This window comes from Tissierella pigra, from assembly GCF_009695605.1.
GTDB classification, from domain to species: domain Bacteria; phylum Bacillota; class Clostridia; order Tissierellales; family Tissierellaceae; genus Tissierella; species Tissierella pigra.
Genome location: NZ_VUNQ01000001.1, coordinates 115,343 through 230,685 on the forward strand (window position 1 = coordinate 115,343; position 115,343 = coordinate 230,685).

General features: G+C 29.3%; 128 protein-coding genes and 1 riboswitch (2 of these 129 running past the window's edge). Of the genes, 4 read left to right on the forward strand and 124 right to left on the reverse strand.

Annotated features, from left to right (window positions below):
- From FYJ83_RS00635 to FYJ83_RS01070, 88 genes are all read right to left on the reverse strand, one after another.
- Positions 1-623, reverse strand: partial view of a DNA translocase FtsK gene (locus FYJ83_RS00635; RefSeq protein WP_154438071.1) — the start only. The gene continues 1,585 nt to the left of window position 1, outside the view; only the first 623 of its 2,208 coding nucleotides appear in the window; the start codon lies at positions 621-623; the stop codon falls past the left edge of the window.
- A 61-nt stretch (positions 624-684) separates the two neighbouring features.
- Positions 685-1,386: a ClpP family protease gene (locus FYJ83_RS00640; protein WP_154438072.1), complete on the reverse strand. Its 702-nt coding sequence runs from the start codon at positions 1,384-1,386 to the stop codon at positions 685-687.
- A gap of 123 nt (positions 1,387-1,509) precedes the next feature.
- The gene (locus tag FYJ83_RS00645) at positions 1,510-1,749 is read right to left on the reverse strand and encodes a YlmC/YmxH family sporulation protein (RefSeq protein WP_154438074.1); all 240 of its coding nucleotides are present in this window, start codon (positions 1,747-1,749) and stop codon (positions 1,510-1,512) included.
- Positions 1,750-1,902: 153 nt separating this feature from the next.
- On the reverse strand, positions 1,903-2,334 hold the full coding sequence (gene dut / locus FYJ83_RS00650; protein ID WP_154438076.1) for a dUTP diphosphatase: 432 nt from the start codon (positions 2,332-2,334) through the stop codon (positions 1,903-1,905).
- Positions 2,335-2,346: 12 nt separating this feature from the next.
- The gene (locus FYJ83_RS00655) at positions 2,347-3,618 is read right to left on the reverse strand and encodes a M16 family metallopeptidase (protein WP_154438078.1); all 1,272 of its coding nucleotides are present in this window, start codon (positions 3,616-3,618) and stop codon (positions 2,347-2,349) included.
- Positions 3,619-3,635: 17 nt separating this feature from the next.
- A complete protein-coding gene (locus FYJ83_RS00660) occupies positions 3,636-4,346 on the reverse strand; it encodes a polysaccharide deacetylase family protein (RefSeq protein ID WP_154438080.1) in 711 nt (236 codons plus the stop codon).
- Positions 4,347-4,449: 103 nt separating this feature from the next.
- A complete protein-coding gene (locus FYJ83_RS00665) occupies positions 4,450-6,546 on the reverse strand; it encodes a polyribonucleotide nucleotidyltransferase (RefSeq protein ID WP_154438082.1) in 2,097 nt (698 codons plus the stop codon).
- Between the two features lie 91 nt (positions 6,547-6,637).
- A complete protein-coding gene (gene rpsO, locus FYJ83_RS00670) occupies positions 6,638-6,904 on the reverse strand; it encodes a 30S ribosomal protein S15 (RefSeq protein ID WP_154438084.1) in 267 nt (88 codons plus the stop codon).
- Positions 6,905-7,028: 124 nt separating this feature from the next.
- Complete coding sequence (locus FYJ83_RS00675) at positions 7,029-7,943, reverse strand: bifunctional riboflavin kinase/FAD synthetase (RefSeq protein WP_154438086.1); 915 nt, start codon at positions 7,941-7,943, stop codon at positions 7,029-7,031.
- A gap of 10 nt (positions 7,944-7,953) precedes the next feature.
- A complete protein-coding gene (gene truB / locus FYJ83_RS00680) occupies positions 7,954-8,841 on the reverse strand; it encodes a tRNA pseudouridine(55) synthase TruB (RefSeq protein WP_154438088.1) in 888 nt (295 codons plus the stop codon).
- Between the two features lie 8 nt (positions 8,842-8,849).
- Positions 8,850-9,821, reverse strand: coding sequence for a DHH family phosphoesterase (locus FYJ83_RS00685; protein ID WP_154438090.1), 972 nt, complete (start codon positions 9,819-9,821; stop codon positions 8,850-8,852).
- Positions 9,811-10,191: a 30S ribosome-binding factor RbfA gene (gene rbfA, locus FYJ83_RS00690; protein ID WP_154438092.1), complete on the reverse strand. Its 381-nt coding sequence runs from the start codon at positions 10,189-10,191 to the stop codon at positions 9,811-9,813. Before rbfA ends, FYJ83_RS00685 begins: the two co-directional genes overlap by 11 nt.
- Positions 10,192-10,234: 43 nt before the next feature.
- Positions 10,235-12,331 carry a translation initiation factor IF-2 gene (gene infB, locus FYJ83_RS00695; RefSeq protein WP_154438094.1) on the reverse strand — a complete coding sequence of 699 codons (2,097 nt, stop codon included), beginning with the start codon at positions 12,329-12,331 and terminating at the stop codon, positions 10,235-10,237.
- 47 nt (positions 12,332-12,378) lie between these two features.
- Positions 12,379-12,642, reverse strand: a complete 264-nt coding sequence (gene rnpM, locus FYJ83_RS00700; protein WP_154438096.1) for an RNase P modulator RnpM — start codon at positions 12,640-12,642, stop codon at positions 12,379-12,381.
- Positions 12,643-12,653: 11 nt separating this feature from the next.
- Positions 12,654-13,700: a transcription termination factor NusA gene (gene nusA / locus FYJ83_RS00705; protein ID WP_154438098.1), complete on the reverse strand. Its 1,047-nt coding sequence runs from the start codon at positions 13,698-13,700 to the stop codon at positions 12,654-12,656.
- Between the two features lie 14 nt (positions 13,701-13,714).
- Complete coding sequence (rimP, locus tag FYJ83_RS00710; protein WP_154438100.1) at positions 13,715-14,179, reverse strand: ribosome maturation factor RimP; 465 nt, start codon at positions 14,177-14,179, stop codon at positions 13,715-13,717.
- 156 nt (positions 14,180-14,335) lie between these two features.
- Entirely contained in the window at positions 14,336-18,610 is a 4,275-nt protein-coding gene (locus FYJ83_RS00715) for a PolC-type DNA polymerase III (protein ID WP_154438102.1), read from the reverse strand.
- A gap of 42 nt (positions 18,611-18,652) precedes the next feature.
- Positions 18,653-19,702, reverse strand: coding sequence for a flavodoxin-dependent (E)-4-hydroxy-3-methylbut-2-enyl-diphosphate synthase (ispG, locus tag FYJ83_RS00720; protein WP_154438104.1), 1,050 nt, complete (start codon positions 19,700-19,702; stop codon positions 18,653-18,655).
- Positions 19,703-19,714: 12 nt separating this feature from the next.
- Positions 19,715-20,719 carry an RIP metalloprotease RseP gene (gene rseP, locus FYJ83_RS00725; protein ID WP_154438106.1) on the reverse strand — a complete coding sequence of 335 codons (1,005 nt, stop codon included), beginning with the start codon at positions 20,717-20,719 and terminating at the stop codon, positions 19,715-19,717.
- A gap of 16 nt (positions 20,720-20,735) precedes the next feature.
- Complete coding sequence (locus FYJ83_RS00730; RefSeq protein WP_216585153.1) at positions 20,736-21,512, reverse strand: phosphatidate cytidylyltransferase; 777 nt, start codon at positions 21,510-21,512, stop codon at positions 20,736-20,738.
- Positions 21,513-22,262 (reverse strand): isoprenyl transferase, encoded by a 750-nt coding sequence (locus FYJ83_RS00735; RefSeq protein ID WP_154438108.1) that lies wholly within the window; start codon positions 22,260-22,262, stop codon positions 21,513-21,515. It lies immediately after the preceding gene.
- A gap of 50 nt (positions 22,263-22,312) precedes the next feature.
- Positions 22,313-22,870: a ribosome recycling factor gene (gene frr, locus FYJ83_RS00740; protein ID WP_154438110.1), complete on the reverse strand. Its 558-nt coding sequence runs from the start codon at positions 22,868-22,870 to the stop codon at positions 22,313-22,315.
- Positions 22,871-22,872: 2 nt separating this feature from the next.
- Entirely contained in the window at positions 22,873-23,586 is a 714-nt protein-coding gene (gene pyrH, locus FYJ83_RS00745; RefSeq protein ID WP_154438112.1) for a UMP kinase, read from the reverse strand.
- Between the two features lie 67 nt (positions 23,587-23,653).
- The gene (gene tsf / locus FYJ83_RS00750; RefSeq protein WP_154438114.1) at positions 23,654-24,301 is read right to left on the reverse strand and encodes a translation elongation factor Ts; all 648 of its coding nucleotides are present in this window, start codon (positions 24,299-24,301) and stop codon (positions 23,654-23,656) included.
- Positions 24,302-24,373: 72 nt separating this feature from the next.
- Positions 24,374-25,081, reverse strand: coding sequence for a 30S ribosomal protein S2 (rpsB, locus tag FYJ83_RS00755; RefSeq protein WP_154438116.1), 708 nt, complete (start codon positions 25,079-25,081; stop codon positions 24,374-24,376).
- Positions 25,082-25,230: 149 nt separating this feature from the next.
- Positions 25,231-25,665 carry a hypothetical protein gene (locus FYJ83_RS00760; protein ID WP_154438118.1) on the reverse strand — a complete coding sequence of 145 codons (435 nt, stop codon included), beginning with the start codon at positions 25,663-25,665 and terminating at the stop codon, positions 25,231-25,233.
- Positions 25,666-25,677: 12 nt separating this feature from the next.
- Complete coding sequence (locus FYJ83_RS00765; RefSeq protein WP_154438120.1) at positions 25,678-26,004, reverse strand: hypothetical protein; 327 nt, start codon at positions 26,002-26,004, stop codon at positions 25,678-25,680.
- A gap of 11 nt (positions 26,005-26,015) precedes the next feature.
- The gene (locus tag FYJ83_RS00770; RefSeq protein ID WP_154438122.1) at positions 26,016-27,395 is read right to left on the reverse strand and encodes a DUF342 domain-containing protein; all 1,380 of its coding nucleotides are present in this window, start codon (positions 27,393-27,395) and stop codon (positions 26,016-26,018) included.
- Between the two features lie 10 nt (positions 27,396-27,405).
- The gene (locus tag FYJ83_RS00775) at positions 27,406-28,155 is read right to left on the reverse strand and encodes a sigma-70 family RNA polymerase sigma factor (RefSeq protein ID WP_154438124.1); all 750 of its coding nucleotides are present in this window, start codon (positions 28,153-28,155) and stop codon (positions 27,406-27,408) included.
- Between the two features lie 20 nt (positions 28,156-28,175).
- On the reverse strand, positions 28,176-28,664 hold the full coding sequence (locus FYJ83_RS00780) for a chemotaxis protein CheD (protein WP_154438126.1): 489 nt from the start codon (positions 28,662-28,664) through the stop codon (positions 28,176-28,178).
- Position 28,665: 1 nt separating this feature from the next.
- Complete coding sequence (locus FYJ83_RS00785) at positions 28,666-29,280, reverse strand: chemotaxis protein CheC (RefSeq protein WP_154438128.1); 615 nt, start codon at positions 29,278-29,280, stop codon at positions 28,666-28,668.
- Between the two features lie 11 nt (positions 29,281-29,291).
- On the reverse strand, positions 29,292-29,723 hold the full coding sequence (locus tag FYJ83_RS00790; protein ID WP_154438130.1) for a chemotaxis protein CheW: 432 nt from the start codon (positions 29,721-29,723) through the stop codon (positions 29,292-29,294).
- Positions 29,724-29,735: 12 nt separating this feature from the next.
- The gene (locus FYJ83_RS00795) at positions 29,736-31,721 is read right to left on the reverse strand and encodes a chemotaxis protein CheA (RefSeq protein ID WP_216585152.1); all 1,986 of its coding nucleotides are present in this window, start codon (positions 31,719-31,721) and stop codon (positions 29,736-29,738) included.
- A gap of 3 nt (positions 31,722-31,724) precedes the next feature.
- The gene (locus FYJ83_RS00800; protein ID WP_154438132.1) at positions 31,725-32,771 is read right to left on the reverse strand and encodes a protein-glutamate methylesterase/protein-glutamine glutaminase; all 1,047 of its coding nucleotides are present in this window, start codon (positions 32,769-32,771) and stop codon (positions 31,725-31,727) included.
- A complete protein-coding gene (locus tag FYJ83_RS20405) occupies positions 32,772-33,434 on the reverse strand; it encodes a flagellar brake protein (protein WP_154438134.1) in 663 nt (220 codons plus the stop codon). It abuts the gene before it with no gap.
- On the reverse strand, positions 33,435-34,328 hold the full coding sequence (locus tag FYJ83_RS00810; protein ID WP_195837876.1) for a MinD/ParA family protein: 894 nt from the start codon (positions 34,326-34,328) through the stop codon (positions 33,435-33,437).
- On the reverse strand, positions 34,321-35,415 hold the full coding sequence (flhF, locus tag FYJ83_RS00815; protein ID WP_154438138.1) for a flagellar biosynthesis protein FlhF: 1,095 nt from the start codon (positions 35,413-35,415) through the stop codon (positions 34,321-34,323). Before flhF ends, FYJ83_RS00810 begins: the two co-directional genes overlap by 8 nt.
- Entirely contained in the window at positions 35,415-37,442 is a 2,028-nt protein-coding gene (gene flhA / locus FYJ83_RS00820; protein WP_154438140.1) for a flagellar biosynthesis protein FlhA, read from the reverse strand. Before flhA ends, flhF begins: the two co-directional genes overlap by 1 nt.
- Positions 37,443-37,453: 11 nt before the next feature.
- Positions 37,454-38,536: a flagellar biosynthesis protein FlhB gene (gene flhB, locus FYJ83_RS00825; protein WP_154438142.1), complete on the reverse strand. Its 1,083-nt coding sequence runs from the start codon at positions 38,534-38,536 to the stop codon at positions 37,454-37,456.
- 14 nt (positions 38,537-38,550) lie between these two features.
- Positions 38,551-39,318 (reverse strand): flagellar biosynthetic protein FliR, encoded by a 768-nt coding sequence (gene fliR / locus FYJ83_RS00830; RefSeq protein ID WP_154438144.1) that lies wholly within the window; start codon positions 39,316-39,318, stop codon positions 38,551-38,553.
- 11 nt (positions 39,319-39,329) lie between these two features.
- Positions 39,330-39,599 carry a flagellar biosynthesis protein FliQ gene (gene fliQ, locus FYJ83_RS00835; RefSeq protein WP_154438145.1) on the reverse strand — a complete coding sequence of 90 codons (270 nt, stop codon included), beginning with the start codon at positions 39,597-39,599 and terminating at the stop codon, positions 39,330-39,332.
- Between the two features lie 10 nt (positions 39,600-39,609).
- Entirely contained in the window at positions 39,610-40,368 is a 759-nt protein-coding gene (gene fliP / locus FYJ83_RS00840) for a flagellar type III secretion system pore protein FliP (protein WP_154438147.1), read from the reverse strand.
- On the reverse strand, positions 40,352-40,783 hold the full coding sequence (locus FYJ83_RS00845; RefSeq protein WP_154438149.1) for a hypothetical protein: 432 nt from the start codon (positions 40,781-40,783) through the stop codon (positions 40,352-40,354). Before FYJ83_RS00845 ends, fliP begins: the two co-directional genes overlap by 17 nt.
- Before the next feature lie 3 nt (positions 40,784-40,786).
- The gene (locus FYJ83_RS00850; protein ID WP_154438151.1) at positions 40,787-41,149 is read right to left on the reverse strand and encodes a response regulator; all 363 of its coding nucleotides are present in this window, start codon (positions 41,147-41,149) and stop codon (positions 40,787-40,789) included.
- Between the two features lie 23 nt (positions 41,150-41,172).
- Positions 41,173-42,363, reverse strand: a complete 1,191-nt coding sequence (gene fliY / locus FYJ83_RS00855; protein WP_154438153.1) for a flagellar motor switch phosphatase FliY — start codon at positions 42,361-42,363, stop codon at positions 41,173-41,175.
- Positions 42,353-43,351, reverse strand: coding sequence for a flagellar motor switch protein FliM (gene fliM / locus FYJ83_RS00860; RefSeq protein ID WP_154438155.1), 999 nt, complete (start codon positions 43,349-43,351; stop codon positions 42,353-42,355). Before fliM ends, fliY begins: the two co-directional genes overlap by 11 nt.
- Positions 43,352-43,364: 13 nt before the next feature.
- Positions 43,365-43,781, reverse strand: coding sequence for a flagellar basal body-associated FliL family protein (locus tag FYJ83_RS00865; protein ID WP_154438157.1), 417 nt, complete (start codon positions 43,779-43,781; stop codon positions 43,365-43,367).
- Between the two features lie 19 nt (positions 43,782-43,800).
- The gene (locus FYJ83_RS20410) at positions 43,801-44,520 is read right to left on the reverse strand and encodes an OmpA family protein (protein ID WP_216585151.1); all 720 of its coding nucleotides are present in this window, start codon (positions 44,518-44,520) and stop codon (positions 43,801-43,803) included.
- Complete coding sequence (locus tag FYJ83_RS00875) at positions 44,520-45,305, reverse strand: motility protein A (protein ID WP_154438159.1); 786 nt, start codon at positions 45,303-45,305, stop codon at positions 44,520-44,522. The genes FYJ83_RS20410 and FYJ83_RS00875 overlap by 1 nt, the downstream gene beginning before the upstream one ends.
- A gap of 20 nt (positions 45,306-45,325) precedes the next feature.
- Positions 45,326-45,520 (reverse strand): flagellar FlbD family protein, encoded by a 195-nt coding sequence (locus FYJ83_RS00880; protein ID WP_154438161.1) that lies wholly within the window; start codon positions 45,518-45,520, stop codon positions 45,326-45,328.
- Positions 45,521-45,579: 59 nt separating this feature from the next.
- Entirely contained in the window at positions 45,580-46,944 is a 1,365-nt protein-coding gene (locus tag FYJ83_RS00885; RefSeq protein WP_154438163.1) for a flagellar hook protein FlgE, read from the reverse strand.
- Positions 46,945-47,019: 75 nt separating this feature from the next.
- The gene (locus FYJ83_RS00890; RefSeq protein WP_154438165.1) at positions 47,020-47,400 is read right to left on the reverse strand and encodes a TIGR02530 family flagellar biosynthesis protein; all 381 of its coding nucleotides are present in this window, start codon (positions 47,398-47,400) and stop codon (positions 47,020-47,022) included.
- A 15-nt stretch (positions 47,401-47,415) separates the two neighbouring features.
- A complete protein-coding gene (locus tag FYJ83_RS19845) occupies positions 47,416-47,880 on the reverse strand; it encodes a flagellar hook assembly protein FlgD (RefSeq protein WP_216585149.1) in 465 nt (154 codons plus the stop codon).
- A 14-nt stretch (positions 47,881-47,894) separates the two neighbouring features.
- Complete coding sequence (locus FYJ83_RS20415; RefSeq protein ID WP_154438167.1) at positions 47,895-49,193, reverse strand: flagellar hook-length control protein FliK; 1,299 nt, start codon at positions 49,191-49,193, stop codon at positions 47,895-47,897.
- 40 nt (positions 49,194-49,233) lie between these two features.
- Complete coding sequence (locus tag FYJ83_RS00905; protein WP_154438169.1) at positions 49,234-50,487, reverse strand: MotE family protein; 1,254 nt, start codon at positions 50,485-50,487, stop codon at positions 49,234-49,236.
- Between the two features lie 11 nt (positions 50,488-50,498).
- Complete coding sequence (fliJ, locus tag FYJ83_RS00910) at positions 50,499-50,933, reverse strand: flagellar export protein FliJ (RefSeq protein ID WP_154438170.1); 435 nt, start codon at positions 50,931-50,933, stop codon at positions 50,499-50,501.
- A 19-nt stretch (positions 50,934-50,952) separates the two neighbouring features.
- Positions 50,953-52,290: a flagellar protein export ATPase FliI gene (gene fliI / locus FYJ83_RS00915; protein WP_216585148.1), complete on the reverse strand. Its 1,338-nt coding sequence runs from the start codon at positions 52,288-52,290 to the stop codon at positions 50,953-50,955.
- On the reverse strand, positions 52,283-53,056 hold the full coding sequence (locus FYJ83_RS00920) for a FliH/SctL family protein (protein ID WP_154438174.1): 774 nt from the start codon (positions 53,054-53,056) through the stop codon (positions 52,283-52,285). Before FYJ83_RS00920 ends, fliI begins: the two co-directional genes overlap by 8 nt.
- The gene (gene fliG, locus FYJ83_RS00925; RefSeq protein ID WP_154438176.1) at positions 53,049-54,053 is read right to left on the reverse strand and encodes a flagellar motor switch protein FliG; all 1,005 of its coding nucleotides are present in this window, start codon (positions 54,051-54,053) and stop codon (positions 53,049-53,051) included. Before fliG ends, FYJ83_RS00920 begins: the two co-directional genes overlap by 8 nt.
- Before the next feature lie 11 nt (positions 54,054-54,064).
- Complete coding sequence (fliF, locus tag FYJ83_RS00930) at positions 54,065-55,585, reverse strand: flagellar basal-body MS-ring/collar protein FliF (protein WP_195837877.1); 1,521 nt, start codon at positions 55,583-55,585, stop codon at positions 54,065-54,067.
- Between the two features lie 23 nt (positions 55,586-55,608).
- Positions 55,609-55,905 carry a flagellar hook-basal body complex protein FliE gene (fliE, locus tag FYJ83_RS00935; RefSeq protein ID WP_154438180.1) on the reverse strand — a complete coding sequence of 99 codons (297 nt, stop codon included), beginning with the start codon at positions 55,903-55,905 and terminating at the stop codon, positions 55,609-55,611.
- Between the two features lie 5 nt (positions 55,906-55,910).
- The gene (flgC, locus tag FYJ83_RS00940) at positions 55,911-56,351 is read right to left on the reverse strand and encodes a flagellar basal body rod protein FlgC (protein ID WP_154438182.1); all 441 of its coding nucleotides are present in this window, start codon (positions 56,349-56,351) and stop codon (positions 55,911-55,913) included.
- Positions 56,352-56,353: 2 nt separating this feature from the next.
- Positions 56,354-56,755 (reverse strand): flagellar basal body rod protein FlgB, encoded by a 402-nt coding sequence (gene flgB, locus FYJ83_RS00945; protein ID WP_154438184.1) that lies wholly within the window; start codon positions 56,753-56,755, stop codon positions 56,354-56,356.
- A gap of 216 nt (positions 56,756-56,971) precedes the next feature.
- Positions 56,972-57,751 (reverse strand): GTP-sensing pleiotropic transcriptional regulator CodY, encoded by a 780-nt coding sequence (gene codY, locus FYJ83_RS00950; RefSeq protein ID WP_216585147.1) that lies wholly within the window; start codon positions 57,749-57,751, stop codon positions 56,972-56,974.
- A 125-nt stretch (positions 57,752-57,876) separates the two neighbouring features.
- Positions 57,877-59,961, reverse strand: a complete 2,085-nt coding sequence (gene topA, locus FYJ83_RS00955; RefSeq protein ID WP_154438186.1) for a type I DNA topoisomerase — start codon at positions 59,959-59,961, stop codon at positions 57,877-57,879.
- A 24-nt stretch (positions 59,962-59,985) separates the two neighbouring features.
- Positions 59,986-61,089 carry a DNA-processing protein DprA gene (gene dprA / locus FYJ83_RS00960; protein WP_154438188.1) on the reverse strand — a complete coding sequence of 368 codons (1,104 nt, stop codon included), beginning with the start codon at positions 61,087-61,089 and terminating at the stop codon, positions 59,986-59,988.
- A 6-nt stretch (positions 61,090-61,095) separates the two neighbouring features.
- Positions 61,096-62,625, reverse strand: a complete 1,530-nt coding sequence (locus tag FYJ83_RS00965) for a YifB family Mg chelatase-like AAA ATPase (protein ID WP_154438190.1) — start codon at positions 62,623-62,625, stop codon at positions 61,096-61,098.
- 77 nt (positions 62,626-62,702) lie between these two features.
- Positions 62,703-63,056, reverse strand: a complete 354-nt coding sequence (locus FYJ83_RS00970) for a YraN family protein (RefSeq protein WP_154438192.1) — start codon at positions 63,054-63,056, stop codon at positions 62,703-62,705.
- Positions 63,037-63,333 carry an EscU/YscU/HrcU family type III secretion system export apparatus switch protein gene (locus FYJ83_RS00975; protein WP_154438194.1) on the reverse strand — a complete coding sequence of 99 codons (297 nt, stop codon included), beginning with the start codon at positions 63,331-63,333 and terminating at the stop codon, positions 63,037-63,039. Before FYJ83_RS00975 ends, FYJ83_RS00970 begins: the two co-directional genes overlap by 20 nt.
- Before the next feature lie 5 nt (positions 63,334-63,338).
- Positions 63,339-64,832: a hypothetical protein gene (locus FYJ83_RS00980; protein ID WP_154438196.1), complete on the reverse strand. Its 1,494-nt coding sequence runs from the start codon at positions 64,830-64,832 to the stop codon at positions 63,339-63,341.
- Between the two features lie 20 nt (positions 64,833-64,852).
- Positions 64,853-65,461 carry a ribonuclease HII gene (locus tag FYJ83_RS00985; protein ID WP_216585146.1) on the reverse strand — a complete coding sequence of 203 codons (609 nt, stop codon included), beginning with the start codon at positions 65,459-65,461 and terminating at the stop codon, positions 64,853-64,855.
- 11 nt (positions 65,462-65,472) lie between these two features.
- Positions 65,473-66,321, reverse strand: coding sequence for a ribosome biogenesis GTPase YlqF (gene ylqF, locus FYJ83_RS00990; RefSeq protein WP_154438198.1), 849 nt, complete (start codon positions 66,319-66,321; stop codon positions 65,473-65,475).
- A 45-nt stretch (positions 66,322-66,366) separates the two neighbouring features.
- A complete protein-coding gene (rplS, locus tag FYJ83_RS00995; protein ID WP_154438199.1) occupies positions 66,367-66,714 on the reverse strand; it encodes a 50S ribosomal protein L19 in 348 nt (115 codons plus the stop codon).
- A gap of 120 nt (positions 66,715-66,834) precedes the next feature.
- Positions 66,835-67,560 (reverse strand): tRNA (guanosine(37)-N1)-methyltransferase TrmD, encoded by a 726-nt coding sequence (gene trmD, locus FYJ83_RS01000; protein ID WP_154438201.1) that lies wholly within the window; start codon positions 67,558-67,560, stop codon positions 66,835-66,837.
- Positions 67,557-68,060: a ribosome maturation factor RimM gene (gene rimM, locus FYJ83_RS01005; RefSeq protein ID WP_154438203.1), complete on the reverse strand. Its 504-nt coding sequence runs from the start codon at positions 68,058-68,060 to the stop codon at positions 67,557-67,559. Before rimM ends, trmD begins: the two co-directional genes overlap by 4 nt.
- 46 nt (positions 68,061-68,106) lie before the next feature.
- Positions 68,107-68,337 (reverse strand): KH domain-containing protein, encoded by a 231-nt coding sequence (locus FYJ83_RS01010; protein WP_154438205.1) that lies wholly within the window; start codon positions 68,335-68,337, stop codon positions 68,107-68,109.
- A gap of 33 nt (positions 68,338-68,370) precedes the next feature.
- A complete protein-coding gene (rpsP, locus tag FYJ83_RS01015; protein ID WP_154438207.1) occupies positions 68,371-68,628 on the reverse strand; it encodes a 30S ribosomal protein S16 in 258 nt (85 codons plus the stop codon).
- A gap of 33 nt (positions 68,629-68,661) precedes the next feature.
- Positions 68,662-70,002, reverse strand: a complete 1,341-nt coding sequence (gene ffh, locus FYJ83_RS01020) for a signal recognition particle protein (RefSeq protein ID WP_154438209.1) — start codon at positions 70,000-70,002, stop codon at positions 68,662-68,664.
- The gene (ylxM, locus tag FYJ83_RS01025; protein ID WP_154438211.1) at positions 70,002-70,385 is read right to left on the reverse strand and encodes a YlxM family DNA-binding protein; all 384 of its coding nucleotides are present in this window, start codon (positions 70,383-70,385) and stop codon (positions 70,002-70,004) included. Before ylxM ends, ffh begins: the two co-directional genes overlap by 1 nt.
- A gap of 83 nt (positions 70,386-70,468) precedes the next feature.
- On the reverse strand, positions 70,469-71,764 hold the full coding sequence (gene ftsY / locus FYJ83_RS01030) for a signal recognition particle-docking protein FtsY (protein ID WP_154438213.1): 1,296 nt from the start codon (positions 71,762-71,764) through the stop codon (positions 70,469-70,471).
- 10 nt (positions 71,765-71,774) lie between these two features.
- Positions 71,775-75,353: a chromosome segregation protein SMC gene (gene smc / locus FYJ83_RS01035; protein ID WP_154438215.1), complete on the reverse strand. Its 3,579-nt coding sequence runs from the start codon at positions 75,351-75,353 to the stop codon at positions 71,775-71,777.
- Between the two features lie 60 nt (positions 75,354-75,413).
- Positions 75,414-76,499, reverse strand: a complete 1,086-nt coding sequence (locus FYJ83_RS01040) for an elongator complex protein 3 (protein ID WP_154438217.1) — start codon at positions 76,497-76,499, stop codon at positions 75,414-75,416.
- Positions 76,492-77,214, reverse strand: a complete 723-nt coding sequence (gene rnc, locus FYJ83_RS01045; RefSeq protein ID WP_326828274.1) for a ribonuclease III — start codon at positions 77,212-77,214, stop codon at positions 76,492-76,494. Before rnc ends, FYJ83_RS01040 begins: the two co-directional genes overlap by 8 nt.
- 48 nt (positions 77,215-77,262) lie before the next feature.
- Entirely contained in the window at positions 77,263-77,496 is a 234-nt protein-coding gene (gene acpP, locus FYJ83_RS01050; RefSeq protein WP_154438219.1) for an acyl carrier protein, read from the reverse strand.
- Positions 77,486-78,508 (reverse strand): phosphate acyltransferase PlsX, encoded by a 1,023-nt coding sequence (gene plsX, locus FYJ83_RS01055; RefSeq protein WP_154438221.1) that lies wholly within the window; start codon positions 78,506-78,508, stop codon positions 77,486-77,488. The genes acpP and plsX overlap by 11 nt, the downstream gene beginning before the upstream one ends.
- Before the next feature lie 116 nt (positions 78,509-78,624).
- Complete coding sequence (gene rpmF / locus FYJ83_RS01060) at positions 78,625-78,804, reverse strand: 50S ribosomal protein L32 (protein ID WP_072972552.1); 180 nt, start codon at positions 78,802-78,804, stop codon at positions 78,625-78,627.
- 13 nt (positions 78,805-78,817) lie between these two features.
- A complete protein-coding gene (locus tag FYJ83_RS01065) occupies positions 78,818-79,336 on the reverse strand; it encodes a YceD family protein (protein ID WP_154438223.1) in 519 nt (172 codons plus the stop codon).
- Between the two features lie 66 nt (positions 79,337-79,402).
- The gene (locus FYJ83_RS01070; RefSeq protein ID WP_154438224.1) at positions 79,403-80,599 is read right to left on the reverse strand and encodes an acetate/propionate family kinase; all 1,197 of its coding nucleotides are present in this window, start codon (positions 80,597-80,599) and stop codon (positions 79,403-79,405) included.
- Between the two features lie 113 nt (positions 80,600-80,712).
- Here FYJ83_RS01070 and FYJ83_RS01075 point away from each other — a divergent pair, with 113 nt between their 5' ends.
- Entirely contained in the window at positions 80,713-81,957 is a 1,245-nt protein-coding gene (locus FYJ83_RS01075; protein WP_154438226.1) for a nucleotidyltransferase, read from the forward strand.
- Positions 81,958-82,010: 53 nt separating this feature from the next.
- Entirely contained in the window at positions 82,011-83,225 is a 1,215-nt protein-coding gene (gene ylbJ / locus FYJ83_RS01080) for a sporulation integral membrane protein YlbJ (protein WP_154438228.1), read from the forward strand.
- On the opposite strand, the gene FYJ83_RS01085 is transcribed toward ylbJ, so the two are convergent.
- From FYJ83_RS01085 to FYJ83_RS01110, 6 genes are all read right to left on the reverse strand, one after another.
- Complete coding sequence (locus FYJ83_RS01085; protein ID WP_154438230.1) at positions 83,218-83,664, reverse strand: ATPase; 447 nt, start codon at positions 83,662-83,664, stop codon at positions 83,218-83,220. The two genes, ylbJ and FYJ83_RS01085, sit on opposite strands and share 8 nt — an antisense overlap.
- A gap of 5 nt (positions 83,665-83,669) precedes the next feature.
- Positions 83,670-84,152: a pantetheine-phosphate adenylyltransferase gene (gene coaD, locus FYJ83_RS01090; RefSeq protein WP_154438232.1), complete on the reverse strand. Its 483-nt coding sequence runs from the start codon at positions 84,150-84,152 to the stop codon at positions 83,670-83,672.
- 11 nt (positions 84,153-84,163) lie between these two features.
- Positions 84,164-84,721 (reverse strand): 16S rRNA (guanine(966)-N(2))-methyltransferase RsmD, encoded by a 558-nt coding sequence (rsmD, locus tag FYJ83_RS01095; RefSeq protein WP_154438234.1) that lies wholly within the window; start codon positions 84,719-84,721, stop codon positions 84,164-84,166.
- Between the two features lie 66 nt (positions 84,722-84,787).
- Positions 84,788-86,848, reverse strand: coding sequence for an ATP-dependent DNA helicase RecG (recG, locus tag FYJ83_RS01100; protein WP_229768445.1), 2,061 nt, complete (start codon positions 86,846-86,848; stop codon positions 84,788-84,790).
- A 50-nt stretch (positions 86,849-86,898) separates the two neighbouring features.
- Positions 86,899-88,518, reverse strand: coding sequence for a DAK2 domain-containing protein (locus FYJ83_RS01105; protein WP_154438236.1), 1,620 nt, complete (start codon positions 88,516-88,518; stop codon positions 86,899-86,901).
- Positions 88,519-88,536: 18 nt separating this feature from the next.
- On the reverse strand, positions 88,537-88,893 hold the full coding sequence (locus FYJ83_RS01110) for an Asp23/Gls24 family envelope stress response protein (RefSeq protein WP_154438238.1): 357 nt from the start codon (positions 88,891-88,893) through the stop codon (positions 88,537-88,539).
- 206 nt (positions 88,894-89,099) lie between these two features.
- Here FYJ83_RS01110 and rpmB point away from each other — a divergent pair, with 206 nt between their 5' ends.
- A complete protein-coding gene (gene rpmB / locus FYJ83_RS01115) occupies positions 89,100-89,291 on the forward strand; it encodes a 50S ribosomal protein L28 (protein ID WP_094900042.1) in 192 nt (63 codons plus the stop codon).
- A 46-nt stretch (positions 89,292-89,337) separates the two neighbouring features.
- Here the strand turns inward: rpmB and FYJ83_RS01120 are convergent, their stop codons facing one another.
- From FYJ83_RS01120 to FYJ83_RS01205, 18 genes are all read right to left on the reverse strand, one after another.
- Complete coding sequence (locus tag FYJ83_RS01120) at positions 89,338-89,508, reverse strand: hypothetical protein (protein ID WP_154438240.1); 171 nt, start codon at positions 89,506-89,508, stop codon at positions 89,338-89,340.
- Between the two features lie 82 nt (positions 89,509-89,590).
- Positions 89,591-90,226, reverse strand: a complete 636-nt coding sequence (locus FYJ83_RS01125) for a thiamine diphosphokinase (protein WP_154438242.1) — start codon at positions 90,224-90,226, stop codon at positions 89,591-89,593.
- Positions 90,227-90,242: 16 nt separating this feature from the next.
- Positions 90,243-90,791, reverse strand: coding sequence for an energy-coupled thiamine transporter ThiT (thiT, locus tag FYJ83_RS01130; protein WP_154438244.1), 549 nt, complete (start codon positions 90,789-90,791; stop codon positions 90,243-90,245).
- Between the two features lie 56 nt (positions 90,792-90,847).
- Positions 90,848-90,947, reverse strand: a riboswitch (TPP riboswitch).
- A gap of 43 nt (positions 90,948-90,990) precedes the next feature.
- A complete protein-coding gene (gene rpe, locus FYJ83_RS01135; RefSeq protein WP_154438245.1) occupies positions 90,991-91,638 on the reverse strand; it encodes a ribulose-phosphate 3-epimerase in 648 nt (215 codons plus the stop codon).
- A 1-nt stretch (position 91,639) separates the two neighbouring features.
- Entirely contained in the window at positions 91,640-92,515 is an 876-nt protein-coding gene (gene rsgA, locus FYJ83_RS01140) for a ribosome small subunit-dependent GTPase A (RefSeq protein WP_154438247.1), read from the reverse strand.
- A gap of 9 nt (positions 92,516-92,524) precedes the next feature.
- Positions 92,525-94,486, reverse strand: coding sequence for a Stk1 family PASTA domain-containing Ser/Thr kinase (pknB, locus tag FYJ83_RS01145; protein WP_154438249.1), 1,962 nt, complete (start codon positions 94,484-94,486; stop codon positions 92,525-92,527).
- Positions 94,487-94,499: 13 nt separating this feature from the next.
- Complete coding sequence (locus FYJ83_RS01150; protein ID WP_154438250.1) at positions 94,500-95,231, reverse strand: Stp1/IreP family PP2C-type Ser/Thr phosphatase; 732 nt, start codon at positions 95,229-95,231, stop codon at positions 94,500-94,502.
- A gap of 12 nt (positions 95,232-95,243) precedes the next feature.
- Positions 95,244-96,296, reverse strand: coding sequence for a dual-specificity RNA methyltransferase RlmN (rlmN, locus tag FYJ83_RS01155; protein WP_154438252.1), 1,053 nt, complete (start codon positions 96,294-96,296; stop codon positions 95,244-95,246).
- A gap of 56 nt (positions 96,297-96,352) precedes the next feature.
- The gene (gene rsmB / locus FYJ83_RS01160) at positions 96,353-97,699 is read right to left on the reverse strand and encodes a 16S rRNA (cytosine(967)-C(5))-methyltransferase RsmB (protein WP_154438254.1); all 1,347 of its coding nucleotides are present in this window, start codon (positions 97,697-97,699) and stop codon (positions 96,353-96,355) included.
- 58 nt (positions 97,700-97,757) lie between these two features.
- Positions 97,758-98,456 carry a zinc metallopeptidase gene (locus tag FYJ83_RS01165; RefSeq protein ID WP_154438256.1) on the reverse strand — a complete coding sequence of 233 codons (699 nt, stop codon included), beginning with the start codon at positions 98,454-98,456 and terminating at the stop codon, positions 97,758-97,760.
- 19 nt (positions 98,457-98,475) lie between these two features.
- Entirely contained in the window at positions 98,476-99,405 is a 930-nt protein-coding gene (gene fmt / locus FYJ83_RS01170; RefSeq protein WP_154438258.1) for a methionyl-tRNA formyltransferase, read from the reverse strand.
- A 2-nt stretch (positions 99,406-99,407) separates the two neighbouring features.
- Positions 99,408-99,890: a peptide deformylase gene (gene def, locus FYJ83_RS01175; protein WP_154438260.1), complete on the reverse strand. Its 483-nt coding sequence runs from the start codon at positions 99,888-99,890 to the stop codon at positions 99,408-99,410.
- A gap of 11 nt (positions 99,891-99,901) precedes the next feature.
- Complete coding sequence (gene priA / locus FYJ83_RS01180) at positions 99,902-102,373, reverse strand: primosomal protein N' (RefSeq protein ID WP_154438262.1); 2,472 nt, start codon at positions 102,371-102,373, stop codon at positions 99,902-99,904.
- A 48-nt stretch (positions 102,374-102,421) separates the two neighbouring features.
- Positions 102,422-103,627 (reverse strand): bifunctional phosphopantothenoylcysteine decarboxylase/phosphopantothenate--cysteine ligase CoaBC, encoded by a 1,206-nt coding sequence (gene coaBC, locus FYJ83_RS01185; RefSeq protein ID WP_154438264.1) that lies wholly within the window; start codon positions 103,625-103,627, stop codon positions 102,422-102,424.
- 10 nt (positions 103,628-103,637) lie between these two features.
- Positions 103,638-103,847: a DNA-directed RNA polymerase subunit omega gene (gene rpoZ, locus FYJ83_RS01190; protein ID WP_154438266.1), complete on the reverse strand. Its 210-nt coding sequence runs from the start codon at positions 103,845-103,847 to the stop codon at positions 103,638-103,640.
- A gap of 1 nt (position 103,848) precedes the next feature.
- Entirely contained in the window at positions 103,849-104,463 is a 615-nt protein-coding gene (gmk, locus tag FYJ83_RS01195; protein WP_154438268.1) for a guanylate kinase, read from the reverse strand.
- A 20-nt stretch (positions 104,464-104,483) separates the two neighbouring features.
- Positions 104,484-104,741 carry an extracellular matrix/biofilm regulator RemA gene (remA, locus tag FYJ83_RS01200; protein WP_154438270.1) on the reverse strand — a complete coding sequence of 86 codons (258 nt, stop codon included), beginning with the start codon at positions 104,739-104,741 and terminating at the stop codon, positions 104,484-104,486.
- 15 nt (positions 104,742-104,756) lie between these two features.
- A complete protein-coding gene (locus FYJ83_RS01205) occupies positions 104,757-105,638 on the reverse strand; it encodes a YicC/YloC family endoribonuclease (RefSeq protein ID WP_154438272.1) in 882 nt (293 codons plus the stop codon).
- A 178-nt stretch (positions 105,639-105,816) separates the two neighbouring features.
- Here FYJ83_RS01205 and FYJ83_RS01210 point away from each other — a divergent pair, with 178 nt between their 5' ends.
- A complete protein-coding gene (locus FYJ83_RS01210) occupies positions 105,817-107,592 on the forward strand; it encodes an Rqc2 family fibronectin-binding protein (RefSeq protein ID WP_154438274.1) in 1,776 nt (591 codons plus the stop codon).
- A 12-nt stretch (positions 107,593-107,604) separates the two neighbouring features.
- Here FYJ83_RS01210 and pyrR read toward each other — a convergent pair whose 3' ends face one another.
- The 12 genes from pyrR to FYJ83_RS01270 all read right to left on the reverse strand — a co-directional run.
- Positions 107,605-108,138, reverse strand: a complete 534-nt coding sequence (pyrR, locus tag FYJ83_RS01215) for a bifunctional pyr operon transcriptional regulator/uracil phosphoribosyltransferase PyrR (protein ID WP_154438276.1) — start codon at positions 108,136-108,138, stop codon at positions 107,605-107,607.
- Positions 108,139-108,145: 7 nt separating this feature from the next.
- Complete coding sequence (locus FYJ83_RS01220; protein WP_154438278.1) at positions 108,146-109,063, reverse strand: RluA family pseudouridine synthase; 918 nt, start codon at positions 109,061-109,063, stop codon at positions 108,146-108,148.
- Between the two features lie 9 nt (positions 109,064-109,072).
- Positions 109,073-109,528 carry a signal peptidase II gene (gene lspA / locus FYJ83_RS01225; protein WP_154438280.1) on the reverse strand — a complete coding sequence of 152 codons (456 nt, stop codon included), beginning with the start codon at positions 109,526-109,528 and terminating at the stop codon, positions 109,073-109,075.
- 113 nt (positions 109,529-109,641) lie between these two features.
- The gene (locus FYJ83_RS01230) at positions 109,642-110,277 is read right to left on the reverse strand and encodes a TraR/DksA C4-type zinc finger protein (RefSeq protein ID WP_195837878.1); all 636 of its coding nucleotides are present in this window, start codon (positions 110,275-110,277) and stop codon (positions 109,642-109,644) included.
- Positions 110,278-110,397: 120 nt separating this feature from the next.
- Positions 110,398-111,150, reverse strand: coding sequence for a bifunctional 3-deoxy-7-phosphoheptulonate synthase/chorismate mutase (locus FYJ83_RS01235; protein WP_154438284.1), 753 nt, complete (start codon positions 111,148-111,150; stop codon positions 110,398-110,400).
- Positions 111,151-111,201: 51 nt separating this feature from the next.
- Complete coding sequence (locus tag FYJ83_RS01240; protein WP_154438286.1) at positions 111,202-111,735, reverse strand: DivIVA domain-containing protein; 534 nt, start codon at positions 111,733-111,735, stop codon at positions 111,202-111,204.
- Positions 111,736-111,749: 14 nt separating this feature from the next.
- The gene (locus FYJ83_RS01245; RefSeq protein ID WP_154438288.1) at positions 111,750-112,535 is read right to left on the reverse strand and encodes a YlmH family RNA-binding protein; all 786 of its coding nucleotides are present in this window, start codon (positions 112,533-112,535) and stop codon (positions 111,750-111,752) included.
- Between the two features lie 10 nt (positions 112,536-112,545).
- The gene (locus FYJ83_RS01250; protein WP_154438290.1) at positions 112,546-112,812 is read right to left on the reverse strand and encodes a YggT family protein; all 267 of its coding nucleotides are present in this window, start codon (positions 112,810-112,812) and stop codon (positions 112,546-112,548) included.
- Positions 112,813-112,831: 19 nt separating this feature from the next.
- Positions 112,832-113,272 carry a cell division protein SepF gene (locus FYJ83_RS01255; RefSeq protein ID WP_154438292.1) on the reverse strand — a complete coding sequence of 147 codons (441 nt, stop codon included), beginning with the start codon at positions 113,270-113,272 and terminating at the stop codon, positions 112,832-112,834.
- 10 nt (positions 113,273-113,282) lie between these two features.
- Positions 113,283-113,987 (reverse strand): YggS family pyridoxal phosphate-dependent enzyme, encoded by a 705-nt coding sequence (locus FYJ83_RS01260; protein ID WP_154438294.1) that lies wholly within the window; start codon positions 113,985-113,987, stop codon positions 113,283-113,285.
- Position 113,988: 1 nt separating this feature from the next.
- Positions 113,989-115,272: an HlyD family efflux transporter periplasmic adaptor subunit gene (locus FYJ83_RS01265; protein WP_154438296.1), complete on the reverse strand. Its 1,284-nt coding sequence runs from the start codon at positions 115,270-115,272 to the stop codon at positions 113,989-113,991.
- 23 nt (positions 115,273-115,295) lie between these two features.
- Positions 115,296-115,343 carry the 3' portion of a hypothetical protein gene (locus FYJ83_RS01270; RefSeq protein WP_154438298.1) on the reverse strand. It continues 327 nt past the right edge of the window, so 48 of the gene's 375 nt are visible here — the last part of the coding sequence; its start codon lies off the right edge, out of view; its stop codon occupies positions 115,296-115,298.

Genomic DNA, 115,343 nt, shown 5'->3' on the forward strand with positions numbered 1-115,343 from the left:
TTTTTGATTTGTTTTAGCTCTATATCGTTAATTATCTTAGGTTTGCGTTTTTTATTCCTGTGATTTTTAGATTCCTTATCAATTAAGGTTATTATATCTTTAACTTTAATGTTTGTAATTATCAATAAGTTTATTATTACTACAATCATTAAAACTAAATAAGAACCAATAGCTCCAAAAAGTCTATAAAAGAAAAAACCAAAGAAACTTCCGAATAATCCACCACCTTTTCCAACTTTACTTAATTCTATTGCATTATTCATTCTATCAAGGAAAGAGTAATCAAAGGGATTTATTCCATCAAGTAATATTAACATACTTAGAAAAATAAATCCCATAGATAAAATAATTTTGTTCTCTTTAAAATTCAAATTGTCCAAAATAAAGATTATACCTGCCATTATTATAACTAGAGGAAAAAAGTAGCTACCAAATCCCATAAGTGAAAATGTAGTACTTTGAATTATGGATCCTATAATTCCCATTTTCGAACTAAACAAACTTACTATAGCAACTATTCCAAATCCAATAATAATTATACCTATAATGTCTCTGTTAAATTCCTTTTTTTCTTGTATTTTTTTTGTAGTTTTATTATTCTTTTTTTTCTTATTTCTTTCCAAATAAAATTCCCCCTTTTAAACTACATACTGTAGCTATTATAGCATAATTTGGAATTCTATTCTATTTATTTTTCCCTTCTATTAACTCCTCTAGCTTTTTTAAAGCTTGTGAAAATCCTCCTACTTCATCTATTAAATTATATTTAACAGCTTCTTCTCCAACTAATATAGTGCCAACATCATTTGCTATTTCATCTGTAGAATACATTAGTTCATTTAAAATTTCATCAGTTATATTAGAAGTTCTTAGAACAAAATTTATTATTCTTTGCTGCATCTTTTGAAAGTATCTGAATGTTTGTGGAACACCTATGACTAAACCTGTAGTTCTAATGGGATGTATAGTCATTGTCGCCGTAGGAACAATAAAAGAATAATCAGTCGATGTAGCTAAAGGAACCCCTATACTATGACCACCACCTAGTACTAAGGATACTTTTGGCTTATCTACTGAATTGATTAATTCTGATAAAGCTAATCCAGCTTCTACATCTCCGCCTACAGTATTTAAAATAATGAAAATGCCTTCAATTTTAGGATCCTGTTGTGCTGCTATTAATAATGGAATAATATGTTCATATTTTGTTGCCTTCTTATCATTAGGAGCAATAGAGTGGCCTTCTATTTCTCCTATTATAGATATGAATTGAATATTATTTTTTGCTTCTGGAACGTTTGATACTCCAATTTCCTTAATATTATCTATATTGTCCTTTTGCTCTTGTGTATTGTTTTCTTTATTTTCCTTATTTTTATTTATCATTTTTTTCCTCCTATTAAATAATATATATCTATAGGATTTACTTTAAAATCAATAATATTCAAAAGCAAAAAAATACATATATCTTGATAGATATATGTATTTAAATATATAAGTATTTTAGCTTTAATCTAATTCTATAATAATCATATCATAGCCTATTTTTCTAATGGTATCCCAAGGTATTTCAAATCCATTTGTATCAAGACCAAATAATCTAAAACCTAATCTTTTTTCGGGAACTAATAAAGATATGATCTTGCCTGTATCTTCATCAATTAAAAAATCACTATCTAATATTAAACCTAGCCTACCGCCATTATTTAGGTTAACTATTTCTTTTTCACCCAGTTCTGATAATCTCATATAATCTCCTCCTAGTTATTTATAGAACTTTTTATTTATGATTTTAAAAAAAATTTTATTGTTTGTATTTTAGTAGAAGTTTTCCTTATATTAAATAATATTCATAAGAAAAAAAAATATGAGTTATCAATTATGATAACATCTTATTAGACACTAGTATCCTGAATGACCAAATCCGCCATCATCTCTATATGTTTCATCTAGTTCAGAAACTATTTTAAGTTCAACTTTCTCATATTTAAGAAATACAATTTGTGCAATTCTATCTCCTGGGTTAATAGTATAAGTTTCTTTTCCAAGATTAATTAAGATTATTTTTATTTCACCTCTATAGTCACTATCAATAGTTCCTATGCCATTGGCCAATGTTATCCCATGCTTTAATGCTAATCCAGATCTACCTCTGATTTGTCCTTCATATCCCAGAGGTATAGATATAAATAAGCCTGTGGGAATCAAGGCTCTATCTAATGGTTCTAATACTATAGGTTCTATAATGTTAGCTTGTAAATCTAGACCTGCTGCACCTTCCGTTTCATATTTAGGTAATTTAAAATTACTTTTGTTTATTATATTGATATTCATAGTTCATCTCCTCTAAAATAGTATATTTTTAATTTCGTCTTCAGTTTTATCTTTATTTTTCATATTTCCAACATAGGCTATATTGACTTTTTTATTGTTAAATATTATATTAGCAACATTTTCTATACTATCCATATTCACATTATCAATTTTATTTAATATTTCATCTTGTGATTGAATTCTATTAAAAATAGATACGGATTTACCAATTTCATACATTCTGCTAAAAGTTCCTTCCATTCCAAGGACATAGCTTCCTTTAAGCTGCTCTTTAGATTTATTTAATTCATCTTTTGATATTAAATTCTTCTTAATATCTTCTATTTCTTTATCAATACAATTAATTGCTTTTAATAGCTGAGATGGATGTAATCCTGCATAAATATTAAATATTCCTGTGTCTTTATATGATGAAGGAAATGATTCAATAGCATAGGCTAACCCTAAATCTTCGCGTATTTTTTGAAATAGTCTTGAACTCATGCTTCCACCAAATACATTATTTAATACTAATAATGATTCTATTTCACTATGTGTTACAGGCAGTCCTTCCATTCCAATTGAAAGATGTAATTGCTCTGTATCTTTATCAATTCCTTGTAAATCATTTGTAAAGTTATATATAGTTCCATCATTTTTATCTCTTTGTCCAAATTTATTATAATATCCAAAATGATGGTTCAACATTTTTAAGACTTCTTTAGCATCTATATTCCCTGCCAGTGATATAACTATATCCTCAGGCCTATAGTTATTCTCAAAATAATATATAATCTTTTCTCTATTGAAACATTTAATGTTTCTTTCTGTACCAAGTATTGGATAAGCATAAGATGTATTCTTAAATATTATTTCATTAAGAAGTTCACTAACCATATCCTCTGGCGAATCTAAATACATATTTATTTCTTCTACTACTACTGTTTTTTCCTTTTCAATATCTGATTCTAGAAACTGAGAATTAAATAACATATCTCCAAGTACATCAATAGCAATATCTATATGATTATATAATACCTTTGCATAATAACAGGTGCTATCCTTACCAGTAAAGGCATTTAGATGTCCTCCTATATTATCTATTGATTCTGCTATATCTTTCGCTGTTCTCTTCTGAGTTCCCTTAAATAGCATATGCTCTATAAAATGAGATACACCATTATTTTCTTTATTCTCTTTTACTGAACCATTATTAATAATAATTCCAATAGAAACAGAGTTGACATGAGGTATATTCTCCATAACAACTCTTATACCATTATCTAATTTATCTATTAAGTACATACTTTCCTCCAATATTACTAGTTTTTTATTACATCACTTATTGTACCAATATTATAGCCATTTTCATATAGGTAATTTATTATATCTGGTAATGCTTTAACGGTTTCTGAAGTAGGGTGCATTAAAACTATGGCAGAATTATGAATTTTTTGAGTTACTCTTTTAAAAATTATATCTTTAGTACTATCTTCTCTCCAGTCTATTGTATCTACACTCCACATTATAAGTTCATAACCTAAATCTTTTACTGCCTTTACTGTATTATCATTATATGCTCCTGATGGTGGTCCAAAATACTTTGAATCAATTCCTAGTATATCTTTTATTATATCATGAGCCTTTTGAATTTCTTCTCTATTTCTATCATAATTTAATTTATCATAATCTATATGACTATATCCATGATTTCCGATTTCATGTTTAGCATTATAAATATCTTTTAGTATCTCTTTGTTTTTTTCTGCCCATTTACCTGTTACAAAATATGTAATTTTAATATTATTTTCCTCAAAGATTTTTAACATTTCAGGAATATATTCATTTCCCCAATCTACATTACAAGCAAATGCTACTACTTTATCATCTACATTTCCCTGATAATACACATCACTATTAAACGTTTCCTCTGATTTGTTATAAACTTTGAATATAATTAAACTTATAATTACTACTAATAATAGGATTGAAATAGTTAATAAACTTTTTTTACTTATAATAAATAATCTCATCTACATCCCTCCAATATACTTTATAATATATATATTCAAAGGATAATTTAATATACTAAAAAATAAAAACATGAACCTTAATATGGTTCATGCAATTAATATATTATTCTTCAGTTTTTGGTTCTTCAGGTAATAAAACTTTTCTAGAAAGATTTATTCTTCCTTGATTATCTATTTCCATTACCTTAACTAATACTTCATCTCCAACTGCTAATACATCTTCTACCTTATTGACTCTTTCTCTAGCTATATTGGATATATGAAGTAAACCTTCTTTACCATTTAGAACATCTATAAAAGCTCCAAAGTTAGTAATTCTAGTAACTTTTCCTAAATAGATTTCTCCTGGCTCTACTTCTTTAACGATTTTATTAATCATATCTATGGCTGTTTCGCCACCTTCTTGTGTTACTGAAGCAATGAAAATCTTACCAGTGTCATCAATATCTATTTTTACACCTGTTTCATCTATTATTTTATTAATTACTTTTCCGCCAGGTCCAATTATATCTCTTATTTTATCTGGATTTATTTGCATAGTATATATTTTAGGAGCATACTTAGATAAGTTTTCTCTAGGAGTAGAAATAGTTTCCATCATCTTACCTAATATATATAACCTACCTAGTCTTGCTTTTTCTAACGCTTCTTCTAATATTGGTTTATCTATACCTGCTATTTTTATATCCATTTGTATAGCAGTAATTCCATCCTTAGTTCCTGCTACCTTAAAATCCATATCTCCTAGATGATCTTCCATACCTTGAATATCAGATAAAATGGCTACATTGCCTTTTTCTTTTATAAGTCCCATGGCAATACCTGCAACTGGCGATTTTATAGGAACACCTGCATCTAATAATGCTAAAGTACTTCCACATACACTTCCCTGAGATGAAGAACCATTAGAACTAAGAACTTCTGATACTAATCTTATTGTATATGGGAATTTGTCTTCAGATGGTATAACAGGTTCAAGAGCCCTTTCAGCCAATGCTCCATGACCTATTTCTCTTCTTCCTGGTCCTCTTAGTGGTCTAGCATCTCCTACAGAATATGGTGGAAAATTATAATGATGCATATATCTTTTAGATTCTTCTTCTCCTAATCCATCAATAACTTGTGCATCACTAATTGCACCTAATGTAGCTATTGTAAGAACTTGAGTCTGACCTCTCTTAAATAATCCTGAACCATGAGTTCTAGGCAACAAACCTACATCTGTAGTAATAGGACGAATTTCATCTACTTTCCTATTATCTGGTCTTATCCCTTCTTCTACAATCAATCTTCTAACTTCTTCTTTTAGCATATCTTCAATTACTACATTTATATCTTGCTCTGATTCTGGATATTCTTCAATAAAAGTATCTTTTATTTCTTTGTTTACTTTATCTATATTATCTAATCTTTCTTGTTTCTCAAAAGTATTTATAGCTTCTATTAGTTTTTGTCTACCAAAAGCAACTATCTTTTCTTTTATTTCTTCATTAGGTTTAAATAGATTATATTCCTTTTTTTCTTTGCCCATTTCATTTTTGATTTCTTCAATAAAGCCACATAGATTTTTAATTTCATCATGAGCTTTTAGAATTCCATCTAACATAACTTTTTCTGTTACTTCATTTGCTCCTGCTTCAACCATCATTACAGCACTTTTAGTTCCAGCTACCACTAAGTGAATTTCTGATTTTTCTCTTTCTTCACTATTTGGGTTTACGATAAATTTACCATCTATTAATCCAATAATAACTGACCCTGTAGGTCCATCAAATGGAATATCTGATATAGATAGTGCAATAGATGATCCAATCATTGCTACAATCTCTGGAGAATTATCTTGATCTGCTGATAAAACAGTGGCTATAACTTGTACATCATTTCTGTATCCTTCCGGGAATAATGGTCTAAGTGGTCTATCTATAAGTCTTGATGTTAAAATAGCCTTTTCACTTGGTCTACCTTCTCTTTTAATAAATCCACCTGGTATCTTCCCTACTGAATATAATTTTTCCTCATAATCTACACTAAGAGGGAAAAAATCTATTCCTTCTCTTGGCTCTTTAGATGCTGTGGCAGTTGCTAAGATTACTGTATCTCCATATTGAACCATACAAGCACCATTAGCCTGTTCTGCTACTTTGCCAATAGTTACAATTAGGTCTCTGCCAGCCAAATTATACTGGAATTTCCTTTCCATGCAATACCTCCTTAATTTTATTATATTTATTATATCCATATTCATAAAAAATATCTAATATAAATCAATAGAGCGGGAAATCCCGCTCTTATTAACCTCTGATTCCTAGTTTTTCAATTAAAGAACGATATCTTTCAATATCATTGTTTTGCAGATATTTTAAAAGACCTCTTCTTTGACCTACCATTTTAAGTAATCCTCTTCTTGAATGGTGATCTTTCTTGTGAGCTTTTAAATGCTCGTTTACAGAATTTATCCTATGAGTCAAAATCGCAATTTGTACCTCTGGTGAACCTGTATCACCTTCGTGTAATTTGTACTCATTAATAATCTGTTCTTTAATTTCTTTTGTTAACATAATTAATACACCTCCAAAATTTTTAAATACTCCAGAAGCTGCGTAAAACGCTGAGGATACGCTAAACGAAGCTTTTGGTAACCTTGCAATATAATATTATCATAATAAATAGCAAATGTAAATATTAATGTTTCAATTTAACCATTTCTATATCTAAATTCATTTGATTTATTAGCTCTTCTTTACTCTGGAATTTAATATCTTCTCTTAAAAAATCTATAAATTCTACTTCTATTATTTGACCATATATATCTTCACTGAAATCTAATATATAAGTTTCAATCTTTAATATATTTTCATCAAAAGTAGGATTAAATCCTATATTTGTAGCAGATAAATATCGTTTATTATTTATTATAGTATTTGTAATATATACTCCATTTTTAGGGATTACATAGTTATCTATAGGTTCAGTATTAGCAGTAGGAAAACCTAATTTATTACCTCTGTTTTTTCCTGTAACTACCTTGCCTAAAATAGAATATGGATGTCCTAACATTTTAGTAACTTCATTTATATGTCCAAATACTATTAATTTTCTTATGGCAGAACTGCTTATAATTTCATTATTTTTATAAACTGGATCTAATACTATTACATCTATATTATACTTTTCTCCAAGTTCTAATAAATAACTTGAGTCACCTGAAGCTTTATATCCAAATTTATAGTCAAATCCAACTACTAATAGTTTACCATTCATCTTATTCATAATGATATTTTTAATAAAATCTTCTCCTGACAATTTCATTAAGCTATCATCAAAGTCTAAAAGATAAATAATATCAATTCCTAATTCTTCACATATTTTAAACTTTTGTTCGTTACTTGTTATTATATTGGGTTTATTATTGTCTATAATAGTCTTTGTATGATTTTTAAATAATAAAAGAGAAGACTTAATGCCCAATTCCTTAGCCTTAGAAATCATAGCATTAATTAACTGTTGATGTCCAATATGAATACCATCAAAGTTTCCTAAGGCAATGGCAGTATCAAATCTTGTCTCTTTATAATTGGATAAATCAATTATTTCCATATATATCACCTTATATCATTAAAACTTTCTCCATTTTCAAATAGAATTTGGAATCACTAAGCATTATTTTTCCTATTCCTATAAATGTTTCTTTACAGTAGACTCGATATAACTTATTGACCATATTCTCATCAACATCAACATGTAAAACAACGCCATTAATTAATTTAAAATATAAATCGTCTGATATAACAAATCTATCTATATGTTCCAATGCTTTATCCATAGGGGTAATTATTTGTAGAATTTCATCATAATTTAACTTTTGAATATATTCAATACTATAGGAATTTTCAATCTTAAAATTTCCTGCAGCTACTCTTAGTAGATATGACATATATCCATAAGTTCCTAAATCCATTCCTATATCATCACATAAAGTTCTAATATAAGTTCCTCTAGAACAACTAGTATGAAATATAATCTTAGTACAATCTTCTATATTCAATATATTTTGACTATATATTTTTATATTTCTAGGAGTACGTTCTACAGTTTTTCCTTCTCTGGCTAACTCATAAAGTTTCTTTCCCTTATGCTTTAAGGCAGAATACATAGGTGGCAATTGAGATATATCACCTATATATTTTGACATAGCAGATATTATCTCGTTTTCTGTTACTAACTTGTTAGAGGAAGATATTACTTTTCCATCTCCATCTTGAGTATCAGTTCTATAACCTAAAGTTAGCTCACCTATATATTCTTTATTACTATCTAAAAGATATTCTGCAATTCTAGTACCTTTACCTATACATAATGGTAATACTCCAGATGCATTAGGATCTAATGTTCCAGTATGTCCTATTTTTTTTGTTTTAAGTGTTCTCCTCAATAAATTTACTGCATCGTGGGAAGTCATTCCCCTTGGTTTAAAAAAATTAATTACACCATTCATAGTACCACCTAAAATACCTTTTTCATTTGTTCTAATACTAAATGTTCAGCTGTGGCTATTGGCTCATTAATAGTACAGCCTGCTGCTCTAATATGTCCTCCGCCATTGAAATTAGCACAAATTTCAGCAACATCTGCATATCTTTTGCTTCTCATACTGACTTTTATTTCTTCTTCTTCAATTTCCTTTAGTAAAATTGCTACTTCTATTGAGGATATTTCTCTTATAAAGGAAATTATTCCTTCCGTATCCTCCATTTTAGCATTTGAATTATTTAGCATTTCTTGAGTTACTTTTATTATTCCTACTTGATTATCATAGTGAAATTTCAAAGTCTCTAATATTTTTATAAATAGTTTTGTTTTCTCAATACTTCTACTTTGATATAGATTGATATTAATATTACTTTTATCAATACCTGTTTTTATTAACTCAGCTGCTATTTCATGAGTTTCAGATGTGGTATTATCATACATAAAACTTCCAGTATCTGAACTTATTGAAGTATATATACAAGAAGCAATATCCTTATCAATAATAATTCCTATCTTCTTTATTAATTCATATACTAATTCTCCAGTAGCGGCTGCATTACTATTTACTATATTGATATCTCCAAAGTTAGTATTGCTAATATGATGGTCTATATTAACAACATTTTCTATTTTATCTAAAAGTATTCTATTTTTCCCAAGTCTATCTTCATCACTTGTGTCTAAAGTTATAAATAAATCTATTTCCATATTATCTTCATAGTCTATTATTTTGCTTATACCTGGAAGAAATAAAAAATCTTTAGGTATATCATCAGTTTTAAGTATAAAAACTTTCTTATTGATTTTTTCAAGTGCATTCCCCAAGGCAAGAATAGATCCTATATTATCTCCATCAGGACTAACATGAGAAGCAATTCCAATATTTTTGCTATTTTTAATTAAATCAATTGCTAAATCAAATTGACTTTCAATACTATTTTTCATCACTATTATCTCCAGAATTTTTTGAGTCTTTATTAACATCATCAATTAATTTAGACATATAAATACCATGTTCTATAGACTCATCTAAAACAAATATTGGTTCAGGAGTATATCTTAAATCTATTTTACCGCTGATTTCTTTTCTTATGAATCCCTTAGCACTTTCTAAGCCTTTAATTGTATTTTCTTTTTCTTCTTTATTTCCAAATACAGATATATATATTTTCGCATAACGCAAATCTCTAGTTACTTCTACTTTTGTTACAGTAGTAAGGGAATTAACCCTTGGATCTTTAAGACCATTATATATCAATTCAGAAACAACCTTTTTTACTTCTTCTGAAATTCTACTAACTCTTTTCTCGTTCATTTAGTCACCTCTATTTCTCAATTTCCTTAACCTTTCAAAATGTTTATTTATCTTGAACCTCTTTAAGAATATATGATTCTAATAAATCTCCATCTTTAATATTATTATAGTTTTCTAATCCTAGTCCACCTTCATATCCAGATAATACTTCTCTAACATCATCTTTAAATCTTTTTAATGATGAAACATTACCTTCAAATATAACAATATCATCTCTTAGAAGTCTTATTTTTGAATTTCTAGTTATTTTTCCATCTAATATATATATACCAGCTATAGTATTTCCATTTGGTAATCTAAAGGTAGCTCTTACTTCAGCTCTTCCTATTACTTCCTCAACTATTTTAGGTGCATGCATACCTTTAATTGCTGCCTGAATATCTTCTATAGCCTCATATATTACTCTATAAGTTCTTATGTCAACTTTCTCTCTTTTAGCTACTTCAATAGCATTTAGATTTGGTCTAACATTAAATCCTACAACTATAGCATTAGATGCTGAAGCTAATATTACATCTGATTCAGTAATTCCACCTACACCACCGTGTATAATATTGGTTTTAACTTCATCTGTATCAAGCTTTTCCAGCGATTGTTTTAAAGCCTCAATAGAACCTCTTACATCACCTTTTATAATAATATTTAAATCTTTAATTTCACCAAGCTTTATTCTTTCAAACAAATCATCTAATGATATTTTTTGATCTGATCTCATTTGTTCAGCTCTAATAATTTCCTTATTTTTTTCACCTATGATTCTAGCAGTTTTTTCATCATCCACTGCATACAATAATTCTCCTGCATTTGGTACTTCAGATAATCCTAGAATAACTACTGGAGTAGATGGGCCTGCCTTTTTAACTCTTTTACCTTTGTCATCAAGCATGGCTCTAACTCTACCAAAAGAAGACCCTGAAACAACCATATCTCCTACTTGTAGTGTTCCTTTTTGAACCAATACAGTAGCCAATGGGCCTTTACCTTTATCAAGCTGAGCTTCTATTATTGTTCCTACAGCATTTCTATTTGGATTTGCTTTTAATTCCTGTATTTCTGCAACAAGTAAAATCATTTCTAGTATATCTTCTATTCCTTCACGATTTTTAGCTGACACAGGTACTGTTATGGTTTCTCCACCCCAGTCCTCAGGTACTAAGCCATTTTCTACTAATTCCTGTTTAATTCTATCTACATTGGCTGTAGGTTTATCCATTTTATTTATAGCTACGATTATTGGAACATTGGCAGCTTTTGCGTGATTTATAGCTTCAATGGTTTGTGGCATAACTCCATCGTCAGCTGCAACTACTAATATTGCAATATCTGTTATCTGTGCTCCTCTAGCACGCATCGATGTGAAAGCCTCATGGCCTGGAGTATCTAAAAAGCATATCTTTTTATTATTGATATTAACAGCATAAGCTCCTATGTGTTGAGTGATTCCTCCTGCTTCTGATTTAGTTACGCTAGTTTCTTTAATTGCATCTAATAGAGATGTTTTACCATGGTCAACGTGGCCCATTACAGTTACTATAGGTGCTCTTGCTTTTAAATCTTTAGGATCATCTTCATAATCCAAACTAAATTTTTCTTCTATTGATTCAACACTTTCTTCTACAGTTTCTTGTATTGTAAGTTCTACACCAAATTCTTCTGCAACTATTACTGCCATGTCTGAATCTATAGATTGATTTTGATTAACCATTACTCCTAAACCTATTAATTTAGAAATGATTTGTGAAGGGCTTACTCCTATTTTATCTGCTAAGTCTTTTACGATTATATTATTTCCTATTTCTATAACAACCTCATTCCTTTCTGTGCTAATTATAGTATTTTCTTTATCTATACTATTATTCTTTTCTTTATGTTTGTTATTTTTCTGTTTTTTGTTATTTTTATTACTTTTAATGTGTTCACTGTTTTTATCATCTTCAAATTCTTCTCGTTCCTCTTCCATATGAGGATTTTCTCTTTCATCTTCCTCAGTTAATAATGATCTTATTATATTCGCTTCTTCATCTTCTAAAGTACTCATATGATTACCTACTGTTATCTGTAGATCTACAATTTTTTCAATTAAGTCTTTACTGCTAATTCCTAATTCCCTAGCTAATTCATATACTCTAATTTTTTTCATATTATATACCCCCTATTATCTTTGAAGGTGATATTTCCTACTTCTTCTTAAGATTTAACCATGTTTTTTAAATCTTCATATATATCATTTGATACTTCTACCTCTAAAGCTCTAGATAATTTCTTGCTTTTTTGTGCAATTTCAATACACTCAATATTTGAACAAATATATGCTCCACGGCCATTTGCCTTTCCTGTTAAGTCAATAACTGCCTCTTGTTCACCATTTCTTACTACTCTTATTAATTCTTTTTTAGGTTTACCTTCAGCACAAGCAATACATTTTCTTAGAGGAATCTTTTTCTTTTTCAAATAATCACCTCTTATTCACATTCTTCTTTATATTGAGATTCTGATTTAATGTCTATTTTCCAATTTGTTAATTTAGCTGCTAATCGAGCATTTTGCCCTTCTTTTCCTATAGCTAATGAAAGCTGATAATCTGGTACGACTACAACGGCAGACTTTTCTTTTTCATTAGCCATTACTTTTAGTACCTTAGATGGACTCAAACTATTTGCTATAAATTCTTCTATATCTTTACTCCATATTACAATATCTATTTTTTCGCCTTTTAATTCATCTACTATTACTTTTACCCTACTACCTTTAAATCCTACACATGATCCAAGAGGATCTACATTAGGATCTTTAGAAAAAACTGCAATTTTTGTTCTAGAACCAGCTTCTCTCGATATTGAAAATATTTCTACTATACCATCGTTTATTTCTGGAACTTCTAGTTCAAATAATCTTTTAACTAGATTGGGATGAGATCTTGATAGTATTATTTGGGGACCCTTTGTAGTTTTCTTAACTTCCAAGATAAGTAATTTAAATCTATCACCTTGATTATATTCTTCTCCATCTATTTGTTCCACAGGTGGTAATATAGCCTCTGTTTTACCTAAATCTATATATACATTGCTTTTACTAATTCTTTGAACTTGACCAGTTATTATTTCATTTTCTCTGTTTATAAATTCATCGAAAATAACATCTCTTTCTGCATCTCTTATTCTTTGTATAACTACTTGCTTAGCAGTTTGAGCAGCTATTCTGCCAAAATCCTTCGGTGTAATTTCTATTTTGATGAAATCTCCAATTTGGAATTTATCATCTATTTGTTTTGCTTCATCTAAACTTATTTCTAAATATTCGTTATCTATTTCTTCTACCACTTCTTTCAAAGCTATTACTTTAACTTTTCCAGTAGTTCTATCCATTTCTACTTCGACATTCTGTGATGCACCAAAATTTTTTTTATAACTAGAGATTAGTGCAGACTCAAGGGCATCAAATATTACTTCTTCTGAAATACCCTTTTCTTTTTGAATTTCACGAAGAGCATTGATAAAATCTCCATTCATTCATTAAACCTCCCTTAAAATTTAACAGATAATTTAATTACAGCGACTAATTCTCTAGGTATCTCTATAATAGTATTAGTTTCTGTTTTTAGTATAATTGAACTTTCATTATAATTATCCAAAGTTCCCTCTATTAGTTTTTTACCATCTAATGCTTCATAAAGCTTTACTTCAATATCTTTTCCTATATTTCTTTTTAAGTCTTTATCAGTTTTTAAAGGTCTGTCTAATCCTGGAGATGAAACCTCTAAATAATATGCTACTTTAATTGGATCTTTTTCATCTAATATATCACTTAATAACTGACTCATTTTTTGACAATCGTCTAAATTTATTCCACCTGGTTTATCTAAATATACTCTAAGAAAATAGCTCGGACCTTCTTTTACAAACTCTATATCCACTAATTCATACTTTAATTCTTCTACTAATGGTTCGCATATTTCCTTAATAATTCCTAAAACACCTTTTTTATTCAATTAATTCACCTCCATAGATATTTAGAGTAATCTAAAACAATTTTAAAAGTAGAACTTTCTTATTCTTTATAAAAAATCAAGAGTGGGCTACCCCACTCTTTTTCAGAAAAAAAATTTACTTTTGCCAAATTAATTATATCATAGTTTAAGGAAAAATCAAATATTAAAAAGACTTATTTGATTACTTAGTGGCAAATCTCCTAGACAACCATGGTTATTTAAGACTTCTAAAACAGGTTTACTTACTTTACCACGGTTAATCAAATCTTCTCTAGAGATAAATCTAGATATATTTCTTTCTTCTACAATTTTTCTGGCAACATTTTCTCCTAACCCTTCTAAACTTTTAAGTGGTGGTAAAATTCCATTTTCATCAATAGTGAATTTATCACTATCAGATTTATAAAGATCTACATTTTGAATCTTATAACCTCTAGCATACATTTCCAGTACTACTTCCAAGACAGTCAAAAGATTCTTCTCCTTTGCTGTCATATCATTACCTAGTTTTTCTAGTTCCTCAATCTTAGTCTTAACCGTTTCCTTACCTTTTATAACTAAATCTGCATCAAAATCACTTGCTTTAATTGTAAAATAAGTTGCATAGAATGCTTCTGGATAATAGACTTTAAAATATGCTATTCTAAAGGACATCATTACATATGCTGCAGCGTGAGCTTTAGGAAACATATATTTTATTTTTTTACAAGAGTCTATATACCATTCTGGAACTTTTAACTCTCTCATTTGGTCTTCTTCTTCCTGAGTTAAACCTTTTCCTTTTCTTACATTCTCCATAATTTTAAATGATTTCTTGTTATCCATTCCCCAATTAATTAAATTTAACATGATATCTTCTCTTGTAGAGATTACTTTACTAAGAGGAGCAATATTATTTTTAACAAGGTCTTGAGCATTATTAATCCATACATCTGTTCCATGAGACAGACCACTAATTCTTACTAGTTCTGAAAATGTTTTTGGCTGAGTTTCAATGAGCATTTGTCTTACAAATTTAGTACCAAACTCTGGAATACCTAATGTACCTACTTCACAATTTATATCTTCCTTAGTTATTCCTAAAGATTCAGTACTAGTAAACAACTTCATGGTATTAGGTTCATCCAATGGGATATTTGTAGGATCTACTCCAGTAATATCTTCAAGCATACGTATAATAGTAGGAACATCGTGTCCTAGAATATCTAGTTTTAGTATTCGACCACTAATTGCATTATAGTCAAAATGAGTAGTTATTACTCCTGACTTTTTATCGTCAGCTGGATATTGTATTGGTGTAAAGTCTAAAATATCTTTATATTTTGGAACAATCATTACTCCACCAGGATGTTGTCCTGAAGTTCTCTTTATTCCAGTACAGCCTTGAACTAACCTATTAATTTCAATTGGATTAACATTTATATCTCTTTCCTCAAAATACTTTTTGACAAATCCATAGGCTGTTTTATCCGCTATAGTTCCAATAGTTCCTGCCCTAAAAACATAGCCTTCCCCAAATAACTCCTCTGTGTATTTATGGGCTACAGCTTGATATTCTCCAGCAAAGTTTAAGTCAATATCTGGCTCTTTATCTCCTTCAAATCCTAAAAAAACCTCAAATGGAATATATTGTCCATCTTTATTTAACTCATTATCACATTGTGGACATATTTTATCTGGAAGATCAGCCCCTGAAGCTATAGACCCATCATCAAAGAACTCGTTATATTTACATTTTGGACACACATAATGAGGTGCCAATGGATTTACTTCTGTAATTCCACTCATAGTAGCTACAAAAGACGAACCTACAGACCCTCTAGAACCAACTAAATATCCATCCTCTAATGACTTCCAAACAAGTTTTTGAGCAATTATATACATAACTGCATATCCATTCTTAATTATAGAGCCTAATTCTCTTTCCAGTCTTTTCTCTACAATATCTGGTAAAGGTTCTCCATATACTTCTATTGCTTTTTCATATGTGATTTTTCTTAATTCTTCTTCTGCACCATCTATAATAGGTGGAAAAGTACCTTCTGGTATAGGAATTATTTCTTCTACCATATCATTTATTAAATTTGTATTATCTATAACAACTTCTTTTGCAATATCTGATCCCAAATATGAAAATTCTTCTAACATTTCATCTGTTGATTTAAAATATAAAGGGGGTTGAATGTCAGCATCTTGAAATTTTTGTCCTGACATTATTATCCTTCTATATATTTCATCTTCTGGATCTAAAAAGTGAACATCTCCTGTAGCAACTACAGGCTTATTATTTTCTTTACCTAGTTTATATATCCTTTTATTTATATCTCTTAATTGTTCTTTATCTTTTAAAATTCCTTCTCTGACTAGGTACATATTATTTTCTATAGGTTGAATTTCCAAATAGTCATAAAACTTTACAATATCTATTATCTCATTGTTACTTCTATTTTTTATTATTGCCTTATATAATTCTCCTGCTTCACAAGCACTTCCTATTATTAGTCCATCTCTATTGGCTTCTATAAGAGATTTTGGAATTCTAGGTCTCCTATGAAAATAATTTATATGTGATTCGGAAACTAATTTATATAAATTTTTAAGTCCAATTAAATTTTTAGCAATTATTATTATATGAAATGTCTCTTCTTTAGATATATCCTTATTGGAACCTAAGCTATTAATTTGATTAAAATTTATTATATTTTTTTCTTCCAACATATTTAAAATTTTAAGAAATATTTCTGCAGTAGCAGTAGCATCATCTACAGCTCTATGGTGATTTAACAAACTTACATCTAGATGTTTAGCTATGATATTTAGCTTGTGACTTCTTAAAGAAGGAAAAACAGCCCTAGATAATTCCAGTGTATCTAGTACTGGATTATCTAAATCAATATTATATTTCTTCATTTTTTCTCTAATAAATCCAATATCAAAAGACGCATTATGAGCAACTAAAACATCTTCTCCTATAAAGTTTTTAAAATCTTTAATTACTTCACCTATAGTTGGTTTATCTCTTACCATATCATCTGTAATTCCAGTAAGATTTGTAATAAACTCTGGTATAGGTCTTTCAGGATTTATTAACTGACTATAAGTATCTATAATTTCTCCATTTATAATTTTAACAGCACCAATTTCAGTTATCATATCATTTATAGGAGACAAACCTGTGGTCTCTATATCAAATACTATATATGTGGAATATTCCTTACTTTCATCATAGTTAGTCACTATTCCTTTTTTATCATTTATTAAATAACCTTCCATACCATAAATCATCTTTATTCCTAAAGACTTACTTAAACTCATGGCCTCTGGAAATCCTTGGACTACTCCATGGTCAGTTATGGCCAATGCTTTGTGACCCCACTCCTTAGCACGAGTAGCAAGTTTCTTTAAAGAGGAAATTCCATCCATTGAACTCATTTGAGTGTGAAGATGTAGTTCTACTCTTTTTTCATCAGAAATATCTTTTCTTTCTTCCTTGTCAACTTTATTAAGTGATTTTAACATTATAACTATACTTTTAGAGTAATTATCAAATATCACATCTCCTGATAGTCTTACATAGGAGTTACTATTTACGTTGCCAAGAAAATCTCCAGCCTGATCTTCTGATAAAAATACTTTGGCAGTAATGGAATCTGTTGAATCAGATATATGAAATGTGACTAATGTTTTATTACCTTTTATATCTCTACTTTCTATATGAAAAATTTGACCTTCTATAGTACATGAACCTGTCTGCATATTTATAGATTTTATTTTCATAGGTAAATCTTTTATTTGTTTACCGTATATATAATACTTATTGGAAACAACTGCTGCTTTATTTGGGGAACTATTTTTGGGAGATTCAATAGTATTACTAATTATACTAATAGCCATTTCTTTTTCTTCAGCAATTATCGTATCCATAAAATCCTCTTCTTCTATAAAACTATTATCTAAAATTCTTATAGATATATCTAGATTTAATTCTTCTTTAAGTTTAGTCTTTATATTTTCAACTAAACCATTTTTCTCCATAGAATAACCTGCCATTTTATTTGGTGGACAAATTGTAAGGGAGTCATTACTGATCTCCCATTTTAAATCATCAATCCAAGAACTACTGGATTGAATTTCTTTTTTTATAATTTCTAAAAGATTTTCTTCATAAAATTTTATTTTATCTGTAATGCTACCTGTAATATTATAATTGAATTTTAATGTAGTATTAAAATCAACAAATTTTTTACTAATTATACTTTGAAGTTTATGAAATAAATTATCATTAACTAAACTAGAAGATTCCATAGAAATAATTAAATCCATGGTGGATTTAATTATTTCTACTTTATTAATAGTTATACCTATAGAATCTATTTCATTTACTTCCTCTTTTTTTATTAATTGAGAAATATATATTTTATTTTTTTCCATTTGTAATTTATACCCCCTTATCCTTATTGGGATATTTGAATATTATAGCTTTTCTATTTCTTTCAATAATTCATTTAACAATTCTTCTTCCTTAACTTTTTTTATTATCTCACCTTTTCTAAATATCAATCCTTCACCTTTTCCACCAGCTATACCTATATCCGCTTCTCTAGCTTCACCAGGACCATTTACAGCACAGCCCATTATAGCAACTTTTATATGTTTATTGATTCCTTCAAGTCTCTTTTCTGCTTCTTCAACTATATTTATTAAGTCTATATTTGTTCTACCACAAGTTGGACAAGAAATTATCTCCAAACCTTCATTTAGCAAATTAAGTGATTTAAGAATTTCTCTCCCTACTTTCACCTCTTCTACAGGATCTCCAGTTAGAGAGATTCTTATGGTATCACCTATACCCATAGACAGTAATGTGCCTATTCCAACAGATGATTTAATAGTTCCTCTCCACAACGGACCTGCCTCAGTAATTCCTAAATGAAGTGGATAATCGACTATATTAGACATCTTTTCATAGGCCCTAACAGTTAACGGCACGTTACTTGCTTTTAATGAAATTTTTATATCATAAAAGTCCATTTCTTCTAATAATCTAATTTGTTCCAATGCACTATAGACCATAGAGTTTTCATTTACTCCCTGGTATTTGTCTAAGAACTCTTGTTTAAGTGAACCTGCATTTACTCCTACTCTTATGGATATATCTTTTTCTTTACAAGCTTTCACTACTTCTCTAACTCTATCTAATGAACCTATATTACCTGGATTCAATCTAAGACCATCAATTCCATATTTTATGGATTCTAAAGCTAGTCTATAATCATATTGAATATCTGCAATCATAGGGATATTAATCTGTTTTTTTATTTCTGCTATTGCCTTAGCATCTTCTAAGTCTGTAATGGCAGATCTGATAATATCGCAACCTGCATTTTCTAGTCTCTTTATTTGTGCCACAGTTGAAGTTATATCTTTTGTTAAAGTATTTGTCATTGATTGAATGGAAATAGGATTATCTCCACCAATCAATATATCTCCAACTTTTATTACTTTAGTCTTTTTTCTATTCATTTTTATCACCTATTAAAAAATATTGAATTTAATTATATCTTTGTAAGTTACTAATATCATTAAGGAAATCAATAAAACAAAGCCAATAAAATGGATAAAGCCTTCTTTCTGTGGATCTATAGGTTTACCTCTAACTAGTTCTATTAATAAAAATACTACTCTGCTACCATCTAAAGCTGGTATTGGTAATAGGTTAAAGAACCCTAAGTTTATACTAATAAATCCCAGAAAATATAATAAATTGTAAATTCCTTGTTTCGCAACAACTCCCACCTCGTGTATTACACCTACAGGGCCGGATAAATGCTTCAGCCCTACTTCTCCTTTAAAAATCATAGAAACAGTAGTAAACATTAGTTTTAAAAACATACCTGTTTTTTCAAATCCACCTTTTATTGCAGATCCTATGGATTTTTCTGACCTTGGAACTATACCTATTATAGTTCTATCATCTTCTACAGTAGGCTTGACTTCGATTATTTTAGTTTCATTGTCTCTTTGTACTTCTATTTCCATTTCCTCATTGGAGTCAGCAGAATTTATGGAGTTAACAACGCTATCCCAATTCGGGGTAGATTTATTATTTATCCTAATAATAGTATCTCCTGATAATAAACCACTTTTTTCTGCTGGTGAGTTTGCTATTGTATCTTCTATTGTAGTCGTAGGAGTACCTTGACCATACGATACAATGGCTAATATTACAATGGAAAGAACAAAGTTCATAATGGCTCCAGCTACTACAACAGCTATCCTTGATAGTGCTGGTACTTTATTGAATCCTCTAGGATCGTTAGACTCTTCATCTTCACCTTCCATTTTTACATATCCACCAATTGGTAAAGCCCTTAGTGTATATTCTGTTTCTCCTTTTTTCTTTTGAATCAGCTTTGGTCCCATACCTATGGAAAATTCATTTACTTTGATTCCTACCATTTTAGCCACAGCAAAATGACCAAATTCATGTACTAATATTACTACTAAAAAGACGAATATGGCTGATACTGCCGTTAACATTTGACCACCACCTATATTAAATTAAAAAAATACTAATATAATAGTATATTACAGGAGCTGTTAATATTATACTATCAAATCTATCTAATACACCACCATGACCTGGCATAATAAATCCATAATCTTTGATTCCGCATAATCTTTTTATCCTTGAAGCAACTAAATCACCTATTTGTGCTATTATAGAACCAAGTACTGCAAGTAATATTAATTTCCACATAGGAGCTAATCTAAAGGATATAGAATATATTATTGTTAAAATAATACTTCCAATGATTCCACCTATAGATCCTTCTACAGTTTTATTTGGACTAATTTTAGGACATAATTTCATTTTTCCAAATAGATTTCCTGCAATATATGCGAATGTATCTGTTCCAAAAGCTATAATAAAAATCAACCAAATATACTTTGTTTTATCTAAATATGCAATATGAAACATTAGAAAAGGAATATATAATATCCCTAAAAAAGTTACAGATATGTCTTTTATTGATATATTCTTATTCATCATAATCAAAATAAGTAAGATAATAATAATAAAAGTAAATACAAGACCCAAATATTTGTTCAATAAAATCGCATTTATAAATAATCCTGTTGCTCCTAAATAACCTACAATATAGACAGGCATAATATCAATCTTTTCTAAGGCTTTATATAATTCCCTTAAACCAACGATTGAAACTATGTAAATAGCAAAAGATAATAAATTTTCACCTTTTGAGACAATAAAGATCAATAGGATTAAACCAATTAAACCACTAACAAACCTCTTACTTAAATCTTTCACTTATATTCCTCCAAATCGTCTATTTCTCTTTTGATAATCAATAATTGATAACAGTAAATGTTTTTCTGTAAAATCGGGCCATAGTACATCAGATAACCAAAATTCTGTATAAGCTATTTGATATAGCATAAAATTACTAATTCTTAGTTCTCCACTTGGTCGAATAAGCAAATCAGGATCTGGTTGCCCTTTAGTATAAAGATAATCGGAAAATTTATCTGCATTTAAATCATTTATATCTATTTTACCCATTTCTACATCATTTAAAAGATTTTTAATTCCAAATATAATTTCATCTCTGCCACCATAATTTAAAGCAATATTTAAAATCATTCCAGTATTTAGGGAGGTTTTTTCTATGGTTTTTATTACTTCTTTTCTTGCAAATTCAGGCAATTTATTAATGTCACCCATTATTTGTACCTTAACATTATTTTTATGCAGTTTATCTAATTCTTTTGCTATGTATTGAACTAAAATTTTCATCAATCCTTGAACTTCTTCCATTGGTCTTTTCCAATTTTCAGTAGAAAAGGCATAAAGAGATAAATACTTTATCCCTAAATTAGAAGCTGCACTAACAATCTCAATTACTCTTTCCATTCCTTCCTGATGTCCAAAATTTCTCGGTAAAAATCTTTTTTTTGCCCATCTACCATTTCCATCCATTATTATCGCAATATGTTTAGGAAGTTTTTCTATATTAATTTGGCTTTTTAATTCCTCTATAGTTTGATTTATAACATTCATAATATCACCTCATTACCAAAAACCCCTTCCTATTGAGAAGGGGTTTTTTACTATATTTCCATTAATTCATCTTCTTTTTTCTTTGTAATAAGATCAAGTTCTTCAATGAATTTATCTGTTATCTTTTGAATTTCATCTTCAGCTAATTTCTTATCATCTTCACTGATTTCCTTGTTTTTTTCCATTTTCTTTAGCTGTTCGTTTAAATCTCTTCTTATGTTTCTAATTGCAATTTTAGCATTTTCACCATTTTTCTTAACAACCTTAGTTAAGTCTTTTCTTCTTTCTTCAGTTAAAGTAGGAATAACTAATCTTATTAATTTTCCATCATTTGTAGGAGTTATTCCTAAATCAGATTTTTGTATCTCCTTTTCAATTACAGGAATTAATTTTACATCCCAAGGTTGAATAACCAACAATCTTGGTTCTGGAGCAGAAACGCTTCCTACTTGTTTTAGTGGTGTAATTTGTCCATAGTAATCCACCGTAATCTTGTCAAGTAATGCAGGATTTGCTCTTCCAGCTCTAATGCTTTGTAATTCTTCTTTGTAAACTGAAATAGTTTTGTTCATTCTTTCTTCAGCTTCTGTGTAAAGTTTAGTATACATAATTAATCCTCCTTTACATGTGTTCCAATTTTTTTTCCTAAAACAACATTAATAATATTATTTGGTTCATCAATGCCAAATACAATTAAGGGAATCTTATTATCCATACATAGAGAAGTTGCAGTAGAATCCATTATACCAAGACCTAAGTTTAATATATCTATATACTTTAAAGTATCAAACTTTTTCGCATTATTATTTATTTTAGGGTCTGAATCATACACACCATCTACACCTTTTTTTGCCAATAATATTACTTCTGCCTCTATTTCAGCAGCCCTTAAAGCTGCAGTGGTATCTGTTGAAAAGTAAGGATTACCAGTTCCTGCAGCAAAAATAACAACCCTACCCTTTTCTAAATGTCTAACAGCTTTTCTTCTTATGTAAGGTTCGGAAATTTGTCTCATTTCTATAGCAGATTGAACTCTAGTATCAACTCCTATATTTTCAAGAGAGTCTTGCAGAGCAAGAGAATTCATTACTGTCCCCAACATGCCTATATAATCAGAGGTGGTTCTGTCCATATCATTAGTTGACCTACCTCGCCAAAAATTTCCGCCACCTACTACTATAGATACTTGTACACCTAGGTTGTGTAATTCTTTAACCTCTTTAGAAATTTGATTAATAGTATCTACGTCAATTCCAGCTCCCTTATGACCCGCTAAGGCCTCGCCACTTATTTTTAAGACTACCCTTTTAAATATCGGGTCCATTGCACTCACTCCTAATGTTAAGTATATTGTTATTTAAATGGAGAACAATTATCTGTTCTCCATTTAATTACATATTCATTTGTTTTGCAACTTCATCAGCAAAGTTTTCTTCTTTTTTCTCGATTCCTTCTCCAACTTCAAATCTAACAAATCTTCTTATTTTTATATTTTCACCTATTTTAGCAATTTTCTCATTTAATAAATCTTTAATCTTAACATCTGAATCTTTAATAAAGTTTTGATCTAATAAGCATATTTGCTCAAAGAATTTTTCTAATCTACCTTCAACCATTTTAGCTGCAACATGTTCTGGTTTACCTTCATTCATAGCTTGCTGAGTAAGTACTTCTCTTTCTCTTTCAATCTCTTCTTCACTAACTTCTTCCCTTGATACATATTTTGGATTTGAAGCTGCAATTTGCATAGCTATATCTTTAACAAATTGTTGGAATTCCTCAGTTTTAGAAACGAAATCTGTTTCAGAGTTTATCTCAACTAAAACACCTATTCTTCCACCATGGATATATGATTCTACTAATCCTTCTGCTGCTATTCTACCTGATTTTTTCGCAGCTTTAGATAGTCCTTTTTCTCTTAGTAAATCTATAGCTTTCTCTATATCGCCGTTGGTTTCTACCAAAGCCTTTTTACAATCCATCATTCCAGCGCCTGTTCTTTCTCTTAACTCTTTTACTGTTGAAGCACTAATATTCATTTTATCCCTCCTATATTGTTAAAAATGGTAAGAGCATAAGAGGATTTACCCCTTTTAACTCTTACCCCACTTTTACTCTTCTACTATTTCTATTTGTTCTCCTTGTTTAGCCTCTAAAACTGCATTTGCTATGGTTTCAGTTAATAATTTAACTGCTCTTATAGCATCATCATTACCAGGAATAACATAATCCACTTCATCTGGATCACAGTTAGTATCTACTATAGCAACAACAGGTATTCCAAGAATATGAGCTTCTTTTACTGCTATTCTTTCTTTTCTTGGATCAACAACAAATAGAACATCTGGTATTCTATTCATATTTTTAATTCCACCAAGGAACTTTTCTAATCTTTCTTCTTCATGTTTTAATTTGATAACTTCTTTTTTAGGTAATAAGTCAAATATTCCTTCTTCTTCCATCTTACCTAGTTCATGAAGTCTATCCACTCTATTTCTAATAGTTTTATAGTTTGTTAGCATACCACCAAGCCATCTTTGATTAACAAAGTGCATATTACATCTTTGTGCTTCACTTTCAATTGCTTCTTGGGCTTGTTTCTTAGTACCTACAAATAATACTTCCCCACCATTAGCCACGATTTCTTTAACGAAATCATAAGATTCTTCTACCTTCTTAACTGTTTTTTGTAAGTCAATAATGTAGATTCCATTTCTTTCAGTAAAAATATACTGCGCCATTTTAGGATTCCATCTTCTAGTTTGATGTCCAAAATGAACTCCTGCTTCTAGTAAACCTTTCATTGTAATTACTGACATACTATTCACCTCCAAGTTTTTTTCCTCCATTCCTTTCATATAATAAAGGAACCCTTAGGCACTACCTTTATTATCATGGAATGTGTGTAATCACTATAGTAGTATAACATATGGTAAATTGTAAAGCAATGTTTTTTGTATAAATATGTCTATTTTTTTATTTCGTAAATTTTTAGTATAATCTCAATTTCTCTAATTCCCTTATTTAGCTTTTTTGCTATTTCTTCTTTTGTTAATCCAATTTCCTTCAATTCAATTACTTTTTTATGAATAGGTATTATATTTGAAATTTCATTTGATTCATTATCTTCAACTTTTATATTTTTATCTTCTATATCTTTATTCTTTATATCTTTTAAAATTTTATTGTTTATTTTATTATCTATTGCGTCCAGTTTATATTCAATTATATCATCAAAGTTTCCAGCAATTTCTTCTGTAAGTTTATAATATTCTTTTAGCTTATTTTCTATTGAGTCTAAATTATTTACTAATTTATTTTGTTTTCTAATATCCTTGAATATAAGGTAAATTGAAAAAATAACTAAAATTAACCCAATTATATTTAAAATAATGTTTAACATCTGGCACCCCTATTATATACGTATATCAATATTACTTCCTATATTTTTATATTTAATTTGTTCTTTTTCTTCTTCTGTAGATTCAGACATGGATTGTGATCTGTTTTTTTTATTATGTGGAGTTTCTTGATTTTTGTCTCGTTTCTCATCTGTAATTCTCGTATTACTGCTTTTATTTGTATCTATAATCTTCTTTTGATTTTTTTTTATATTCTTTTCTTGTTGTATGAATCCACTTTCTACAATGTTTCGATTTTTCATATTTTCTATATGCTTATTACTTGATAACTCTTGAGTTCTTGGAAGCATTACATTATGATCAATAGGTTTAATAGACATACTATCACTCCTTAATATGTTCCTACTCTTATATCACCATTCTCTCTATAAAATCTACACCTTTTCATTTCATCCCTTATGTACATATAACTGTTTCCTATTATAATTTTAACTCCAGGATAAACAGTGTCTGCAACCATAATTTGTCCTCTAGATAAGTCATTTACTTGGTCCTTAAGCTGATTTAATTCCCTTTCTATCTTACTAGTTTCCATACTTAAAGTAAGCTGTCCTTTTATAAGGTTATTATATAATTGAGCTTTACTATCATCTAGTTTATTGGAACGCTTTAAGGTTTCTAAGACTTTTAAAGATTGATTTATTTTTTCCAAATTTTCCTTAGATACTTTTAGTTTGCTGCTTAACTCTTCATACCTATATTTAATATCAGGATCAACACCTACTTCTAACACAGTAGTAGTAGCCATAGATGATCCTATAATTCTAGCTCTGATTTCATTTTTCGCTTTACAGGTTCCACCTACAATTAAACCTTTTTTCCCTAAAACAAGGATATTAGATTTTGATGTAACAGTACTATGCATAATAGCTTCAGCTGTTATATTTTTTCCACAACTAATTACAGCATTTTCAATAAATTTAGTAGAGATATTTCCCTTGGTATTTATAGTTAATCTACTATAACCTTGGATTCCTTGACGTATTAGAATATCACCTTCTGATTCAATATAACCACCCTCTAATGCTCCTTTTACTTCAACAGAACCAGTAGATTTTAAAATAAATCCATTTAGTATATCCTTGTTTACAATTACATTACCATTAAAGTTTATATTACCTGTGCTACTGTCTATATTATCTATACTTAATACAGAAGACACCATAACTCTACCATCATTTAATTCTACTAATCCATCTGATTCCGATTTTAAAAAGAGACCATCAAAAGAAACACCTACATTTTTACCATATTTAAATTTAGGTACCTTTCCCTTAACATGTGGGATTGAATCACCATCTACCCTTATTCCATCTACTCCCTCTACTGGTGATATAATTTCAGCTAAAATATCATCCTTAGATACAGTATTTACAGAATCTAATTCTTTGTAATTTACAGTGCCATCCGGATTTAGTTTAGGTAATAAGGGTTTTTCTAAGTCAAAATAATATTTTATACTACCATCTTGACCACTAATAGGTGGTGTACCCTCAGCAATACAAACTTTCTCATTAACTATATTGCTTTTTAATGCTCTTTTTAAGTCTTCTTCATTTAAACCATGTTTAATATATTGTTTTATATTATTTAATATTTCAATATAATTTAATTTTATATCTTCCTGATCATTTTCTTCTTTTAAAGTAATATAACCAAGTAATCCGTCCCTGCTAATCTCTAGAATTATGTTGTTATATATATTATACATACTCCACCTCCTATAGACCTCTAACTATACCTCTTTTTTCCAATGAACTCTTAATTTTCAAAATAGCTTTACTGTGTATTTGGGAAATTCTAGATTCTGAAAGCTCCATAATATGTCCTATTTCTTTATAAGTTAATTCCTCATAGTAATATAAAGAAATTACCGTTTTTTCACTCTCATTTAAGGAATCTATGGAGTTTGCCAATATTTCCTTTAACTCTTTTGTTTCATAGACTAATTCTGGCGTTACCGTATCATGTTCAATTTCTAAAGGATAACCTTCTTTTGTTAATAATATTTCTTCTAAGGAAGAAATATTAAATGTAGCTATGTCAGATAATAACAATTCTAATTCATTTAAGGAAATTTGTAAATGTTGGGCAATTTCATCATTAGTCGGACTTCTTCCTAGTTCATTTTCAAGATATGAAATTGAGTTTTGAACATCCTTTGACTTTTTTCTCAAGGACCTCGGTATCCAGTCTAATTTTCTAATATTATCAATAATAGATCCTTTTATTCTAATTTGTGCATAGGTTTCAAACTTAATGTTTTTAGTTATATCAAATTTATCAATACTATCTATTAATCCTAATATACCATATCCTAATAAGTCATCATACTCTATCTTACTGCCATAAAAATTATACATTCTTCCTGCAACAATTTTCACTAAAGATACATAATTTTCTATTAGGATTTTTTTTACTTCTTTATCTTTGGTATCATTGTATTTTATCCATAAATTGTTTATATCCATCTTATTTCCCCCCATGGAAATTATATTGTTTTTTCTCCATGGCCAATAGTCTTAACTTGTAATGAACCATCTGTGGAATTTAATATTATAGTTCTACCAAAATTTCCTCCTGTATCCTCTGAAACTATTTTAATATTCAATTCTTTTAGCTTTGTCTTAGTAGCAAGTACATTTCTTTCGCCAATTTTTAAGATATCATTATTAGAATTAAAATTAAACATCTGAGACCCACCAGCTATTTTAGCTATTAAATTGTTTTTATTGGCACCTATTCTAATCATTGAGTCTAATAATTCTTCAATACCTGTGTCTGCAAACTTAGCTTTATTTTCATTATTTTTTATGTCCCTACTGGAAGGTAGCATAATATGAGCTAGTCCAGCAATCTTATTTGTTTTGTCATATAATACAATTCCTACACAAGAGCCCAAGCCTAGTGTAGTCAAATTATTAGGGCATTTAGTCACATTCAAATCAGCCATTCCAACTTTTATAGTTTTTATATCCATTCTATTTTACTCCCAGTGCAACTAATATTTTATCAAAAGATTCTAAGTCTGGAAGGAAGAATAGATTTCCAGACACTAGGTTTCTTTCTTCTTCAAAAACAGTCTCTACCATCAAGGCATGATCTGATACATGTCCGTATTGAATAGCTGGCACACTAAGAATAGCGCCTGCCATATCTATAGAAATTGATGGAACAGATATAAAGACCTTTAGCCCCGTAAGAGAAGATAAGGAGTTAGCATAAGATGATGCTATAATATTTCCTACTTCTGATAAAGCTGATATATCCATATCATCAAGCTCCTGACCTTCTTTTTCTCTATTATAAAGTAAATTTGTTAAGTTGATGGCAGAATTTAAATCTAATGCAAACATCATATTGCCTACTACATCTTCTTGAAGTTCAAAATAAATTCCAATTACTAGATTCTCTTCTCCTCCTAATATTTCCGCAACCTCTTTAAACTCCATAATACGTACATTAGGAACTCTCATATCTATTTTTTTAGCTATCATACTTGCCAAAGCAGTAGCAGCATTTCCTGCACCTATATTTCCTAACTCTTTAAGCACATCTATCATAAAATTATTCAAATTTTCTACATTAATAGTCATATTAGACACCCCTAATACTCTAGTATTTTTGATAACTCTAATAATATTATTAATCTATCAGTTAATTTACCAATTCCATATACATAAGATAAATATTCATTATCAGAAGAAACAGGGGTATTGTCGATGACTTCCTTGTCTATCTCTATAACTTCAGAAGATGAATCAACTATTAGTCCTGCTAATACTTCATCATCTGAAACTATAATTATACGAGTATTATTGTTTATCTCCTTTGGCTTAAGATTAAGTTTTAATCTTAAATCTATTAACGAAATAACTTCTCCTCTTAGATTAATAACTCCCTTAACATGACTTGGAGCATTGGGAATTCTAGTGGATTCTTCCATTTTTTCTATAGAAATAACTTTACTAATAGGGATTCCATAATATTCCTTTTCTAATTTAAATACTACATATTTATTATCTATTGTATCAGTCATATTGTCTCCCTCCTATATTAGTGAATTAACATCTAATATTAATGAAATTTTTCCATTACCCAAGATTGTAGCACCAGATAAGTATTTTACACCACTTAAATATTTACCTAAGCTTTTAATAACAATTTCTTGTTGTCCGATTAAATTATCTACTATTAACCCAGCTTGTTTTTCACCTTTTTTAACTACTACAACTATTAAATCTTCTTTTTCATCATTATCTGAAATATCAAGTACATCTTTTAATCTTATGATTGGTAAAGTCATACCTCTATAAAGTACGATTTCTTGACCTTGTACATCTCTAATTTGGCTCTTTGATATATTTACTATTTCAGTAATAGAACTTAATGGAATAGCATATATCTCATGACTTAATTTTATAAGCAACGCTTGAATTATCGCTAATGTTAAAGGAATTCGAATTATAAACTTTGTACCTTTACCTTGAACACTGACAACTTCTATATTACCATTTATTGCTTCAATTTTACTTCTAACAACATCAAGCCCTACTCCTCTTCCTGAAACATCTGATATAACTTCTGATGTACTGAAACCTGCTTCAAATAATAGATTAATACTATCCTCCACTGATAAATTTTCAGCTTCTTTTTCATCTAAAATTCCTTTTTCAATAGCTTTTTTTCTAATAGCATTATGATCTAGACCTTTACCATCATCTTCAACCTCAATCACGACATTATTTCCATCAGGATAAGATTTAAGAACAACAATACCTTTTTCTTCTTTTCCGTTTTTTAGTCTATCAGCAGGTAATTCAATTCCATGGTCAATAGAATTCCTAATTAAGTGAATCAATGGATCTCCTATTTCATCTATTACAGTTCTATCAACTTCAGTCTCTTCTCCACTCATCTCCAATGATATTTCTTTGCCAAGCTCTTTAGACAAATCTCTTACTAACCTTGGAAATCTATTAAATACTCTTTCTATAGGAACCATTCTAACTTTCATTACAGCATCATGTAAACTAGTGGTTATTCTTTCTAAATATTCTATGGTCTCTGATATACCTTCACCAGTAGTTTTTTCACTTAAATCATCCATTCGAGTTTTAATTATTATTAACTCGCTGACTAAATTCATCAAATTATCTAATCTTTCAATATCTACCCTAACAGTTTTTCCAACTTTTCCTTGATTACCTTGGGAAGCCTTTTCACTTTTATCATTTTTGGGTAATTTCGTATCAATGGTTTTTGTTTCATTTACAATGATTTCTTCTCTATAATCTTCAATTTCAAAGTCTGATAAATCAATTTTTTCCACCTCTGAAATTTGATTTAGCTCCTTTAATATATCAGATTTTTTATTAGCACTTACTATAATAACAGAAAATCTAAAGTCAAATTTCTCGTCTTCAATATCTTCTACAGAAGGATTAGAATAGATAATTTCTCCAAAAGTTTCTAAAGTACTGAATACAATAAAAGCTCGTGCTGACTTTAACATACAAGACTCACTTAAAGTAAAATCTATTTTATATATAAACAGACCTTCATTTTTAGCTTTATTTACAGCCTCCATAATAAATCCATCAATTTTATCTTTTGTTTCTACTTCAGTATTTCTTTCAATTTCATTTTCATCATTTAAAATATTTCTTAATTTACTTATTAGGGGTTCATTTGTATCACTACTTTCTACTCCAGTATTGATAATTGTACCTACTGAGGAATCTAAAGCATCAAAACATTCAAATAAAATATCAATTATATTCTCTGAAATTTTTACTTCATTACTCCTTACTGCTTGTAAAACATTTTCCATTTCATGAGTTAAATTAGCCATATTATGAAATCCCATTGTACCTGACATTCCTTTTAGAGTATGAGCTACTCTAAAAATTTCATTTATACTTTCTATATGAGAAAAATCCTTTTCTAACTCCAGTAAAACATCATTCATATTTTGTAAATGCTCTTTTGCTTCTTCAACGAATATATTTATATATTGACCAATATCCAAATCCATCTTTTACACCTCCAATTTATTGATTATTTCTCTTCCTATGTCTTCCAAAGGCAAAACCTTATCTATAGATTTTGTAGCAATGGCAGATTTAGGCATACCAAAGACAACTGATGTAGATTCATCTTGAGCTATGGTATAGCTGTTGTTTTTTTTCATTTCTATTATACCTTTTGTTCCATCAGAACCCATTCCTGTTAAAATAACTCCTATTTTAGAATAACCTTTTATTCTAGATACTGATTCCATCATTCTATCAACTGTAGGTCTTAGTCCCATTACCTTAGGCTCTTGATTTAATTTTATTACAAGACTATCACCCACCTTTACTACTTCCATATGATAATCTCCTGGTGCAATATATCCATGTCCTCTTAAAAGTATATCACCATCTTCCGCTTCCTTTATCTTAATATTTGAAATAGAATTTAATCTTTCTGCTAAAGATTTAGTAAATTTAGGCGGCATATGCTGCACTATGACAATACTAGCATTAATATCTTTAGGAATTTCTGGAAGTAATGACTGTAATGCTCTAGGTCCTCCCGTTGATGTCCCAATAGCTATTATATTACTAAATTTTTTACTTTCTAGAATTGAATTCTCAAAAGATGGCTTTGGAATACTCTTAATTTTAACTGATTGCTCAATGTGAACCTTCGATTTTGCACCTGCTTTAATTTTTTCAATAATTTCATTTTTGATTTCATTTTGACTTAAACTAAATATATTAGTAGGTTTAGATAAAAAGTCAATTGCTCCTTCATCTAATGCTTTCAGTGTTAATTCTGCACCTTCTATTGTTAAAGAACTAATCATAATAACAGGCAAATCATACTTAGATATAATATGCTTCAATGTTGTCAATCCATCCATTAAAGGCATTTCAATGTCTAAGGTTATTATATCCGGCTTTAATATCTCTATTTTTTCCAAAGCTTCTTTTCCATTTTTTGCAGTACCTACTACAGATATTTCACTATCTAATTTCAAAATATCTGTTAATATTTTTCTAATTAAAGCAGAATCATCCACTATTAAAACTTTAATCATCTATATCAGCCCTTTTAACCTTAAAATTCTCTGTTGCTCAAAAATATACCTAATAATTTCATCTCTCATCTCATTTTCAATTTCTAAGAATTTGACACCTATACTATACTTATAGTTAAGACTATTTGACTCCTCTATACGCACAACTTTACATTTGACATTTATATGCCTTATATTTAATTTAAAGAAGCATGTTATTTCATCCCCTTCTTTATGCTTATAATTGCAGTTAAGTTTCATTCCACCGCCTGAGATGTCCTTAGTTTCACAGGGCTCAGAATACTTCTCTACATCATCACCTTGAACTATTAAATGTTCTTTTGAAACTTCAAGAGTTGCTAGAAGCCTATAGTAATTTCTAAGTTGAATTTTTCCTACTTTAGATGCCCTTGTTATTGTCAAAGTATACATAGGAGAAATAGCCCTATCTAGTATTTGAGCTGTAAAAAAGTATTTTCCTTTATTCTCAACATTATAAGAAACATATATTTTATCATTTTTATGTAACAAAATTAAATTATTTTGTTTAATTGGTCCACTAATTATTATTTCACTTGATTCCAGTATATCTAAAACTTGTGATGGATATATTAAACTTTCATCATAGGGTTTAATAATATCTACCTTTGTACCTATGGTTAAATAATCAGCTCCAGAACTCACTTATTCACCCCTTCCTAAAAAAATATCTAATATCCTTTTACTAAAGCTTTTCTTCGTATTTTCATCCTTTACAGATTTAGTACCCAGAAAGTTCATTGCCATTACATTTATTTTTCTAGAAATAGAATTATTTGGATTAGATATTGTAAATGGTATTTGATTTCTTACAGCATTATTCACTAAATCACTTTTTTCTATATACCCTAAATAATTAATATCTCTCTGCAAAAATTTATTTGTAGTATTATACAGTTTATTAAATATTTCAGTCCCTTCACTCTTACTATTTACCAAATTACAAACTATGTTTATAGGTCCTGGGAATCCCGTATAAAATATAGATTTTATTAATGTATAAGAATCCATAAGAGATGTTGGATCTGGAGTACAAATTATAATAGTTTCATCGGAGGTCATTATAAAATCTGTTACAGCTTTTGAAATTCCAGCCCCTGTATCTATTATAATATAATCTGTGGAAGACTGTAACTTTTCAATTTCCTTTAATAGTTTTGGAAAATTATCGTCTTTCAATAGACTTAACTCTTTTAAACCAGAACCACCAGAAATAATCTTTATACCTTCAGGACCAATAGACATTATTTCAAATATATCTTTATTGGAAAATATTATATCAGATATGGTAAAATTCATATTAACTCCAGCTAATATTTCGATATTACTTAGTCCTATATCTGCATCAATTATAGCAACTTCATATCCTAACCTTTTTAAAGTTATAGCAAAGTTTATAGCAAAATTAGTCTTACCTACTCCACCTTTACCACTTGATATGGAAATAACCTTAGCCTTATTATTTACTACTGTTATTTCCTCTTGATTCACAGACTTAAATTCCATGATTTTCCTTAAGTTTTTTGCTTGATCATTCATTGTCTTTCTCCTCAATAAGCTTATCAGCAATATGATCAACATCTATTATTTGGATGTCATCTGGTACATTTTGTCCTGTTGTTAAATATGAAAGTTCTTTATTGGTAATATACCTTATATTAAATATATTACCATAATTTTCTGCCTCATCAATTTTAGTAATTATTAATCTATAATTATCTAAAAAGTTATACTTTGATATTAAGGTATTTAATACATTCCAATCTATATTTGCATTAATCAATAAAAATATATCCTTAACTTTAGTTGTATCTATAGTATGTTTTAACTCTTGTATTTGTTCTATATCGTTATGATTTCTTCCAGCAGTATCTATAAAAATAATATCTTTATCCTTAAAATTATAAATCGCTTTTTCCATGTCAGTTTTATCATATGCAATCTCCAAGGGTAACTGTAAAATGTCACTATAGGTTTTTAATTGTTCTACAGCAGCAATTCTATAAGTATCAGATGTTATCAATCCAATTTTATACTCATCTTTAAGTACAAAACTTGCTGCTACTTTAGCCAAGGTAGTTGTCTTACCAACACCTGTAGGTCCAACGAAAAAAACAATCTTTTGCGATTCATCCACTTCAATTGGTTGGGGTTTTCCTAGAACTTCAACTAAACTAAATTTCAATATTTTTTTAATTGTATTTCTATCTTTTCCACTTAGATTGACTTCTTCCTCCATCTTTTTTAATAGATTTATTGCTATTTCAGAGTTCACTCCATTTTCAACCATGATTTTGTAAAACTCCTCTAAAATTGGTGGAATTTCTTCTTTTCTATCTTCCATTTTGCTTAAAGAACTATTCATTATCATATTTTTCAATTGAGCTAATTCTTTATTGATATTATTTAACTCTTTTGCATATGGATGAACAGCACTTTTGCTTCTTAGTAAATCTTTTTCTTCAAAGGCAGCTGTAATTTCTACTAAAGGTTTTTTAAAATAACTGAATATACCTTTAGCCCTGATAGTTTTAGTACTCAGTACTACTGCATCAGGGCCTAATTCCATCTTTAACTTTAACATCGCTTCATGGGTTGTTTTACCTATATATTTTTTAATCTTCATTATATAACTACCACCCCGACTGATTGAACCTCAACAGAGGATTCAAGTTCATTATAAGATATGACAATTATATCACGAGTCATCTGTTCTGTTAATTTTTTAAAATATATTCTAACGATAGGTGCTGTAAGTATTATGGGTTGTTCGCCTATTGATGTAAGCTTCTGAATAATTTTCAATGTATTATTAAGTATTAGTTGTACCTTACTAGGATCTATAGATAAATATGAGCCTGTCTCAGTTTTATTAATGGAATTCATGATTAATTCTTCTATTCCATTATCTAAAGTTACAACATTTAAACTATTGTTCTCCACATATTTATTTGTAATATATCCTGACATTCTTTGTCTAACATATTCTGTAAGTAAATCAGTATCACTTGTAATGCTTCCATAATCTGCCAAGGTCTCCAAAATGCTGACCATATCTCTTATACTAATCTGCTCTCTAAGTAAATTAGATAAAACCTTTTGAACTTCTCCAAGAGATAATACTTTTGGAACTACTTCTTCAACGACTGCTGGATATTCTTCTCTAACATTTTCAATCAATGTCTTTACATCTTGTCTGCCAATAAGTTCATAGGCTTTTTCTTTAATTACCTCAGTTAAATGAGTGGCTATTACAGAAGGTGGGTCTACTACAGTATATCCGAAAATTTCAGCTTTTTCTCTTTCCTTTTCCGTAATCCATTTTGCTGGTAGACCAAAAGCTGGTTCTATGGTCTCTATACCTTCAATACTCCCTTCACCTACTCCTGAATCCATAGCTAAATAATGATCAAAATATACTTCTCCTTTTGAAACCTTGACACCTTTAACTTTTATTATGTATTCATTAGGGTTTAATTGAATATTATCTCTAAGTCTTACTATGGGCACTACTAAACCCAGTTCCATAGCAATTTGACGTCTAATCATTACTATTCTATCTAGTAAATCTCCACCTTGATCTATATCCGCTAAAGGTAGCAAACCATATCCAAATTCCAATTCAATATCATCTACTTTTAATAATCCTAGTACATTTTCTGGTCTTCTTAATTCTTCTGCTTCTGATGTTGATGCAATTTCTGGTTCTGCCATTTCCAGCTTATCTGAAACTTTAGCTCTTAACCCCAGGAATATAAATATAGCACCTAAAAGAATGTTTGCAAATTTTGGTAGTGGTGTTAGTATACCTAATGCGATCATTACTCCACCTATAATAAGTAATATCATTCTGTTGGAGAATAACTGCTTAATCAAATCTTGTCCTAAATTTGCTTCAGATGCCGCTCTGGTAACTACTAGACCTGTTGCCGTGGAAATAAGTAAAGCTGGAATTTGTCCCACTAGTCCATCCCCTACCGTTAATACAGTATATCTCTGTAGAGCTTGTTGAAATGGCATACCTTTACCTATAATTCCAATAAGAAATCCAGCCCCAATGTTAATTATAGTAATGATTATACCTGCAATAGCATCACCTTTTACGAATTTACTGGCCCCATCCATTGCACCATAAAAATCTGCATACTTCTGTACATCTTTTCTTCTTTGCCTTGCTTCATCTTCTGTAATTAATCCAGCATTTAAATCAGCATCTATAGCCATTTGCTTACCTGGCATTGCATCTAATGTAAATCTAGCTGCAACTTCAGATACTCTTTCAGCACCTTTTGTAATTACTAGAAAGTTTATAAGCACGATTATAAGGAATATTATAAAACCAACAACTGCATCATTTCCAATTACAAAGTTTCCAAAGGCTTCTACTACTCCTCCTGCATCTGCATCTTTAAGAATACCTCTTGTGGTTGAGACATTTAATGTTAGTCTAAATAAAGTAGTTAAAAGTAGTAGTGATGGAAATATGGTTATCTGTAATGCGTCCTCTGCATACATGGATAATAACAAAATCAATAAGGATAGTGAAATATTTAGACTTAATAAAAAGTCCAGTATCCCCTTCGGTACTGGGATTATGATCATAAGAATTATTCCAATTATTGCTAAAGCTACAAATGTATCTCCTCTCTTCATTTACTATCCTCCTAATTTTCATCTTTTAAACTATAAACATATGCCAATACTTCAGCAACTGCTTCGTATAGGTCTTCAGTAATTATATCACCAATATCTATTGAATCATAAATAGCTCTTGCCAAAGGCTTATTTTCCACTATGGGTATCATATTTTCTTTAGCTATTTTCTTTATATTTTCAGCTATTAAATCAACACCCTTTCCCAATATGTAAGGAGCAAGAAATTTATCCTTATCATATTTTATTGCAATTGCATAGTGTGTAGGGTTTGTGATTATTACATCTGCTTTAGGTATATCTTGCATCATTCGACTCATAGCCATTCTTCTTTGTCTCTCTTTGATTTTTCCCTTAATAAATGGATCCCCTTCAGTCTGTTTGTACTCTTCCTTTATTTCTTGTTTACTCATCATAAGATTCTTTTCATGTTGACGCCATTGAAAAATATAATCCATAATTGCTAAAACAAAAAGAACACTTAAAATCCTGATAATAAAACCATAGAGTAGATTAGAGAAGTTTATAAAGGACTCAATAGGTTCCATACTTGATAACTCTACTATTCTCGCTATTTGATCTTTTCCATAATTTATAGTAACGTATCCTACTAACCATAGCTTTAAAACAGATTTAACTAGTTCCATTAAAGCACGTTTAGAAAATATCTTTTTGAAGCCTTCTATGGGGTTTAATCTGTTTAATTTTATTTTTAATGTTTTATTAGTAAATAAAAACCCCACTTGAAAATAATTAATAATCAAAGAAGATAAAAAAGCAACCGCTAAAATAGGAGCCGATACTATTATAAAAACAGTTAATATTTTTAAAAAGTTAATCATTAAATTATTATAATTTAGGAATACATCTGTATTATTTATTTCACTAAAAATATCAATCATAAACTTTTTTAACTGTTCACTCATAAAACCGCCAAATACCTTCAGCCCTATAAAACAACTAAAAAGAATTACAACAGTATTTATTTCTTTACTTTGAAGAATTTGTCCCTCTTCCCTGGCATCTCTTCTCTTTTTCGGTGTAGGCTTTTCAGTCTTTTCAGAAAATAATTGTAAATCTAATTTTAATATCATAATATCAACCTTAATCACATTTTTATAAACTTATAAATATCATTGACAATTAAATCTAAAATACTATCTATTGTAGTAAAAAAAATGGGCATACTAATTATAATAATTAATAGTCCTATTATTACTTTTAGAGGCATACCTACAACAAATACATTCATCTGGGGAATAGTCTTGGATATAATTCCTAAAACTATATCCGTAATAAATATTATAGCTACCACTGGTGCACTTAATTTAAATCCTATTTCAAAGGATTTAGCCAGAGAATTTATAAGTATATTTACTATATCTCCCGTATACTTAAAACTTCCTATTGGTAAAAAATCATAACTATTAACTAAGGCTGATATGATCAAATGATGTCCATTTATTCTCATTAGTAATAGAAATGAAAGTATGTAATAAAAGTTTCCCATTAGAGGAACTTGAGTTCTGTTTAGGGGATCTATTACATTTGCCATACCGAATCCAATTTTCATATCCATAATTTGACCCATTATATAGAAAATCGAAAAAAAGCTATAGGAGATGAATCCAATTATTATCCCTATCATCAACTCCTTTAATATAACAAATAAAATTATTTCATTATTAAAATCAGGAGTTATTGGTAAATAGGACGTTATCAATAAAGATATAAAAAAAGTTAATCCCACTTTCATTGTATTTGGTATATTTTGAGCACTAAAAAAAGGTGAAAAAATGAAAATTCCTGATGTTCTAACCATAACAAGTAAAAATAGTTGATACTTACTAAGAAGTAAATCTAAAATCATATCCATATTAATCACCTTTAATATATGTATAAATTAATATTAGTAAGTAATTCAGATGCAAGCTGAGTCATTAGTTTTATTATCCAAGGTCCAAATAAAAGTAAAGATAAAAATACAGCAACAATTTTAGGTACAAAAGCAAGAGTAGCTTCTTGTATCTGGGTAACAGCTTGAATAATACTAACTATTAGACCTACAACCAAACTAATTATTAACATAGGGGCTGAGGCAAAAAGTACTGTTCGTACTGCATCTTGAGCTAATTTTAACATATCTACATTATTCATTCTATCACCCCTATTTAAATCCTAATACTAAAGATTTAACAATTAAGTTCCATCCATCAACTAATACAAATAATAATATTTTAAAGGGTAAAGATATTATTACTGGTGGTAACATCATCATTCCCATAGCCATTAATGTACTGGCAACTACCATATCAATAACTAAAAAAGGAATATATATTATAAATCCTATTTGAAACGCCGTTTTTAATTCTGAAATTATAAAAGCAGGAATTAATACATGAGTTGGTATTTCATCTAAAGAATTTACTTTACTAATATTTTTCATATTTAGAAATAATCCTAAATCCTTATCTCTAGTTTCCTTAAACATAAAACTTCTAATGGGCTCCATACCTCTTTCAATGGCAACATCCTGAGTAATTTCCTCTCTAATATAAGGTTGAATAGCCTCACTATTAACTTCAGTAGCTATAGGCGCCATTATAAAAAAAGTCAAAAACATAGCTAGTCCAATAATTACTTGATTGGGAGGAGTTTGTTGAAGCCCCAGTGCATTTCTAATAAAAGACAATACAATGAGAATTCTAGTAAATCCAGTCATCATTATTAATAACGATGGTGCTAAAGTAAGAATCGTTAAAATAAAAAGTAATTGAAGGGAAAATACATAATTCTGTGGGTTATTATTATCTTGTAAAGTAACATCTTTCCCAAATAAGGATATAGTAGGCTCAGCCCAACTAAAGTTTGAAAATATAACCACTAAAATAAGTGATATTATGATTATTTTAATACCTTTTTTCATTATCCTTGCCTTCCTTATCCTTATTAATATTAAATTTCCTAAATAAAGTTGTTATATTTGTACTTAGTTTTGATTCAGTATTACTTTGTTTTAAATATTTATCTAAATAATTATTAAACTCTTCTTCTAACACAGGAAATTCATCTTCCTCTATTATGTCTATAACAGTTGTGGCATTATTAGTTATAGACATAATATATACTTTGTTATTTATTTTAGTTATGATAATTTTAGAACCACCAGGAATATTCATTACATCTATTAAAGATATATATCTACTTTTAGCAAATCCTTTAAGATTTTTTGCAACAAGTTTAGTTCCATATAGGCTAAAAAATATAACTAAAACAAAAATTATAATATAAAAAACTAACTGTAGAATTGTTTTCGTTAAACTAATATCTTCATATCCCATTGCTTAACTTAAAACTTTTTTTACGGCTTCAACAACTCTATCAGGCTGAAATGGTTTTACAATAAAATCCTTTGCTCCAGCTTGTATTGCTTCTATTACCATAGCTTGTTGACCCATAGCAGAACACATAATTATTCTTGCATTGCTATTTATCTTTTTAATTTCTTTTACTGCGTTGATTCCATCCATTTCAGGCATAGTAATATCCATAATAACTAAATCTGGATCTAATTCCTTATACTTTTCTACTGCTTTTAATCCATTATCTGCTTCTCCTAATATATTAAAACCATTCTTAGTAAGAATATCTTTTATCATCATTCTCATAAAAGATGCATCATCTACAATTAATATACCATTTGACATTTCAAAGACCTCCTATTTCACCATTAAAATATTCTTTTATTCGAGCTTTCAATTTCTGTTACTCTTATACCAAAGTTATCATCAATAACCACAACTTCTCCCTTTGCAATATACTTTCCATTTGCGTATATATTCAAAGCTTCACCAACTAATTTGTCTAACTCTATAACAGTTCCTTGACCAAATTCCAGTATTTCACTAATTCTTTTATTTGCTCTACCTAATTCTACAGTTATTTCTATTGGAATATCTCCTACTAAATCGATGGAGCTGTTATGAGTTGCACTTGAAGAAATATCAAAGCTTTGAAATTCTGGTTTTTTTACTACAACTCTCTCTTCATTTACCTTACTTACATTATTATAATTCATATTATCAGTTCTATCAATATTATTTTGCTGGTTTTGTTGATTATTAAGTATATTATGACTATTTTGTTCTATAACTTCTTTTGAAGCTTCCACTATTTTCTCTATGGACTCCTTTTGTTCTATAGGATAGATTTCTTCAATTTTGGTTTCTTGTTCAATACTAGAAGAACCTAATAAATTATTAACCATATCTTTTCCAAATTCTAATGGAACCAATTGCATAATATTGCTATCTATTAAATCTCCTATAACAATTTTAAAAGATATTTTAATTATTGGATTAGACGTATTCAGTAATTCAAGTTTATTTTTTCCTTCACTAAAAGTAATTTCTATAGATTTTGGAGGTTCTATATCTATTTTTTTCATAAACATTTCAGATAATGAAGTTGAAGCGGAACCCATCATTTGATTCATAGCTTCACTAACAGCGCTTAGATCCAAGTCTGTTAATTCTCTTTCTTTATCAAACTCTTCTTTCCCCATCATAAGATCGGTAATAATCTTAGCATCATCTGTATTTAAAATTAAAATATTGGAACCTTCTAAGCCTGCCTTATAGCTGACATCTATGGCCACGAAAGGTAATTTGTAGTCATCTGCTAATTCATCTGCGGTTGTTATAGTTACTCTAGGGGTGGTAATATTCACCTTTTTATTTAACAATGTAGATAAAGTTGTAGCTGCAGTGCCCATACTTATATTGCCTATTTCTCCTAAGGCATCCATTTCCATTTCTGATAAAAATTCTTCATGATCTTCAAATTCAACTGTAGATTCGCCACTTGAATCACCCTTTAAAAGAGCATCTATTTCTTCTTGAGATAACATATCACTGGTCATTTACCATTTCACCATCCTTTACAACTTCAGTTATTTTCACAGCCATTTTTTTATTTATTACACCTATTTCGCCTTTAAACTTTATATTACTTCCTATCCTTATGGATGCTACATTGTTTTCAGTATCTGGTAATTTAATAACATCTCCTTGAGATAAATTTAATATATCCTTTACTGATATAGTTGTATTTCCCAATTCTGCTACCACCGGAATAACAGTATGGAGTATTCTTGTTTTTATAACGTCTACTTCTTCAGTTGAATGTTGTTTAGTAGAGGTTGTAAACCAGAATCTAGTATTTAGTTTATCTAATATTGGTTCTAATAATATATAAGGAATACATATATTCATCATTCCTTCTATGGAACCAATCTCTATACTCATAGTTATTAAGGCAATTGTTTCATTATGCGGAACAATTTGTGCAAATTGCGGATTTGTTTCAATTTTTTCCAGTATTGGATTTAGCTCTATTACATTACTCCATGCTTCCTTAATATCATTCACTATTTTTTGCATCATTTTTTTTAAAAGAGATAATTCAATCTCAGTAAAGGATCTAACCTCTTGATTTTCAGATCCATCTCCACCTAATAGTCTATCAATTATTGTATAGATTATATTAGGTGAAATATCTATAAGTATTTGTCCTTTTAAAGGTTGAAAGTCTATTATATTTAAAAATGCTGGATTGGATAATGAATTACTATACTCACTATAAGCAAACTGATCTACAGTTAAAATATCTGTTTTTGTGGAAGCTCTCAAATATCCTGTTAAAAAAGTTTGTAGATATCTTCCGAAATTTTCGTGGATAACCTCTAAAGTTCTTAATTGTTCTTTAGATATTTTTTGGGGATTTTTAAAATCATATTTTTTTAGTTTTTTAGTATTATCAACTTCTTGAATTTCTTTAACGTCAACTTCCCCAGTACTAAGAGCATTAAGTAGGGCATCAATTTCAGATTGTGACAGTATTTCAGACAATTGAATTCCCCCTTTATTGCATTATAAAATCATCAAAATATATGTTAGTTATACTTTCATCATTAAACAATTCTATAATGCTTTCCTTTAATTGATTTTGCAAACTAGTTTGCCCTTCTTTTCCTTTTAAATCTTCTTCTGTTAAATTCCTTATGATTTTATTAGCTTCATCTCTAATAAGAAATTGTTTCGCTGTTAAAGTCTCAAGGGTTTTTTCATTAGTGATTTCTATTGTGAACTTTATTTTTAATATTTTCTTGCTTTCTTTAATATTACAATACATATCCTCTAAAGTTAGAGAATAAGTTTTCATATCCTTTGGAGACTTCTCAATAGTCTTATTTGAAAAGAAAAATATACCTACGCCAATACCAGCAATTAATGATAAAAGTAAAATAATAATAATCATTAAAGTATTGTTTTTCGACATAATATCACCTCATTCTATTTTACTGCGGTTCTTGTTCTGTAGAAATATCATTTAGTATAACAATATCTACTCTTCTATTTCTAGCCTTATTCTCTGGAGTATCATTGGGAGCAACTCCTCTATAAAAACTATATCCAGAAGAAGATATTCTATTTCCCTCTATGTTTTCAACCTCCACTAAATATCTTAGGACATTAGTTGCTCTAGCAGAGGATAGTTCCCAGTTAGTAGGGTATTTTGATACTTTTACAATTTGGTCAGAGTCTGTATGACCTTCCACTTTAATTTGCCTGTTTGAAAATTCTTCTTGTTTTAAAAGTTCTGCTACTGTTTTTAAAATTTCCATAGATTCACCTTTGATTTCTGCACTTCCTGAATCAAATAATACATTATCCATAAATCTAATAACAATCCCTCTTTCTTCAGGTTTAATAGTAATCGCTTCTCCCAGATTTAAGGTATCAGCATATTCTTCTAAGTTTTTTAGAAGTTTGACAAGTTCCTCATCAAGACCATCTTCAAGCGAATCTATTGGAAAATCCAAAGTGGTTCCACCACTTAATACTCCAGCTCCCCCTTGAAAACCAGCCATTAGGCTTCGAAACTTTTCAGCGTCCACATTTGAAAAGGAAAATAGAAGAACAAAGAAACACAATAACAATGTAACTAAATCACTATAAGTAGTCAGCCATTCAGGTGCCCCCCCTTTTGCCTCTTCTTGTTTTCTCTCTCTAGCCACTATGCTACCTCCTTCTCTCCTTGATTTTTAACTTTAGTTCTCATTTCAGGTGGAATAAAGGTTTTTAGTTTTTCTTCAATTATTCTAGGGTTTTCACCTGCTTGAATTGAAAGCAGACCTTCTATCATCAATTCTTTAATTAGAACTTCTGATTTACTTTTTAATTTTAATTTTAGTGCTAATGGTATAAATATAACGTTGGCTAAAAATGAACCGTAAAACGTAGTTATTAAAGCTACAGACATATTTGGACCTATAGCCTTAGGGTCATCCATTTTTTGAAGCATATTTACTAGTCCTATTAAAGTACCAAGCATACCAAAGGCCGGTGCCGCCGATCCCATGGATTCTAATATTCCTTGACCTTGCGAGTGTCTCTCTTCTAAGAATACAAGCTCTGTTTCAAGAATATTTCTTACAAGCTCTGGATCAGTTCCATCTACTATTAACATAATTCCCTTTTTTAAAAATTCATCATCTAACTTCGAAGCATATTCTTCCAATGATAGTAATCCTTCTTTTCTTGCAACATTAGCTAAATTTATAATATCTGCAATTATTTCATTAGCTGAATCTATTTTATATAAGACAGTCTTTTGAAATACCTTTCCCATTTTAGCTATGTCTGATAATGAATAACTTATAAATACAGAAGCCACAGTACCTCCTAATGTAATTACAATAGAAGGGAAATCATAGTAGTCAATTAAACTTCCTGATGACATAATTCCCCATATTGTAAAACCAATTCCCAGAACCAACCCTATTATTGTTGCTATATCCAATCTTTACACCTCGTTTCAATTTATCTTCTTTCAAAATTATGTATCTCTGCTTTGTATCTAATTACCTTTTTTATTATTTCATCTACAGAATCTACTACTACAATTTTCTGTCCATTAGTAAGAGTAATAACAGTATCAGGTGTCTCTTCAACAAATAATATAAGTTCACTATTTACTACAAACTCCTTATCATTTAATCTCTTTACTTTTATCATATTTATCCCACCTTTTAAAGGATTAGGGTAGATAATAAAATCTACCCTATAGTATTATATTATCTCTTCATATTAACAAGCTCTTGTAACATTTCATCTGAAGTTGTAATAATTCTTGAATTCGCTTGAAATCCTCTTTGAGTAGTTATCATTTCAGTAAACTCAAGAGAAATATCTACATTAGACATTTCAAGATTGCCTGGACTTATGGCTCCAAGTCCAATTGTACTAGCTTTACCTAATTGTGGCTCACCTGAGTTTCTAGTATCTATAAAGTTGTTGCCACCTAGTTTTTGTAATCCCATAGGGTTATCAAACTTAGCCAACATCAATTGTCCCAAAGCTTTCCTCTCACCATTAGTAAAGACTCCTACAACTGTACCTGTAGCATCTATAGTAAATCCTTCTATTGTACCTGAAGTATTTCCAATTTTCCCCTCTGGTTTAAAGCCCATATCATTTGCATATTGATGTATATCTTTAAAAGTTAAATCATCCTCTTTATCCAAGATACTAATACTGTCCGAAAATTCACCAGAAGACTTTGGTATGGGAGTAGTAAAAGCTGTTCCATCTTTACTGTGTGTAAACTTAATACCGTTATTAATTTTAAGATTTATTCCAGCATCTGGAATAGAATCATCTACTTTTAATTTACCTTTACCATCAAAAATTAAATTTCCAGATCCAGGAGCACTAGTATCTGTTATATCGGTCTCTGTATAGTTACCTGTAGCTAAATCGGTTATTCTCTTAACACTGTATTTCCATGCACTGTCAGGGGCAGTAGTTGTTTCCTTTTCAAGTTCAAATGTTATCTTATATGAATTTCCAAGGCTATCATAAATCACTGTATCTACAGATTCTTTATGGCCAACATCTTCTCTACTGTCTAAATTTCCCTTAAACATTATCTTTTGAGTAGCCGTAGGCGCTTTAGTTTCAGACATATTTATTCTAATATTAGTTACATCTGAAGTTATATTCCCTTCACCATCTACTCCATATCCTAACACCTTATCTCCTTCTGCTGTAACTAAATTTCCATCTCTATCTAAAGTAAAGTTTCCAGCTCTAGTATAATATCTATTGTTAAAATTAGGGTCTGAAGATATTACAAAAAAACCATCACCATCTATCATAAGGTCTGTTGGGTTGTCTGTTCTTTGTCCAGGTCCTTTAGTGTGTATGGTGTTGATTGAACCTGTAGCTACACCCATACCTATTTGCTGAGGGTTTGTACCTCCTTTTCCCCCTTGTGGTGCAGAAGCCCCTCTTACGACTTGGCTAAATACCTCTTGGAAAGTAACTTGTCCTCTTTTAAATCCAACAGTATTTACGTTGGCTATATTATTACCTATGGTATCCATTTTACTTTGGTGTACCCTCAAGCCTGATACAGCTGAGTACATTGATCTCATCATATTTTCATTCCTCCATTTTTTGAGCAGCCATAGACCCTCTATCAATCAGGCCTATATAACTTCCGACTGGTCCAGTTATATTATTACTGCCCCATCAATATTAGTGAATATATTATCTTTTAATTGTTCTTTATTTACAGTTGTAATGATTACTTTATTATTAATATTAGCTATAAAAGCCTTATCATCTATTAATATTAAAGCATCTTTTACTCCCTTTTTTTCAGCTTTGGAGAAAGCTGATTTTAACCTTGCCATTTCATCTGAAGTTAAACCCATATCTCTACTGCTAAGTCTTTCTGCAGCATGTTTTGAAAACTTAATTTCCGTTTCTTTATTTTGAATTTTCTCCAATATTTGATCAAAATTTTTATTAGAATCGATTTGTTTTCTTTCAATAGGTTTTGATGAAGTAATCAATCGGTTTTCAAGTTGTCTAATATCTATTTTACTCATAAGAACAGCTCCATATTAATCATCTATTGTGTTATCGTCTGCTGGTTTGTCGCCTTCTTCTCCCTCTGGTCCATCAACTGGTGGCTCTTCTACCTCAGGTGGTTCACCTAGATATGCTTCCATTCCTTTTCTAATGTTAGTAATTTCTTTTAATATTTCAACATTAGCTTTGATTTGATTTAGATTTGTTATCTCCAATAAATCCAACATTTCCTCTGATGCACTAACCATATTTTTATTTAGGTCTGTCATCTGATTGTTCAAGTTTTGCATTTGCTCTAATGAACTAAATTGTGCCAATTGAGCAATGAATTCTCTATCTTCCATAGGATTAAGAGGGTCTTGGTGAGATAACTGTGTAGTCAGTAGTCTTAAAAAGGCATCTTTATCTAAATCATTGCCTTTTTTCTTTTCAGCCGAATTATTATTTTTTTCTCCAAACTTATAAATATATTCTTCGTATTTATTATTTACTTCCATATTAAACCTCCTATTTAAGCAAGTAAATTGAGAGTACTTTCTGAGTATATGTCATTTGCTTTATTTTGTACACCTAATGTTTCCTCATAATTTGATGCTACCTGTTTATTTTCTGCCTTGATTTTTAGCCTTTTATTGTTTTTATTGAAGTTGAATTGATTAGGATTATGTTTATTAAAATCACTACTATTTCCTACAAATACTTCAAAAGTCTTAATTTCTAATCCACTATCCTTTAGCTCTTCTCTTAACTGGATTAAATTATTCTCTATAATCTCTTTAGTTCTTTGATTATCTACCATTACCTTTGCTACTACTGTGTTTTTTGTAACTTCAATATTCATCAACATTTCACCTAAAATCTCTGGTTTTAGCCTAATCCTAATTTCATTCTTTTCATTAGTTAAATCAACCCTTACCTTTTCCACTATTTGATCTATAACTTCTTTAGGATTTATTGGTTCTGTTTTTTCTGCTTCTGTTGAAATATTTCTAGTATATTCTATATCTTGTTTCTGTATTGAAAAAGCAGATTCACTGTTGATTTTATCTTCTTCACTACTTAATTTTACTGAGTTAGACTCTACATCTTCTTTAGATAATTCTTTAGAATTGTTTTCCTCTAAACCATTTGTTGGTTCTTCTTTTACTGGTGGAGCAATTGGTTTTAGATTCAATTCATTATCTGAAGTATCTTCATTCATATTTTCAATATTTTCCTTCATCTCAACTTTTGGCTTTATTTCCTCAGAATTAAAATTTAAATTTTCTTCTGGAATTTCATTATTTTCCAAGCTTAATTTAGGTTTTTCCTGATTTTCTTTATTGACAGTAATATTATTTAAGTTTTCCAAATCAATCTTACTATCAACTATATCTTTAATATCTTGATTTGTTCCTAAGCTTTCAACATAAATTTCCTCAGTTTTTAAAGCCAATTCTTTTGGTTCAATTGCAATGGAAACATCTTGTTCCTTAGGTAATTCTGTCACATTCGCTTCCTCTAAAGTTGTTATGTTATTAGATAAAAACAATAGATTTTCATATACTATTTTTTTCTTATTTTCTTCTTTTTCTACTTTATCTGAATCCTCTACCATATCTGTTTCTTCTATGTCTTCTACTTTGTTTTTTGTATTAGATTTTTTAGGCTTAGTTGAATCTATATTATTCTTAGTGTCTTCTTTATGATTTTTATTATTTACTGATTCTAAGGTAGAAAAAAAGTCTTTACTTTTTTCAATACTATTTTCTTTACTTACTTCAACATTAGTATTTATAGATTGTTTTAAATCAAAAAATATAGCTTTCACTTATTTCACCTCCTTTTAATTAATAATGATTACTTTTTTCTTAGTTTTTAGGTTGTGCTAAGAGTCTAGTAACCTGTGAAGCCTTATCAGACTCCATATAATCTAAAACCTTAGATAAGGTTTGATTTTTCATTTTTGATAATACATCTACAATAATAGTCCTATCTGAAAGTTCATAAACTTTTTCTGAACTTATTTCCAAAGAGGTTATTGTATTTGTATTTTGCATCATTTTTTCAACAATTTTAGCTACTTTATCAGGAGCCATTTTTTCATATATTACAACAAGGTCATTTACTTTACTAGAATATTCATTTAAAAATTCCATAGTCTTACTTACGTTACTGGTTATATTAGTTTCTGATTTTGTTAATTGTTCTTCACGGATTATTGCAGAAAACAAATCCTCTATAAAATTTTCATCTTTTATCCCTGCTAATAATTCAGCTGATTTTAATGCAGATAAATGGCTATATATAACTGCTAGTTTATTTAGAGAATAACTGTTTGTATTGCCAATGGTTTCTATCGTTACATCTAAAGGTTTAGTTTCATATACCTTTGCTAAATCAATCAAGGTATTTACTTCATTTGTCTTTTCGTTGATTATTACTTCAATTGACGTTTTTTTGCTTTCTTCAAAAGTATTTAAAATATAATTTCTTACATCAGAGTCTATATAATATAAAACTTCTCCTAATTTATCTGTCTTTACTTCGCTTAAAACCTTTAAAAAATCTCTATCTGCAAACTTCTTTTCTATTTCCAACAAAGAAGCCAATGTATCTTGTTTTTCAATTCTACTTACTTCTAATCGAAACTGTTCCATTTCTTCCTCTTGAGCCTCTTCATATATTGAAAATAATAAATCCTTCCTTAGTTCCATATTTCTAACTTTTAATACTATTTCCTCAGTTTTAGAGTTAGAAATATTATTCATTTCCTTTAGCACATCTATATAGAGCTTTTCGTCATCCTTTTTTATTATATACATTTTATCTGCTGCTACATTTGGATCTAAATCTATATAGTGTTTGGAAAGATAAATTATTTTTTCGTCTTTTTCTAATTCTGTAGGATAATTTCTAAAATGTTCTCCCACTACCCCTGGCATTTTTCTTAATATTTTATTTGCATTGTTCTTAAATTTTTTATTTGTACTATACATAAGGCTCATTATTCCTAAGGGTACAAGAACTATACTAATGATTATAATAGTTATAATTTTAGATATTTTATATTTTTTCTTTGATTTTTCATTCTCATTTCTATTTTCAACATTTATTGTTTCCATCTTCTTGCCCCCTATTGTTGGCTAGTGTTAAATGTAACTATACCATCAACTAACTTTTCCTCTTGTCTTTTAGATTCTATGATAAATTCTTTATAATCATTTTCTTTTAACTTTTCAAAAGCTTTTTTTTCTTGCATTGCAACTAAAAGTTCTTCTTTCGCTTCTTCTAACTCAACTTTCATTTCTTCTATTTTTATTTCTTGCTTTTGAATGGTTACAGATATATCCTGTAAATAACTATTATATAGTTTCAAATTGCCAATATTGGTTCTTTTAGCTGAGTTGTTTTTTTCTACAACTAAATTCGCTTTATGCTGGTTAAAACTTACTAATATTTCTTCCTCATTATTTAACCTTGAATTTATATCTCCATATTTAGCTTTTTTTAAATCTTCAATATTTTCTTTATAGTTTAGTACCTTTTCTAACCTAAAGCTATAGTTCATCAATGTACCTCCATAAGTTTTAGTTTAATTTTTCAGAAATCTCGTTCATTAACTTTATTGTTTCTTCAAAGGTTGATGTTTTTTGAGTTTCTTGCTTTAAAAAGCTTTCTATATCATCGATTAACTCAATAGCTGTGTCAATTTTTTTATTTGAACCTCGTTTATATGCTCCAATGTTTATTAAGTCCTCAGCTTCTTGGTAAACAGCCATAATATCTTTTATAGAGCCTGCAGTTTGTATATGTTCTCTACTTGCTATGTTGGGCATTACCCTACTTATACTAGCAAGAACATCTATTGCTGGATAATGATTTGCATTTGCAAGTTTTCTAGATAAGACAATATGTCCATCTAATATTCCTCTTGCAGTGTCTGTTATAGGTTCAGTTAAATCGTCTCCATCTACTAATACTGTATAAAGACCTGTAATGGTGCCTTTATCAGATGCTCCTGTTCTTTCAAGTAATCTTGGCATAGTAGCAAAAACAGAAGGAGTATAGCCTCTAGTTACAGGTGGCTCTCCTATAGCTAGTCCTATTTCTCGTTGTGCCATGGAAAATCTAGTTAGAGAATCCATAAGCAACATTACATTTAAACCTTGATCTCTAAAATATTCTGCTATTGCAGTAGTTACCATTGCACCTTTAACTCTTATTAGGGCGGGCTGGTCTGACGTTACAACCACTACCACAGATTTTTTTAGACCATCTTCCCTTAAATCATTTTGAATAAACTCATTAACTTCTCTTCCACGTTCTCCTATTAAACCTATAACATTTACATCAGCAGTACTATTCCTAGAAATCATACCCATTAATGTACTTTTACCTACTCCAGATCCTGCAAAAATCCCTACTCTTTGACCCTTTCCACAGGTTAGTAAACCATCTATTGCTCGGACACCTACTGATAAAGGCTCTTTTATAACCATTCTATCTAAAGGACTTGGAGGTGAACTGGAAACTGGATAATATTTATTAGACTTAATAGGTCCTAAATTATCCATGGGATTTCCTAATCCATCAAGTACCCTTCCTATTAGTTCATCTCCTACATTGACCCTAAGCGTCTTTCCACTGCCTACCACTATACTTCCACTGGCTATACCTTCCATTTCTCCTAATGGCATTAGAAGAATCTTATCCTCTTTAAATCCAACTACTTCGGAAAGAATAGGTATATTACTTTTATATGGATAGATATAACAAAGTTCACCAATAGTTGCCATTGGACCATTTGACTCAATAGTCAGTCCAGTTACTTTTGTTATCTTTCCAGTATATTTCATGAACCTTTTTTCTTTTACTGCTGCTGTATATTTTTTAATATTAATTGTATCTTCCATATCATCACTCATTATTTAGTATTGTTGTTAAAAGTTCTTTTACTTCTTCTAGTTGATTTTTAAGACTTGCGTCTATATTTCCCTTAGAAGTCTCTAAAATACAATCACCTTTTTTTAGGGAAATATCATATTTAATATCTAGTTCTGTTATCATACTAGCTTTGGCTAGTATTTCTTCTTTAGCTATCTCTAATATATTATAATCCTCCTTAGACACTACTATGGTTAGCTTATCTGTTAAATCTAAATTGCTAATTCCATTTAACACTAAAGAGACTATAAGTTCGTCGTCTTCTTCTGTTTTTTTATTTATAACCTTTTCATAAATACTTATTACTAACTCCACTATATCTTCTTCTAATTCTTTAAGAAGATTGTTTCTAGTGCTTATATATGACTCTTTTATATTTAGTGCTTCTTTTATTAGTTCATCAGACTTAACTTTTCCTTCTTCATAACCTTTTTCATGACCTTTTTTATATCCTAGTTCATGTCCCTCTTTATATCCTATTTCTTTATGTTCATCTAAAATCTCTTTAGCTTTTATATATGCTTCTTCTATTATAGATTCTTTCTGTTCTTCAGCATCTTCTACTATTTTAGCTGCTTTTTCTTTTGCTTTATCTACAATTATTTTATATTCTTTTTCTGCTTTTTCTTTTTCTTCTTCAAAAATCTGTTCTATTGCTTTTCTACTTTCATCTTCAGCCTTAGTATCGTCTATTATTCTTTTTGACTCTGTCTGTATTACTCTAAAGGATTTAATAATATTAGACAATTATCTCATCTCCCCCTCTAGGAGTAATTATCTCTCCATCATCTTCTAATTTTCTAATGATGTTTACTATATTTTGTTGTGCATCTTCCATATCTCTAATACGTACAGGTCCCATAAATTCTATGTCCTCTTTAATCATTTCAACTAAACGTTTTGACATATTATTAAATATAAGATTTTTAACTTCCTCACTAGCTCCTTTAAGTGCAATAGCCCATTGAGCATTATCAATTTCTCTTATAACTCTTTGGATGCTTCTGTTATCAAGGGTAATAATATCTTCAAATACAAACATTCTTCTTCTGATTTCTTCACTTAATTCCGCATCTCTGACATCCAATTCTTCCATAATATTCTTTTCTGTACTTCTGTCTACAGAGTTAAGTATATCTACAACTGCACCTATTCCGCCAGTAGTTGTATAATCTTGAGCCAGTATATTTGAGAATTTATTCTCTAAAATTGATTCAATTTCTTTTACTACTTCTGGTGAAGTCCTATCCATTATTGCTATTCTCCTTGTAACATCTGATTGCTTTTCAGGAGGCAAACTTGAAAGAAGTTGTGCTGCCTGCGCTGACCCTAAGTAAGACAATATCAAAGCAATTGTTTGAGGATGTTCATTCTGTATATAGTTTAAAAGTTGGTTAGGGTCAGCCTTTCTTATGAATTCAAAAGGTCTTACATGTAATGAAGATGTAAGCTTACTAATTATATCAATAGCTTTATCAGACCCTAAAGCTCTTTCCAGTACATCTTTAGCATAATTTATTCCACCTTCAGAAATATACTCCTGTGCAAGACATATTTGATAAAACTCTTCAATAACAACTTGTTTTTCTTCTGGAGAAACCATCCTCATATTTGCAATTTGCAAAGTAAGTTCTTCCATTTCTTCCTCATTTAAATGTTTAAATATCTCAGCAGATTTCTGAGGTCCTAGAGCAATAAGTAGTATTGCCACCTTTTCTTTCCCGTTAAATTGTCTCTTAGACATATTAAATTCTCCTATTCATTTAACCAATTTCTAAGCAACTGAGCAACTGCATCAGGTTTTTTCTCAATAAACTTATCAATTTGAGCCTTCATTTTTGATTCCTCTGCTTCAAAATCCAAATCTGCAACTTCTAGTTCTATTGTAGATTTTTCCCCAAGAATTCTTTCTAATTCTTTTTCAGCAAGTTCCTTAGATTTCTTTCTTCTATATAAAACTATACCTATTATTAATATAATTAGTGCCAATAAAATTCCAATATATAACCATCTATTAGTTCCTTCTTGAATAACATTACTGTCTGCTACCTGCTTAGTATTGAAGCTTGCTGCTTTTACTTGAACTTGCTTAGTATCTAAGCCTGTTGCCGCATATATTAGATCAGTGAATTCTTTTTCCATTTCAGGAGTCATCTCTCCATCTATTAGAGCATCTTTATTTATTAATACTGCCACAGTAACACTCTCAACTTGTCCTGGAGCTTTGTTGATTTCTTTATTTATTTCATTTAATTCATTGTTTATTATTCTACTTACTTTATCGTATCTACTTGAACCATCATCTAATGTATTATAGTCTTCTACATTGGTTTCTGTTCCTGGTGCTCCTCCTATTGCTCCTCCTACCATATGTTCCTCTACCTCTTCTAAAGAACGAATTAGTCCTTCTTCACTTCCTTCTAAAGGAGTAGCAAACTCAGTTATGGTGGTTTTCTCCATATCCATATTTATTTTTACACTTGACATTACATCTACATTGTTAAATCCAACAACGTTTCCTAAGAATTTTTTTATACTTTCATTTATTTTAGCTTCTATTCCGTTTTTTACCTCAAACTGATCCACTGAAAAAATGTTTTCTTCATCTTCTTCACCCAGTAATCTTCCCTCATTATCTACTACTTTAACATCTTCTGGAATCATATTTATAGAACTTGCTACTAAATGCTTTATTGCTTTTACTTTTTCTGGTGATATTGGCCTATTATCCGATTTTACAATAAAAACGGATGCTGTAGTTTTATTATCATCATTGTCTAACACAAAGTTAGTAGCTTCTTTTTGCTCTATAAATACTTCAGCACTATGTATTCCATCTATCTCTGATATTGTAGATGCTAATTCACTTTCATCAGCCTTTTTCATTCTCTGTTTTTTATCATAATCAGTCATAGTCCAGCTACTATCGTTAAAAGCATCCATATATGTATAGCCTTCTTTGGGTAATCCGTATGTAGCCAATTCTATTTTTATACGATTTTTGTTTTCCGCTGGTACTAAAATACTTTTTTGATCTTCCCCTGTTTTCCAGGCGACGCCCATTTCATCTAGCTTAGTAGTAATTTGTCCCATATCTTTTAAACTTAAGTCTCCATATAGAACTTCATAGGGCTTACGTGTTAACATAAGAATAAGTGCAGTTACAGCAAAAATAACAAATAAGCTAATAAATGCCAATTTAATTTTCTTTTTCTTATCCATTTCCTTCCAATGTTCTATTACCTGTGTTTTTAACTTATGTATCGATTCTTGCACTGTTGCACCTCTCTCTATCATTGTTAAATTTGAATTCTCATAATTTCTTTATATGCTTCTACAACTTTACCTCTTATGGCCATAACAACTTGTAGAGCAGTATCTGCCTTATCAGCAGCTATTGTAACATCATGAAGGTTGTCCACTTCTCCTATGGCTAACATTTTTTTATACTCTTGACTTTCTAATTGCATTTCATTGACTTTATCCAAGGCATTATTTAATAAGCTACCAAAGCTGTCTGCTGTTTTAGTGTTTGTTATTTTGTCATTTTTTGTAGATAGTAAACTATTATAATTATTAATTTTATTTATATACAATATTCTTACCTCCTACCAATATCTAAAGCTTTCATTAACATAGACTTAGATGCGTTCATAGCTGTTATGTTAGCGTCATATGAACGCTGAGCACTGATTAAATCCACCATTTCTTTTACAGTGTCTACATTTGGTTTCTGAACATATCCATTTTCATCAGCATCTGGATGTCCTGGTTCATATATAAGTTTAAAAGGAGATTCATCTTCAACTATTTTACTAATCTTAACGCCCTTACCACTTATTTTATTGCTATATTTACTTAGCTGTTCTTCAAATGATGTGGATTTATTTTCTTCAAATATAGCTATTTGTCTTCTATAAGGCATTCCTCCTGTTGCCCTTGTAGTATTTACATTGGCCATATTCTTTGTAATTATATCTATTCTAGTTTTTTCAGCTGTTAAAGCACTGGCTGATATATTAATTGGATTAAAAAGACTCATAATTATTTACTCCCTTCAGTAATAACATTTTTAATTTTATCGAATTCACCAGTTATTTGTCGTACCAAAGCATCGTACATAATAGTATTTTTAGCTAAATCCCCAGACTCTATATCTATATTTACATTGTTTCCATCTATTCTATAAGATGTAGATTTATCTTCTACAACCATAGGAGAAAATGAACTTCTACCTACATCAATGTGATTTTTATGAGTCTTTGTTAGATCTATTTTTCTACTATTTATACTTTGCTTTAATTGATCTTCAAAAGTTACTATTTTTCTTTTATAATTCGGAGTATTTTCATTAGCCATATTATGAGATATCGCTTTATGTCTTTCCCAAGTTCCATCTAAAGCTTTTTGATAAAAGTTGACATTATTATACATACCCTTAAACATTAAATCACCCCACAATTTTATAATATAATCATATCTTAATTGAAATAATATATCAAATTATAGTTATATGACATATTACATCCTTTTTCTGCCTATTATTCCCTTTTTCGCCTTTGATACTAATATTTTACAATTTTCACATGGTTAATTCAAGCTTTAAATGAATTAAATATTTAAATCATTACTAAAGTCCTAAAAAAAAGAATAGTAAATTTACTATTCTTTTGACTTTAAAAGTTCGTCTATTAACTTATCATTTAATATTTTAATATGAGTTCCCTTCATACCTAAGGATCTTGATTCTATAACTCCTGCACTTTCAAACTTTCTTAGTGCATTTACTATAACAGATCTGGTTATTCCTACTCTATCAGCTATTTTACTTGCAACCAGTAGTCCTTCATTACCTTCTAGTTCTCTAAATATATGTTCCATAGCTTCTAGTTCTGAATAAGAAAGAGTTCCTATTGCCATCTGAACAATAGATTTTTTTCTTGCATCTTCTTCTATTTCTTCAGATTTTGCTCTTAATATTTCCATTCCTACAATAGTGGCACTATATTCTGCTAAAATAAGATCCTCTTCAGTAAATTCTACTCCAAATCTAGCTAGAACTAATGTACCCAATCTTTTTCCACTACTATTTATCGGGATTACAGTTGCTATTTTATCTGGATAAGGGCATTCTGATATTTGGTCAAAGACACAATCAGTAACTTCTCTCATATTCTCGTTTGTTTCATTGTATCTTAATAGTTCCTCATTGTATTTTTTAGGGAATCTTTTTTCCTTAACTATTTCTGCTTGAACTATATCACAATCAAAGCCTGATGCCAACTCATATCCTAATACCTTACCACTAGTACTGGCTATATAGACATTGGCTTTAAGTATATCACTAAGTATCTCGCTTAATTCTGAAAAGGAAACTGGTTTTGTACCATACCCTTGTAATGTCTTATTTAATCTTCTAGTCTTCTGTAATAAACTTTCCACTAATTAATCCTCCTTTTAAAAATATAATTTATTGTCTATAATTTCTATCACTTATTGTAATATTTAAATTATCATACTATGATTTTACTACAAAAATATAATATTGTACAGAAAATTTTAATTATTTATACTTTTTTGATTTCACTATAACCACAATCTTTATCCATACAATTAAGTTTGTTTTCTTTCTTAGTTCTTTTTATAACCATAATCCCTTTACACTGTGGACATCTTTCTTTAACTGGTTCATCCCATGAGACAAAGTCACACTCTGGATAATTACTGCATCCATAGAAGATTCTACCTTTTTTTGATCTTCTTTTTACAAGATTTCCATTACATTTAGGACACTTTATGTCTAACTCATCTACTATAGCTTTAGTATTTTTACATTCTGGATATCCAGGACATGCTAAAAATTTACCAAATCTACCATGTTTTACTACCATGTTTTTACCACATTTTTCACATATTACATCAGATACTTCATCTTTAATTTCAATTTCCTCAATTTCTTCTTCAGCCTTTTTTAATACTATTGCAAAATCTTTATAAAAATCTTCAACAACTTTAACCCATGGCAAATTTCCTTCTGCAATTTCATCAAGTTTTTCTTCTAATTCTGCTGTAAATTCTTCATTTACAATATCCTTGAAGTACTCTATTAATAACTCATTTACTAAAAATCCTAACTCTGTAGGCACAAAAGATTTTTTATCTAAGTTAACATAGTCCCTAGATAAAATAGTGGCAATTGTAGGTGCAAAGGTACTTGGTCTACCAATTCCCAGTTCCTCTAATATTTTAATCAGAGAAGCTTCTGTATATCTGCCAGGTGGCTGAGTAAAATGTTGATTTGGTATGATTTTATTTACTAATAGTCTATCTCCTATATCCAATAAAGGTATTTTCATATCCTTTTCTTCTTCATCACTGGTAACATAAATTCTTAAGAATCCATCAAACGTAAGTTTTGAACCATTAGATTTAAATAAAACATCATTACTATTTATAGTAACAGAAATAGTATTATAAACTGCCGGAGTCATCTGTGACCCTAAGAATCTTTCCCAAATCATTTTATAAAGTTTAAATTGATCTTGAGTTAAAGAATCCCTAATTAAAGTGGGAGTTTTAAGTATATCAGTAGGTCTTATACCTTCATGGGCATCTTGAGAATCCTTCTTAGATTTATTTGTATAATCATTACCATTGTTTGTATACTTATCTCCATAATTTTCTTTAATAAATGAAATTGCTGATTGTATTGCTTCTTTTGACACTCTTGTGGAGTCAGTTCTCATATAAGTAATTAATCCTACAGATCCTTCTCCTTTTATATCAATTCCCTCATATAATTGTTGAGCAACAATCATAGTCTTTTTTGTGGTAAATCCTAGTTTTTTTGAGGCATCTTGCTGTAAAGTACTTGTAGTATATGGGGGATATGGATTTCTTCTTTTATTTCCTTTTTTTACATTAGTTACAACGAAGTTGTCTAAATCTATTTTGTCTAAAATTCTATCTACTTCTGACTTATTCTTTAAATCAATTTTCTTTTCTTTATTTTCTATATTTTCACCATAGAAAGTAGCATCAAATTTTTCTTTATCTTTTTCTAAATTTGCTTTTATGCTCCAATATTCTTCAGGTATAAAGTTTTGAATTTCATTTTCTCTATCACAAATTAACTTAACTGCTACAGATTGTACTCTACCTGCACTTAATCCTTTCCTTATTTTTCTCCATAATAAAGGACTTATTTTATATCCTACAAGTCTATCCAGTACCCTTCTAGCTTGTTGAGCATCAACTAAAGATAAATCTAGTTCTCTTGGTTTCTTAATGGCATTTTTTATAGCATCTTTAGTTATTTCATTGAACTCTACTCTAACTTTATCCTTTTCATCTATACCTAAAATATAAGCTAAATGCCATGATATTGCTTCACCTTCTCTATCAGGGTCTGTTGCAAGAAATATTTTTTTTGATTTTTTAGCTTCATTTTTTAATTCTTTTATGACAGGTCCTTTACCCCTTATGGTTATATATTTAGGTTCAAACTGTTTATCGATGTCAATTCCCAATGTACTCTTTGGTAGATCTCGTATATGCCCTACTGAAGCTACTACTTTATAGTTTTTCCCTAAAAATCTTTCAATAGTCTTTGCTTTAGCTGGTGACTCGACTATTACTAAGTTTTTTTGCAATATTTACACCTCCATTAAGTAAATCTAGCAAATAGTAAATACTCTACTAGATAATTCCTTAACTATACCTTTTAGTTCTAGTATTGTTAGTATACTATTTAATTCAGCTATATCTATTCCCAATTTATATGAAATAGCATCTAAGTGCATGGGTTCTTCTTCTAAAATCCTGATTATATTTATCTCTGTTTCACTATAATTTGAATAATCAATTTCAGTCTTTTTTTGCATTTTATTTAAAGATAGTTTTTCTTGAAGCTCATAAATTTCCTCAATAATATCGTCTATTTCTAGAAGTGGCTTTGCACCATCTTTAATTAGCTTATTTGTTCCAACACTAAATATGCTATTAATATTACCTGGCAAAGCAAACACATCCCTACCTTGATCTATTCCATGATGAGCCGTAATCAAAGACCCTGATTTTTCTTGAGCTTCAATTACTACTACTCCCAAAGACAGTCCTGATATTATTCTGTTTCTTTGAGGAAAGTTATAGGCTAAAGGTGGAGTTCCCAGTGGAAATTCAGAAATTATACATCCCTTTTCTCCTACTTCTTTATATAAAGATAAGTTTTTCTTTGGATAGATAACATCTATTCCATTTCCAATAACTCCTATTGTTCTTCCTCCATTATCTAAAGCAGTTTTATGAGCAATGGTGTCTATACCTAAAGCTAAACCACTGATAATTGTAATTCCTAAATCCAGCAATTCCTTTGTGAATTTTTCACAAGCCCATTTTCCATAAGAAGTGGCTTTTCTAGAGCCAACTATGGCTATTCCTAAACTATCTTCTGGTAAAATAGTACCTTTTGTATAAAGTACTTTGGGATTATCATCTATATATCTTAACCTTTTTGGATAATTTTCATCATATATTGTTATTATATTAATATCATGTTTTTCTATATTATAAAGCATTCTTTTTATATTATCTTTATTTTTATTATATATTATTTTTTCTTTTACTTCTTTTCTTATATTTTCTATGGAATAAATTTGTTCATTATGAACCTCTAATATTTCTCTTAAATCATTAAAATCATCAATTATTTTATTTATATTACTATTTCCTATGCCCAAACTATTTAACCAAATAAGAACTTCCCTTTCAGTAATATCCATATTGGCCTACCCCCAATATTTATTATCTAACGTTCTATATCTTATGGCTTCTAATATATGTTTATCTTGTATTTTTTCTTCACCATCTAAATCGGCAATTGTTCTAGATAATTTAAGTAGTTTATTATATGTTCTTCCACTAAATTTATATCTTTCAAAAGCCAGGTTCATTATGTTCTCTGAGGAATTTGTTAAATTACAATATTTCTTTATATCTCTAGTAGGCATTTGAGAATTAGTAAAAATTCTATTACCTTTAAATCTTTCCAATTGAATATCTCTGGCTTTTTTAACTCTACTCCTAATAATTGAAGATCTTTCTTCATTATTATCTTTTTGTAAATCATCATATTTAACTGGTGAGACTTCTATATGAATATCAATTCTATCTAGTAAGGGATTACTAATTTTCCCTAAATATCTATCTATTTGATTTTGAGAGCAGGTACATTCATGCAAGGAAGATCCATAGTATCCACATGGACACAAATTCATGCTGGCGATGAACATAAACTTAGCTGGATATGTTAAACTGGCACTTGTTCTCGAAATAGTAACAACCCCATCTTCTAATGGCTGACGCAATACTTCCAATACATTTTTAGGAAATTCAGGCAATTCATCTAAAAATAAAACTCCATTATGGGCCAATGATACTTCACCAGGCTTTGGAATTCTTCCTCCACCTATTAGAGACGTAGCTGATGCTGTATGATGCGGGGACCTAAATGGTGGATTTTTAACTAAAGAATTAGAAGGTAATAGTCCTGATATACTATATATTTTAGTAACTTCTATAGACTCTTCAAATGATAACTGTGGCATTATAGTAGGTAGTCTTTTGGCTGCCATGGTTTTTCCAGCACCTGGTGGACCTATTATAATAATATTATGTGCTCCAGCAGCAGATACTTCCAAGGCTCTTTTAAGACTTGCTTGACCTTTGATGTCAGAAAAATCTAAAAGATGTTCCTCAGTATTTAAATCTATTAATTTTTTCTGTCTTATATAGGGGGTTATGCGTATTTCATTGTTCAGAAAATCTACTACTTCCTTTAAATCTCTTATGGGTATTATCTCCATATCTTCCATGACATTACACTCATCTTTATTTTCATAGGGAACTATACACCTTGAAATATTTAATTGTCTCATGGCAATTACCATAGGCAATGCACCTTGGATTGGATTTAATTTCCCATCTAAAGAAAGTTCTCCAAGAAAAACAGTATTATCTATATCAAATCCCGATATAATTCCAGATGATTTTAAAATACCTATTGCAATGGCTAAATCTATCTGTGAGCCTTCTTTTTTTAAATTAGCCGGTGCTAAGTTAATAGTAATTCTACTTAAAGGAAATTCATATCCACTATTCTTTATAGCTGCTCTGACACGCTCCTTAGATTCTTTTATAGAAGTATCTGCAAGTCCAACTATGTTAAAAACAGGAAGTCCTCTTGATAAATCTGTTTCAACTTCTATAATATTTCCATTTAGTCCCTGCAATACACAAGTATTGATTTTTGAATACATAATAAACCCCTCTTTTATATGTAATTATTATCTTATTACCTGGGTAATAGTGAAAATATGCTTTATATCAAGTTTTATCAACAAAAAGAATTCTGAATATGATTTATTTTTAAATTTGGTGTCAGATATACTTCTATTATGTCATATCTCATCTGATAGTCTAATAATCTGTTTTGTTTTATATATAATTGAGAACAATAAATAATTTTTTCTTGCTTTTTTCTATTAACTGCTTCATATGCGTAACCAAATTTTGTATTTGTTCTTGTTTTAACTTCAATAAAAACCAATATATCTTTATCTAAAGCAATCAAATCAATTTCTCCAATTTTATTTCTATAATTTATATCTAAAATATTATATCCATTTGAAACAAGATATTCTTTAGCTATCAATTCTCCTTTTCTACCCTTATCTATATTGTTTTCCATACATTTTACCTCTTTCAGTATCTAAATTATATATATAGAAAATTATTTCTGCCACAGCATCATACAACTCTTCAGGAATCATTTCATTTAGTTCAAGTCCCATAAGACTTTCAACTAAGTTTTCGTCTTGATAAATAATAATATCTTCTTCTATTGCTTTTTCTATTATTTTCTCTGCAACAATATTTTCACCTTTGGCTATAACCCTAGGTGCTATTTCTTCCTTATTATATGACAATGCTACAGCTTTATTTTGGGCTTTTTTCTCTTTTTTCATAATATTTACACCTTTAAATCTAATATATAAGTTGGGTTTGGATTAGGAGCTATGGAATCTAATATTTCTATATTATTATCTACTATAAATTCAATCCTGTCTAGACTATAACCTATTAATCGAATTTTTTCAATCAAATGTTCTTCTTTTGACTTAAATAATTCTAAATCTTCATTCTTTACATTTATCTTTATGTAAAGATTTTTAGATAACAATTCACAAGATACCTTAATATTTCCTAGATTATGAGTTTGAAGATTTATAAATACATTGACTTTATCATTATATGATTTTTTTCTTTTATCTTTTTTTATTAAGGTTATTATTCCATCTAGAGGACTTTTTTCATGTTTAATAGGAAAAAATACAAATGATAAATCTTTATTGATTTCTCTTAAAAAATCAATTTTAGTTTCAAGTCTACTTATTTCTTCCTTTACTTCTTTATCTAAATTATTATTTTGATTGCTAATAATTTTTTGTAGTTCTGCTATTCTTTCATCCTTATTCAAATTAATATTTTTGATTAAATTTTCCTCAATGAGCTTAAATTCACCTTTAGTAAGTTCGAAGGGTTTTAACTTACCTAGTATATTGTCTATTTCTTTAAAGTCTTTTGAAAATTCTATAGGGTCTTCGTTAAATGCTTTTATATTTTTTATATTATTTAAGGAAGGTTTTATACTGTTCTTTAGAAAAAAACTGATTATCTTAATATCTGTATCAATAGTATCTGACTTAGTATTACCAGTTTCATTTTTTCTTAACATATTTTCTTTTATAGAATTTTCTTTTGTTATGTCTTCTTTTATTATACTTTCTTTAACCTCTTCTAATGTACTTATTTTTTCTTGATTTCTCATGGAAGATTTTATTTCTGTTCTTATGAAATCTTTAATTTGCTGACTTATATCTTTATGTTCTGCATATTCATTTTTGTCTGTAATTAAAAAAGATCTTATGTCAGCTTTTTCCATTAATAACTTATTATCTTCTTTTTCTCCATTGTCTGGATTCAATAGAATTACCTTCTGATTATCTTCTAAATTAGATAATTGATATAGCTTTTCCAATGTTTTCAAACAATAGTTTAAGTTTTTTTCAGTTATAGGTATATTATATTTCATCAAACTTTTCACCAGCTCAATTGATTCTTTAGTCTCTTTTATATTTAAATCTTTCAAGACTTTTACAATAGGATAATCTTCTGCTTTTTCATTTGTTTTAATTGATATGTTTTTTTCTTGTTCTTGAGGTAAAGGCTTTAAGTGAATCTTATTATCTTCAAAAGATTTCACTAAAAATGAAATTTCATCATTTACTTCTATATTAAAGTCTGTATCTAAACTAGCTTCAAACATACCATGATTTTTAACGTCAATAATCGCAGTTTTATTTAATATCTCTATAATTTTTCCTTCTAAGATATTTCCTTCTTTGAAAAGATTCTCTCTATTATTTAAAATTATATTATTTAGTAAAAGACTGTGGATTCTCAATTACATCACCCTTTTAAAATCTACTTTAATATGTTTTTTAAAAACGTTAATCTGTGAATAGATGATGGTCCTAATTTTTGTATAGCTTCTCTATGTTCCTTTGTACCATATCCTTTATGCTTTTTCAAGTTATATCCTTCAAACTCTTTATCCCATTTTATACATAATCTGTCTCTAAATACTTTAGCAATAATAGATGCACATGCTATTCCATGAGACTTGTCATCCCCCTTTATAATAGATTCTTGAGGAATATTTAAACTAACTTTTTCTGCATCTATAAGTAAAAAATCTGGCTCTACCTTATTTTCTTCTCTATCTTTTAGATTTTCTACTGCATATTTCATAGCCAGACGAGTAGCTTCTTTTATATTGATTTCATCTATTATATTAGAATTTACTCTTCCTATACCACAAGCTATAGATTTTAAAAGTATTTCGTCATATAAAGCCTCACGTTTCTTTTCGGAAAGCTTCTTAGAATCCTTTACTCCATTAATGATTAGTCCCTGTGGCATTATTATTGCACAAGCCACCACATCTCCAGCCAAACAACCTCTTCCTACTTCATCTATACAAGCAATCTTTCTATATCCTAATGACTCAACTTTATATTCAATTTCTAGCACAAGCACCTCTCCTACTCTTCAGGAAATTCAAGGGTAATTTTTCCTATTATACCTTTTCTAAACTCATCTAGTAAGATACTACTCACTTTAGTATAATCTATCTCTCCACCTTTTATGATACACCCTCTCTTTCTGCCAATATTTTCCATTACCTCTAAATATGATTTACCCTCTAATTCTACATTATAACGATTATTTAAAAGATTGGGAAAATATTTTGCAAGCCTTTCTACGAGTTTCAGGGCTAGAGTTTCTGTATCTAATATTTCATCTTTAATTGCCCCTGTGAAAGCAAGATTTAAGGCCACTTCTTTATCTTCAAACTTAGGCCATAGTATTCCTGGAGTATCCAACAACTCCAAATTAGCCTTTGTCTTAATCCATTGATTTGACTTTGTGACTCCAGGCCTATTTCCTGTTTTAGCACCTTTTCTTCCTGATAAAGAGTTAATTAATGTAGATTTACCTACATTTGGAATACCAAGTATCATAGCCCTAGTAGGTCTATTAATTACTCCCCGTTTTTCATAGGCTAATCTTCTTTTTTCTGTTGCTTCATAGGAAAGTTGCTGTAATTTATCTATTCCTTTTCCTTCTAAAGCATCCATAGTAAGTGATTTAATCCCCTTATTTAAAAAATATTCTTGCCATAGTTTATTTCCATTATTGCTGGCTAAATCTGCCTTATTTAAAATAATTATTCTAGGTTTTTCTCCAACTATGGAATCAATAATAGGGTTTTGACTACTGAATGGTATTCTAGCATCTATTAATTCAAAAACAACATCAACCATTGTAAGAGATTTCTGTATGGATTCTTTTGTTTTCTTCATATGTCCTGGATACCAATTAATATTCATAAATTCACCACCTAAACAAAATTGGGACTATAAAGTCCCAATAAATTAGTAATTTCTCTTTTCTTTAACTTTAGCAGCTTTACCTTGTCTATCTCTTAGATAGTAAAGTTTAGCTCTTCTTACCTTACCTCTTCTAGTTACAACTAGTTTTTCAATTCTTGGAGAATGAATAGGGAAAGTTCTTTCAACACCTACTCCATAAGATAATCTTCTTACTGTAAAAGTTTCTCTTGCTCCGCCACCTTGAATTTTAATTACTGTACCTTCATATACTTGGATTCTCTCACGAGTTCCTTCAACAACTTTGTAATGAACTTGAACAGTATCTCCTACATTAAAACTAGGTAAATCATTTCTTAATTGTTCGTCTTCTAACATTTTAATTATATCCATTGTATAGACCTCCCTTCTCCTTAGATGTTCTTACCCTGTAGCAATGGCAGAGGACCATCTGTAATTCCATACGCTAGGTATTATAGCATATGTATAATTCAATTACAACTAGTTTTGTAATTATAAATCTTTCTTTAGTTTTGATAGAATAACTTTTTCCTCTTCAGTCAAAGCCTTTTTGTCCAATAAATCAGGTCTTTTTATAAAAGTAGACTTTATGGATTCTTCTTTTCTCCATTGTTCTATTTTCTGATGATTTCCTGAAAGTAATATTTCTGGTACAAAATGTCCATTAAATTCTCTAGGTCTTGTATATTGAGGATATTCCAATAGACCTTTATAATGTGACTCTTCTATATAAGATTCGTCACACCTAAGTACACCTGGTAGCAACCTTACAACAGCATCAACTATTATCATTGCTGGTATCTCTCCACCAGTTAACACAAAATCGCCAATAGATATTTCCTCATCTACATAATTGTCAATTATTCTATTATCTATACCTTCATAATGACCACATAGAAGAATTAAATGTTCTTCCTTAGATAATTCATTTGCAAGTTTCTGATTAAACTTTTGTCCTTGAGGTGATAGGTATATTATTCTAGAATTTTGTTTTTTAACACTATTTATGGCATCAAAAATTGGCTCTGGTTTCATAACCATACCTGAGCCACCTCCAAAAGGATAGTCATCTACCTTTTTGTGCTTATTTTGGGAAAAGTCTCTAATATTTATACTATTTATTTCCACTTTATTTTCTTCATAAGCTCTACCTATTATACTCCAATTTAGTAAAGGTGAAAAAAATTCAGGAAATAAAGTCAATATATCTATCTTCATTCTATCATTCCCTCTATAGGGTTAACTACTATTTCTTTATTATCTATATTAATATTGATAATAAATTGGTTTACAGCTGGAATAAGATATTCTTTATCTTTTTCCACATCCTTTATTATATACACATCGTTACTAGGCCCTTGTATTACATCTGATAGTATGCCTATTAGATTATTTTTAGTATCAAAAACTTTAGAGCCTACTAAATCATAGATAAAAAAATGATTTTCTGGTAAAACAACTTTCTCAGTTTCATCCACATATATAAAGCTATCTTTTAAAAAAATGATTTCGTTTATGTCATTAAACTCCTTAAACTTTAATATTGCTAGGTTTTTATGATACTTTACCCGCTCTAACTCTACTTTGATTTTTTTATCACCAATATATGCGGTTTTTAGATAATCAAATCTATTAATGTTATCAGTTAGTGGGTATATCTTTACTTCACCTTTTATTCCATGAGAATTTATTATTTTACCAACTATTGTATATTCCATTTTCCACCTATCTCCAATATTTAAAGGGATTAGGCATTCTAATCCCTTACTGAATAATTTCTACAACAACTCTTTTATTGTCTTTAATTGCCGCTGCCTTAACTACTGTTCTTATGGCCTTAGCAATTCTACCTTGTTTTCCTATTACTTTACCCATATCTTCAGGGTGAACCTTAAGTTCAATGATAACAGATTGATTGCCTTCTATTTCATTGACTACTACATCATCTGGATTATCTACAAGAGACTTTGCAATAAATTCTACTAACTCTCCCATTTTTAGCACCTCCTAGATACTTTTCCTTAAGGATTATTCAGCTTGATTTTCATATAGACCATTTTGTTTAAATAATCTATCTACAGTATCAGTTGGTTTTGCTCCATTTTTAATCCAGTTAATTGCTTTTTCATTATCTATTTTAACTGTTTTAGGTTCAGTTAATGGATTATAATAGCCTATCTCTTCAATAAATCTTCCATCTCTAGAAGCACGAGAATCAGCAACAACTATTCTATAGAAAGGACTTTTCTTAGCTCCCATTCTTCTTAATCTAATTTTAACTGCCATTTATTTCACCTCCTTAAAAATCAAACTATCTATTTAGAAAAAGGGGAATCCAAATTTCCCTTTTTTCTTCATTGTTTTTTCCATATCAGTAAACCTTTTCATCATTTTTTTAGTTTCTTTAAACTGTTTTAAAATTTTGTTTACCTCTTGGACTGAAGTGCCACTACCTTGAGCTATTCTTTTTCTTCTACTGCTATCTATAATATCAGGATTATCTCTTTCTTTCTTAGTCATAGATTGAATTATTGCCTTGATTCGATTTATATCTTTTTCATTTACATCTAAACCTTTCAATGCTTTAGAATTCATTCCTGGAATCATTCCTATTAATTGATCAATAGGTCCTAAGCTTTTCATCTGTTCCAACTGGTCTAAGAAATCATCAAAAGAAAATTCCTGATTTCTAATTTTTTGTTCTAGTTCCATTGCTTTCTTAGCATCTATACTAGCTTGAGCCTTTTCAATTAAACTAAGTACATCACCCATACCCAATATTCTTGAAGCCATTCTATCTGGATGAAAAGGTTCTAATTGATCAAATTTTTCTCCCATACCAGCAAACTTTATAGGTTTTTCTGTTACAGCTCTAATGGACAATGCAGCTCCACCTCTAGCATCTCCATCAAGTTTAGTAAGTATAACTCCTGTAATTCCTAATTTTTCATTAAATGTTTCAGCTACATTAACTGCATCCTGTCCTGTCATGGCATCAAGTACTAATAGAACCTCATTTGGATTAACTGCATCATGGATATTCCTTATTTCATCCATTAATTCTTCATCAATATGAAGTCTTCCAGCAGTATCCACTATTATTACATCATTTCCATTTCTTTTCCCATGTTCTAAGGCAGCTTTAGCTATATCTACTGGATTTATTTTATCCCCCATGGAAAATACTGGGACATTCACCTTCTCTCCTACTACTTCAAGCTGTTTAATAGCTGCTGGTCTATAAACATCACATGCAACTAATAAAGGTCTTTTATTCTGTTTTTTTAAGTTAAATGCTAATTTACCAGTAGTAGTAGTTTTACCAGCACCTTGTAGACCACACATAAGAATTACTGTTGGCGGGGTTGAAGCAAAGTTTAGTTTAGCTTCTTTTTCACCCATTAAGTTAGTTAATTCTTCATTTACTATTTTTATAACCTGTTGACCAGGTGTTAAACTCTCCATTACCTCATAGCCAATTGCTCTTTCTTTTACCTTTTTGATAAAATCTTTTACTACCTTAAAGTTTACATCAGCTTCTAAAAGAGCAAGTCTTACTTCTCTCATGGCTACATCAACATCTTTTTCTGAAAGTTTACCTTTCCCTTTTAATTTCCCCAAAGCATTTTGAAGCTTTTCTGACAAAGATTCAAATACCATTACTCTACCACCTCCCGGCTATTATGGAGTATCTTTTTACAAATCTCATTAATATTTATTGCCTTATTTTCAATTATATTATCATTTCTGTCTTTTGCAATTTTTATAATGTCTTCAGCGATTTGAACTATATTCTTAATCTCTTTATGGCTTGAGTAAAACTTTTCTACTAATTTTAAACTTTCTTCATATTGATAAAGTTTTTGTTCTGCTCTTTTTAAAAGATCAAATACACCTTGCCTAGTAACATTAAGTTCATCACCTATTTCACCTAAGGATAAGTCATGAATATAATATAATTCTATTACTAAATATTGTTTTTCACTAAGTAACTTTCCATAAAAATCAAATAAAATTCCTATTTCAACAAGTTTCTCAACCATTATATCACCAACAAAATAATACTGTCAAGTGTTTTACTTGACAGTATTATTTTAGTATAAGATTCCTCTTTTGTCAACAACTATTAATCAAATATTGCTTCTACAAAATCTTCAACAATAAATGGTTGTAAATCTTCTATGCCTTCTCCTACACCTACTAATTTAACAGGTATATTTAGCTCTGCTTGTAATGCTATAATTACTCCACCCTTTGCCGTTCCATCAAGTTTAGTAAGAGCTACTCCTGTTATATTTGCAACTTCTTTAAATACTTTAGCTTGATTAATAGCATTTTGTCCTGTTGTTGCATCCAATACTAGTAATACCTCTTTTGTAGCATCACCGTATTCTCTTTCTGCAACTCTAAATATTTTATTTAACTCATTCATAAGATTAGATTTATTGTGAAGTCTACCAGCAGTATCACAAATTAATATATCTGTTTTCCTTGCCTTAGCCGCCTGAATACCGTCATAAATAACAGCTGCTGGGTCTGCACCTTCACTATGTGAAATTACATCAACGTTAGCCCTATTTCCCCATTCCTCTAATTGTTCAATTGCCGCTGCTCTAAAAGTATCCCCTGCAGCTATTAAAACTTTCTTTCCTTGTTTTTTAAAGTTATTAGATAACTTTCCGATGGTAGTGGTTTTACCAACTCCATTTACTCCAACAACTAGAATCAAAGCTGGAGAAGGTTCTATATTTAATTTATTGTCTGATACGGATTCCAACATGATCTTTTTGATTTCATCCTTTAGAAGTTCCTTTACATTATCTGGATCCGTGACTTTTTCTTCTTTCACTCTATTTCTTAACCTATCAATTAGTTCCATTGTTGTATTTACGCCAACATCTGCTGTAACTAAGACTTCTTCTAAATCGTCAAATAGTTCCTCATCAATTTTTTTATAGGATTTTAGTACACTATCTATTTTATTTGTAATATCATTTCTAGTTTTAGTTAAACCACCCATAAGTTTTTGAAAGAAACCAGTTTTCTTAGGACTTGTTTCTTCTACTTCTTCTTCTACTTCTATTTCTTCTGGCTCTGGTAATTCGTCTACAATTTCCTCTTGTATGTCTTCTTCTATATCTTGTAATTCTTCTTTTATTTCTTCAACTGCCTCTACTGCTTCTTCTACTACATCTTCCAATTCCTCACTGACATCTTCTAATTCTTCAGCCAGTTGTTCTATATCTTCTTCCTCTATTATTTCCTTTGAATCTTCTGTTGCCTCTTCCTTTTCTTCTATTTCTTCTATTTGTTCTATTTCTTCCATCTGCTGCTCTAATTCTTCATCATTAATCTCAATTTCTTCATCTTTTTCAGTTACTTCTTCTTTCTTCTTCCCCAAGCCTTTTAACCACTTAAACATTTTTCTCCCCCTAACTTGCTATTTCATCAATATTATCTTTTAGTTTAACCGATATTAATTTTGATATTCCTTCTTCTTCCATGGCTACTCCATATAATATATCTGCTATCTCCATAGTAGTTTTTCTATGAGTAATCAACACAAATTGAGTGTTTTCATAAAAAGTTTTCAGATAACTAGTATACCTACTAATATTAGCTTCGTCAAGAGCTGCATCTATTTCGTCCAGTATACAAAATGGTGAAGGTTTTAATGTTAGAATTGCAAATAATAATGCTACTGCTGTTAAAGATTTTTCTCCTCCAGATAATAAAGTTAAACTTTGAAGTTTCTTACCAGGTGGCTGTGCTTTAATCTCAATTCCAGAATCAAGTATATTTTCATCTTCTTCTAAAACCAACTCTGCTTGTCCACCATCAAATAGATTTTTAAATATCTCTTGAAAATTGTCATTTATCTTATTAAAATTCATAAGGAATTGGGTTTTCATGTTGTTTTCCATATCCTTTATAACTTCTTTTAAGTTTTCCTTAGCACTCAATAAATCCTTTTGTTGATTAAGAATAAAATCCAATCTTTCCTTTAAATTTTTATATTCCTCAATTGAACTTAAATTTACTGTGCCTAATTCTTTTATTTCAACTTTCAACTTCCTGGACTCTACTATTGCTTCTTGAATATTCTTTATTTCCACTTCTTGACCCAAAGCCTCTTCATAACATAGATCATAGTCATCCTTTAGCTTCTTATGATGGTTTTCTAGTTGCACAGTTATTCTAGCCAACTTGACTTCATTAGAATTAATATTCTTTTCAACTTCTCCTATTACTTTATTAATTTCATTTAATTTATTCTGTTCAGAATAAAATTCTTCCATAAATTTAGTCTTATTAGATATTAACTTTTCCAATTCTTCCTTTGTATCCTGAGCAATTAAATTTAATTCTTTTATTTTAGCATTTAAACTTATTTTACTTTTGGTGATTTCCTCTATATTTTCAATATTTAATGTTATCATTTCTTCTTTTTCTTTAATGGAGTCCTTAATACTATTAATTTCAAATTTATTCTTATTCCACTTTTCCTGCAAATTGCTTATATTACTGTTAATGAGATTAAGGTTTATTTTAGTATCAGTAATATTTTTTAACTTTTCTTCCCTAATGGATTTCTCTTCATTATAAGTAATAGTTAGATTTTTAATTTCCTCTTTTTTATTCGTAATCTCCTTATCTAATTTTTCTAATAAAGAAAGTATTTCTATTTCTTTATCTTTATAATCTTTTACTTCAACTCCTAAATTATCTATCTCTTTTTCTGCTTTATACATGGATTCTTTTAATCTATTGATTTCATTTATATATTTTTCTTTTTGGTTTACAATGTTTATTATTGAATGTTCTGTTTCCTTAATGGATTTATCTAATTCAACTATTTCTTCTTTGGATTCTTTCAAACTATTTATATAAGTAATACTTTCTTGATTTAATTTTTCTTGTATTTTATTTAACCGTTCTATGTCTTTAGTTAGATTTTCAATTCTTCCTTTTCTGCTTATTATACTAGTACCACTATTACCTTGACTTCCTCCCGTCATAGAACCACCTGGGTTTAAAATCTCTCCATCAAGTGTAACTATTCTATAGGAATGATTATATTTATTTGCAAGCCTTATTCCACAATCTATATTCTCAATTATTATAGTTCGTCCCAGTAAAAACTTAAATATATTTTCATATTTTTTATTAAAATCTATTAATTCATAACCTAGACCGTATATTTTAAACTCTTTTCTATCTTGAATACTTATATCTAAGATATTTCCCTTTATAACATTAAGAGGCAAAAAGGTTACTCGTCCTAATTTATTGTGTTTTAAATATTCTATAATTCTTTTTGCATCTTCTTGTGTTTCAGTAACCATATTCTGAATATTTGAGCCTAAACTAATATCTATTGCCCTTTCAAATTTTTCATTTACTTTTATAAGCTCCGCTACTACACCTATGAGTCCTTCCTTTAATTTGGGTTCTCTTTTGGCAGATTTCAGTAGAGATTTTACACCTTTATAATATCCTTCATAATCTTCTTCCATGTTTTTAAGCAATTTGTAACTAGATGTCTTTGATTGTATTTCCACATTGTTAGTGTTTATACTTTTATTTATAGTTTCTAATATGCTACTAATATCTCTTTCCTTTTCTTTTACAGATTGTAATCTTTCATTTAATTTTAAAAGCTGTTCTTGTAGATTTTTTTCTTTTTCCCCTACTTCATTATAGTTGCTTATGTTTACGTTTTTGTCACTATCCATTATGTGGATTTCTTTTTTTAATTGTAGTATTCTTTTTTCAATATTTTCATTAAAAGAATTAATACCATTTAATTCGGATTTTTTTTCTGAGGAACTATTGTATATTCTTATCATATTATTTTTTTCTAGTTCTATATTTCTTTCTTTCTCTTGTAAATTTTCAAACTCTTTTTCTAGCTCTATATTTTTTTCATTGTAGATTTCTAGAAGCTTATTATATTCTTTCTCTGCTAGTAATTTTTCTTCAATCAGTTTCTCATTAACTATATTTAACTCCTCTAATCTATTGTTTAAATTTATTTTTTCTTCCTTTAATCTAGCTAAGTCCTTATTGTAAAACTTTTCCTTTTCTTCAATTATTGCAACTTGATTTTGATCCTTATCCAATTGATTCATAATATTTGAATTCTTATTTCTATAGTCTTCTATATTGGATTCTAATTCTTTTATTGTTTCTTTAAGTGAGTTAAAGTTGTTTTCGAATAATTCTCTATCTAATAATTTCTGTTCTAATTCTTTTTCTAATATAAGTTTTTCTTGATTTATTTCATCTATTTGGGAATTCAACTTTCTTATATCTTTTATAGATAAATTTATTTCTAAACTTTTTAATTTATTGTATAGTTCAGTAAAATAATTAGCTTTTTGAGCCTGAATTTCTAATACTTCTAACTGATTGGATAATTCAAATATCAAATCCTTAATTCTCATTAGATTGCTTTCTGTCTTATCCAACTTTCTTTCAGCTTCTTCTTTTTTTGATTTATATTTTACAATTCCTGCCGCTTCTTCAAAAATATGTCTTCTATCTTCAGGTCTATTGCTTAATATTTCTTCTATTCTCCCTTGTCCTATTATGGAATATCCATCTTTTCCTATTCCAGTATCCATAAATAGTTCACGAATATCTTTTAACCTACAAGAGTTTTTATTTATATAATATTCAGATTCCCCTGACCTAAACATTCTTCTAGTAACAGCTATTTCTCCATAATCAATGGGTATTAGTCCACTTTTATTATCAAAAGTAATAGTAACTTCTGCGTATCCTAAAGGTTTTCTTTTGCTTGTACCTGCAAAAATCACATCTTCCATTTTACTTCCCCTAAGATTCTTTACACTTTGTTCTCCTAAAACCCATCTTATAGCATCAGATATATTACTTTTTCCACTTCCATTTGGTCCTACAATAGCTGTAATACCATCTTTAATCTCAATTTCAGTCTTATCAGCAAATGATTTAAATCCTTGAATTTCTACTTTTTTTAGCTGCAATCATACCACCTCTTCTGTTATAACTAAAGGTTTCCATTTCTAGGAAACCTTTATCTTAATCTAAATAATAGAATTCTCCTTTAAATAAGACTCCATTAGTGATTTCATATTTATTTTATCATAAAATTCATTAATTGTAATACCAATATAATCTATATCCAAATCTTTTCCGTATATCTTTATTTTATTAAATTTATACTTATGCTTTAGATACTTTATATTTGTAGACTGTTGTCCTGCTATTGATGATATTTTCTTATTATTAGATTCAATTACTAAAGTTTTATTATCTTTATCTATCTTTTTAGTTTTAAAATAGTAACCTAATAATAGTCTGAATATATTGGATTCTACTAACTGTCTGAATGCAGGATGAAATGGTCCTGCTACAACATCCTTTCCCAATTGAATATTTTCAGTTGGCTGTAGCCCTATTCTAATTACATCAATATTATTTATTTGAAAAATCATAAGTAAGACTGAAGAAATATCTATGGCTTCCTCAATAGATAATGGTTTATATCTTTTATCTAAAAAAAGTTCTTCTAAATAAGTTTCTTTTATTATTAAAGTTGGATAGATTCTTACACAATATGGGTTTAATTTAATAAACTCTTTACAAGTATTTATAGATTTTTCAATGGTATCAGAAGGTAGTCCTATCATCATTTGTAAACCAAGATTAAATCCAAAGTCTTTAATCAGTTTGGAAGCTCTGTATACATCATTAGAATCATGCCCCCTACCACTTTCATATAATACACATTCATCTAGGGATTGAACACCTAATTCTATAGTGTCTACTGAGTAATTTCTTAAGTTAGTTAGTATAACTTCATCTATGGAGTCTGGTCTAGTAGATAGTCTTATGCCGTTTATTCTTCCTTCTTTTTTATATCTATATGGAATAGATAGTAATTTTTTTTGTATTTCTATATCTATTGCTGTAAAGCTACCTCCATAAAAAGCTACTTCTATGGTGGAATCTGGCTTAAATGTCATTAGATGATCTTCTATTATTTTTTCAACTTCTTCTGGAGTAGTATCTGTAGAGAGACCTGTAATCTTTTTTTGATTACAAAATACACAGTCATGGGGGCATCCATAATGAGGTACAAATATTGGAATTATATAATGTCTACTCATTTATTTCACCCATTACTAAAAGAGCTTCCTTAGCCGCCATTTGTTCTGCTTCTTTTTTACTTCTTCCTGTGCCTGTTCCTACTATTTTGTCATCTACAATTAAATCCATATAAAATATCTTATTATGATCTGGACCTTCCTCTTTTACAACTTTATATTCTATCTTTCCCCTAGTTATTTTTTGAAGGTTTTCCTGTAATTCAGTTTTATAGTCAATAAATAAAGCACCCTTAGCCACTGCATGTACAATATCTGCTTCAAAGTTTTTAAGTAGTAATTTATTTACAGCTTCAAAGTCACTATCCATATAAATAGCACCCACTAAAGCCTCTGTTGCATCTGCTAAAATAGATTCTCTCTCTCTGCCACCAGTGCTTTCTTCTCCTTTACCCAATAAAAGATATTTCCCCAACTCCATTTTATGGGCAGCAAATGCTAAGGATGACTCGCATACTACTTTTGCCCTAATTTTTGTCAGTTCTCCTTCTGGATAATTTGGATACTTTTTATATAAATATTGACTTACTATTAAACTTATAATTGTATCACCTAAAAATTCTAACCTCTCATTGTTATCTGTAACTTTTAATTTATTTTCATTTGCGTAGGAGCTATGAGTCAAGGCCTTTTTTAATAATTTAATGTCTTTAAATTTATAATGTAAAATTTCTTCCAAAGAATCTAATCCTTTGAATCCTTTATTATTTTCCTTCACTATAATTACCTCCAATTTTTTAGAAGAATAATTGGGCATATAGCCCAATTATTCTTCTAAAGCATTTGTAATATGCTCAACTGCATCCCCTACAGTTTTTATATTTTCCATATCTTCATCTTCAACTTCAAGTCCAAACTCATCTTCCAATGCCATAACTAACTCCACTAAATCTAGGGAATCAGCATTTAAAGTGTCTTTAAATGAAGTATCTTTTGTAATTTCTTCTTCATCAATGTTAAATTGTGTTGCTATTATCTCCTTTATTTTTTTATAAATCATTATTATCAACCTCCAAATTATTAATTAGTACATGATTATTAGATTCAATTATTTTTATTACATCTTTATCAATAAATTTTATTAATTGTTTAATTGCATTTTTAATTGCAAAAGCATCTGAACTGCCATGGGCCTTTACTATTGGTTTCTTTAGTCCAAGTAAAGGAGCTCCACCATATTCTCTATAGTCCATTCTACCTTTTATATTCTTTAATGCTGGTTTTAATAAACCTGCTCCTATTTTAGTTTTAAAATCCTTAGTAAACTCCTCTTTTAATATAGAAAAAATAGATGCAGCCATTCCTTCTGTTAGTTTCAATACTACATTGCCTACAAATCCATCAGCTACAATAATATCCACATCTCCACTTGGCAATTCTCTAGCTTCAATATTCCCTTTAAAATTCAGATTTGATTTCTCTAGTAGTTCATATGTCTCTTTAGATAATAAATTGCCTTTTCCTTTTTCTGTACCTATGTTTGCAAGTCCTACTGTTGGCGATTTTATTCCCATAACATTTTCCATATAGATGGAACCCATTAGGGCAAACTGATGTAAATACTCAGGCTTACAATCTACATTGGCACCTGCATCTAACAACAAAGAGAATCCTTTTAATGTAGGATACATTACTGATAAAGCTGCTCTATCTATGCCATCTATTCTTTTTACTATGAATATTCCAGCAGCCAGTAAAGCTCCTGTACTTCCAGCAGATAAAAAACCATCTCCTAGTCCATCTACTAATGCTTTAGCACCTACTACCATAGAGGAATCTTTCTTTCTTCTAATTGCCATGGCTGGGTCATCATCGTTAGTTATTATATCCTCAGCATTTATAATTTCAATTTTTTCTTTTTTGTAATCATATTTTTTTAACTCATTTTCTATTATACTACTTTTACCTACCAATATAGCATTGATACCATATTCATTTACAGCATCTATAGTCCCTTTAACTGCTTCAATTGGCGCATTATCTCCACCCATAGCATCAACAATAATTTTCATTTTCTCTCCTCCAATGCCAGGTATTTTTAAGCCATTGATATTTAATATATATTAGACTAAAATAAAATGCAAGAGTGAAATAAAAAAAGATAGTGGCAATCACTATCTTTTTTTATTTATTCTACTGCTATAACTTCTCTGTTTTTGTAATAGCCACATGATCTACAAACTCTATGTGGTTGTTTTGGTTCATGACATTGTGGACACTCAACAACCGTAGCTTTGTTTAGTCTATAAGAAGAAGCTCTTCTTTTATCCCTTCTAGCTTTAGAAGTTTTACGCTTTGGTACTGCCATTTAAAACACCTCCTTAATTCTTAGGAAAAAAATTCTTTAATTTTTCAAATCTTGGATCGATATTTTCCTGAATACAATTACATTTTGTATTATTTAAATCTGCTCCACATATAGAACATAATCCTTTGCAATCAGAATCGCATAAGGACTTCATCGGTAAAGAAACAACCACTTGATTTAGAATATACTCATCAATTTCTATAGAATCATTCTCATAAGAGAACACTTCATCATAGCCATCATATTCATCATCAGATATTTCTTTTCCTTTTGCAAGTTTTCCAGATACTCTAGTTTTTATTTGATTAGTAGCAGGCTTTAAACATCTATGACAATTTTCACTATAGGAATAATCCACTTTAATATCTATTGTCTTTTCCCCATCTACCTTAAATACTTCACCTTCATATTTTACGGGTCCAACTATCTCAATGTTTCTTGCACCTAATTTGAAACTTTTTAATTCCAATTGTCCATCAAAATGCAAAAAATCATTAGTTCCATCAAGAAAACTTGATAAATCAATTATCATACTTTTCACCTCTTAGACTAACAAAGATAATTATATAAAGGAGGCGTCAATTTGTCAAGAATAATATTATTTAGATACTAATTCTAAAGTATCTCTAGCTATCATTAACTCCTCATTTGTAGGAATAACAAGTATTGTAGCAGAAGTTAAATCCTTGTTAAGCTGAGCTTCCTCGCCTCTTACATCATTTAATTCACTATCAATTTTAAGTCCTAAACATTCTAAGCCTTCACATACTTTTTCTCTAATGTAGCTTGAATTTTCACCAATACCTGCAGTAAATACTAAGGCGTCTATTCTACACATAGTAGCTACATAAGCACCTACATATTTTTTAACTCTATTAACGAATACATCTAAAGCAAGTTTTGCTCTTGTATTTCCTTCTTCCATAGCAATTTCTAAATCTCTAAAGTCACTACTGATTCCAGATATTCCTAATACACCTGATTGTTTGTTTAGCATATTATTCACTTCATCAAAAGTCATATTTTCTTTACCCATAATAAATGGAATTATAGCAGGGTCAATATCTCCTGATCTAGTTCCCATTGCTAATCCTTCTAATGGTGTGAATCCCATACTTGTATCCATAGATTTTCCACCTTGTACTGCACATACGCTGGAACCATTTCCTAAGTGACAAGTAACAATATTTAAATCTTTAATATCTTTACCTAATATTTCAGCAGCTCTTAATGCTACATATTTATGAGAAGTTCCGTGGAAACCATATCTTCTTATTTTATATTTTTCATAATATTCATAAGGAATAGGATATATATAATTATCGGCCTCCATTGTTTGATGGAATGCTGTATCAAATACTGCAACCATTGGTGTATTTGGCATTAATTCTTTACAAGCTTCTATTCCAGTAATATTTGGTGGATTATGTAAAGGTGCTAACTCAATACATTCATCAAGAACCTTCATAACCTCATCGTCTATTATAACAGATGATGCAAATGTTTCTCCACCATGTACAACTCTATGTCCTACTGCTCCTATTTCATCCATGGATTTTATAGCTCCATGATTTTCATCAATAATAGCATTAAGTACTAAACCTAAAGCAATTTTATGGTTAGCCATTGGCTCTTCAATTATTACTCTTTCTTTACCTGTGGTATCATGTTTAATTCTAGAACCTTCAATTCCTATTCTTTCTACAAGTCCTTTACAAAGTACTTCTTCTCCATTCATATCTATAAGTTGATATTTTAATGAAGAGCTTCCACAGTTGATTACAAGAATCTTCATATTTTTTATTCCTCCTATTAATTGTTTTTATCTATATTTCATAATATTACATTTGTGTTAAAAAATCAACATGATATGGTATAATAAAAGAAAATATATTTTTGGAGGTTATTATGACAGTAGTTGGATTTATTACTGAATACAATCCTTTTCATTTTGGTCACAAATACCACCTAGAAGAATCTATGGGAAAAGCTAAAGCTGATTACTCCATAGCAATAATGAGTGGTTCATTTTTACAAAGGGGAGAACCTTCTTTTATTGATAAATGGACTAAGGCTAAAATGGCAGTAGACAATGGTGTAGATTTAGTATTGGAACTACCATTTATTTTTTCAACCCAAAGTGCAGAATTGTTTGCCTATGGAGGTATAAAGCTTTTAGATAGTTTAAATATTGTAGATTATATATCTTTCGGCAGTGAAATCGGAGATTTAGAACCATTAAATACTTTAGCTTCTATATTAGCAGTTGAACCAGATTTTTATAAGGAAATACTAAGATATAATCTATCGTTAGGTTTATCTTACTCAGTTTCAAGAAGCAATGCTCTCAATAATTATATAAATAAATACCATATTAATAATACATATAATTATCAAGAAATACTTAATAGGTCCAATAATATATTAGGCATAGAATATCTAAAAAGCTTAATAAACCTAAATTCTAAAATAAAGCCAGTTACAATCAAAAGGTCTGGTAAAGACTACAATGACTTAAACTTATCTAATGATTTTGCCAGTGCAACAGGAATAAGGAATTCTATTATAAACAATGGATTACCTTCCATTAAGAATCTAGTACCTTTTGAAACATACTATCATTTAGAAGAATATTTACAAAAATATCATAAATTTAATCTTCTTGAAAACTATAATCAAATATTACTTTATTTAATTAGAACTATAGAAATAGAAAAACTTAAATCTTTACTGGATATAGAACCTGGTCTTGAAAATAGAATAGTGAACTATGGAAATAAAAATAACAATATTAAGGAAATAATCAATAGTATAGTCACTAAACGTTATCCTCGAACCCGTATTCAAAGATTATTTATTCATTTGCTAAATCAGCTTGATAAAAAAACTTTTTGGGAACTTTATAATATTTACCCCTCCTATGTCCGTGTTTTAGGTGCTGGAAAAAACGGTCTAACTCTTATTAATAAAATTAAAAAAAATTCTTCTTTACCTATTATAACTAAATTCGCTGATTATAAACATTTCAAAGATAATTCTCTAGAAAAAATTCTTATGTTTGATAAAAGGGCTACGGATATATTTTTCATGGGATTAGAATCTTCAATAGTCTTATCAAATATGGATTATTATAATTCACCTTATATTAAATAACTCATCATATTGTCCTCCTATAATTCATAATATGATTTATAGGAGGTGTACATATGAGAGCAGAAAGTAAAAATCAAAAAAACTACTCTACTTTATTATTTTTAATAATTATTATTTTCACGCTGTTTGGAATTATTGCTAATCCCAAACTTTCATTAAGTAGTGCTACATCAGGAGTATCAATATGGTTTAATATTATATTGCCTTCTCTTTTACCATTTTTTATTATATCCGAGATACTTATAGGCTTAGGGTTTGTTGACCTTATAGGAAAGCTATTAGAGCCTTTAATCGGACCTTTATTCAATATACCAGGTAAAGGAGTATTCCCTTTAACAATGTCCATATTATCAGGATATCCTGTTGGAGCTAAATTAACATCTAGATTGAGGGAAGAAGGTTTAATAACAAAAAATCAAGGTAATAAACTAATATGCTTTACCAGTACCTCTGGTCCTCTTTTTATGCTGGGAACTGTTAGTATTGGAATGTTAAATGATTCTAGTATAGGACCTCTTATTATAATTCCACATTATCTAGCAGTCCTATGTCTAGGGTTATTATTTAGATCTTATAAATCACATGATATAGAATTTAATAAGAAAAATAAAAATATTTTTGAAGAAATTCAAGATTCTTATGATTCTTGGATAAAAACAAAAAAATCCATAGGTTCTTTGATAACGGAAGCGGTCAAAGAAAGTATGGATACCATAATATTAATTGGTGGCTTAGTAATATTTTATTCTGTTCTAGTAGAAGTACTATTTAATATGAAGTTCATAAATAATTTTTTATATTTATTAAGTAATATGTTGTCAATAGATTTGCAAATAGTCAAAGGTTTTGTTGCAGGAATCTTTGAGGTTACTATGGGATGCAAAAATATTGCAGCTGCAAATATAGATTTTATTTATAAAATATCATTGATAAACTTTATAATTGGCTGGAGTGGTCTTTCTATTCATAGTCAAGCTCTTAGTTTTATTAATAGAACAGATATAAATAGTAAGCTTTATATATTTTCAAAATTTCTTCATGGAATACTTGCAAGTATTTTGGGTTATATAATATATATTGTAAAATATAAAAACTATATACAACCTACATTTTCAAATTTTTCAACCTCCTATGGGCAGTTTGAATTACTAGATTGGGTCTATTTATTAACTAGCTCTGCTAAACTGGCTTTAACTATTAGTATATATATTTTTATACTATCTGTACTTATATCATTAATATTCAGGAAACCTAAAAGATTTAATTAGGTCCCCTTAGCTCTTTTCTATTTTCATTTATTAATTGAATTAACTCTTTTAAGTTTTCTTGAGTTTCTTCCATTAAGCTATCTGCATACTCCAGTGCTCCTATTCTAATTTCTTTAGCATTTGACTGGGCCTTTGTAATTATTTCTTCTGCTCTGGAGTTTGCCTTTTTTGTAATTTCATCTTGATCAACTAATCCTTCTAATCTATACTCTGTTTCTTTCAGTAAAGTATCTGCGTCTTTCTGTGCTTCTGCTAAAATTCTTTGTCTTTCATCTTTTATCCATGCTGCTTGTTTTATTTCATCTGGCAATTTTATTCTTATTTCTTTTAATATCTCTAAAATTTCAAATTTATCTACCATTACCTTTCCAGAAAAGGGTACACTTGTTCCAGATTCTACAATATCTTCAATTTCATCAATTAATTTTAATACTTCCATATGTATTATAATCCTCCTTCAAATTTATTTTTCAAGGCTAATTCTACTACTTCAGGAACAAAACATGAAATTTTACCGCCAAACATGGCTACTTCCTTTACAATACTTGAGCTTAAATAGGCATATTGACTACTAGAAACCATAAACATTGTTTCAACATCATCATTGACTTTTTTATTTACTAAGGCCATTTGCATTTCATATTCAAAATCTGAAACAGCTCTCAGACCTCTAATCATAGTAGTGCAGTTCATTTCTACAGCATAGTCTGTGAGAAGTCCTGAAAATGAATCTATTGTAACATTGTGAAATCCCTTTGTAACCTCTTTTAGTAAATCAATTCTTTCCTCCAATGAAAATGTATTCTTTTTCGATGGATTATTTAATACAGCTACTATTAGGTTGTCTACTTTTTTTGCAGCTCTCTCTATAATATCTAAGTGACCATAAGTAACTGGATCAAAGCTACCTGGGTATATAGCATTCATATATTTCCTCCTTATTGTCTTTTTCTATAAAATGATAAGGATTTACTTCCATATCTTCTTAAATCTGTTTTCTCAAAGCTATATAATATTTCTTCTAATTCTAATTCTTTCTCATGTTCAATTATTATTAGACCATTTTCTGCCAGTATATTAGCTTCATTAACTTTTTCTAAAATATTTTGAATAAATCCTTCTTTAAAAAAAGGTGGGTCTAGATAGATATAATTAAATTCAAGTTTTTTATCCCTAAAATTTCTTATGGATACTATAATATCTGACTTTATCACAAAGCTTCGATCTGTAAATTTAGTATGAGCTAAATTTTCTTTAATAATATTTATACTATCCATAGAATTATCTACAAAGTAACATAACTTGGCTCCTCTGCTTAGAAACTCTATTCCCATGGAACCAGAACCTCCAAATCCATCTAGTATAATGCTATCCTCATCTATATGTCCTAATATATTAAACAATGATTCTTTGGTTTTATCTTCTGTTGGTCTAACATTCATTCCCTTAGGAGATTTTAGTCTATGTCCTTTTCTTAGTCCTGATATTACTCTCAAATAATTTCCTCCTTAAAACCAATGTCATTAATATTTTATCATATATTTTCTATTTTAAAACATAAATTAATTAAATGTTAAATTTTCACCTGAATTTGAAAAGAGATTTTGTATTGTTTTCTTTAATTCTCTATATTTTTCTGCATTTAATCTACTATCTTGATTAATAATATTTATTGCTTCTTTTTGTGCAGCTTTTAAAATATCCATATCTTTAAACAAATTTGCAACTTTTAATTCTGGTAATCCATGTTGTTTAGTTCCAAAAAATTCTCCAGGACCTCGTAGTTCTAAATCCTTTTCAGAGATTTTAAAACCATCATTAGAACTTTGTAGTATTCTCATTCTCTCCCTGGATATGGGGTTTTTACTTTCATTTATAAGTATACAGTAGGATTGATACTCTCCTCTGCCAACTCTTCCCCTTAATTGATGTAATTGAGCAAGACCAAATCTTTCAGCATTGTAAATAACCATAATATTTGAATTCGGTACATTGACTCCTACCTCAATAACTGTAGTGGAAACTAATATATCCAATCTATGATTTTTAAATTCTTCCATTACAGCATCTTTCTCTTTAGACTTCATTTTTCCATGTAATAATCCAACCTTAAATTCTTTAAATACATTGTCTTTAAAATTTATATACAATTCTTCCGCTGCATTTATTTCTAGTGTTTCAGATTCCTCTATTAATGGACATACTATATATGCTTGCCTTCCGTCCATAATTTGTTTTCTAATAAAATTATTAACCCTTTCAATCATCTCTTTACCCACAGCATAGGTCTCAATTTCTTTTCGTCCTGGTGGCAGCTCATCAATAATTGAAATGTCTAAGTCCCCATATAAAATAAGTGCTAAAGTTCTTGGAATTGGAGTTGCAGTCATTACTATGGTATCTGGGTTGTGACCTTTTTGAGATAAAATGGCTCTTTGTTTTACACCAAATCTATGTTGTTCATCTGTAATTACAAGTCCAAGTTTGTTGAACTCCACATTTTCCTGAATAAGAGCATGGGTTCCTATTAATATATCTATTTTTCCTTGTTTCAAATTTACCAATATCTCCTCTTTCCTTTTTGGAGATAGGCTTCCTACTAGTAATTCAATTTCTATATCATAGGATTTAAAAAAATTTTTAAAGGATTCATAATGCTGACTTGCTAATATTTCTGTAGGTGCCATCATTACAGCTTGGTAACCTGACAATATAGATTTAAATATAGCAAGAATAGCCACTATGGTCTTTCCTGAACCTACATCTCCTTGTACCAATCTATTCATTTGAACATTAGATTCCATATTCTTTTCAATCTCTTTGAATACCTTAATTTGAGCATTTGTAAGTTTAAAAGGCAGTTTTTCAATGAACTCAGTTACTTCAATGGTTTCTTTAAATTTTATTCCTTTATTATTGCCTACAGTCTTATTCTTAATAGTGAAAAGACCTATTTGTAAAGTCAGCAACTCTTGAAATGCCAATCTTTTTCTAGCGTTTTCAAGTAATGTTTTACTTCCTGGAAAATGAATATTTATAATAGCATCTTTAATTCCCATTAATTTATATTTATTTATTATTTCTAAAGGTAGAAATTCATCAATACCATGTAAATATTCACTAATAGTATATTTAATAACCTTTATTACTTCATTATTTGTTAATCCTTCTGTTAGTGGATATATAGGTATTATTCTTCCTACTTTATCCATTTTACCAACCTTTTCAAAAACAGGATTCATTATTTGAATTTCTCGCCCAACTCTATTTATTTTTCCATTAACAATTATTTTTTCACCTATAAGAAACTTGTCTTTTAAGTAATCTTGATTAAACCAAGTTAAATATCCATCAGACATATTATTTCTCACAGGAATTTTTAAAATCGATAAATTCTTTCTAGGTCTTATTATATTTCCTTTACCTATTATCTCAACTTCCAAGGTTGCCTTTTCATTTGTCTTAAATTCTCTTAAATCTCCAACCTGAGACCTATCATCATAGTCTCTAGGAACAAAATATAACAAGTCTTCCACTGTATTTATATTTAGTTTTTTAAATCTTGAAGCTCTTTTTGGTCCTACACCCTTTATATACTGGATATTCATTGATAATAATTCCATAAATTCCTCCAAGTTTATAATATTAATAAAACCCTGCCAAAGGCAGGGGTTTATTCTACGGAAAATATATAATAATATATTGGTTGACCTCCACATATTAATTCAATATCTAAATCATCATATAAATCAGATAAGTGCTTTTCTAAATCTTCCGCCATTTCTTCACTTAAATCACTCCCATATAGGATTGTAATCAACGAAGTATCTTCATCAACCATATTTTCCAGTAGCTTAATGGAAACCTCATTTATCTCTTTCCCACTGGCTACTATATCTCCTTCAGCAATCCCTATAATATCATCCTTTTGGATTTTTGTATTATTAAATTCTGTGTCTCTAACAGAATAAGTAACTTGACCTGTTTTTATATAGGTTATTGCTTCTTTCATAGTGTCTGTATTTTCTTCCAAGGATTTTGATTCATCAAAGGCAAGTAAAGCCGCTATTCCTTGTGGTATTGTCTTAGAAGGAATTACAACAACATTTCTATCGCTAAGTTCCTTAGTTTGTTCTGCAGTTAAAATAATATTACTATTATTAGGAAGAATAAAGACATTTTCTCCTGTAGTATTTTCAATAGCCTTTAGAATGTCTTCTGTACTAGGATTCATAGTTTGACCACCAGAAACTAAAGTATCTACATTAAGTCCCTTAAATACTTCATCTATTCCTTCTCCTATTGATATAGCAACAAAAGAATATGGTTTCTTTGGCTTCGACAACTCTGACTTTAGAAGAATTTCTTCATGCTGATATCTCATGTTGTCGATTTTTATGTCATTTAATTCTCCAAGACTTAAAGCCTTTTGTAGTACTGTCCCTGGATTATTTGTATGAACATGAACTTTTATTAGACCTTCTCCTCCTACTACTAGTAAGGAGTCTCCTTGAACAGATAATTCCTCTCTAAAAGTTTCAATATCTTTATAGTTGGTATTGATTATAAATTCAGTACAATATCCATATTTAATATCATCAGTATCTATATGTTCATGATGAGTACGGTCTTGTTTCTCTATATTTTTCACTTCAGGTTTAATTTCAATATTTTCTATTCCTGCTAAGGCGTTATAGGCCCCTGTTAAGACATATATTAAACCTTTACCTCCAGCATCTACAACTCCCGCTCGTTTCAAAACTGGAAGCATTTCAGGAGTTCTAGCAAGGGCTTTTTCCCCATGTTCTATTACTTTCTTTAGAAAAATTAAAATATCCTTTTCCTGTTTGCTAATGGATATTGCATATTCTCCACACTCTCTAGCTACTGTTAAAATAGTACCCTCTGTTGGTTTCATAACAGCTTTATATGCAGTATCAGATGCTTGTTTAAATGCTTCTGCAATTGTTTTAATATCTGCAGTATCTTTTCCATTCAATCCATTTGCAAATCCACGAAAAAGTTGTGATAAAATAACACCTGAGTTACCTCTAGCTCCCATAAGTGATCCATGGGATGTGGACAATGCTATTTTGCTAACACTATCTTCATCTAAATTAATTCCTTGTTTAATAGCAGAATTTACTGTAAGCGACATATTTGTACCTGTATCTCCATCAGGAACAGGAAAAACATTTAAGGAGTTTACCTCCTCTTTATTATCTTCTAGGAACTTTGCTGCACCTGCTAATGCTTTTTTTAGCATTGCTCCATCTAGAATTTCTATCCTCAATTATAGTACCTCCTTAGACTACTTTCCAACTCTAATGCCTTGTACATGTACGTTTATTTGGTCTATTTTTAGACCTGTTAAATTTTCAATATTAAATTTAACTCTTTCTATTATGTTTTCAGCAACTACAGAAATTCTTACTCCGTACTCTAATATAACATGCAAATCAATTGTCAATTTTTCATCTTTTGTATAGACCTTAATGCCTTTAGCTAAATAATCTGATTTTAACAGTTCAAACAATCCATCTGTCGCATTCTTAGAAGCCATACCTACTATACCATAACTTTCCATTGCTGATATTCCTGCAAGAGTAGCTATGACATTATCATCTATACTAATTACTCCATATTCGGTATTAGTTTTGGCTGACATAAATAATCGCCTCCTTATTTTAAATATGCCATATTTTATATTTTACCCCAAATTTTAAAATAGTTCAACTAAATCATATGATTATAATAATATAATAATACATTTTAGTTGCATTTTTACCGATTATTGTGTTAGAATATAATGTGTTATTATTGAAGTATAAAAATACTTATAAGTATTTTCATATAGTTAAGGAGGTGTTTGGAATGGCGAAAGTTTGTGAAGTATGTGGAAAGGGAAAAGTATTTGGTAACAAAGTTACTTTCTCAAATAAAAAGAGTTCAAGAAGTTGGTCACCTAACATTAGATCTGTAAGAGCTGTTGTTAATGGTGGAACAAAAAAAGTTAATGTTTGTACTAGATGTTTAAGATCTGGATATGTTGAAAGAGCATTATAATTATGTAAAAAATAAAACAAGGCTTCCATTATTATAAAGGAAAGCCTTATTTTATTTTTAGAATCAATCCTCCCATAACAAGCAGCCCTATTCCTATGAATATTAGTAGAACCTCTATGGGTATAAATTTTATAATAATCAATAGTCCTAAAACCGCCAAAGTTATGCCTACTATTTTTTTCATTCTTCTAATATATTTATAACAAAACCATTTCATAAGAACACCCCTAAGTACTTTGATATATTCTATTCATGTACTTAATAAATAGTTACAAAAACTTCAAGGATACATCCTATGTTTAATCTTTTGATATAAATATTAGCGCTTTTCCCTTATGGATTTTAACTATCCCAATATCTTCAACGATTTTATTGCTAATCCCAAGGGTGGAACCAAAAGGAATAAGTTTATTATCCAAGTTATAGAAAAATCCTTTTAAAGATACGATTATTCCAGTATTTGATATAGGTATAACAGAAGTATAATGGCCTTCTAAGTGTTCTATTTCCAGATAGTTATCTGTTAAATAAATTATATTGTTATCATCTACTATATTTGCCTTAATTCCTCTATTATATAAGGTATCAAGTAACAATATACTTGCCATTGTATGGTCTTGTCTCGTTCCTGTTACTCCCATAAGTACGATTTCATCACATCCTCTATCTATTAAATACTCCATAGCTAATTCTGTATCTGTTGAATCCTTAATAGATGAATACTTTTCAATGGGAATGTTTTTATTTACTATATATTCTAAAGTTAACTTACTTATTGAGTCCAAGTCTCCTAAAATCACATTTGGCAGCTTATTTATTTTCATCAGATGTTCCATGCCTCCATCTGCACATATAATATAATCCACTTCATTTATTATTTCTTTTAACCTATTATAATTAGTAATGGTTCCACTTGAAACTATTAATCCCTTCATACTGCACTTCCTTTTGTTATTTTGCTTTTATTGCTTTTTCTAAAGGTTTCCATATAATCGCAATTACTATATAAGAAATAATTAACTCAGGTAAAAGATAGTAAGCGTTATACTGTATTGAATAAATCCAAGGGTTTAAGTCACCTGCATATTCAGCAAAGAATATTACACCTGATAAAACATGGGATAACATTCTACCCAATATTCCCATAAGGACACCTAGAAAAACCCATATATACCCTTTAAATGATTCCTTCTCATTTATATAATATGCAATTCCTGCTAATCCTAATAACCCAAAAGCTAAAGGATAGTCTAAAATAAATTGTAAAGGATGATAAAAATAAGGTTTTAGTATAAATTGTAATATTCCATAAACACCACCTACGGTTACTCCTGGTAATATACCCCAACGAATTGCAAATAACATTATTGGAATCATACTCCCAGCAGTTACTGAACCACCCATCGGTGCTTCATATACCTTAATATAACTTAGTATGGTTGCTAATGCAATCATCATACCACCTTCTGTCAACATCTTTACACTCCATCTTTTTTGCATTAAAATTCCTCCTTTAAATAAATAGACCCATTGCCAACAATAGGTAATGGGTATTTAAAGGCTAATACACACTTCCCTACGCTGGCATTATCCAGGTCAGGTCATAAGGGTCGGGATAAATCCGCTCTCAGCCTTTTGGCTCCCCTAGTGCTAAAATTTTTCTATTCAATTGATTACATTATATCATAGAATATAATTTTTACAACTCTTTAAATTCTTTAGTTCGCTTTTCTACGTCTTCAGCTCCAAATATGTCAGAACCAGCTACTAATAAGTCAGCTCCACAATCTAGGATTTCCCTGGCATTGCCAAGCTTTACTCCCCCGTCAACTTGAATTATAATATCTAGACCTTTATTATCAATAATTTGTCTTAGTTTTCTTATTTTATCTTTCATTGCTTCAATAAAAGATTGACCACCAAATCCAGGATTTACAGTCATAATAAGTACTAAGTCTATATCATCTAAAATATACTCTATATTCTCTAATGGAGTAGCAGGATTCAACGAAACACCTGCCATAACACCATAAGATTTTATCTCCTGTATAGTTCTATGAAGATGAATAGTTGCCTCTTCATGCACTGTAATTAAATCTGCTCCTGCATCTACAAAGTCTTTAATATATCTTTCAGGTCTATCTATCATTAAATGTACATCAAAGGGAAGTTTAGTTACCTTTCTCAAGCTTTTTATAACTGGAGGTCCAAAGGTAATATTGGGAACATAGATTCCATCCATTACATCTAGGTGAAGATAGTCTGCACCACCATTTTCTACTTTTTCTATATCTTCTTTTAAATTAGCAAAATCTGCTGAAAGTAACGAAGGTGCGATTTTAGCCATTTTAGTACCTCCTTATATTTTTTATCTCTTCTAAAAAAAGCAAATAATTTTCATATCTATCTTTTGAAATATTTCCTTTTTCTACTTGATTTTTTACTTCACAATCTGGCTCATTTCCATGTAGGCAACTAATAAATCTACACTTTTGTCCATATTCTCTTATTTCTCTAAAATATTCCCTAAGTTCAGATTCTTCTTCAATAAAATCCACATTTAAAGAGCTAAATCCAGGTGAATCTAAAACAAAGGTATTATCATCTAACTCTAATAGCTCCACATGTCTAGTAGTATGTTTACCTCTTTTAGTTTTAGCACTTACATCTCCAGTTTCTAGTTTGAAATTTTTGTTTACTTCATTTAAAAGTGAAGATTTGCCTGTTCCTGAAGGACCTGCAAAAACTGAAATATTGTTATTTAGTGTATCTTTTAATTCTTCTATACCAATATGATTTATTGCGCTTGTCATAATCACTTTATATCCAGCTGTCTCATATATGTTTTTAAGCCTGGATCCCTTATCTAAATCTAAATCAGATTTATTTAGACATATGGTGACTTCCAGATTTTCATATTCTGCCATTAAAAGAAATCTGTCTAAAAGCCATGTATTAATATCTGGTTTTTTTATACTCATAACTATAATGGCTTGAGTAATATTTGCTACTGGAGGTCTTAGTAGTTGCGAATTCCTTGGATAGATTTCTTCTATATATCCTGTCTTATCTTCATCACTTATTCTAATCCTTACTTTATCTCCAATTAAAGGAGTTAGATTTTCTTCTCTGAATACTCCTCTCGCTCTACATTCAATTATATTATCTTCTGTTTTTACATAGTAAAAACCACCGACACCTTTTACTATTATTCCCTTTAGCATAAACTCCTCCTATTCATTTTTAGGAATGGTATCTTGATACATATCATCATAGTATACTTCAAACTGAGAACCTTTTTTCCCTTGAAGGGTTAGAGTAACTATACCTTCATCTGCTTTATATGTTTTTTCATGAACAATTTTACTAATTCCTTCTTGAATTCTTATGATTTTTATCCTAGTTTCCTCTCTATCTTGATGGAGAGTCAAGGTAAATGTTATTGGACTTTCTTTATTTCCTGATTCATTGTTATCATCATTATCACCATTATCATTATCTGTATCACCAATTGGACCACTGCTTACATATAAATCTACAGCTGTTTTAGTCTCTAAAGTCGTTCCTTGATTGTAACTTTGCCAAATAACTATTCCCTTTTCTAAATTATCATTTGGCTCTTCTCTTACTTCTCCTACTACAAGACCTAGCTTGACTATATCTTTCTTTACTTCTTCAATGTTTTTTCCTGTGTATTTTGGCATAATTACAGATTTGACTTCTTCACCTTGACTTATTATTAAGGTAATTCTAGTACCTGTTTCTACACTTTCTCCACTATTTGGTTCTTGTCTAATTACTGTATTTTCAGGCACTGTATCTGAATTCTCATATTGTAAATCTACTTTCAGTCCCTCATCATTTAACATTGATTCTGCTTCTGCTAAAGGTTTATTTACTACATTAGGAACCTTCACTAAATTATCTCCTTCACTTATGGTTACTTCTATAGGATAATCTTTTTTTACCTTTGAATCTGGATCTTCATTTTGAGAGATTACTTCTCCAGCTTTAAATTCACTGTTTTTAACTCTTGCAACTACTTTAAACTGTAATCCTAAGTCTTCAACTTCTTTTTTAGCAACTTCTTCTTGTTTACCTCGTAAATCTGGAACAGTAATTAAATCCCCTGCAACAAAGAAATTCTTTAATCTGAAGTAACCAAAAAATATAGATGTAGCCAATAAAAATGCCAACAATATACCTAAGAATACCATTTTACCACCACTGTCTTTTTTCTTAGGTTTTTTTACTTGTTTTATATCTTTGGTTTTTTTCATAGTATCAACATCCTCTACATTAATTGCTGGAATTATTTTAGTATGAGAATCATAATTATTTGTATCTTCCATGCTAAAATCTCCAATATTATCTTCTACTCTTTTAATATCTTTTATTAACTCTGTAATATTACTATACCTATCGGCTTGTCTTTTTTGAACACATTTTAAGATTATATTTTCAAAGGTTACTGGTATACTGCTATTTAATTCTCTAGGCGGCTTAATGTCCTCTTGAACGTGCTTTAAAGCAACTGTAATTGGACTTTCTCCTTGATATGGAAGTTGACCTGTAACCATTTCATACATAACTATTCCAAGAGAGTATATATCTGACTTTTCATCTGTATATCCGCCTCTTGCCTGTTCTGGAGAAAAGTAATGAACCGAACCCAATACATTAGATGTAGTTGTTACTGTAGAATTTGTCACCGCTCTTGCTATACCAAAGTCTGTAACTTTAACCCTATTATCTTCTGTAATCATAATATTATGAGGTTTTATATCTCTATGGACTATCCCATTTTTATGAGCATTTTCTAAAGCTCCTGCAATCTGATATGAATATTCTAATGTATTTTCAATGGATAGTTTGTTTTTCTCTTTTATAATTTCCTTCAATGTCTTACCTTTTATATATTCCATGACTATATAATAAATTTGATTATTTCCGTCATTCTCTACTCCTACATCATAGATATTTACTATATTAGGATGAGAGAGACTAGCAGCCGCCTGAGACTCTCTTCTAAACTTTCTTACAAATTCATCATCATTTACAAATTCATCTTTTAAAACTTTTATGGCTACAAATCTATCTAGAAGCTGACATTTTGCCTTATATACTAAGGCCATTCCTCCGCCTCCAATTTGCTCCAATATTTCATATCTACCACTTAAAATCTTGCCTATCATCTTTTCACCTCATCTAATTAAATTTAATAGCTAACACAGTGATATTGTCAAGACCACCTCTGTTATTAGCCATAGTTGCTAAAGTATCACAGGCTTTTTGAATATCTTTCTCTTCTATAAAAACATCTTTTATTTCAAATTCTTTTAACATATTGAAAAGTCCATCACTGCATAATATTAAAATATCGTCTTTAGTATATTCTTTAATTATTAAATCCATCTCTATAATACTGCTAGTCCCAACAGCTCTAGTTATCATATTTCTCTTAGGATGTGTCTTTGCTTCTTCTTTTGTTATACTTCCAGTTTTTAAAAGTTCATTTACAAAAGAATGGTCTTCTGTTATTTGTAGCATCTCTCTGTCTCTTATTAAATAAGCTCTGCTGTCACCAACATGACCTATACATATCTTTTCATTAAATATATATGATAAAGTTATGGTTGTCCCCATTCCTTTATATTTTTCATTTTCCAAAGATTTAAGATATATCTTCGTATTTGCCTCTTCTATAAGTTTTTTTATTAATTTAATTACCATATTTTCATCTTTTAATTCGTCTTTAGACTCTAAAAATCTTTTTTCAATAATATTCATTGCCATACCACTTGCAACTTCTCCAGCGTTATGTCCACCCATGCCATCTGCTACCATGTATAAAGGAAATGATAAATCTCCTGAAACATAATAAGCATCTTGATTGTTTTCTCTTACTCTTCCCACATCGGAAATAGCTCCAATGACCATAATACCACCCCATTAAACTCTTTTATTGTTAATATCCTCAGTAACAGCACGTCTCAACTGCCCACAAGAGGCACTAATATCTCCACCCATTTCCCTTCTAATAGTTACATTAATATTAGCTTTATTTAACTCTTTCTTAACTCTCTCTATATTATCTCTATTTGATCTATCCTTTCTAAACTCTTTAATTGGGTTTAAAGGAATCAGATTAATATGACATTTTAATCCTTTTAAAATTCTTTTTAACTCACTTATATCTTCATCTCTATCGTTTATATTTTGAATCAATGTATATTCAAAAGTAATTCTTCTATTAGTAGTTTCTGAATAATCCCTGCAAGCTTTTATCAATTCCTCCATGGAATACTTCTTAGCTATAGGCATAATCTTTTTTCTATCTTCATCAAAAGGAGAATGTAATGATATAGATAAAGTAATTGGTATGTCCTCCTTAGCAAGATCATATATTTTAGGAACCACTCCACAAGTTGATAGAGTAATATTTCTAAGACTGATATTATGCCCTTTCTCACTATGAATAATATTTAAAAACTTCATGACACTCTCATAATTATCCAAAGGCTCTCCACTGCCCATTAATACAATATTTGAAATATTTTTTCCCAAGTCTTCTTCCATCATGTAAATTTGATTTATCATTTCGGCTGGTGTTAAATTTCTTATTAACCCTTCCTTAGTAGATGCACAAAATGCACATCCCATTTTGCAGCCTACTTGAGTTGATATACAAGCTGTTAATCCATGGTTATATTCCATAGCAACTGACTCTATTATATTCATATCTTCTAATAAAAATAAATATTTTTTAGTATTATCAATCTGAGAAGTAAATTTTTTATATATTTCTAACTCATTGACTTTTACATTGGTCTCAAGATAATTCCTAAGTTTTTCTGGTAAAAGATTTAAATCTTCAATTTTTATTTTTTTATTTCTATGAAAATATGAAAATATCTGTTCTCCTCTAAATGCTCTTTCTCCTATACTAACCATATAGTTCTTTAGTTCATCTAAAGTCAAACTATTAATTTCAATTTTATCCAAGCAATCACCTCAATCTTATCCTAATATAATATTATACATAATTCCTTAATATATATCTATCTTTCTTTTGTCAATTTTGCTATATAAAATCCATCTGTATTATGAATATGAGAGAACAACTGTATATATCCATCTTTTAAAGTTTCAATATTTTCTTTATTATGAAGTCTGTTTTCAATACTAACTAATCTAAAATTTTTATTTTCCTCCAAAAATCTATTTATTATATTGCTGTTCTCATCTTTCTCTATAGTACAAGTGCTATAGATTAAAATCCCACCTACTTTAAGGTATTCCTTTGCATTGCTTAAAATCTTATATTGAATATTTACTAACTCTTTTATATCTTCTTCTTTTCTATTTCTTTTAATTTCTGGTTTCCTTCTAATTAGTCCTAGTCCAGAACATGGAGCATCTACCAATACATAATCTCCTACATTTATTAAGGATTCTTCCATTTTAGTTCCATCAGATATGGCAGTTTGAATAATATTAATTCCTAGTCTTTCTGCATTTTCTTCAACAAGTCTTAATTTATGTTGGTATATGTCCATACTTAAAATTTTTCCTTTATTATTCATAATTTGCCCTAAATGTGTGGATTTTCCTCCTGGAGCACTACAAATATCTATAATAGTACTTCCTTGATTTGGATTCATAATTTGTCCAACTAAGGTACTGCTTTCATCTTGAATAAAGAAATGACCTTGTTTAAACTCTAAAACTTCAGTTATTTTAGTTGGATTTTCAACAATCAAAGAATCAAAAGCATATATGGAATCTCTAACTTTAAATCCATAATTATTTAAACTATTCTTTAGTTTCTCTTTATTGGTTTTCAATGTATTCACTCTTATATTTAATTCTGGTGATTCATTATTTTTCTTACATAAATCTTCAGTGAAATCTTCTCCAAATTCTTTTATCCATCTTTCTACCATCCATTTTGGATGGGAATATTTAATTGAAATGTAATCAGCTTTATTTTTCTTTTCAATTTTTATAAATTCCTCTTTGTTTCTTATTATGTTTCTTAAAATCCCATTTACAAAGCTAATAGTACCTTTATGACCATGTTTTTTGGCTAGATTGACTGATTCATTAACTGCTGCACTTTCTGGTATTCTATCCATGAATATAAGTTGGTATATTCCCATTTTAAGTATAATAAGAATCTTTGGATGAATTTTCTTTAATTTAATCTTAGATGCTTTTGAAATAATATATTCTATATATATATCATTTTCCAACACCCCATATACAATTTCTCTAACTAAGTTTTCTTCCATATGTATTAGATTTTCTTCATCTAAATATTTTTTTATAGATATATTTGAAAATGCCTCATTTATTAAAATATCATATAGTATATTCAATGACACTTCTCTAGCTGATAACCCCATATTAACACCTCTTGTTTATATTATTATTCAAAAAAATGGGGGAAAGTCCCCCATAATATTAATCTCTTCTTCTATTTGTCATTGCCAACAATCTAAGAAGCTCCCCAATAGCTACTAAAGTAGCAGCTACATAAGTCAATGCTGCAGCTCTTAACACTTCTTTTGCTGGTTTAATCTTATCTCTTGCCATTATTCCATTTTCCAGTTGAATTAAGGCCCTACTGCTGGCATTAAATTCTACTGGTAAAGTTATTATTTGAAAAAGCACTACAGATAAAAATAATGCAATACCAAGTTCAATGAAAAACGGAGAAATAGCAAACCCAATAATAATAAATAACCATACTAATCTTGAACTGAAATTAGCTATTGGAGCTATATTGTTCCTAAGAATAAGAGGGAAGTATCCTTCTGCATGTTGTATAGCATGACCTACCTCATGGGCAGCCACACTCATAGATGCAATACTATTTCCACTATAAATGCCACTTGATAAACGTACAACTTTTGCCCTAGGATCATAGTGGTCTGTCAATTTTCCACTTATTTGTTCTACTCTTACATCATAAAGCCCATTTCTATCTAAAATCATTCTTGCTATTTGAGAGCCAGTATATGCTGTGTCACTAGATACCCTTGAATATTTGTTAAATGCGGAATTAATTTTTAATTGAGCATAGGAAGCAAACAACATAGCAGGAAGAACAAATATCATCCATGAACTATAGTATCCACCACCATAAATATTTCCATACATTTTTATTCTCCTCTCAACTCTAATTTAAAATAATATTTTCCTCTATGGAATTACCCCTTAAATATTCTTCTACTTTAAGTTTTTTCTTTCCTGGAAACTGTATTTCTTCCAATATAATAGTTTTATCTTTAGAGTTTACATATATACCTTGTTTATCTACTTTTATTATTTGTCCATTATTTCCTTCTTTAAATTTTTCTATTAATGTAGCTTTGTGTATTTTAACAATATCATCTTTATATTGTATATAAGCTGATGGCCATGGCTTTAAACCTCTAATTAAGTTTATTATATTTTCACCACTATCATTCCAGTTAATTTTTCCTAAGTTTTTATCTAACATAGCTGCATAAGTTGAAATATTATGGTCTTGGGGTATCTTATTTGCCACTCCATTTTTAATATCATCTAATGCTTTTACTATTAATTCTCCTCCTAGTATAGATAACTTGTCATGTACAGTGATGGCATCATCATCTAAGCTTATTGGAATAGAGTCCCACATTATCATATCTCCTGAATCTAATCCTTTTGCCATTTCCATAATAGTAACTCCTGTTTCTTTCTCACCATTTATTATAGACCAATTTATGGGAGCCGCACCCCTATATTTAGGCAATAAAGATGCGTGTACATTATAACAACCATATTTAGGAATTTGAAGTATATCTTTTTTTAATATTTGACCATAGGCAACTACAACAATAAAATCTGGGTTTATGTTTTTAATTTTATTAACTGATTCTATATCATTAATTGAATCAGGCTGAAAAACTTCTATTCCTAATTCCAATGCTTTTTCCTTAACGGGAGTATATTGAACTTTTTTTCCTCTTCCTTTAGGTCTATCTTTTTGAGTTATAACCAACTCCACAGAATGTCCATTTTTATATAATGATTCTAATGAAGGTATGGCAAAATCTGGAGTTCCCATAAAAATTATCTTCATAATTACACCTCGTTATTTATATCTTCTTCATCTTCTAATTCCACTTCTTCGATCATCTTATCTGTATATAAAATTCCGTCAAGATGATCAATTTCATGACAAATTGCTCTTGCTAAAAGATTTTTTCCTTCCAAAGTTTTTTCTTCTCCATCTATATCTATATATTTTATTTTTACCCACTCTGGCCTACATACTGTACCTGATTTCCCCGGAACTGATAAACATCCTTCTATATCTATGACTTCACCTTCTACATCTAATATCTCAGGATTTATTAGCTTAATAGGTCCTTCACCTATATCTATTACTACAGCACGTCTAAGGATACCTACCTGTGGTGCAGCAAGTCCTACTCCATCTGCTTCATTCATTGTATCTACCATATCATCTAATAAGATTTTTATTCTATCAGTTATCTCTGTTATTTCCTTTGATTTTTTCCTTAAGATTGGATCATCTGATAGTCTTATTTCTCGTAATGCCATTTATATTCCTCCTATAGTATTGAATTTGGGTCAATATCGATGCTAATTTTCACATCATCTATTTTTAATTTATATTGATTTTCTATACACACCCTTTTTAATAAAGATTTTAAAATATTTAAGTTTTCTTCCTTAGATTTAATCAGTATTTGCCATCTATAATTATTTTTTATTTTTTCTAATGGTGCAGGATATGGTCCAATAATATATTTATCTATATTGTCTTTTTCAATCCAATTTATATCCTTAATAATTAAATTATATACTTCATTTGCTGCAGTTGCAACTTTGTTATTATTCTCTCCATATATTAGTAAACTAATAAGACTTAGAAAAGGAGGATATAAAAATTCTTTCCTTAAACTTATTTCAGTAGTATAAAATCTTTTATAATCATGGGCTTTTGAAAAGTTTATACTATAATGCTCTGGATCATAAGTTTGAAGTATGACTTTTCCACTTTCTTCTCCTCTTCCTGCTCTTCCTGCTACTTGAGTCACCAGTTGAAATGTCTTTTCTGGGGCTCTAAAGTCTGGTAAATTTAAAGTAACATCTGCTGCTATTATACCTACTAAAGTTACATTTTTAAAATCTAAACCTTTTGAAATCATTTGAGTTCCTATTAAAATATCTATATTTCCATCTTTCATGTTTCCTAAGATTTTCTCATGACTTCCTTTTTTACTTGTAGTATCCATATCCATTCTTTCTATTCTTGCTTGTGGAAAAAATTCTCTGGTAATTTCTTCTACTTTTTCAGTTCCTATTCCAAAATATCTAATATACTCACTTTTACATACAGGACAAATATTAGGTGGATTAATAGATAAACCACAATAATGACATCTTAGTTTGTGAATATTTCTATGATATGTCATTGATATATCACAATTATTGCATTTAACCACATATCCGCAATTTCTACAGGATATAAAGGTGGAAAATCCTCTTCTATTTAAAAAAAGAATAGTCTGTTTTCCTTTTTTTAAGTTTTCATCTATAGCGTTATGTAGTTCTGTACTAAATATAGATTTGTTTCCTTTATTTAACTCATCTCTCATATCTACTACAACTACTTCTGGTAGTTTATAATTGTTTACCCTTTCATTTAATTCTAAAAGAGTGAACCTACCATTTAAACTTTCATAATAAGTTTCTAAGGAAGGAGTTGCTGATCCTAGAACTAAAATACCATTTTCTAATTCAACTCTTTTTTCTGCAACTTCAATAGTATTATACTTAGGACTTTGGGAAGATTTATAAGTTGCTTCATGCTCTTCATCAATAATTATAATTCCTAGATTTTTAAAAGGAGCAAATACTGCGGACCTAGCACCTACAACTATTTTTACCTTGCCTTCCCTTATTTTTCTCCATTCATCAAATCTCTCTCCATAGGATAATCTGCTATGTAATACTGCTACTAAATCACCAAATCTACCTACAAATCTATCAATGGTTTGAGGTGTAAGAGAAATTTCCGGCACAAGAATAATTGAATCTTTACCTGATTTTAGCATTTCTTCCACTAGCTGCAAATAAATTTCTGTTTTGCCACTTCCAGTTACTCCGTGAAGTAAAAATTTATTTCTTTCTGATTGCTTTTCAATAGAATTCATGATTTTATTAAATATATTTTTTTGAGACAATGATAAATCATGTTTTTTATAGTATTTAATATCTTTTTTTATAGGTTCTCTATTTATTTCTTTATCATATATTTTAACCAAACCTTTTTTTTCAACTTCTCTTACTGTAGATAAAGTGGTATTCAGCTTTTTTGAAAGTTCTTTAAATGAAATATCTTGTGTGTCAAAAATATATTCCATTATTTCTCTTTGTTTAGTAGCTCTTGTCCCAATATTATTATATATATCCAATAGAGAAAGATTCGTATCCAATATTTGAATCCATTTTTCCGTTCTTTTTTCTACAGTTGTTTTCACATCTATTGTAGTTTCTATAATACCTTTAAATTCTAAATCATTTAATATTTTATTAATATTGTTTATTCTCAAATCTTTTTTACAATACTCTAAAAGAGTCTTTTCCTTATTTCCTAAATAAGAGATAATTTTAGCTTCTTCTTCATTTACATTATCATGATTCTTTTTATCTACTAATTCAATAAAGGTATTTATTTCTTTAAAATCTCCCGGAGGTAAAACTGGTTGAAAGGCATCTAAATAAGATGATAAATAGTATTCCTTCATCCAAATACTTAAATCAATTAATTTCTTTGATATTAAAGGTTTATCATCTAAAACATCTACTACTTTCTTTAATCCATTTTTATAAGGGGTATTGCCTATAATTTTAATTACTATACCCTTTATTAGCTTGTTTCCCCTTCCAAAAGGGATCACAACTCTCATACCTTCTTTTACAATATCTTTCAATTCTTCATCAATAATATATGTATATGGTCTGTCTACTTGTGATGACCTATTATTTACTATTATTTGTGCGTATTTTATATTCAAACTTATCATTCCTTTTATAGATGAAAATCAAAAGCTAGATTATATTATCTAGCTTTTATATTCTAATATAGATTTTACCTTATCTAATATAAGTTTTGCAACTTGTCTTTTATCCATTATAGGGTAATCTGTTTTTATACCTTCCTTATCTATTATAGATACAATATTAGTATCTACATTAAATCCTGCACCTTCTTTTGTCACATCATTAGCAACTATAAAATCCAAGTTCTTTTTCTTTATTTTTTCTACTGCATGTTCATATATATTATTGGTTTCAGCTGCAAATCCAACTATAATTTGATCTTCCTTTTTATTGCCAAAGTGAGCTACTATATCTGGATTTTTTATATATTTTATAATCAACTCATTATCATTGTCTTTTTTCTTTATTTTTTCTTCACTGACTGTCTCTGGCCTATAATCTGCTGGTGCAGCAGCTTTAATCAACACATTACAGGTATCAAAACGAGCATCAATAGCATTTAACATATCTTCAGTGGTTTTTATATTAATAAGATTTACTCCTTTAGGTGGTACAAGAGATGTAGGACCACTGACTAGTATTACTTCAGCACCTCTTTCAACAGCCTCTTTTGCTATATTATATCCCATTTTACCACTGGAATGATTAGTCATATATCTAACTGGGTCTAAAGGTTCTATAGTAGGACCAGCAGTTATTACTATTTTCTTTCCTACTAAATCCTTTTCTATAAAACTATTCAATACATACTCTATAATATCAGATGGTTCTGGCATTTTTCCTTCTCCATAATCTCCGCAAGCAAGTAATCCTGTTCCTGGACTAATAAACTCATATCCTAAGTTTTTTAATTTATCTATATTAGACTTTACTATGGGGTTACGATACATAAAGGTATTCATTGCAGGGGCAAATATTACCTTAGCTGTTGATGCCATCACAACTGTAGTCAATAAATTGTCTGCTATTCCATTGGCTATTTTACCTATGGTATTTGCAGTAGCAGGAGCAATTAAAATAATATCTGCTTTTTGTGCCAAGGATATATGTTCTACATCATAACTTGTAATTTCATTAAACATCTTTCTATGAACCACATTTTTTGACATAGTTTGAAAAGTTAGAGGTGTAACAAATTCTTCTGCTCCTTCTGTCATGATTACATCTACATTGGCATTAAGCTTTTTTAATCTACTAACAACTTCACAAGCTTTATATACTGCAATTCCACCTGTAACACCTAAAACAATATTTTTACCTTTAAGCATAATATGCCTCCTATTTTATACTACTAATGGCTGGTCTGGTATAGGTTATCTTTCCTTCTATAACTTCACCTAGGGCTATACTAACAGGTTTTTTAGATGTTCCTTCAATTAATGGTTCAGCACCATCAATAATTTGTCTTGCTCTTTTAGCAGTTAGTATAACTAAAGTATATCTACTATCTCCTCTTTCTGCCAATTCATTAAAAGATGGGTTTAACATTTTATTTACCTCCCTTTGAAATAACTTTTTCTTTAATATCTGAATGTCTCTTTACCCTTAATCTTTCAGCTCTTATTATTGATTCTATGTCAGATACTGCATCTTCTATTTTTTCATTTACTACAAAGTAATCATATTCTCCTACGAAATCTAATTCTTTAAAGGCATTTTCAAATCTTCTGTTTATATCTTCTGTAGTTTCTGTCCCTCTTTTAACTATTCTATTTTTTAATTCTTCCATAGTCGGAGGTAATAAAAATACAAAAACTGCTTCAGAATAATTTTTCTTGATTTGTAATGCACCTTGCACATCGATTTCCAATAAAACTATTTCACCTTTTTTTACTTCATCCATAACAAACTCTTTAGGTGTTCCATAATAATTGGTATGAACATAAGCATATTCTAAAAATTCATCCTTAGATATTTTTTCTTTAAATTCTTCATCTTCTATAAAGAAATAGTTTATCCCATTTGCCTCTCCAGTTCTAGGTTTTCTTGTAGTTGCTGAAATAGAATATATAATGTCATTGTTTCTTTCTAAAAGTGATTTACATACTGTTCCTTTTCCAGTTCCAGCAGGACCTGAAATAATTAATAAAAAACCTTTTGCCATTTCTTCACCATCTCTCCATATTAATCTATATTTTCTCCTTTATCGTGGAATCTATTTGCCACGGTTTCTGGTTGAACTGGAGTCAGTATTACATGTTGACTATCTGTAATTATAACTGCTCTAGTTCTCCTACCATAAGTAGCATCTATTAGTAATCCTTTCTCCCTTGCTTCTTGAATAAGTCTTTTAATAGGTGCTGATTCTGAACTTACTACAGAAATTATTCTATTGGCTGAAACAATATTTCCAAAACCAATGTTAATTAGTTTTATTGACATAATTTTCCTCCTTAACTATTCAACATTTTGGACTTGTTCTCTTATTTTCTCCAACTCTGCCTTTGCTTCTACTACTCTTTGAGAAATTAATACATCATTTGCCTTTGAACCAATTGTATTTATTTCTCTATTCATTTCTTGAATTAAGAAATCTAACTTTTTACCTATGGAACTACTTTCATTTAATATAGAAACAAATTGTTTTATATGAGATTTAAGTCTAACAATTTCTTCATTGATATTACATTTATCTGCAAACATAACTACCTCTGAAGTAATCCTATCCTCATCTATACTTATATCTTTATCTAATAATTCTCTAATTCTCTCTCTTAATTTATCTTTATATTCTAATACTACTAATGGAGACCTTTCTTCAATATCTAATACTAGATTTTGAATGGCAAGAAGTTTTAATGATATATCTTCCTTTAGTTCTTCTCCTTCTGCGGACTTCATGCTCATAATATCATTAAGTGCTATATTTAAAGCTTCTTTTAAGGAAAACCATATCGTATCTTCATCTAGTTCTTTTCTCTCAGTTTTAATTATATCGGATAATCCCAGCAAGTTATATAATCTAACATTTTCAGTTAAATTTAATTCTGTTGATAATTCCTCTAAAGCAGATTTATAAGTTCTTGCCAAAGGAACATCTACTTTGATTTCTATTGCAGATTCATTTATATACTCTAAGTTAATATATACATCTATTTTTCCCCTATGAATTTCTGACTTTATGATTTTCTTTATTTTTTCTTCAAGATAGGAAATATGTCTTGGCATTTTTATTATAATATCATTATATCTATGATTAACAGCTTTTATTTCTACTTTTAGGTTATACAGCTCATTATTAAATTCTCCCCTACCAAAACCAGTCATACTCTTAACCATAATTGACACCTCTCTTTCATTTTGTCCTTTCTACTTGAAAAATATTATATAGCTTATATTAATGTAAATCTACTATATGTTACAAATTATTAATATTTTATTTAAATTTCCTTTTAGTTTATTATTTTCAAATATAGTGGTATACTTTTAATAGTTATATTTTATTGGAGGAATTTATATGTCATTTGATGGTATAGTAACAAAATCAGTTGTCGAAGAGTTGAAAGAAAAATTAATTGGTGGCAGAGTAGATAAAATTTATCAACAAGAAAATGATGAAATCTTAATTCATCTTCATAGTAAGGGCACTAACTATAAATTAATCCTATCTGCCAGCAGCAATAATCCAAGAGCATATCTAACTAATCATTCTAAAACTAATCCTTCTTCTCCACCAGTTTTTTGTATGCTTCTTAGAAAACATCTTATTGGAGGAATTATCTTAAATGTTGAGCAGTTTAGTTTTGATAGAGTTATTTTTATAGATATATCTGCCATAGATGAATTAGGTCAGCCTACTGAAAAAAGGCTGATAGTTGAAATAATGGGAAAGCACAGTAATATTATATTAATAGATAAATCTTCATCTAAAATAATAGATTCTGTTAAAAGAGTCTATGAAGATATGAGTAGAGTAAGGCAAATCCTTCCTGGTATAATCTACGAATATCCCCCAGTTCAAAATAAAGTTAACCCATTGATTGGTACACAGGAAACATTTTTTAATCTCATGGAGTCATCGGATAAAAATTTACCATGTTTTAAATTTCTGTATCTAAACTATTTAGGACTAAGTCCTTTAATTAGTAGAGAAATTTGTTTTGATGCTGTATTGGACATAGATAGAACTGTTGGCAGCTTATACGAAGAAGATAAAAATGCTTTATATAATTCATTTAACAAATTAGTTATGAAAATAAAAAACAATGAATTTACTCCTATTTCGATTTTATCTAACAATGGTACAGAAATTATTGCCTTTCATGCTTTGGAACTAAATCAATTTGGAAAGGAAAACAGAGTCTATACAGATTCTGTGTCTAAACTATTAGATAACTTTTATCATAGAAAAGATATTCTAGATAGAATAGGGCAAAAATCACAATCCATAAGAAAATCTATACAAGTAAAATTAGATAGGGCTTTAAACAAACTTGGAAAACAAAAAGAAGAATTACTGGAAAGTCAAGATAGAGAAAAATATAAAGTATATGGAGACTTAATATCTGCAAATCTTCATAATATTCCTAGGGGAGTAAATAATGTGGAATTGGATAACTTTTATGATGAGAATATGAATAAATTAAATATTCCTATAGATATTAAACTATCTCCAGTAGCCAATGCTCAAAAATACTATAAAAAATATTCAAAACTTAAAAATGCTCATTTATTATTAGAAGAACAAATACCTGAAACTGAGAATGAAATAAGATATTTAGAAAATGTTCTTATGAGTATTGAAAATTCAACAGAAGTTCAAGAACTAGATGAAATCAAAGAAGAATTAATTAGTGAAGGCTATATTAAAGGGTCATTAAAGAAGAAAAAGAAAAAAGATGAACTCCTATCTAAGCCACTTCATTATATTTCTCAAGATGGTTTTAATATTTATGTTGGAAAAAATAATAAGCAAAATGATTATCTTACTTTACGTTTATCTAATAGGGATGATATATGGCTTCATGTACAAAAAATGCCAGGTAGTCATGTCATCATAGAGAAAAGTGGACAGGATATTCCAGAAACAACACTTGAAGAAGCTGGAATACTAGCTGCATATTTTAGTAAAGGAAAGAATTCTAATCATGTTCCAGTGGATTATACTGAAAGAAAAAATGTAAAAAAGCCTAAAAACGCTAAGGCTGGAATGGTAATTTATGAAAACTTTAAAACTTTAATTATCAATCCTTCTAAAAACTTGGTAGACAACATAAAAAAGGTAGAAAGTTAAACTTTCTACCTTTTATTTCTCAATTATAAATACTTTATCTACTTGATCTATTTCTTTAAAATTTACTTTTACATTTTCAGACCTTGATGTGGGAAGATTTTTACCTACATAGTCTGGTCTAATAGGAAGTTCTCTATGACCTCTATCTATTAATACGGCTAATTGCACTCTAGAAGGTCTTCCTTTTTCTACTAAGGCATTTAAAGCGGCTCTAACTGTTCTACCAGTATATATAACATCATCTACTAAAATAACAGTCTTATCATTAATATCTTGGTTAAATTTTTCATTTATAATGGGGTGTTCTCTAACTTCAGTTAAATCATCTCTATATAATGTTATATCAAGGGAAAATACTGGAACAGCTTCCCCTTCGATTTCTTCAATTTTTTTTGATAATCTTTCTGCGAAAGGACATCCTCTAGTTTTAATTCCTACTAAGATAATATCTTTTATTCCTTTATTTCTTTCAATTATTTCGTTAGCTATTCTTGTTGTTGCCCTTTGTATAGCCTTTTCATCTAAGATTATTGCTTTAATATCCATTTAATCCCTACTTCCTTTTATTATCTAAACCATTTAAAATTTCCTTAAAATATTCTGGTAAATCTGTTTGAAATTCTATATATTCTTCTGTACTAGGATGAATCAACCCTAATTTATAGGCATGTAACATTTGCCTTTGTAATCCAAATTCATTTTTCCCCTTAGAATATACTGGATCACCAACAACTGGATGGTTGATATAAGCCATATGTACTCTTATTTGATGGGTTCTTCCTGTTTCTAAGTTTACTTCTAAAAGTGTATAGTTATTATACCTATCCAAAACTTTATAATGAGTTATAGCTTCTTTACTATTCTTTTGTGTAACAGTCATTTTCTTTCTATCATTTGTATGTCTTCCTATGGGAGCGTTTATAGTACCTTCATCATTTAACCATGTACCATGAACTAAAGTAATATACGTTCTTTTTACATTTCTTTTTTTCAGTTCTTCTGACAAGATCCTATGTGCCTTATCATTTTTAGCTATAATCAATATTCCAGACGTATCTTTATCTAGTCTATGTACTATACCAGGTCTAATAATGCCATTTATGGAAGACAGATTGCCAATGTGATATAACAATGCGTTTACTAAAGTTCCTGTGTAATTTCCCGGTGCAGGATGAACTACCATATCCTGTGGTTTATTGACAATAACAATATCTTCATCTTCATAAACTATATCTATAGGTATATCTTCTGCAATTATCTCCAACTTTTTAGGTTTAGGAAGGTTTACTTTTATATAATCTCCTTCTTTAACTAAATAACTAGATTTCATATATTTATCATTAACAGAAACTAATTTTTCTTTAATCAATTTCTGTATATAAGATCTAGAAACTTCATTTAATTCTTCAGCAAGATAGGAATCAAGTCTCTCTTCATCTTCTTCATTAACATAGATTTCAACTGTATTCATTTTATTCTCCTATACTTCGTATTTATCCAATGAAACTAAGATTAAAATAATAATAGTTCCCATAACTATAAAAATATCTGCTATATTAAAAACAGGAAATTCATATCTATTAAATAATCTAAAACTTAAAAAATCTACAACATATCCAAATCTAACTCTATCTATAAAATTACCAATAGTACCTCCTAAAAACATTCCCAATCCTATTCTCGTAAAGAGATTGATTTTATGATAGTTTCTTACAAGAAAGACAGAAATAGAACCTATTACTATAAGTGTTATAATGACAAAAAATATCTTTTTATTTTGTAAAATTCCAAAGGCTGCGCCATAATTTTCAACATAACTTAGCCTAAAAAAATTAGGTATTATAACGTGTGAGTAGGTGTCTTTTAAGTATTTAATTGCTGCATATTTACTTATTTGGTCAAGTAAAACAATAATAATGGAAAATATAAATATCAAAACTTATCACTCCTAATCTTTTAGATATACATTCTATTTTATATTATTAGAATATTAATATCAATAGTTTCAATAATTTAAAAAATTCTCTGGAAGTATATACCAGAGAATTTTTATTTTAAAGTTTCATCATAATATTCTTGAGATATATTTTCTATATCTTCCACTCCATCTCCTCCATCACCATCTTCTTCATCATCTACTAGTAAAAGGTCTCCGGTATGAAATGATGGGTCATCTGAAACATAATTATAAGAAGCCACTTTTTGATAAGAATCTTCTCTATCAAACTCGATCATGTCCTCAGTAGTATCGCTGAATGAGGTGCTATTCTCTTCATCAATGGGAACAAACTGTCTATATTCTACTTCTTTATTTGGCGTAATCACAATATCATTGGCACATTCTATACAACTTTTCAAATAAGGGATAAGGTTTAGTCTTTCCCCATTAATCTCCTTACCACAAGACTTGCAGATTCCATAAACACCATTTTTTATATCCTCAAAAGACCTTTCTACTTCATATAGAGTATCTTTTGTACTATTTTTAAATCCATTGTCTTGTTCCATCATAAATAACTCTGTACCTATGTCTGCAGGATGATTATCATAATTAGATAGCTCACTATAATATACATCCATTGAACCATATTCTTCCATATTATTCATATTGTCTAATGTTTTTAATAGCTTTTCTTTTTCTTCTAGTAATCTATTTTCAAAATAATGAAGTTTATCTTTATCCATAGTTACCTCCAGTTTATAATATAATTTATGTCTTGAATAATAATATAACCAGAGGAAATAATAAACATTCAGCATTTGAGTTAGAATAAAATTACATTATTTAAAATCTGCTTAAATTCATTAAATTAATTCTTTATATAATTTTTCAAATTCTTTAAAGTTAAGAGATTGCAAACCATCTGATAATGCTTTATCTGGTTCAGGATGTATCTCTACAATTATACCATCTGCATTTAAAGTCTTAGCAGCCTTTGAAGCAGGTAAAACTAATTCTTTTCTACCTGTTCCATGGGAGGGATCAACAAATACAGGATAATCCGATATTTCTTTTAATATTGGAACACTCATTAAATCCAAAGTATTTCTTGTATAATCCTCAAAAGTCCTAATACCTCTTTCGCATAATATTATCTTTTCATTTCCACCTATTTTAATATATTCCGCTGCCATTATCCATTCCTTAATAGTTGCACTCATACCTCTTTTTAACATTACTGGTTTATCTATTTTTCCCATTTCTTTCAAAAGAGAAAAATTTTGCATATTTCTAGATCCAATTTGAATAATATCAATATAATCATGGGATGAATCTATATCTCGAGGATCCATTATCTCAGAAATTATACTAAGACCATACTTTTGTTTCATATCATAAAGCATTTTTAATCCTTCTAAACCTAATCCCTGAAAAGAATCTGGATTAGTTCTAGGCTTAAAAGCACCACCACGTAATATTTTTACTCCTATTTTGTGCAAGAATCTACCTATTTCGTCTATTTGTTCATAACTTTCTACAGCACAGGGACCTGCTATAATATTAAAAGACTTGCCTCCAATATATATATCCCTATTTACTTCTATCTTTCTACTCATTTTCCTTCCTCCAACTACCAAAAATTATCTTTTCAAAGAAAAAAGAGGCCACTATGCCCCTAAATCATCTACTTCATTTAAATCATGACTTTCGTCTATAGTTGTTTCTTCTAGTATTTCATTACTACCTTTGCTTTCATATTCCTCATGGAATTCTTCCAAAGAAATAAGCTGTGCTTTAATAAAAGTTTCATACCTATTTTTAAATATAAAAATTTCTTTTTTCAGATGATCATATTCCTTCATTATATTTTTCACTTCATCTCTAGCTGCATTGATTCTATTTTTAGACTGAATTTCAGCATCTTCTATTATTAACTCTGCTTTTTTTCTTGCAGCACTTGTCACTTCATCTGCTGTACTTTGAGCAATAACTAAAGTACTTTTTAAGGTTTCCTCTAGGTTGTTATATTGTCTTATTTGATCAGTCAACATTCCTATCTTATCTTTAAGTTCAATGTTCTCTCTATATAACTTCTCATAATCAGTATTGATTGCATCTAAATAAGCATCAACTTCTCGAGTATTATATCCACCTAAAGCTTTCTTAAATTCCTTACTTTGTATATCCAATGGTGTAATCATTTTCCTCACTCCATTTAAATTAATATTCTTATAGTAGCTTTTATTTTACCCTTTTTGCTTATCCCCTCAACAGAATATAATATGGAACGTCCATATCCCCTTACAGAAACTATATCCCCAACTGTAATTTCTTTAGAAGCTTTATCTATAGATTCCCAATTAACTTTTACATTTCCTGACTTTATTATATCTATGCTCTCTTGCCTTGATAGATTGTAACTAGAACTAATGTAAGCATCAAGTCTATAAGAAGATATTACTTTATTTATTTCTTTGTATTCAGGCTCAATAAAGGAAATAGAATCTAAAGATTTTTCTTCTACAATTACTTTTCTATTTTTAATTCTATTTAGATTAAATAAAATAAAATTACTTATTTCCTGTTTGATTATTATATCTCCATAACCTTCATGTACTAAAATATCCCCTATTTTCCTTCTCTTTATACCAAGATTAAGTATAGAACCTAAAAAATCTTTATGTGATAGTCCTTCTGTATCTACATTTATTCGTAAATATTTAATATCATGAGGAGCATCTAGTTCACTATAATAATCAGGATAAATGGTTAAAATCTGTCTTTCAGCCTGTATAATTCCACCATTTTCTAGATAATTTACTTCCATAAATCTATTAAGAATTGACTTAGCTAGTAATCTTTCATAAGGATCAAGAAAATCTGTAGATTCAAAGGAATGATTATTAAGTACCACTTCAATTTTATCTATTATTCTTCGCATTTCAATAAGTTTATCATTATCTTTAATATGCGAAGTATATTTTTCCCTATCTATTTTCATATTAATATACCTATAACAAAATCCTACTGGCAATAGTATATATCAATCTTAAAAATAGAATAGCCAATAGTGGTGAGAAATCTAGCATTCCAGTATTTATACCAGTTTTGGCAAGTAATTCTCTTGCTGTACCAAGAACTGGCTCTGTTAGTTCATAAACAAACCTAGTAATAATATTGTCTCCATGAATATTCAAGAAGGAAAATATTATTCTTACTATAATCAACAATTCAATTAAATTAAGTAATATTGTAATGGACTTGTGTAAAAGTATCATTAATATAATCTACTCCTTCTTACCAAGAAAATAGTCCCCTATTTTTTAGTTCTTCTTTTAATCCGTCAATTTCTACATTGCTAGGGGCAAAGATAAATATATCCTTTGTAACCTTTTGAATATTACCTTCCATTGCATATAATCCACCACTTATAAAATCAAAAATTTGTCTCTTAATTCCATTATCCAATTGCTCTAAATTTACTATAACTGTTTTTCTAGCTTTTAAATCATCTATTATACTAGGGGCTTCGTCATAACTAAGAGGTTCATGTACTACAATTTTCATATTACTATTAGTATGGATATTTACTACTTTATTATTTAACTTTTTTGTTTTTGTTGGTACTACTGTATCATAATCATCATCGTAATCGGAATATTCTTCCTCATATCTCTCTTCTTCCTCCAAATCCTGTACACCTATAAAATATTTAATCTTGTCCATAAAGGTATTCATTGTATCCCTCCTAATAATTTCTTTTGCCAAATATATTAGATCCAACTCTAATCATATTTGAACCCTCTTCTATAGCTAACTCATAATCATTTGACATTCCCATGGACAAATAATCCATAGATAATTCTTTATAATTTCTACTTTTTATGTCTTCTTTTAAGTTGTATAAAGTTTTGAAAATATTTCTCAAAGTTTCCTCATGGTTTACATGAGGAGCTATGGTCATTAAACCTCTAACTTTAATATTATCAAAAACTAAAACATCTTCTAAGAAATTTAATACTTCGTTTAATTTAAGTCCAAACTTTGTCTCTTCTTCAGCCACATTTACTTGTAATAGAACTTCTGTAACTATTCCTTCATTTTTAGATCTTCTGTCTATCTCCTTTGCTAAGGATAATCTATCTAAGGAATGCACTAACCTTGTTTTATTGATAATATTTTTTACTTTATTGGTCTGTAAATGTCCTATCATATGGTAATTTATTTTATCACCTAATGAATTATATTTAAGTTCTAATTCTTGAACTCTATTTTCACCTATATTAATAATTCCATAATCAAGGGCATTTTTTATCCTATTAATATCTACAGTTTTGGTTACAGCTATTAGTTCTACCTTTTCTCCTTCTCTGCCAGATTTTCTTAAGGCTTTTTCAATATTTTCCTCAATAATCTGTATATTGTCTTGAATAGATATTTTTATCCCCTCCATTTTAGTTAAGTATTTGTCCCTCTTTTATATTAGTAGTATTTATAAATATTTCATCAAATAATGTAATAGTTCTTGTAGGCTTTTCTTCACCTTCCAAGAAAATATTACCGTTATCACCCATATCAACATAAGTATAATTATCGTCTTGACCTATTATATTCACAGGTCTAAACTTCACTATGCCACTTTTATCCTTGATATATACTCCTTGCATGTTATCTTTATTTATTATTGCCTTGGTAGGTATTCTATAACCTTCATTTTTACTTTGAATAATATCCACTTCTGCGAATCTTATATCATAATAATCATGCAGCATAGTAGTAAATTTTACTACCATTGCTCCCTTTTTTCCTGAGCTATTAATTGCAACGATTCTTCCTCTTAACTCTTCCTTGTCTTTTTTCATATGAATTTGAACATTATCCCCTACTTCAAAACCTTCTATTTCCTTTAAATCTTCTATTTTTACAGCTAGATACCATTCAAAGTTGTTGATTATTTTATATATAGGTTGTCCTACATTTACATTAGTTTTTACTTCATCTTTTTTAAGCTTAGTAGAATTTAATTTATCATAAGTATAATTTTCAAATTCTCTAGGTAAATATGTTTCCTCATATCCGTCTATTATATATGATACAATTCCTCCATATTGTGAATAATATTTCACATGATTACTATTTATTTCTTTACTTATAACCTCTTTTTTTGACTTCAAATTTTCAAGACTTTGACCTGCCAAAGTGTTGGTGAAAGAAACATCCTTAACTTTTTCATCATATAGGGCTAATTGCTCCTTTAGTAAATACACTTCATCGAAGTTTCCTTCTATTATATTTGTCTGTAATTTATTCACTAAAGATTCCTTTAGATTTCCCACTTTCTCTTTTTCATTTATTATTAAATTAGTTTCAGCTTCAGACTTTTCTAAAGCTGAAATAGATTCCTCCACCTGTTCTAACTCTTCTTTTAATGAAGACGTATCATTTAAGGAGTTAACAGAAGCCACCTCAGAACCTGCTGCCAATCTAGTACCTTCATTAGTTGACATTTCTAATTGTCCTTTAACTTGAGATTTTGTTACTGTTTCATCCTTTATTAAAAAACCTTCAGCAGAAAATTTAGTAATTAAAACTCCTCTTTCTGGAAGAACAGTTTTTGTACCATTAGCAAGTAATGATGGAACAGATCTAAACAATAGATATAGAGAAACAAAGGATATAATTATAATTCGAAAAACTTTTCGTTTCTTCCTACTTTTTTCTCTCTTCTCATAAGACATAATATTCACCCTTTGTACATCTTTTAATTAAAAAATTTCCCATATTTACTAAGTATCTTAAACTTCTCAAT

What these genes read in the sequence shown, in the direction of transcription:
- plsX (WP_154438221.1), bottom strand. Translation starts at nt 78,508, where the DNA reads ATGAAAATTATTGTTGATGCTATGGGTGGAGATAATGCGCCAATTGAA.
- rsmB (WP_154438254.1), bottom strand. Translation starts at nt 97,699, where the DNA reads ATGGGGTTATCAGCTAGAGAAGTGTCATTGAATATACTATATGATATT.
- flgC (WP_154438182.1), bottom strand. Translation starts at nt 56,351, where the DNA reads ATGAGTCTTTTTAATCCAATTAATATATCAGCCAGTGCTTTAACAGCT.
- FYJ83_RS01125 (WP_154438242.1), bottom strand. Translation starts at nt 90,226, where the DNA reads ATGAAGGGATTAATAGTTTCAAGTGGAACCATTACTAATTATAATAGG.
- FYJ83_RS00845 (WP_154438149.1), bottom strand. Translation starts at nt 40,783, where the DNA reads ATGGGATATGAAGATATTAGTTTAACGAAAACAATTCTACAGTTAGTT.
- FYJ83_RS01235 (WP_154438284.1), bottom strand. Translation starts at nt 111,150, where the DNA reads ATGAGTAGAAAGATAGAAGTAAATAGGGATATATATATTGGAGGCAAG.
- FYJ83_RS00880 (WP_154438161.1), bottom strand. Translation starts at nt 45,520, where the DNA reads ATGATAAAAGTAAAGAGATTAAATGATAAGGAGTTTGTAGTAAATAGT.
- pyrH (WP_154438112.1), bottom strand. Translation starts at nt 23,586, where the DNA reads ATGGACCCGATATTTAAAAGGGTAGTCTTAAAAATAAGTGGCGAGGCC.
- FYJ83_RS01205 (WP_154438272.1), bottom strand. Translation starts at nt 105,638, where the DNA reads ATGGTTAAGAGTATGACTGGTTTTGGTAGGGGAGAATTTAATAATGAG.
- nusA (WP_154438098.1), bottom strand. Translation starts at nt 13,700, where the DNA reads ATGAATGGAGATTTTATCAATGCTCTTCGTGAAATTCAAAAAGAAAAG.
- FYJ83_RS01075 (WP_154438226.1), top strand. Translation starts at nt 80,713, where the DNA reads ATGACAGTAGTTGGATTTATTACTGAATACAATCCTTTTCATTTTGGT.
- FYJ83_RS01265 (WP_154438296.1), bottom strand. Translation starts at nt 115,272, where the DNA reads ATGTCTTATGAGAAGAGAGAAAAAAGTAGGAAGAAACGAAAAGTTTTT.
- FYJ83_RS00885 (WP_154438163.1), bottom strand. Translation starts at nt 46,944, where the DNA reads ATGATGAGATCAATGTACTCAGCTGTATCAGGCTTGAGGGTACACCAA.
- FYJ83_RS01120 (WP_154438240.1), bottom strand. Translation starts at nt 89,508, where the DNA reads ATGAAATGGTTTTGTTATAAATATATTAGAAGAATGAAAAAAATAGTA.
- FYJ83_RS00645 (WP_154438074.1), bottom strand. Translation starts at nt 1,749, where the DNA reads ATGAGATTATCAGAACTGGGTGAAAAAGAAATAGTTAACCTAAATAAT.
- recG (WP_229768445.1), bottom strand. Translation starts at nt 86,848, where the DNA reads ATGGAATTATTATCAATGAATATCCAGTATATAAAGGGTGTAGGACCA.
- rpoZ (WP_154438266.1), bottom strand. Translation starts at nt 103,847, where the DNA reads ATGTTAAACCCATCTTTTAATGAATTGGCAGAAAGAGGAGATAGTAGA.
- fliJ (WP_154438170.1), bottom strand. Translation starts at nt 50,933, where the DNA reads ATGAACTATAGCTTTAGGTTAGAAAAGGTACTAAACTATAAAGAAAAT.
- fliG (WP_154438176.1), bottom strand. Translation starts at nt 54,053, where the DNA reads ATGTCTAAGAGACAATTTAACGGGAAAGAAAAGGTGGCAATACTACTT.
- ylxM (WP_154438211.1), bottom strand. Translation starts at nt 70,385, where the DNA reads ATGGTTGAGAAACTTGTTGAAATAGGAATTTTATTTGATTTTTATGGA.
- tsf (WP_154438114.1), bottom strand. Translation starts at nt 24,301, where the DNA reads ATGAATATTAGTGCTTCAACAGTAAAAGAGTTAAGAGAAAGAACAGGC.
- FYJ83_RS00790 (WP_154438130.1), bottom strand. Translation starts at nt 29,723, where the DNA reads ATGACTGATACAATAGATAATAAATATGTAGTATTTAAATTAGAAAAG.
- FYJ83_RS00655 (WP_154438078.1), bottom strand. Translation starts at nt 3,618, where the DNA reads ATGTACTTAATAGATAAATTAGATAATGGTATAAGAGTTGTTATGGAG.
- coaD (WP_154438232.1), bottom strand. Translation starts at nt 84,152, where the DNA reads ATGAATGCTATATACCCAGGTAGCTTTGATCCAGTTACTTATGGTCAC.
- infB (WP_154438094.1), bottom strand. Translation starts at nt 12,331, where the DNA reads ATGAAAAAAATTAGAGTATATGAATTAGCTAGGGAATTAGGAATTAGC.
- FYJ83_RS00640 (WP_154438072.1), bottom strand. Translation starts at nt 1,386, where the DNA reads ATGATAAATAAAAATAAGGAAAATAAAGAAAACAATACACAAGAGCAA.
- flhB (WP_154438142.1), bottom strand. Translation starts at nt 38,536, where the DNA reads ATGATATTAAAATTAGATTTACAATTATTTTCTGAAAAGACTGAAAAG.
- gmk (WP_154438268.1), bottom strand. Translation starts at nt 104,463, where the DNA reads ATGGCAAAAGGTTTTTTATTAATTATTTCAGGTCCTGCTGGAACTGGA.
- dut (WP_154438076.1), bottom strand. Translation starts at nt 2,334, where the DNA reads ATGAATATCAATATAATAAACAAAAGTAATTTTAAATTACCTAAATAT.
- FYJ83_RS00810 (WP_195837876.1), bottom strand. Translation starts at nt 34,328, where the DNA reads ATGAATGATCAAGCAAAAAACTTAAGGAAAATCATGGAATTTAAGTCT.
- FYJ83_RS01085 (WP_154438230.1), bottom strand. Translation starts at nt 83,664, where the DNA reads ATGGAAGTATTAAAATTAATTGATGAAATTGAAGATATTGTAGAATCT.
- FYJ83_RS00800 (WP_154438132.1), bottom strand. Translation starts at nt 32,771, where the DNA reads ATGATTAAAGTTTTAATAGTGGATGATTCTGCTTTAATTAGAAAAATA.
- flhF (WP_154438138.1), bottom strand. Translation starts at nt 35,415, where the DNA reads ATGAAGATTAAAAAATATATAGGTAAAACAACCCATGAAGCGATGTTA.
- fliP (WP_154438147.1), bottom strand. Translation starts at nt 40,368, where the DNA reads ATGAAAAAAGGTATTAAAATAATCATAATATCACTTATTTTAGTGGTT.
- FYJ83_RS00780 (WP_154438126.1), bottom strand. Translation starts at nt 28,664, where the DNA reads ATGGATATAAAAACTATAAAAGTTGGAATGGCTGATTTGAATGTGACT.
- FYJ83_RS19845 (WP_216585149.1), bottom strand. Translation starts at nt 47,880, where the DNA reads ATGGAAGTAAATAATAAATACGAAGAATATATTTATAAGTTTGGAGAA.
- FYJ83_RS00775 (WP_154438124.1), bottom strand. Translation starts at nt 28,155, where the DNA reads ATGGATATAAACAATTTATGGATAAAATACAATGATACCAAAGATAAA.
- FYJ83_RS00970 (WP_154438192.1), bottom strand. Translation starts at nt 63,056, where the DNA reads ATGGAAAACAATATAGATAAGGGTAGAAAAGGAGAATTGATAGCTAAA.
- rpsB (WP_154438116.1), bottom strand. Translation starts at nt 25,081, where the DNA reads ATGTCAGTAATTACAATGAAAGGTTTACTAGAAGCAGGAGTTCATTTT.
- FYJ83_RS01250 (WP_154438290.1), bottom strand. Translation starts at nt 112,812, where the DNA reads ATGATACTTTTACACAAGTCCATTACAATATTACTTAATTTAATTGAA.
- ispG (WP_154438104.1), bottom strand. Translation starts at nt 19,702, where the DNA reads ATGAATAGAAAAAAGACTAAAGTAATAAAAGTTGGAGATATATTGATT.
- FYJ83_RS00890 (WP_154438165.1), bottom strand. Translation starts at nt 47,400, where the DNA reads ATGAGTAAAATAGATATTAGACAACTTGAAAACCGATTGATTACTTCA.
- FYJ83_RS00965 (WP_154438190.1), bottom strand. Translation starts at nt 62,625, where the DNA reads ATGTATTCAAAAATCAATACTTGTGTATTGCAGGGACTAAATGGAAAT.
- rpsO (WP_154438084.1), bottom strand. Translation starts at nt 6,904, where the DNA reads ATGTTAACAAAAGAAATTAAAGAACAGATTATTAATGAGTACAAATTA.
- ftsY (WP_154438213.1), bottom strand. Translation starts at nt 71,764, where the DNA reads ATGTTTAAGTGGTTAAAAGGCTTGGGGAAGAAGAAAGAAGAAGTAACT.
- rseP (WP_154438106.1), bottom strand. Translation starts at nt 20,719, where the DNA reads ATGTTAACGGCAGTATCAGCCATATTCGTCTTTTTAGTAGTAATATTA.
- dprA (WP_154438188.1), bottom strand. Translation starts at nt 61,089, where the DNA reads ATGGATATTACTGAAAGGGAAGTTCTTATTTGGTTAAATAGTTTGGGC.
- FYJ83_RS00735 (WP_154438108.1), bottom strand. Translation starts at nt 22,262, where the DNA reads ATGAATGTTATAAATCAAACTATAGAGGAATTAAAAAGCCAAATTAAT.
- flhA (WP_154438140.1), bottom strand. Translation starts at nt 37,442, where the DNA reads ATGAAGAGAGGAGATACATTTGTAGCTTTAGCAATAATTGGAATAATT.
- thiT (WP_154438244.1), bottom strand. Translation starts at nt 90,791, where the DNA reads ATGCAAAAAAGATGGAGTGTAAAGATGTTGACAGAAGGTGGTATGATG.
- ylqF (WP_154438198.1), bottom strand. Translation starts at nt 66,321, where the DNA reads ATGAATATTAATTGGTATCCAGGACATATGAAGAAAACAAAAGAATCC.
- ylbJ (WP_154438228.1), top strand. Translation starts at nt 82,011, where the DNA reads ATGAGAGCAGAAAGTAAAAATCAAAAAAACTACTCTACTTTATTATTT.
- FYJ83_RS01220 (WP_154438278.1), bottom strand. Translation starts at nt 109,063, where the DNA reads ATGAATACAGTTGAAATCTATGTTAATGAAGAAGATGAAGAGAGACTT.
- FYJ83_RS01070 (WP_154438224.1), bottom strand. Translation starts at nt 80,599, where the DNA reads ATGAAGATTCTTGTAATCAACTGTGGAAGCTCTTCATTAAAATATCAA.
- rpmF (WP_072972552.1), bottom strand. Translation starts at nt 78,804, where the DNA reads ATGGCAGTACCAAAGCGTAAAACTTCTAAAGCTAGAAGGGATAAAAGA.
- FYJ83_RS01210 (WP_154438274.1), top strand. Translation starts at nt 105,817, where the DNA reads ATGTCATTTGATGGTATAGTAACAAAATCAGTTGTCGAAGAGTTGAAA.
- acpP (WP_154438219.1), bottom strand. Translation starts at nt 77,496, where the DNA reads ATGATTTATAAAAAAATAAAGGAGATAATAGCAACACAATTTAACATT.
- FYJ83_RS00905 (WP_154438169.1), bottom strand. Translation starts at nt 50,487, where the DNA reads ATGGAAACAATAAATGTTGAAAATAGAAATGAGAATGAAAAATCAAAG.
- FYJ83_RS00685 (WP_154438090.1), bottom strand. Translation starts at nt 9,821, where the DNA reads ATGAAAAATAGTATTGAAAGTCAATTTGATTTAGCAATTGATTTAATT.
- fliQ (WP_154438145.1), bottom strand. Translation starts at nt 39,599, where the DNA reads ATGAATAATGTAGATATGTTAAAATTAGCTCAAGATGCAGTACGAACA.
- truB (WP_154438088.1), bottom strand. Translation starts at nt 8,841, where the DNA reads ATGAATGGTGTAATTAATTTTTTTAAACCAAGGGGAATGACTTCCCAC.
- rpmB (WP_094900042.1), top strand. Translation starts at nt 89,100, where the DNA reads ATGGCGAAAGTTTGTGAAGTATGTGGAAAGGGAAAAGTATTTGGTAAC.
- rplS (WP_154438199.1), bottom strand. Translation starts at nt 66,714, where the DNA reads ATGGATATAATTAAAATGTTAGAAGACGAACAATTAAGAAATGATTTA.
- coaBC (WP_154438264.1), bottom strand. Translation starts at nt 103,627, where the DNA reads ATGCTTAAAGGTAAAAATATTGTTTTAGGTGTTACAGGTGGAATTGCA.
- FYJ83_RS00785 (WP_154438128.1), bottom strand. Translation starts at nt 29,280, where the DNA reads ATGACTATTAATGTAGAAAATTTGAATAATTTTATGATAGATGTGCTT.
- FYJ83_RS01150 (WP_154438250.1), bottom strand. Translation starts at nt 95,231, where the DNA reads ATGGTCATTGGAGCTATTTCCGATGTGGGAAGAGTAAGAGAAAACAAT.
- FYJ83_RS00665 (WP_154438082.1), bottom strand. Translation starts at nt 6,546, where the DNA reads ATGGAAAGGAAATTCCAGTATAATTTGGCTGGCAGAGACCTAATTGTA.
- FYJ83_RS01245 (WP_154438288.1), bottom strand. Translation starts at nt 112,535, where the DNA reads ATGAAAATAGATAGGGAAAAATATACTTCGCATATTAAAGATAATGAT.
- FYJ83_RS00660 (WP_154438080.1), bottom strand. Translation starts at nt 4,346, where the DNA reads ATGAGATTATTTATTATAAGTAAAAAAAGTTTATTAACTATTTCAATC.
- FYJ83_RS01240 (WP_154438286.1), bottom strand. Translation starts at nt 111,735, where the DNA reads ATGATTACACCATTGGATATACAAAGTAAGGAATTTAAGAAAGCTTTA.
- rbfA (WP_154438092.1), bottom strand. Translation starts at nt 10,191, where the DNA reads ATGAACGAGAAAAGAGTTAGTAGAATTTCAGAAGAAGTAAAAAAGGTT.
- FYJ83_RS01010 (WP_154438205.1), bottom strand. Translation starts at nt 68,337, where the DNA reads ATGGGAGAGTTAGTAGAATTTATTGCAAAGTCTCTTGTAGATAATCCA.
- FYJ83_RS00675 (WP_154438086.1), bottom strand. Translation starts at nt 7,943, where the DNA reads ATGGAAATAATTGATTTATCCAATTATAAAGAGACAAGATTTGATACT.
- FYJ83_RS01040 (WP_154438217.1), bottom strand. Translation starts at nt 76,499, where the DNA reads ATGAGTAGACATTATATAATTCCAATATTTGTACCTCATTATGGATGC.
- FYJ83_RS01255 (WP_154438292.1), bottom strand. Translation starts at nt 113,272, where the DNA reads ATGAATACCTTTATGGACAAGATTAAATATTTTATAGGTGTACAGGAT.
- pknB (WP_154438249.1), bottom strand. Translation starts at nt 94,486, where the DNA reads ATGATAGGCAAGATTTTAAGTGGTAGATATGAAATATTGGAGCAAATT.
- pyrR (WP_154438276.1), bottom strand. Translation starts at nt 108,138, where the DNA reads ATGGATATTAAAGCAATAATCTTAGATGAAAAGGCTATACAAAGGGCA.
- FYJ83_RS00760 (WP_154438118.1), bottom strand. Translation starts at nt 25,665, where the DNA reads ATGTTAAACATTATTTTAAATATAATTGGGTTAATTTTAGTTATTTTT.
- trmD (WP_154438201.1), bottom strand. Translation starts at nt 67,560, where the DNA reads ATGAAGATAGATATATTGACTTTATTTCCTGAATTTTTTTCACCTTTA.
- FYJ83_RS00715 (WP_154438102.1), bottom strand. Translation starts at nt 18,610, where the DNA reads ATGGAAAAAAATAAAATATATATTTCTCAATTAATAAAAAAAGAGGAA.
- rsgA (WP_154438247.1), bottom strand. Translation starts at nt 92,515, where the DNA reads ATGCTAAAGGGAATAATAGTAAAAGGTGTCGGTGGTTTTTACTATGTA.
- FYJ83_RS01165 (WP_154438256.1), bottom strand. Translation starts at nt 98,456, where the DNA reads ATGTATGGAAATATTTATGGTGGTGGATACTATAGTTCATGGATGATA.
- FYJ83_RS01110 (WP_154438238.1), bottom strand. Translation starts at nt 88,893, where the DNA reads ATGTCAGCCAAAACTAATACCGAATATGGAGTAATTAGTATAGATGAT.
- fliY (WP_154438153.1), bottom strand. Translation starts at nt 42,363, where the DNA reads ATGACCAGTGATATGTTATCTCAAGAAGAAATAGATGCTCTTTTAAAG.
- FYJ83_RS01230 (WP_195837878.1), bottom strand. Translation starts at nt 110,277, where the DNA reads ATGGATAAAGATAAACTTCATTATTTTGAAAATAGATTACTAGAAGAA.
- fmt (WP_154438258.1), bottom strand. Translation starts at nt 99,405, where the DNA reads ATGAAGATAATTTTTATGGGAACTCCAGATTTTGCCATACCTTCATTA.
- FYJ83_RS00865 (WP_154438157.1), bottom strand. Translation starts at nt 43,781, where the DNA reads ATGTCGAAAAACAATACTTTAATGATTATTATTATTTTACTTTTATCA.
- def (WP_154438260.1), bottom strand. Translation starts at nt 99,890, where the DNA reads ATGGCATTACGAGAAATAAGACTATCAGATGATCCAATCTTAAGGAAA.
- fliR (WP_154438144.1), bottom strand. Translation starts at nt 39,318, where the DNA reads ATGGATATGATTTTAGATTTACTTCTTAGTAAGTATCAACTATTTTTA.
- FYJ83_RS00850 (WP_154438151.1), bottom strand. Translation starts at nt 41,149, where the DNA reads ATGTCAAATGGTATATTAATTGTAGATGATGCATCTTTTATGAGAATG.
- flgB (WP_154438184.1), bottom strand. Translation starts at nt 56,755, where the DNA reads ATGTTTAAGGGTATGTATAATAATGTCAACTTTTATCAAAAAGCTTTA.
- FYJ83_RS01065 (WP_154438223.1), bottom strand. Translation starts at nt 79,336, where the DNA reads ATGATAATTGATTTATCAAGTTTTCTTGATGGAACTAATGATTTTTTG.
- rpe (WP_154438245.1), bottom strand. Translation starts at nt 91,638, where the DNA reads ATGGCTAAAATCGCACCTTCGTTACTTTCAGCAGATTTTGCTAATTTA.
- rpsP (WP_154438207.1), bottom strand. Translation starts at nt 68,628, where the DNA reads ATGGCAGTTAAAATTAGATTAAGAAGAATGGGAGCTAAGAAAAGTCCT.
- FYJ83_RS00795 (WP_216585152.1), bottom strand. Translation starts at nt 31,721, where the DNA reads ATGGATTTGGATATTGGTCAATATATAAATATATTCGTTGAAGAAGCA.
- frr (WP_154438110.1), bottom strand. Translation starts at nt 22,870, where the DNA reads ATGTATACTAAACTTTACACAGAAGCTGAAGAAAGAATGAACAAAACT.
- FYJ83_RS00770 (WP_154438122.1), bottom strand. Translation starts at nt 27,395, where the DNA reads ATGTATAATATATATAACAACATAATTCTAGAGATTAGCAGGGACGGA.
- FYJ83_RS00765 (WP_154438120.1), bottom strand. Translation starts at nt 26,004, where the DNA reads ATGTCTATTAAACCTATTGATCATAATGTAATGCTTCCAAGAACTCAA.
- ffh (WP_154438209.1), bottom strand. Translation starts at nt 70,002, where the DNA reads ATGGTATTTGAATCTTTGTCAGAAAAGCTTCAAAATGCTTTGGGGAAA.
- FYJ83_RS01260 (WP_154438294.1), bottom strand. Translation starts at nt 113,987, where the DNA reads ATGGAGGGGATAAAAATATCTATTCAAGACAATATACAGATTATTGAG.
- rimM (WP_154438203.1), bottom strand. Translation starts at nt 68,060, where the DNA reads ATGGAATATACAATAGTTGGTAAAATAATAAATTCTCATGGAATAAAA.
- fliI (WP_216585148.1), bottom strand. Translation starts at nt 52,290, where the DNA reads ATGAGTGATGATATGGAAGATACAATTAATATTAAAAAATATACAGCA.
- remA (WP_154438270.1), bottom strand. Translation starts at nt 104,741, where the DNA reads ATGTCAATAAAACTAATTAACATTGGTTTTGGAAATATTGTTTCAGCC.
- FYJ83_RS00975 (WP_154438194.1), bottom strand. Translation starts at nt 63,333, where the DNA reads ATGAAAAAAGAGAAAAAAGCCCAAAATAAAGCTGTAGCATTGTCATAT.